This is a genomic window from Rhizobium sp. 21-4511-3d (assembly GCF_053522545.1).
Genome location: NZ_JBNWCF010000011.1, coordinates 1 through 109,512, shown reverse-complemented (window position 1 = coordinate 109,512; position 109,512 = coordinate 1). Strand labels below are relative to the sequence as shown.

The window sequence follows — 109,512 nt, the reverse complement described above, 5'->3', positions numbered from 1 at the left end:
TGCGTTGCAAAATGTGAGCGGGAGTGCCATTTTGTGCCGGGGGTTACTTGAGTGCTTTTAGAAGGAGACTTTAATGTCCATTTCTCTCAAGAATCTGGATCAATCCAAAGCCACCGCCATTTCAGCCATCAATGTCGCCGCTGAGGTCAAGAAGGCCCGCGAAGCTGTTGGGTACAGTGTTGATGATCTGGCGGTAACCTGTGGCCTGGTGGCTGCGGAAATTACTGAAATTGAAAATGGGGAACATGCCGATCCGGCAAAGCTGAAGCGCATCGCCGCTGCCTTGCAGGTTCCGGTTTCTGCTTTCGTCCCGATGTAATTGCCTTCAGGGCGAACCAAAAGAGCCGGTCGATCTGACCGGCTTTTTTCGTTTCAGGACCTCGTTCCCGGTAATCATGGAACTCCCGGTTCCCTCCAGCCGTTCTATCCGTGGACAGGAGAACGGAATGTCGAAGACGCTTCTATACGGTGCGACCAAGGTGGACGAGACGAATGTCGCCTATGCGGCAATCGCCAGCCTCGAGCAGTTCCAGTGGAAGAACCGCGTCTTCGTGATTTTCTCCGACAGGGATAACAGTCGCGCCGCGCGCCAGGAGAACCAGTTGCTGGCCGACCGGCCGGCACTCGACGAGCGCGACATGATCGTCCTGAAAATCGGAGGCAACAGCGTCAAGCCGGTCTTCGGTTCGGCAGAACCGATCGCGGCGGAGGCACTGCGCACCGAACTCGATGCGCCCGATGCCGGAGATTTCCATGCGGCGCTGATCGGCAAGGACGGAACGGTGAAGCTGAAGGTCAGTGAACCCGTCAGCAATGGCGAGCTGTTCGCCATCATCGACAGCATGCCGATGCGCGCCGCCGAGACCCTGAAGCCGGACAACTGAGCAATCCAACAAGACGGAAGGAGCAGGATATGTCCGTACCGAACGAACCTATCCCCGATCAGCCGCCGATGCCGGGACCCGGCTGGAAGCCGGAGCCGCCGATCAAGGAGCCGGAGCCCGACAGGCTTCCGGATGAGGTTCCGAACCCCAATCCCGATGAAAACGAGGAGCCGCCCAAGCACCTTCTATAGGAAGATGTGCCTGTCGGCGGCGACGAGCTCCTGCAGGAAATCGGAAACGGTGCGCACGCGCACCAGCTCGCGCGCGCTCTCGTGGAACGTCGTCCAGTAGGCCCGCCGGATCGAGATTTCCGGCAGGATGCGGATCAGCTTGTCGTGCTGGCGGGCGATATAGTCATGCAGAATGCCGATGCCGGCGCCTGAAAGCACAGCTTCGGTCTGCCCCGTGGCGGATGAAATCTCGAAAGCGGCATCCCAGTTGCGCATCACTTCGCCGGTGAAGTTCAGCGACTGTGAAAAGAGCAGGTCCTCGACATAGCCGATGCGGCGGTGCTGCTTCAGCGCTTCGGCATCGGCAGGCAGGCCGTTGGCGTCGGCATAGCTCTGCGAGGCGTAAAGGCCGAGCGTGTAATCGGTGAGCTTTGCGGAAACCAGCCGTCCCTGTTCCGGCCGCTCCAGCGTGATGGCGATATCCGCCTCGCGCTGCGACAGCGAGAAGGAGCGGGGCACTGGCACCAGCTGGATCTTCAGTTCGGGATGGCGCTCGATCAGCCGTCCCATGCGCGGCGCCAGGAACGAGACGCCGAAACCATCGGGAGCGCCGACCCGCACCGTGCCAGCGATCGCCGTGTCGGTGCGGCCGAGGTTGGCCTGCGCCGCCAGCATCTCCGTTTCCATCCGCTCCGCCGAAGCCAGGAACACCTCGCCCTCGGCGGTCAGCTCGCAGCCATTCGTCCGGCGCACGAAGAGGCGCGTCTTCAGCGCTTCCTCCAGCGAAGTCAGCCGCCGCGACAGCGTCGCATGGTTCAGCCCCAGCCGCTTCGAGGCGGCAAGGATCTGCCCGGTGCGGGCAACGGCGAGGAAGATGCGGACGTCGTCCCAGTTCATGGCTTGCTGCACATGATGATCGGTTCGACATCGAGAAGCGTCAACGATGTGACCATGCCGGCCGTGCCGGTCTTGTATTTCAGGAAGTGCGGCGTCTGCAGATGTGCTTCATAGGCCTCCCGGTTGGCATAGACCTCGAGAATGCGGATCTTCTCCGGAGAACCGACGACGGCGACCGCACTGAGCGACAGCACGCCGTCTTCGAAGGCGACCGATGCCGAAATCTCCTCGGCAAGCAGCGCTCTGTAGGCGTCGAGATGCCTGATATCGATCTCGATTTCCGCCATTCTGACGACACGGTCTTCACTCATCGATGGATCGCCTTATCTTGAGTTTGCCCGCTTGCCCGATCATCGGGCGCTTCGGCCGTATTTCGCATCGCGCTACAATTTATGCACAACGGTTGCTTATCTTAGCTCATTGATTTGTGCAAATTGAAGTGCGATTGTTCGCCATCCAAAAAATAGGAGGAGCACTTCTCATGCGTCAGATCGGACATTTCATCGGCGGCAAGCAGGTCGCAGGCACCAGCGGCCGCACCAGCAACGCCTATAACCCGGCAACCGGCGAAGTTCAGGCAACGGTCGCGCTCGCCAGCGATGCCGAGATGGATGCAGCGGTACAGAGCGCCAAGGCTGCTCAGCCGAAGTGGGCTGCCACCAACCCGCAGCGCCGCGCCCGTGTGTTCATGAAGTTCGTTCAGCTGCTCAATGACAACATGAACGAGCTCGCCGAGCTGCTTTCCAAGGAACATGGCAAGACCATCGAAGACTCCAAGGGCGATATCATTCGCGGCCTCGAAGTCTGCGAATTCGTCATCGGCATTCCGCATCTCGCCAAGAGCGAATTCACCGAAGGCGCAGGTCCGAATATCGACATGTATTCGATCCGCCAGGCCGTCGGCGTCGGCGCCGGCATCACGCCGTTCAACTTCCCGGCCATGATCCCGATGTGGATGTTCGCCCCGGCGATCGCCTGCGGCAACGCCTTCATCCTGAAGCCCTCGGAGCGCGATCCGTCCGTTCCGATCCGTCTTGCCGAACTGATGATCGAAGCAGGCCTGCCTGCCGGCATCCTGAACGTCGTCAACGGCGACAAGGGCGCGGTCGACGCGATCCTGACGCATCCGGATATCTCGGCCGTCTCCTTCGTCGGCTCCACGCCGATCGCCCGCTACGTCTATGGCACCGCTGCCCAGAACGGCAAGCGCGCCCAGTGCTTCGGCGGCGCCAAGAACCACATGATCATCATGCCGGATGCCGATCTCGATCAGGCTGCCAACGCGCTGATGGGCGCGGGCTACGGCTCTGCCGGCGAGCGCTGCATGGCGATCTCGGTTGCCGTTCCGGTCGGCGAGGAAACCGCCAACCGCCTGATCGCCAAGCTGACCCCGATGGTCGAGTCGCTGCGCATCGGTCCCTACACCGACGACAAGGCGGACATGGGCCCGGTTGTCACCAAGGAAGCCCAGGCGCGCATCATGGGCCTGATCAACAAGGGCGTCGATGAAGGCGCAAAGCTCGTCGTCGACGGCCGCGACTTCAAGCTCCAGGGTTATGAAGACGGCTATTTCGTCGGCGGCTGCCTGTTCGACAACGTCACGCCCGATATGGACATCTACAAGACCGAAATCTTCGGACCGGTCCTGTCGGTCGTCCGTGCCAAGAACTACGAGGAAGCCCTCGAACTGCCGATGAAGCATGAATATGGCAACGGCGTCGCGATCTATACCCGCGACGGCGATGCCGCCCGCGACTTCGCTTCGCGCATCAACATCGGCATGGTCGGCGTCAACGTTCCGATCCCGGTTCCGCTCGCCTACCACTCCTTCGGCGGCTGGAAGTCTTCGTCCTTCGGCGATCTCAACCAGCACGGCACCGACTCGATCAAGTTCTGGACCCGCACCAAGACCGTGACCAGCCGCTGGCCGTCGGGCATCAAGGATGGCGCCGAGTTTGTCATGCCGACGATGAAGTAAGCGATCTTCATTATAGGATCAGGAAAACGGGCTCCCGGCGGGGCCCGTTTTTCGTTTGACGCTATGCGGCGAGGGGCCGCATAAACGTGACTCCGATTTTCATATTTTGGAATTGTTCAAAACTATCAAAGCCACTATATAGGCTTCAGCCCCTATCGAGTCAGGAGAACGGCATGCGATTGACGAAGCAGACCAACTATGCGGTTCGCATGTTGATGTATTGCGCTGCCAATGAAGGACATCTGAGCCGGATCCCCGAAATCGCCAAGGCATATGGTGTTTCCGAGCTTTTCCTTTTCAAGATCCTGCAGCCGCTGAACAAGGCGGGTCTCGTCGAAACCGTTCGTGGCCGCAATGGCGGCGTGCGCCTTGGCAAGCCGGCAGCCGATATCAGTCTGTTCGATGTCGTGCGCGTCACTGAAGACAGCTTCGCGATGGCCGAGTGCTTTGAAGATGGCGCGGTCGAGTGCCCGCTGGTCGATAGCTGCGGTCTGAACTCGGCACTGCGCAAGGCGCTGAACGCCTTCTTCGATGTGCTGACCGAGTATTCCATCGACGACCTCGTGAAGGCTCGCCCGCAGATCAACTTCCTGCTCGGCCTCACCGGCGACCAGGCTTTTCGCAAGCCTGCGATACCCGCTCCGGCTGCCTAATATTGGAATAGTCGAAAATCGTCATGAAACCGCAGCTACTCCCGGTAGCTGCGGTTTCTCGTTTCCGGTCACGTCTTGTTGATATATCACAGCCTCTTGAAACCGCTTTCAATGCCGTCGAGAGACGCGAAATTATACCAAATGCGACAGAATCGCGGGCGAATGTGCCTCAATCTTGCAAATTTGGGCCTATTTTTGACCGAAAATTTCTAAAGTTGCTTTTACGGAAAAATTTTCTGCGGATGGCGTTGCTTTCAGCAAATAAATGTCGTTCCATCGGCCCGCCGATCGGGATAACTAGCGCCGATCTCCAAAGATCAAAAAGAACAAACCTGGGAAACAACATCATGAAAAAGTTCTCTGTCCTGCTGGCAGCGACAGCCCTGGCTTCGGTCATGGCCACCGCCGCCTACTCCAAGACGCTTGTCTACTGCTCTGAGGGATCGCCGGAAGGCTTCGATCCGAGCCTCTACACCGCAGGCACGACCTTTGACGCTTCCTCGCGTACGGTTTACAGCCGCCTCGTCGAATTCAAGCACGGCGGTACGGAGATCGAGCCCGGCGTTGCCGACAGCTGGACCGTTTCGGACGACGGCAAGGAATACACTTTCAAGCTGCATCCGGGCGTAAAGTTCCAGACGACCGACTTCTTCACGCCGACGCGTGACCTGACGGCCGATGACGTCGTTTTCTCGTTCGAGCGCCAGCTGCGCGCCGACAATCCGTGGAACAAGTATGTTGAAGGCGGTTCTTACGAATACGCTGCCGGCATGGGCTTCCCGGATCTTGTCAAGTCGATCGAAAAGGTTGACGACCTGACGGTCAAGTTCACGCTGAACCGTCCGGAAGCTCCGTTCCTGGCCGACCTCGCCATGGACTTTGCATCGATCGTTTCCAAGGAATATGCCGACAAGCTCGCAGCTGACGGCAAGATGGCTCAGCTGAACCAGCAGCCGCTCGGCACCGGTCCCTTCACCTTCGTTGCCTACCAGCCGGATGCCGTCATCCGCTACAAGGCCAACGAAACCTACTTCAAGGGCAAGGAAAAGATCGACGATCTCGTATTCGCGATCACCACCGACGCTTCGGTCCGCGCCCAGAAGCTGAAGGCCGGCGAATGCCACATCGTTCCTTATCCGAACGCTGCTGACGTTTCCGAGCTGAAGAAGGACGAGAACCTCACCGTTGCCGAACAGCCGGGCCTCAACATCGGCTTCCTCGCCTACAACACGCAGATGGCTCCCTTCGACAAGCCGGAAGTCCGCCGCGCGCTGAACATGGCGATCAACAAGCAGGCTATCGTTGACGCCGTCTTCCAGGGCGCCGCCACCGTTGCCAAGAACCCGATCCCGCCGACAATGTGGTCGTACAATGATGCCGTCGTTGACGACAAGTACGATCCGGAAGGCTCGAAGAAGGCTCTTGAAGCTGCAGGCATCAAGGATCTTTCGATGAAGATCTGGGCAATGCCGGTTTCGCGTCCGTACATGCTGAACGCACGCCGCGCAGCTGAACTGATGCAGGCCGACTTCGCCAAGGTTGGCGTCAAGGTCGAAATCGTTACCCATGAATGGGCCGAATACCTGAAGCTCTCCTCCGACGTGAAGCGCGATGGCGCCGTCATCCTCGGCTGGACCGGCGACAACGGCGACCCGGACAACTTCATGGACACGCTGCTCGGCTGCACGGCTGTTGGCGGTAACAACCGCGCTCAGTGGTGCAACAAGGACTATGACGATCTGATGAAGAAGGCCAAGCAGACGGCCGACGTCGCAGAACGCACCAAGCTCTATGAGCAGGCTCAGCTGATCTTCAAGAAGGAAGCTCCTTGGGCAACGATCGACCACTCGGTCGTCTTCGTTCCGATGAGCAAGAAGGTCACGGGCTTCCACATGGACCCGCTCGGTATCCACCGCTTCGACGGCGTGGACATTTCCGAATAATAGAAAATCTGTAAACTGTCCGGCGAGAGCCGGGCTTGGCCGGCGGTCAGGATCATCCTGACCGCCGGAAACTATTGGACACCTGCCATGTTACGTTTTTTCATCGGCCGCCTTGCGGTGCTGATCCCAACGTTCCTCGGCGTTTCGCTCATCGCCTTTTCGTTCATCCGCCTGCTTCCGGGCGACCCCGTCATGTTGTTGTCGGGCGAACGAGTCATGGCGCCTGAACGTCACGCCCAGATCATGCATGATCTCGGCTTCGACAGGCCGATGTATGTGCAGTATTTCGATTACCTGGGTAAGGTCTTGCACGGCGATCTCGGAACCTCGATCGTCACCAAGCGCCCGGTTCTCGGCGAATTCTTCACGCTCTTCCCGGCTACGCTGGAACTGTCGCTCTGCGCCATCATCCTGGCGGCTCTGCTCGGCATTCCCGCCGGCGTTTTTGCAGCGGTCAAGCGAGGGACCTGGTTCGACCAGAGCGTGATGGGCGTTGCCCTTATCGGCTATTCGATGCCGATCTTCTGGTGGGGCCTGCTGCTCGTCATCTTCTTCTCCGGCTATCTCGGCTGGACGCCCGTTTCGGGCCGCATCTCGCTGATGTATTTCTTCAAGCCGGTCACCGGCTTCATGCTGATCGACAGTCTGCTGTCCGGCCAGGCCGGCGCCTTCAAGTCCGCCGTCAGCTACCTCATCTTGCCGACCATCGTTCTCGCCACCATTCCGCTGGCCGTCATCGCGCGCCAGACGCGCTCGGCGATGCTCGAAGTGCTGGGTGAGGACTATGTGCGCACCGCCCGCTCGAAGGGTCTGAAACCCCTGCGCGTCGTCGGCGTCCATGCGCTGCGCAACGCCATGATCCCCGTCATCACGACCATCGGTCTTCAGGTCGGCGTGCTGCTCGCAGGCGCGATCCTGACCGAGACGATCTTCTCCTGGCCGGGTATCGGCAAGTGGATGGTCGATGCGGTCTTCAAGCGTGACTATGCGGTCGTCCAGGGTGGTCTTCTGCTGATCGCCGGCATCATCATGCTGGTCAATCTGCTCGTCGACGTCACCTATGGCCTTATCAACCCGCGTATTCGTCACTAGGAGCGGCCCATGAGCACGGTATCTACCAAAACCGGCCAGCCATCCGCCCTCGCGGAGTTCTGGTACTATTTCTCGCGAAACAAGGGCGCCGTCATCGGCCTCTTCATCTTCCTGCTGATCCTCGTCATCGCCATCGGCGCGCCAATCGTCGCTCCGCATGCGCCTGACGAGCAGAACCGCCAGCTTCTGCTGTCGGTGCCGTTCTGGATGGACGGCGGCAGCTTCTCCTATCCGCTCGGCACCGATGCCGTCGGCCGTGATATCCTGTCGCGTCTGATCTATGGCGCGCGCTTCTCGCTGTTCATCGGCGTCGTCGTCGTCACGCTCTCGGTCGTCGCCGGCGTTCTGATCGGTCTCGTTGCCGGTTATTTCCGCGGCCGCGTCGACATCGTCATCATGCGCCTGATGGATATCATCCTGGCCTTCCCGTCGCTGCTGCTCGCCCTGGTGCTGGTTGCGGTTCTCGGCCCGGGCCTGACCAACGCGATGATCGCCATCTCGATCGTCAACCAGCCGCACTTCGTCCGCCTGACGCGCGCTGCCGTCATGAGCGAACGCGAGAAGGAATATGTCGTCGCTTCCCGCGTCGCCGGTGCCGGCACGCTGCGCCTGATGTTCAAGACCATCCTGCCGAACTGCCTGGCCTCGCTGATCGTTCAGGCAACGCTCGCCTTCTCGGCGGCGATCCTCGACGCAGCCGCCCTCGGCTTCCTCGGCATGGGCGCACAGCCGCCGACACCCGAGTGGGGCACGATGCTTGCCGAAGCGCGTGAGTTCATCCAGCGCGCCTGGTGGGTGGTCACTTTCCCGGGTCTCGCGATCCTCATCACCGTCGTCGCCATCAACCTCATGGGTGACGGCCTGCGTGATGCGCTCGATCCCAAGCTGAAGAGGTCCTGATATGGCACTTCTCGAAATCGAAAATCTCGTCGTCGAGTTTCAGACGTCGACCGGTGCCTTCCGCGCCGTAGACGGCGTCTCCCTGAAGGTCGATCCGGGCGAAGTTCTCGCCATCGTCGGCGAATCCGGTTCCGGCAAGTCGGTCTCGATGCTGGCCGCCATGGGCCTGCTGCCCTGGACGGCCAAGGTCACCGCCGACAAGATGGTCTTCGACGGCCAGAACCTGCTCGGCATGTCCGGCTCCCAGCGGCGCCAGATCATCGGCAAGGACATGTCGATGATCTTCCAGGAACCGATCGCCAGCCTCAATCCGTGCTTCACGGTCGGCTTCCAGATCGAGGAAGTCCTGAAGATCCATCTCGGCCTCGACAAGGCTGCCCGCCGCAAGCGCGCGATCGAGCTCTTCGAGGCAGTCGGTATTCCGAACCCGGCCGAGCGGCTCAACCACTTCCCGCACCAGATGTCGGGTGGCCAGTGCCAGCGCGTGATGATCGCCATCGCGATCGCCTGCAATCCGAAGCTCTTGATCGCCGACGAGCCGACCACCGCGCTCGACGTGACGATCCAGAAGCAGATCCTCGATCTCCTGATGCGGCTGCAGACGGAACATCGCATGGGCCTGATCATGATCACCCACAACATGGGCGTGGTCGCGGAAACCGCCGATCGCGTGATCGTTCAGTACAAGGGCAAGAAGATGGAAGAGGCCGACGTCCTGTCGCTCTTCGAAGCGCCGAAGAGCGATTATACGCGCGCTCTGCTCGCAGCTCTTCCCGACAACGCCACCGGTGATCGCCTGCCGACCATCGGCGAGCTTTTCAATCAGGGAGCGGCTCAATGACGCCAGTCCTCGAAGCCAAGAATATCGTCCGCGACTACTATCTGCCGGGCGGCCTGTTCAAGCAGGCAAAGACCGTTCATGCCGTCAAGGGCGTGAGCTTCAAGGTCGAGCAGGGCAAGACGCTGGCGATCGTCGGCGAAAGCGGCTGCGGCAAGTCCACGCTTGCCCGTATCGTCACCATGATCGATCCTGCCACGGCAGGCGAGCTGATGATCGACGGGAAGAAGGTGGACATCGCCGCCGGCGACCTGACGCCGGAGATCCGCCGCAAGGTGCAGATCGTCTTCCAGAACCCCTATGGTTCGCTGAACCCGCGCAAGAAGATCGGCGACATCCTGATGGAGCCGCTGATCATCAACACCAATACGCCCGCTGCCGAACGGCGCGAACTGGCGATGGCGATGCTCAAGAAGGTCGGTCTCCAAGAGATCCACTTCAATCGCTATCCGCACATGTTCTCCGGCGGTCAACGCCAGCGTATCGCCATTGCGCGCGCCCTGATGCTGAAGCCGCGGCTTCTGGTTCTCGACGAGCCGGTCTCGGCGCTCGACCTCTCGGTGCAGGCACAGGTGCTGAACCTGCTCGCCGACCTGCAGGACGAGCTGAACCTCACCTACGTCTTCATCAGCCACGACCTCTCGGTCGTTCGCTACATGGCAGACGACGTCATGGTGATGTATTTCGGCGAAGCAGTCGAATACGGTAGCCGCGATCAGGTTTTCAGCGATCCGCAGCACAGCTATACCAAGACGCTGTTTGCGGCGACGCCGCGGGCCGATGTCGACACCATCCGGGCACGTCTGGCCCGCAAGGCGGCCGTTGCTTCCTAAGGCACGATAGCCCGAAAACGAGGATCAGAAATGCCGGAGATCGACCGCAAGCCCCATGCCATCATCGTCATGGGCGTCAGCGGCTCCGGAAAATCCTCGATCGGCGAGAAACTGGCGGAGGCGCTCAGCCTCCGCTTCGTCGAAGGCGACCAGCTTCATCCGCGCGCCAATGTCGAGAAGATGTCGAAGGGCATTCCCTTGACCGACGACGACCGGATGCCCTGGCTCGATCTCATCGGCGAGACGATCAAGGCCGCACTTGCCAGGGGCGAGGGCGTCATCGTCTCCTGCTCCGCGCTGAAGCGCATCTACCGCGAGCGGCTGCGCAGTGCCGCCGGCGGCAATCTCTTCTTTGTCTATCTGGATGGCTCGAAGGAGCTGCTGACCGACCGCATGGGTCACCGCACCGGCCATTTCATGCCGGCCTCGCTGCTCGAAAGCCAGCTCGCAACCCTCGAAGTCCCGACCGGCGAACCCGGCGTCGTCACCGTCGATATCGACGATACGATCGAGGGAATTGCGCAAGCGGCGCGAAACAAGCTCGCGCCGCTCGGTATTTCCTAGCCGTCGATCCGGCGCAGGTTCTTCTTCTCCAGGAAGAAGAACGGGCGGAACTTCACGCCGACGATATTCCCCGCAAAGGCCGAGAGCGCCCAGAGGTAGCCATGCAGGCTGCCAGATGCAATGCCGGAGAAATAGGCGCCGATATTGCAGCCATAGGCGATGCGCGCGCCATAGCCGAGCAGCAGGCCGCCGACGACAGCAGCAACGACCGAGCGCAGCGGGATATCCCAGCTCGGCGAGAAACGTCCGGCAAGCGACGACGCGAGCATCGCACCGGCAATGATGCCGAAATCCATGACCGAGGTGATATCGGCAAAGACGCTATCGGAAAGCGCCTTGGCATTGGCCGGCGTCTGCCAGTAGGCCCAGGCGGTCGGGTCGATGCCGAGCAGCAGTGCGCCCTTCGCACCCCAGAGCGCGAAGGCCGAAGTGATGCCCCAGGGGCGGCCGGCGATCGCGAGCGTCACGAAGTTCAGAAGCGCAAGCGCCACGGCGCCGAGCACCAGCGGCCAGGGACCGCGCAGGAAGCGCGACAGGCCCTGGCGCGGCGAGGGGGCCGGCTGCTCAAGCGAGCCATGCCAGCGCTTTTCGACGATGACGCTGATCCAGGCAACAGCGGCGAAGATCAAAAGCGAAACGGCGATACCGCCCACGGCGCCGAAGCTCTGCACGAGCGAAGTCGGCGGCAGCGACGGCAGGCTCACCCACCAGTCGAAATTCACGGTGCCGAGCACAGAGCCGATGATGAAGAACAAGAGCGTGATCAGCATGCGTGCATTGCCGCCGCCGGCGGTGAACAGCGTGCCCGAAGCGCAACCGCCGCCAAGCTGCATGCCGATGCCGAACATGAAGGATCCGGCGATGACGCCGAGGCCCGCAGGCGAAACCGAGCCCTTCACCTCATGGCCGAACAGCGTGCCGCTTGCGAGGAACGGGAAGAACAGCACCACGGCGATCGCAAGCAGGATCATCTGCACCCGCAAGCCGCGGCCGCGGCCGTCGAGAATGAGAACGCGCCAGGCGGAGGTGAAGCCGAAGGCGGCATGATAGAGCGCGATGCCGAGCGCCCCGCCGACGAGGAAGAGCGCGCCCTGCGCCGGTCCGTAGTAATAGCCGAGCAGCAGCGTACCGAGAACGAGGACGGCAAGCGAGCCGAGGCCCGGCGTTCCGAGCGATGGTTCTTTCAGCCCGGGAAGGCTGGGTGAAGCGATGGACATGGGATTCTCCTGAAATTCTAGCGCAATACTAGAACTTCAGGCTCCGGTTTTGGAGGAATCCTATTTCCTTGAAGCGGCGCGATGCGGATTCATCTGGCGCCGAAAAGCTAAATTACGCAAGCGCTTAGGCATTGAAGCGCTGCGGCGAATAGGCCGAGATATCGATAAACGGCGTCTCGCCGGTGATCAGCTCCGCCAGCACCCGGCCGGTCACCGGTCCGAGCGTCAGCCCGTGATGGGCATGGCCGAAGGCGAACCACAGGCCGTTATGGCGCGGCGCCTTGCCGATGATGGGCATCATATCCGGCGTGCAGGGGCGGGCGCCCATCCACGGTTCGGGGTCGAGGCGCTCGCCGAGCGGGAAGATGGTGCGGGCCACCTTCTCGGCGCGATCGAGCTGCACCGGGGTCTTCGGCGCATCGAGCGTTGCGAATTCCGCGCCGGTCGTCAGGCGGATGCCTTTGTTCATCGGCGCCAGGAAATAGCCGCGTTCTGCGTCCAGCGTCCAGTTGTTGAGCACGGTATTGCCCTGCGCGGCGTAATGCATGTGATAGCCGCGCTTGACGCCGAGCGGGAAGGAATAGCCGAGCCGCTTCGTCGCCACCGCCGCCCAGGGGCCGAGCGCCAGCACCGCGTCATCGGCATCAACAGGCCCTTCGACGGTCGCGATCCGCCAGCCGGAACCGGCCTGTCCCAGCGAGTTCGCGTCGCCGCTGACGAAGCGGCCGCCGATGCTTTCGAAATAGGCGCAATAGGCCGCCGTCAGCGCATGCGGATCCAGCACGGACCACGGATCGCGCCAGCGCAGGCCGCCCTTGAAGGTCTGCGTCAGGCCCGGCTCGATGCCGGCAACATCGGCGGAACCGAGCTTGTCATAGGTGACGCCGAATTCGCGTTCCCAGAGAGCGGCTTCGGCAATCGCCTCGTCGAACTTCTCCTGGGTCCGGAACACCCGCATCCAGCCGTCCTTGCGGATCAGCGCCTCCGCATTCGAGGATTCGATCAGGTCGCGGTGTTCGGAAACCGAGTTCTCGATCAGCGGCGCATAGGCGCGGGTGATCGCCTCGTGGCGGCGCGCATTGGAGTTCCACCAGTAGCGGGCGAGGAACGCCACCTGCTTCGGCAGCGTCTTCAGGTGATAATGGGCGTCGATGCGGTTGTTCAGCGCATAACGCAGCAACAGGCCAAGCTGCTGCGGAAAGCCGTAGGGCACCACGCCCTCGCGCTGGATGAGACCGGCATTGCCGAACGACGTTTCGTTGCCGGGTGCCTTGCGATCGACCAGCACCACCTGCCGCCCGCGGCGTTGCAGATGAATGGCAGTCGAAACGCCGATGATGCCGGCACCGAGAACGATCGCAGTCTTGGTCATTTTTTCTTGCAGCCCACTGAGTTCCAAGACCCGAAAATGCCCTTAGGCTGGCCGCGGTGCAAACGAAAAATCGCCTTTCATTTCAATTTCATTGCCCGCTCAGTGCGGCATTTTCAACGCCGATGCGCACCCACAGCATCGCCGCGTTCAGAATGGAGAAAAGCAGGGCGTAGAGGGGCAGGCCAAAGGCAAGCGGCAGCGCCGCGATCTCGCCTGCCACGATCACGTAATTCGGATGCCTGACGAGCCTGTAAGGCCCCGCTGTCACCAGCTGTTCGCCGGGCAGCACGATCACCCGCGTCGTCCATCGCCCTTTCAATGTCACTAGAACCCAGACCCGCAGCGCCTGCAGCAGCAGAAACACCGCCAGCCAGCCAACCTGCACCTGATGCCCAAGCGCCAGCAGCCACAGACCGCCAAGCCAGGCCGCATGCAGTGCGACCATGACAGGATAATGCGCCGCGCCGGCCTCTCGCGCACCGCGGGCCATGAGCGCCCGCGTGTTGCGTCTCGCAATCAGCAATTCGGCCAGCCGCTGCAGTGTCACGAAGCCGAGGAGAAGGAGGGAAGGCAGCATCACCCGATCCTCTTCAGCGTCACGCAGCTTGCGGAAAAGCCGGGTCCCATGGCGATGACGGCGGCGCGCTCCGGCAGGCCGGTGCGGATGGCGCGCTCCAGCACGAAGAGCACTGTCGGCGACGACATGTTGCCGAATTCGGCAAGCACTGCGCGCTCGTGATCGAGACTTTCTGGCTCCAGCCCAAGCGTCGTCTCCATCGCACCGATCACCTTCGCGCCGCCCGGATGGCAGATGAAGCGACCTATATCGCTGCGTTCGAGGCCACTGCGCGAAAGAATGCCATCGATCGCCGGTCCGAGTTCACGCTCGGCAAAGGGCGGCAACGATTGCGCCAGGAGGATGCCGAAGCCGGTATCGTCGATCTTCCAGCCCATGATATCGAGCGTATCCGGAAAGAGATGCTCGCCCGAAGATTCCACCTCGGCGATCCCGCGCTCGCCGTTCTGCAGCACGCAGGCCGCCGCCCCATCGGCAAACAGCGCGGTGGCGATAATGTTCGGCCGCGTCAGTTCGTCCAGCCGGAATGCCAGCGTGCAGAGCTCAAGCGCCACGAAAAGCACCGTCTTGCCCGGCCGCACCGCCGCGATCCGCGACGCAATCCCGAGGCCGGAAACACCGGCCGCGCAGCCGAGCCCGAAGACTGGCACACGCTCGATATCCGCCCTGAACCCCAGCTGCCGGGCAAGCCGCGCATCGAGGCTCGGCGTCATGATCCCGGTCGAGGAGACCGTCACCACGCAGTCGATATCGCTTCCGGAGATACCGGCCTGCGCCAGCGCCTTTTCCGCCGCCTCGGCAAAGAGCTGGCTGGCGACTTGCGTATAGGTCTCCATCCGGTCTTGCCAGCCGTGATGCGTGTCGAACCAGGAGAGCGGCCGTGCTGCATGCCGCTTGCTGATCCCGGCATTCTCGAACACGCCGGCAAGATGCCGGAAATCCTTGAAGCGATGCGCAAACAGGCGCGCGGAGGCAGCCGCGGCCTCCTCTTGCGTGATGATATCAGTCGGAACGGCGGTCGCGAGACTGAGCAGTTTCACCGTTGGGTTCACGGAGTTCTCCTTGTTCTGTCGGCGGGCGGAGAACACCCGGGCACCGGCTTTATTCGGCGCGGAGCCCTCACAAAAAGGTGATCGGAGAAAATCGTCAGCCCCGCCGAATAAAATCCCGGCGAGCGGTGTTCTCGGCGTGCAACGTCATTTTCCCTGGAGATTTTCCCATGACGACCACGACTGTCCGTATCGCTTCTCTCGTCCTCGGCGGCCTGATTGCCGCGTCGGCATTCTCCGTCCCGGTCTTCGCCGCGGGCGACGACAGCGAGACCATGCCGGTCTGCAAGAAGGGCGAGGTCTACGACAAGAAGGCCAAGAAGTGCGTGAAGCAGAGCAGCGCCAACATCACCGACGAGAACCGCACCGACTACGCATACTCGCTGGCGAAGGCCGCCCGCTATGACGAAGCGCTCGCCATGCTCGACACCGTCAAGGACCAGAACAATGCCGAAGTGCTGAATTACCGCGGCTATGCCACCCGCAAGCTCGGCCGCACCGATGAAGGTATTTCCTACTACCTGCAGTCCGTGAAGCTCGATCCGCAATATGCCAAGGTTCGCGAATATCTCGGCGAAGCCTACGTCATCAAGGGCCAGCTCGACATGGCCAAGGACCAGCTGGCAACGATCAAGACAATCTGCGGCACCGGCTGCGAAGAGTATCAGGATCTGAACGCCGCGATCATCGATCCGTCGAAGATCTGAGGCGTCGGGAAATGGGCGAAGCCGGCTGCAAAGGATTGCTCTGATGGCGGTCGCACACGCCCCGTTTCTTGCCTATAGTCGCGCGAAATCGGAGTCGCCGGTCAAACCGGCGGCGCCGCCGAAAACAGCAGGCGCGGAGGCTGCCATCGCGAGCGAAGCGGATATCAGGAAGGGCCTGACGGAGCATCTCTCCCGTCTTTGGCGCTATGGCCTCGTGCTCTCGCGCAAGCGGGATACCGCCGAAGACCTCGTGCAACAGACCTGCATGCGGGCGCTCGAACGCGCCGCGCAGTTCGAGCCCGGCACGCGGCTGGACCGCTGGCTGTTTTCGATCCTGCACTCGATCTGGCTGAACGAGATCAGGGCAAGCAAGGTGCGCCAGGGCCAAGGCTTTGCCGATGCCGAGGAGGTGCTGGTCTTCGACGGCGCAAGCGCAACGGAAACGCATGTCGCGGCATCGCAGCTGCTGCGCAAGGTCGAAGCCCTGCCGGAAGCCCAGCGCAGCGCCGTGTTTCTGGCCTATGTGGAAGGCCTGTCCTATCGTGAGGTCGCAGACATCTTGAACATACCGATCGGAACCGTCATGAGCCGCCTGGCTGCTGCTCGTGCCAAGCTTTCCGGAACCGCAGCCGAAGGAGGGCGCGAATGAGCAGCACGATCCGCATGCCTTCCGACGAAGAACTGACGGCATTCCTCGACGGCGAACTCTCCCCGGAGGAAACGGCCCGCATCGAATCTCTCGCAAATGCCGATGACGAGGTCGCCGCACGCATCGAATTTCTGGCCGCAGGCAGCATGCCGTTCCGCGAGGCCTTCGCGCCGCTTCTCGACGAAGCTCCGAAGGCGAAGCTGGAAGCCATTCTGGCGGCCATTGCGGCGGCGCAGCAAAAGCGCGGCCCGGCCTTCGCAAGCCGCCGCGGCTTTCTTGGTGCACTCGCCGCCTCGCTTGCCATCGGCGTCATCGCCGACCGCGCCTATCTCGGCATCGGCCGCAATCTCGGCCGCGACGAGGGCAGCGAATGGCGCAGCGTCGTTGCCGAATATATCGCGCTCTATACGCTGGATACGCTGGCAGGCCCGGTTCCCCCCGCCGATGTCCAGGCGGCCCAGCTCGCCCGCGTCGATAGCAAGCTCGGCCTCAACCTTTCGCCGGAAGCCGTCGCCCTGCCGGGTGTCGATTTCAAGCGCGCCCAGCTGCTCGAATATGACGATCAGCCCCTGGCGCAGATCGCCTATCTCGATCCCGAGAGCGGGCCGATGGCGCTCTGCATCGTCCGCTCCGAGAAGGGCGCCAAGGAACCCGACATTGAGGGGCGCAAGGGCATGAACGTCATCTACTGGTCGACAGCCACCCATGCCTTCATGCTGATCGGCCATGCGCCGGTCGATCGCATGCGCGAAATTGCCGATGCCGTCAGGCCAAAACTGACGGCTTGAGGCGCTCTCGCCATCTTCATGCCGATTTTGCGTGGTTTTGCCTGAGCCTCTCCTAATGAAGGGGCGCATCAGCGTGAACTGGATCAATCGTTATATCGACGAGCCGTTGCTTGACGGCGCGGCGAGCGTGCTCAAGGCATGGCATATCCGCACCGGCCAGGCGCCGGAGCGGCTGGAGCCGGTCTGGAATCTCACCGTCATCTCGCTTCTGACGGCAGGCTGCTGGTATGGCCTCTCGGGCATGCCGCTGGCGCTCAGCATCGCTGCGCTGGTCGCTCTCGCTCTGCCGTCGCTGCGCAAGCTGCTGCGGCTGAAGAAATCCAACGCCTATGATGCGCGCCAATACAAGTCGGCCCGCGCCCGCGCCGTCTCCAAGCGCGATGCCGAATGGTCGCTGCGCATGACGGTGCTGTCGGTCTCGGGCGGCCTGCCGTTCCTGGCCGGCAGCGACGATCCCGTCGGTCACGCCTTCATGGCGGGCGCCTGCGTCTGGTTCGTGCTGACCGCACCCGTGAAGTTCTATCTCGATGCTGCGGAGCCGCCGGCACCCGATCAGGGCGACGGCGCCGAGCGCGCCGTTTTCAACTTCGGCTGAGCTTTACCGCCAATCTGTGCCGGATCCGGCCGCCCGATGGAACTAAGTCCTTGGGCGGCCGTTATTATGTCAGTCCAACGCATAGGAGATCGCCATGCTGTATTACGCTCTGGTATTCCTCGTCGTGGCACTGATTGCCGGCGTGCTCGGCTTCGGCGGCATTGCAGGCGCTTCGGCGTCCATAGCGCAGGTTCTTTTCTTCATATTCCTGGTTCTCTTCGTCGTATCGCTCGTCATGCGCTTGATGCGCCGCTGACGGCACGAATGAACTGGATCGCATCCGGACCCGGCGGTGAAACGCCGGGTTTTCTGTGTCTGGATCAGCCGATCTCGTGCGGAAATGACACGCCCGTCCGGAAAATTCCGGCGTAAAGATTGGATTCAACATTTCCCAGTAAACTGCCGTTAACCATTCGTCCGGCCTCGTTCAGGCTGGATGCGTCAGTGTCGTTTTCTGTGTTGTGTACGAGTTCCATGCGTTTTTCGGCTGTACCCGCGATCTTTCTTGCCTGCCTGACAATTTCGGGCTGCGCATCCAGCACGACCCCGGAGGGCCTGGTATCAGGCGTCGTGTCGAAGGAAACGACGAGCTCGGTTTCCGCTTCACCGCCGCCTGCCGCCGTTCCGGCAGCCCCCGTCATGGCCGAAGTCGCCCCGCCCGCCGCCGTTCCGCATCAGGAAGAGCTCGCCTGGGCAGGCCGCGTGCCGCAGCCGCAGGCCTTCGAGCCGGTTGATCGCATGGTCGGCGCCCCCGTTCCGGCAGAGCGCCCCGAAGCGCTGATGGCAGCACCGCCGCCCGCCGCCGAACCTGCATTCTCCCCGCGCACCCGCTCGCGCATCTATGCCCACCGCTTCCGCGATGCCAAGCCGATCAATTTCGGCCGCGCTTCGCCGCGCAAGCTTGCCGTTCACGGCGTCGACGTCTCGCGCTGGCAGGGCGATATCGACTGGGTGACGCTGCGCAGCCAGGGCGCCAACTTCGCCTATATCAAGTCGACCGACGGCGGCGACCATCTCGACCCGATGTTCCGCACCAACTGGCAGCGCGCCAAGGCCGCCGGCATGAAGCGCGGCGCCTATCACTTCTTCTATTGGTGCCGCACCGCCGGCGAACAGGCTGACTGGTTCATCCGCAACGTCCCGCGCGACCCGGACGCCCTGCCGCCGGTGATCGACGTCGAGTGGAACGGCGAATCCAGCTGCAAGCGCCGCCCGTCACCCGAGCGCGTCGTCGAGAAGATGCAGGTCTTCATGGACAAGCTGGAGCGCCACTACGGCAAGCGCCCGATCATCTACACCGCGCCCGACTTCTACCGCGACAACCTGCGCGGCCAGTTCCAGAACCACCCCTTCTGGCTCCGCTCCGTCGCCGCCCACCCCGCCCAGGTCTATCCCGGCCGCCGCTGGATGCTCTGGCAATATTCCGGTTCAGGGCTTTCCCAGGGCGTGGAGGGGAAGATCGATCTGAACGTGTTCCATGGGTCGGAAGCGGAATGGCATGAGTTTGCCTCGCCGACGGCGGGGTGAGGGGGATTCCGGCCAAAGTAAACTCGCCGCCACGCCTTGGGTGTCATTTACGCTTGGTTTCAGCTGCCGAGCAGGCTCCCAATAGCAGCAAGTGCGCCACTAGCCATCAGGTTACCTGCAGCGCCGGAGAGGGCAGCGCGCGCGTCAGTAAGCAAGCCGCGGATCACGCCTGAGTTGGGCTCTGGCTTGTCTGTCTCAATAATCAGGCTATCAACTGCAGATGACAGCAGCGGCATATTGGCGCCCGCTTGGGCAAGTATCGCGTGGCCGCCGCGCAGTTGCAGCGCCAAATCACGTATTTCGGCTACTTTTACATTCCCGCCAACAACGTCACGCACCGCGTTGTTGTTGCCGATCACGCCAATCATCGTTCCAACGCTACCTATTGTGATGGAAGCATCACGCTGAGCGGCATTCTTTTCCTCTTTGCTGAACGACATACCTTCACCTCTGATTCCATTTCGTTCGAGAGCGAGGGTCCAATCAACCACTAGATTTCGTACCCGATCCAGTATGCCTGTGAGGTCTGCCCGGCCGATGAATATTGACATCTGTCCAAGTGGAACCCTCGTATTTTTATTGAGTATGTCAATCAGTCTACGATTCATCGGTGTGTAGAAGGTCGCGCTGTCTTTGTCGGAAAGTAAATCCTCGATCTGCGCTATTGACTGGCCGGAAGTGGTTTCGCTGATCTTCTCATACATTTCAGCTGAGGCATGGATATCTATCCAGCCGCGAAACGGATTGAATGCCTTAGGAATTCCCTTAAATTTTCTGTACTCGGGCAGGTCTGAAGCGTAACCGTTGAGTTCAGCTTCCACCCACGCCTCGATTGCGGGAAGCTGCAACTTTGCGGCTGCTAATTTCACCTTCCTTAGGAGCGTCGAAACCGGTACTTCTGGATTGATAGCATCGCGTTGAATTTCTTCCACCAATGATGTCATGATGCATTCCCGGTTGTGGTTCGCAAAATACCAAACGCTGACAGATTGCATTCTTATATACAATAGGACGCTGGTTCGATCCGTCTCTCGCTTTATGGATAGAGTGGTGGGGAGGAGACATATTGCTGGGATATCCCCAGAGAAATGAAAAAATAGGCGTTCCGCGTCTAGGCGCCAAATCAAATTTGATGCTTCGGTTAGGTCTAGGAAACGACCAGCAGCTTAAGAAGAAAAATTTGGCTGGGGAACCTGGACTCGAACCAAGATTAACGGAGTCAGAGTCCGTCGTTCTACCATTGAACTATTCCCCAGCAGGAGCGGCGCTGTCGGCCGCTTCGCTGTCGTGCGGGGCTTATAACCAAAAGACGGCGGAATGCAAATACCTGTTTTGAAAAAAATCGAGAGAGCTGTGGAAGGGGCGTTTCAGGGCCTTCTAAAACTGATTTCAAAAAGAATTTGGTGATTTTCGCATGCGCTGGTATTCTTGCGGCAACGCAAAAATCTAATGAGCGCCAGCAGCATACCGGTCAGGCCTTGCGCGGCGCGTGGAAAAAGAACGTGGAAGACCCCGAAGGCGGCGCCAAGCCGCAATTTGACGGGGCGCCAGCGGCAGGACGCAAGGACGGTAAAAAGTCCCGGCGCCGCAAGGGGAAACGTGGCGGGCAATCCCGCAACGTGCCCCAGGCCGCTTCGCAGACCGCCTCCGGCACCCCCGGAGACGCTGCGCGCCCGACGGAAAACGCAGCAGGGAATCCGTCCCGCAAACGCAAGCGCCGCCGCCGTGGCGGTGGTCATGCCGCAGGACAGGCCGATTCCGGGGCTCCCGCACACAATCATCCACAAAAGGCGCCCGAAGCCGCAGCATCGAGCGCCGGTGATTCGGAGCATCCCTCGCGCCGCAACCGGCGCAAGCATCGCGGCAAGCGCGGCCTGCAGGGCCGTCCGCTGACGCCGGGCAAGGCGGCCGTCCAACCGTCTGCCGTTGCTACACCCGCTTCGGCCCGCGCCAATGGTGCCGCAGAGCCGCGCGGCAACGAGCTGCAGCGTCCGCCGCGGCTTCCCGAGCGCGAACATCACGCCCACGAACATCCCTGGCCGGACGAGCTCTATGCCGCGCTCGACCTCGGCACCAACAATTGCCGCCTGCTGATCGCCCAGCCGACCCGTCCTGGCCAGTTCCGCGTCGTCGATGCCTTTTCGCGCATTGTCAGGCTTGGAGAGGGGCTGGCGGCGAGCGGCCGTCTCTCCGACGAGGCGATGGACCGCGCCGTCGATGCGCTGCGCGTCTGCGCCGGCAAGTTGAAGAACCGCGAGATCCGCCGCATGCGGCTGATCGCCACCGAAGCCTGCCGTCAGGCGTCGAATGGCGAAGACTTCCTGAAGCGCGTCGTTGCCGAAACCGGCCTTGAGCTCGAGATCATCGACCGCGAAACCGAAGCGCGCCTTGCCGTCTCCGGCTGCTCGTCGCTGGTCGGGCGCGAGACGCGCTCGGTCGTGCTCTTCGATATCGGCGGCGGCTCGTCGGAAATCGCCGTCATCCGCATCGGCGAAAACCGTTTCAGCCGGCTTGCCAATCACATCACCCACTGGACCTCGCTGCCCGTCGGCGTCGTCACGCTCTCGGAGCGGCATGGCGGGCGCGATGTGACGCCCGATGTATTCGAGGGCATGGTCTCCGAAGTGGCTGGCATGCTGTCGGGTTTCATCTGCCCGGAGATCGAGGTGGTGGAATCGACCGATTTCCATCTGATCGGCACTTCGGGTACGGTCACGACGCTGGCCGGCGTGCATCTCGATCTGCCGCGTTACGATCGCCGCAAGGTGGATGGCATCTGGCTCTCGGATGACGAAGTTTCGGCCATGCAGGCAAAGCTGCTCTCATGGGATTTTGCAAGCCGCGCCGCCAATCCGTGCATCGGGCCTGATCGGGCCGATCTGGTTCTGGCGGGCTGCGCCATTCTGGAGGCGATCCGCCGCCGCTGGCCGAGCCCGCGCATGCGCGTTGCCGATCGCGGCTTGAGGGAAGGCCTGCTGACGGACATGATGGCGGATGACGGCGTCTGGCGCCGCCATCGCAATCGCCGCGGCCAGCGTGGAAGGTAGGGGAAGAATGACCAAGGCACCCATCGCGGGCAACCGCACCGGCCGCAAGCTCGGCCAGCGCGTCAAGAACAAGAAGATGAAGGCGTCCTCGCGCCAGTGGCTGAACCGCCATATCAACGATCCCTATGTGCAGCGCGCGCAGCTGGAAGGCTATCGCGCCCGCGCCGCCTTCAAGCTGCTGGAGATCGACGAGAAGCACGGCATCCTCAAGGGCGCGCGCCGCATCATCGACCTCGGTGCCGCGCCGGGCAGCTGGTCGCAGATCGCCGCCAAGGTGACCGATTCCACCGACGAGGACATCCGCGTCGCCGCGATCGACTTCCTGGAAATGGCGCCGCTCCCCGGCGTCAAGATCCTGCAGCTCGACTTCCTCGATCCGGAAGCGCCTGCCAGGCTGATCGAAGCCGTCGGCGGCACGCCCGATCTCGTCATTTCCGACATGGCGGCGCCGACGACCGGCCATCACCGCACCGATCACCTGCGCACCATGCATCTCTGCGAGGTCGCGGCGCATTTCGCGATCGAGGTTCTGGGCGAGGGCGGCCACTTCCTGGCCAAGACCTTCCAGGGCGGCACGGAGCGCGAGCTCCTGACCATGCTGAAGCAGCATTTCAAGCAGGTCGTGCACGTCAAGCCGGCATCCTCGCGGGCGGAATCCGTGGAGATGTTCCTGCTCGCCAAGGGCTTCAAGGGCCGCCAGGCGCAAACTGACGTTACGGAAGCTTGATCTTTCCAGGGATCTCGGGCGATTATGACAGTCCCAAGACAGGACTGCCATCGACCTATGCTTCTCTATGTGACCCTCGGAACCAATGACGTCGAGCGGGCCCGGCGTTTCTATGACGCCGTGCTGCCGCTGCTCGGCTATCGCTGCCAGCGCTATTCGGAAGAAGAAATCGGCTATTCGGCGGATGGCGATAGCCGCTGCCGCCTGTGGATCGTCACGCCCTTCAACCGCCGCCGTGGCTCGGCAGGCAACGGCACCATGGTGGCGCTATCGGCGGCATCGAGGGCCGATGTCGATGCCTTCTATGCCGCGGCGATCGCTGCCGGCGGTGTCGATGAAGGCAAGCCGGGCCTTCGCCCGTTCCATGCCGATTTTTACGCCGCCTATGTCCGCGATCAGGACGGCAACAAGCTGAGCGCCGTCTGCGAACAGCCGGAGTGAGCTATTTCACCGCCGGCTGCTCGGCTTCCATGACGGCAGGCGCCACGCGCTTGCCGCGATGGCCGGAGACCAGCGCGCCCGCATTCTTGTCCATGCGGATGAACGGGATCATGGCGATGATCGTCAATGCGGCGATCACGTAGAAGGCCATATGGAAATCCGCCACCTGCAGGGCCTCGCCGCGGAAATAGATGCAGGTTTCCAAGATCATGGCGGCGACGGAAACGCCGAGCGCCAGGCTGATCTGTTGCAGCACCGAGCTCATCGAGGTCGCCTGGCTGGCTTCCGAATCCTTGATGTCGGCAAAGGCCAGCGCATTGATGCCGGTGAAGATGAAGGAGCGCGAGAAGCCGCCGATCAGCAGGATCATGACGATCGCCAGATGCGGGGTCTCGGGCGTGAAGAAGCCGGTAGCGGCGGTCACGACCGTGGTCACGCAGGCAGCGGTCAGCAGCGTCGAGCGGAAGCCGACGGCGGCAAAGACCCGCCGTGCCATGAACTTGGTGGTGATCGCGCCGATCGCGCCGGAGAAGGTGATGAGACCGGACTGGAACGGCGTCAGGCCGAAGCCGAGCTGCAGCATCAGCGGCGTCAGGAAGGGCATGGCGCCGACGCAGATGCGAAACAGCGTGCCACCCGTCGTCGAGGCGCGGAACGTCGCGTTCTTGAAGAGATCGAGATTGAGGATCGGCGCCGGATGGCTCCTGGCGTGGCGGACATAGAGCCAGCCGCAGATGAGGCCGATGACAGTGGCGGCAATGCCGATGATCGGCGGCAATGCCGGCAGGCTGACGACCGACAGGCCGAACACCACGCCGGCGGCCGAAACCGAAGTCAGGATGAAGCCTATGAAATCGAGTTTCGGTGGCCTCGTCGCCTCCACATGCGGCAGGAAGATTGTGGCCAGCCAAACGCCGGCAAAGCCGACCGGCACGTTGATCAGGAAGATCCAGTGCCAGCTGAAATAGGTGGTGATGAAGCCGCCGAGCGGCGGCCCGGCAAGAGGCCCCACCAGCGCCGGGATGGTCAGGAGCGCCATGGCCGAGACGAGATCGCTTCGCTGCGTCGTCCTGACGAGAACCAGGCGCCCGACCGGCGTCATCATCGAGCCGCCCATGCCCTGCAGGAAGCGGGCAATGACGAATTCGACGAGGTTGGAGGAGAAGGCGCAGAAGATCGAGCCGACGACGAAAACGCAGATCGCCAGGCGGAAGATGTTCTTGGCGCCGAACCTGTCGGCCATCCAGCCGCTGATCGGAATGAAGACAGCGAGCGACACCATGTAGGATGTCAGCGCCAGCTTCAGGGTGATCGGGTTGACGTGGAGGTCATTGGCGATCGCTGGGAGGGCGGTGGCGATGACGGTCGAGTCCATCTGCTCCATGAACAGAGCGACGGCGAGGATCAGCGGAACAATGCGGTTCATAGGCGAAAGCCTTGAATGGTGGTCTTGGGGGCGGGTGCTGTTTAGTCCCGGTGCCGGCTTCTGCCAATCCCGGAAACGCCGAAGTTTACACATCTGCTTCACGTCTGCGTGAGACGGCTTGTTCGGCAACTTCTCCTTTCAAGATTGACATATGCTTACGCCGCCGGGGCTAGAAATCCCGGCGAATTCACAAGGGATGGGTGCGAAAAGATCGCACATTGCCGGAGGATCCATATATGGCAGTTTCATTGGGGATGAAGCGGCGCACACTTTTTGCCGCAGGCATTGGCCTGCTGGCAGCGCCGGCCATTTTAAGAACGACGGCCCAGGCGGCCGCGACTGGAGATACAGGTAAGATGACGACGGCATTGCCAGAGATCAATCAATTCAAGCTCGGCTCGTTCAAGATCACCGCCATCCGCGATGGCAGCAACGTGCTGGAAAAGCCCTTCGAGACCTTCGGCACCAATCAGGATCCGGAATCGGTCAAGAAGCTGTTGACCGACAATTTCCTGCCGGGCGACAAGTTCGTGAACAGCTATTCGCCCGCCATCATCGATACCGGATCGGATGTGATCCTCGTCGATACCGGCTTCGGCGCCGGCGCCCGCGAGCGCGGCATGGGCAAGCTGCAGGATGGGCTGAAGGCGGCCGGCTACTCGGCCGATGACGTCACCGTCGTGGCGCTCACCCATATGCACGGCGACCATATCGGCGGCATGGTGGAGAACGGTGCTCCCGCCTTCAAGAATGCCCGCTACGTCGCGGGACAGGCGGAATACGACTTCTGGACGGACAAGGCCCGCGAAGGCACGCCGGCCGAAGGCGGCCACAAGGCGGTTCTCGCCAATGTCGTCCCGTTTGCCGAAAAGACCACCTTCATCAAAGAAGGCGATTCCGTCGTCAGCGGCATCACAGCCATGCTGGCGCCCGGCCATACGCCCGGCCACATGGTCTTCCATGCGCAGTCCGACAACAAGCAGATGGTTTTCACCGGCGATACCGCAAACCACTACATCCTGTCGCTGCTGCACCCGGAATGGGAAGTGCGCTTCGACATGAACAAGGCGGAAGCTGCGGCTTCCCGCAAAAAGGTGTTCGACCTGATCGCCACCGACAAGATCGCCTTCCTCGGCTATCACATGCCGTTCCCGGCCGTCGGTTTCGTCGAGAAGCAGGGCGCGGGCTACCGCTTTGTGCCGAAGAGCTATCAGTTCGATATCTGATGACGAAAGCGGGAGCGGTTCTCACCGCTCCCGCCCATTTCAATCCGCGTTGCGCTGCCAGAAGGCCAGCGGGTTCCGCCGGGAAATGCGGTAGACCGCAGCCGGCGGGAAGTTCTGGATCGTCCGTCCGACGAGCACGGCCTTCAGGCCCAGCCGGTCGAGGATCGGCCGCGGCACCGGGCAGCGCGGCCCGTAGGTGAACTGGTAGAACTTGCCCTGATTGCCGAGATGCCTGAAGGCGCCGGCAAGAATGCTCATCACCTGGCGCGGCGGCATGGAGAGTAGCGGCAGCCCGCTGACGACGGCGCCAGCCGGACCGCCAAGTTCAAGCTGGCCGATCTTCGCCGCATCGCTTTCCACGATCGCTGCCTGCGGAAACCGCTCTGCCAGCATGCCGGTAAATTCCCGGCCTTTTTCGATCAGCACCAGATCGCTCTCGGCAACGCCGCGGCCGATGAGGGCGCGGGTGAAGACGCCGGTGCCGGGTCCGAGCTCGATCACCCGGCCGCATGCCGGATCGATCTCCTGGGTGATCAACTGGCCGAGCGAGCGGCCCGAGGGAATGGCGGAGGCAACCCGCAGCGGATTGCGCAGCCAGGCGCGCAGGAAGACGAACGTATCTGACGATGTGCAGGTGCAGGTGGGGTTCACGGCGTGCAGGCTCCTTTGAAGGGTGGAAGTATGACGTCTTGAAGAAAATGCAGTCCAGCCCGTGGAGACATGGGAAAGCCGGGTGCGCCAAACAAGGCTGCAGGACGTCAGAATAGGCCGTTCCGTCCTATTCCCTGGACGCGCGGCTGGCATTCGCGTTTTGCTATTCCCATCCTGTCATAGACGTGTTACCAGCCCTCGCCAACTTCCAAAGCAACCCTTGCACACCGCCGGTGCGGACGATTCGTTCCGGGTGGGGTCGCATTTTTTCTTAATTGAAGGAAATTGGCCATGGCTCGCATCATTGAAACGCCAACCGGATTGGACGCACTCACCTTCGATGACGTGCTGCTGCAGCCCGGTCATTCCGAGGTTCTGCCGGGCCAGACCAGCGTTGCCACCCGCCTCGCTCCCGACTTCGAACTCAACATCCCGATCATCTCCGCCGCCATGGACACGGTCACCGAAGCCCGCCTGGCAATCGCCATGGCCCAGGCCGGCGGTCTCGGCGTCATCCACAAGAACCTGACGCCGGCCGAGCAGGCCGAGCAGGTCCGCCAGGTCAAGAAGTTCGAAAGCGGCATGGTCGTCAATCCGGTGACGATCGGCCCCGATGCGACGCTGGCCGATGCGCTGGCGCTGATGAAGATGTACTCGATCTCCGGCATCCCGGTCGTCGAAAAGTCCGGCCGCCTCGTCGGTATCCTCACCAACCGCGACGTCCGCTTCGCCTCCGATCCGAGCCAGAAGATCTACGAACTGATGACCCGCGAGAACCTCGTGACGGTCAAGGAAAGCGTCGATCAGCAGGAAGCCAAGCGCCTGCTGCACGCACACCGCATCGAGAAGCTGCTGGTCGTCGACGGCGAAGGCCGCTGCGTCGGTCTGATCACCGTCAAGGACATCGAAAAGGCACAGCTCAACCCGAACGCCGCCAAGGATGCACAGGGCCGTCTTCGTGCTGCCGCTGCCGTTGGCGTTGGTGAAGATGGTTTCGAGCGCGCCGAGCGCCTGATCGATGCCGGCGTCGACCTGCTGGTTGTCGATACCGCCCACGGCCACTCGGCCCGCGTTCTGGAAGCCGTCGGCCGCGTCAAGAAGCTCTCCAATTCGGTCCGCGTCATGGCCGGTAACGTCGCGACATCGGAAGGCACCAAGGCGCTGATCGATGCCGGTGCGGACGCCGTCAAGGTCGGTATCGGCCCGGGCTCGATCTGCACCACGCGCGTCGTCGCCGGCGTCGGCGTTCCGCAGCTCGCGGCGATCATGCTGGCCGTTGAAGCCGCGCAGGCGCAGAACATTCCGGTTATCGCCGATGGCGGCATCAAGTTCTCCGGCGACGTTGCCAAGGCGATCGCCTCCGGCGCCTCCGCCGTCATGATCGGCTCGCTGCTCGCAGGCACCGATGAAAGCCCGGGCGAAGTCTACCTCTACCAGGGCCGTTCCTTCAAAGCCTATCGCGGCATGGGCTCCGTCGGTGCCATGGCGCGCGGCTCGGCAGACCGTTACTTCCAGGCCGAAGTGCGCGACACCCTGAAGCTCGTCCCGGAAGGCATCGAAGGTCAGGTGCCCTACAAGGGCCCGGTCTCGGGCGTCGTCCACCAGCTCGCAGGCGGCCTGAAGGCAGCCATGGGCTATGTCGGCGGCAAGGACATCAAGGAGTTCCAGGAGCGCGCGACCTTCGTGCGCATCTCCGGAGCCGGTCTGCGCGAAAGCCATCCGCATGACGTGACGATCACCCGCGAAAGCCCGAATTATCCGGGCTCCGGCGTCTGATCATGGAAGCAGGCAGCCGGATACCCGCCTGGATCATCTGGCTGCTCGCCATCCTCAGCCTTGCCGCCTTCGGCTGGGCTGTCTTCGGTTTCGTGCTGCCGTTTGAGCACGAAACCGGCCGCGCCATGCTCGACACCTATGTCGCGGGTTATGACGAGGCGACCGTTGCCGCCATGCAGGTTCTGCTCAACGGCAATCCGGTGGCGCACGATATGCTTCGCGCCATGTATCTCGGCCCGGAACTGGTGCTTCCGGCGTTGCTCGCGATGCTGCTCCTCACCGTCATCCTTAAGCTCGACACCGGCAGCCGCTATTTCGGCCGTCCGGTTCATCCGGCCCTGGTCAAGGCTGTCTGCGCCTTGCCGATCCTCTATGCGCTGGCCGACTACGGCGAGAACTTCGCAAGCCTGACGGCCTTCAGCGACAGCGCATCGGCCGCCATCGCCGCAGCAGCACTTCCCTGGCTCACCAAGCTCAAATTCGCCGCACTCGCCGTCACGCTGATCGCCATCGTCCGCTTCGTGCTGATCCGCATCGGCCCGAAGGCCGAGTAGTCAGCGCGGCCAGCGCCAGGGCGGGTTTGTCAGCCGCGCCGCGCAGAATTCCGCCAGCACCTCGATCTTTGCCGGTCGCGACCGCGCCGAGGGCGTGACGAAATAGAGCGCGCCGCTCGGCAGCGTCCAATCGGTCAGGATCGCCTTCAACCGCCCGTCCGCCAGATACTCGCTCACCATGAACTCGGGAAGCTCGCAGATGCCGAGACCGCGCAGCGCCATCGGAATGAGCGCTTCGGAATTCGTCGCCCGCAACGGCCCGTTCGGGGTGATGGAAATCTCTTCTCCCTCCCGGCTCTTCAGCCGCCAGATGTCCTGGCGCGGACGATAGGCATAGCCCATCAGATGATGCGCCTCGAGATCGCGCGGATGCTGTGGGCAGCCGTATCGCTCGAGATAGGAGGGTGCGGCGACGATGAAGGGCGAGACAGGCGCCAAGCGTCGCGCTACCAGCGAGGAATCTGGAAGCACGGCAATCCGCAGCGCCGCGTCGAAACCTTCGCCGACGAGATCCGTGCTCGCATCGCTCATATGCAGATCGATGCTGATATCGGGATATTGCTCGAAGAAATCCGGCAGGATCGGCGCCAGCCAGCGCACGCCGAAGGACATCGGCGCCGCCAGCCGGATCAGCCCACGCGGGCGGCTGGAGAGCTCGCGCGCCGCATTCTCGATCTCCTCTGCCTCGGAGAAGATCCGCGACGCCCGGTCGGCAAGGCGGGAGCCGAATTCGGTCAGCGACAGCTGTCGCGATGTCCGGTTGAAGAGCCGCGCTCCCAGCCGCTCCTCCAGACGGCTGACGCCGCGCGACACCGTCGCCGTGGAGACGCCGAGCGCCTTGGCGGCCCGCGCAAAGGAGCGCTCCTCGGCCACCTTGGCGAACATCGCAAAGCCTTCAAAGTCTGGCAGTTTCATCGTTTCATTTCTGCAATGATGGATTGCTTTTCTTTCTATTCCGAAACGATCTTGCCGTCCATATCTTCTGTTCAGTCGCACAAAGGAGACGACACACCATGACACAGAGACTGAATGGAAAGATCGCAGTCATCACCGGCGCCACCTCGGGCATCGGCCTTGCCATCGCCAAGCGCTTCGCTGCCGAAGGCGCCCGCCTGTTCATCACCGGCCGCCGCGCCGACGTGCTGGAAAAGGCCGTCGGCGAAATCGGCGGCGATGTCACGGGCATCCAAGCTGACTCTTCGAAGCTCGACGAGCTCGACCGCCTCTATACCGAGGTGAAGCAAAAGGCTGGCCGCATCGACGTGCTCTTCGTCAATGCTGGTGGCGGTTCCTTCGCGCCGATCGGCGCGATCACCGAGGAGCAGTATGACGATACCTTCGGCCGCAATGTGAAGGGCGTGCTGTTCACCGTGCAGAAGGCGCTGCCGCTGCTCGCCAACGGTTCCTCCGTGATCCTGACCGGTTCCACCGCAGGCTCTACGGGGACTCCAGCCTTCAGCGTCTACGCCGCCTCGAAGGCCGCGATCCGCAACTTCTCGCGCAACTGGATCCTCGATCTGAAGGGCCGCGGCATCCGCATTAACACGTTGAGCCCAGGCCCGACCGAAACGACCGGTCTCGTCGAGCTCGCCGGTCCCGGCAAGGCCGAACAGCAGGGCCTGCTCGATTACCTGAGCTCGCAGGTCCCGATGGGCCGCGTCGGCCATGCGGATGAAATCGCCGCTGCAGCACTCTTCCTCGCCTCCGACGATTCCAGCTTCGTCACTGGCGCAGAACTCTTCGCCGACGGCGGCATCGCCCAGGTCTGACGTCGTTTGCCCGCTGCGGCCTTTCGCGGCGGGCATTCGTCTGGCAACGCCGGATGTTTTCCTTTACTGCTCTGAAAAAATTCGAAGAAGCGGAAAGGAAATGCCCACATGACCGGTTTCGAGATGTTCTGGCCTATCGTCGCCCATGTCGCGCTGGTCTTCATCCTCTACGGTCTGCTCGGCTATCGCCGCCGCCAGATGGTGAAGCAGGGCAAGGTCAGGATATCCGAATACCGCGAAAACCGGGTCGAGCCGCAGGAAAGCCTGTTCGTCAAGAACTGCATCGCCAACCAGTTCGAGCTGCCGATCCTCTTCTATGTCTGCTGCATCCTTCTCTATATCACCGAAGCCGACAACATCCCGGCGGACGTCGCCGCCTGGGTGTTCGTCGCGCTGCGTTATGCGCATGCCTATGTCCACGTCACCAGCAACCGCCTGCGCATCCGCAGCCCGCTGTTCGCCGCCGGCTTCGTCGTGCTGATCGGCATGTGGGGATGGCTGGTCGGCTGGATGGCCTTCAGCGGGTAACGCACATGTGTTCTCCGCGCGTTGTGCGCTGACCTATCTTCCTCAGCGGGCAAAGCCCCGGGTAGGGAAGAGGAGAACCACATGGACAAGCCGGAAATCACCCAGGCGATGATCAACGCCTATGACGAATACACGCATCTGACGCTGGATCGGCGCGGCTTCATGGACAAGCTGTCGAAGCTCGCAGGCTCGGCGGGGGCCGCAGCCGTGATCGCTCCGATGCTGGCCGCCAACAAGGCGGCCGCCGAAGTTATCTCCGCCGATGACGCCAGGCTGAAGGCCGCCGATGTCACCTATCCCGGCGGCGCCGGGGAAATGAAGGGCTATCTCGTTCAGCCCAAGGATGCATCCGGCAAGCTCGGCAGCGTCATCGTCATTCACGAGAACCGTGGCCTCAATCCGCATATCCGCGACGTCGCCCGCCGCATGGCGCTGGAAGGCTTCATTGCGCTCGCTCCGGATTTCCTCTCGCCGCTCGGCGGTACGCCGGAGAATGAGGATCAGGCCCGCGAGATGTTCGGCAAGCTGGATGCAGCCGCCACCGCGGCCAATGCCGAAGCCAGCCTCAAATACCTGCAGGGCCTGCCCGACGCCAACGGCAATGTCGGCGCCATCGGCTTCTGCTGGGGCGGCGGCACCGTCAATAACTTCGCCACCAAATCGCCGGAGCTGAAGGCCGGTGTCGCCTATTACGGCGCCCAGCCGAAGGCTGATCAGGTGCCCGCCATCAAGGCGGCGCTGATGCTGCACTATGCCGGCCTCGACGATCGCATCAATGCTGGCATCGACGACTACAAGAAGGCGCTCGAGGCTAATGGCAAGAATTTCCAGATCTTCGTCTATGACGGCGTCAATCACGCGTTCAACAACGATACGTCCTCGGCGCGATATGACAAGAAGGCCGCCGATCTGGCCTGGAGTCGTACGGTCGAATTCCTGAAGAAGAACCTCGCCTGATCTTGCGATCGATTGGAAATCCACAGGGATAAACATGGAAAATCGGGGCCGCGCGCCCCGATTTTTGTGGAGTTTGACAGTTCGTTAAAATGCGATGCTTTCCATTTACGGCGCATGAAGGGCTGCATGCCATATCGCTCGCATGCGCCGGTTTGAAACAGACACCGCCGCTCATTCATAAAAATACGGGGGTGAAATGAGCGTAGACAGTGTGGATCGCATCGGCCTTCGCCGAAAGCCCAAGCAGGAACGCAGCATTCAGCGTTTCGATCTCATCCTGTCAGCCGCTGCCGAAATCATCGCCGAAAAGGGCGTCAGCGCCATGCGCATGACCGAGCTTGCGGTTGCCGCCAAGGTGCCGATCGGCTCGGTCTACCAGTATTTCCCGGAAAAGGCGGCGATCGTCAAAGCGCTCTTCGACCGTCATGCGAGCGAGGTGCAGGCCAAGACCGCCAAGATGTTTGCCGGCGTCCAGTCGCTCGAGGAGTCTCTGACCCTGATCGAGGGAATGATCGACTGGTATTACAATGCCTATCGCAACAACCCGACCTATCTCGGCGTCTGGATGGGCACGGAAACCGACCAGGATCTGTTGCGCCTCAATATCGAACACAGCAACCGCGTCGCCGACATCTTCCTCGATGCCGTCAGGCGCGTCGCGCCGGAGCTGGAAGCGGTCGACATGCAGGCGCGCACCTATCTCTTCAGCCACCTGATCGGCGCCTCGATCCGCCTCGCGGTCAAGAGCGAGGAAGCGCTCGCCGAGCGCATGCTGGAAGAATGGAAGCGCGTCATCCGCGCTTGCCTGTTCGTAGAGGTAAGCTGAGGCTTACCAGCTCGGCACCATGTTGGCGGCCTTCAGGCGCGGGAAGTTCCGCGCGTAAGCACTCTTCACATCGGCCTCCAGATTGTCGTCGACGACGGCAGGCGTGATGTTGTCGAGGCAGGCGGTGATATGCGCCGTGATCGCATTCATCAGCGAGATCGAAACGCCGGGACGCTTCATGATGCCGATCTGCACCGGGGGCAGGGCGGGGAAGCCGTCTGCCTGGCTCAGCACCTTCATGCCCGTGCGCAACGCCGATTCCGGCATGACGGAGACGGCCATGCCGGCCAGCACGGCGGCCGCAACCACGGTGCAGGACCAGCTGGTGAACAGGATCTGGTGCTCGCGGCCGACGGCATCGAGCGCCGAACAGGCAAGCTGGCGCCACTGGCAATCACGGCGGCCGACGGCAAGCGGCACCGGCGCATCGTCGCGGATCGGATGGTTGGCGGAGCCCACCCAGCAGAGCGGCTCGGTTCTCACGACATCCGACATGCGCTCGCGCGGGTTATGCGTCACCAGCGCGATATCGAGCTCGCCCTTGTGCATCCGCTCGGCGAGATCGACGGAGGGTTCGCAGACGATGTAGAGCTCGACATTCGGATGCGTCTTGGCGAAGCGGCCGATGATCTCCGGCATGTAGCGGTCGGCATAGTCGTCGGGCGTGCCGATGCGCAGCGTGCCCTCGAGACGGTTGTCGTCGAAGGCCGCGATCGCTTCGTTGTTCAGGCGGATGATGCGGCGCGCGTAGTTCAGGAGCTTCTCGCCCTCGACCGTCAGGCGGTTGCCGCGGCCGTCCTTGATGAAAAGCTGCTTGCCGATCCGCTCTTCCAGACGCCGCATCTGCATCGAGACGGCAGACTGCGTCTTGTAGACGCGATCGGCGGCCTTGGTGAAGCTGCCGGAGTCGACGATGGCGATGAAGGTCTGCAACTGGTCAATATCAAGAGGCGCTGACATGGGCTCACCTATAACGATCTCTGATAATAACCATTAGAAACATTCGTTGGACTGATCAATAGGGCTTTGGCATCTTCTGGCTGCAAATCAAGCAAAGTGAAGGACAGAGACCGCTCTGTCCGACTTGAGTTTCGATCCACACACCGTCCCGCTCGACCTCGCGGGGCGGGTGGATCGTTGCGACCGAAAGAAAGGAGAGTTCGATGCGCATGATTGACCAGACTTTAGAACTCGACTGTGCCAAGCAGCCGGCAACGTCCACACGTCTCGTGGGCATCATGGCTCCGCTGGCCGCTCTCTTTCGCGCCTACCGCAATCGCAGAGCGATCAACGGTCTCCATGAACTGGACGATTATCAGTTGAGGGATATCGGCCTCACCCGCGCCGATATCGCCGCCGCCCTTCTGACGTCGTCGTTCTTCGAGGATCCGTCGGCCCACCTGACGACCTCGGCCCGCCGCCGCTGGCGCCTGTCGATCTTCCGCTCCTACATAGACTAGGAGCGGACCGTTTCCCCGCAGGGTGATAGCCAATAGCCCTGCCTCTTAACCCGGTGACCGGCTTTCCCAGCCGTCTCCGGGTTTTTTTATGGCTTGGAGGAGGGCGGGCTCTTCGGACGATAGGCGTCGAAGATGGTTTCCAGGCTCTTCTGGTAGCTCTTCTGCACTTCGAGGCCGCTGTCGAACATGGTGTTGAGCATGTCCATGTAGCTTTCGGACGGCTCCTTGGCCTCTTCCTTCGGTGGCTCCGGGGCCTTGGCGGCCTGCTGCGGCTGGCTCATGCCGGCCATCATTTCCTGGAAGGCCTTGGCGAAGGGATTGTCGAGGAATGGGTTGGCCGCCGTCTTTTCCGGCTCGGGCTTCGGCACGCTGAACATCAGCTGCATGGCCTGCGTGAAGGGATTGTCGAAGATGCTTGGCTCGGGCGCGGCCTTCTGCTTCGGCGCAAAGCCGGTGCTTTCGAGCCAGGCCTGGATGGTTTCGCCCATCGCCGTGTTGACGAAGGGATTGACCGGCGAGGACATCTGCCCGGTCGACTGCTTGAACAGCCCTCCCATCAGCGTGCCGGCCATGACGGGCAGCATCTGCTTGTAGATTTCCTGGCCGATGCCGGTCATCTGGGCGGCCTGCGCGGCAACGGCGCGGGAGACCTCCTTGGAGCCGAAGAGCTGGGACAGGATATTGTTGCCGTCATTGATGCCCTGCGGCGTGAAGGCCTTGCTCATATCCTCGAAATACTTGCCGTAGTTGCCGGATGCCACCGATTGCATCAGTCCCATGAAGTCATAGGGATTGGCGGTGCTGCGCTTCAGCCCGGCGGAGAAGGCGGGCATCAGCGCCGCCATCGCCTTGGTCGCCTGTTCCTGCGCGAGGTTGAACTGCTTGGCGATGGCATCCATCGCCGCGCCATTCTGCGCCTGCATCATCATGTCGAAGAGTGGCAGCATGGGCAGTCCTTCCGCTCTCTAGTGCGTTTGAATCGCTACTATAAACGGAAATGGGAATGCGCAAACGGCTTTTAGTACTGATATTCCTCGAACACAGGTTCGACGGAGCCGTTCCAGCGGCCGTTGAAGCGGGCGAGCAGGTCTTCTGCAAGCGTCGCCTTCTTGGCCATGACTTCGTCGAGCGGCGACAGGAAGATCGTCTCGTCCTGGCCTTCCTTGTTCAACCTGTTGCGCGACTTGAGACCGGCCTTGGAAATGGCGAGCACGTCCTTTGCCGTGTCGAACAGCGGATGACCGCGGAACGAAGCCTTCAGGCCTTCGGCGGGAACGGCATTGCGCAATGCGACTACCTCCTCGAAGCTCCAGTCCTTGGTGAACTGGTCCGCAGCCTCGAGCGCGGCTTCGTCATAGAGCAGGCCGACCCAGAAGGCGGGCAGGGCACAGATGCGGCGCCACGGGCCGCCATCGGCGCCGCGCATTTCGAGGAAGCGCTTCAGGCGAACGTCCGGGAAGAGCGTCGAGAGATGGTTGGTCCAGTCGCCCATCGTCGGTTCCCAGTCCTTGATCTCGCTCTTCAGAGCGCCGTTCATGAACTGGCGGAAGGTGACGTGGGTACAGTCCTTGTAGCGGCCGTCGCGCACGATGAAGTACATCGGCACGTCGAGCGCCCATTCGGCATAGTCCTTGAACCCGAAATCGTCGCGGAAGGTGAAGTCGAGCGGGCCGGAGCGGCGGTTGTCGGTATCGGTCCAGATGTCGCCGCGCCAGGAGAGCAGGCCGTTCGGCTTGCCTTCGGTAAAGGGCGAGGAGGCAAACAGCGCGGTCGCCAGCGACTGCAGCTTCATCGAGACGCGCATCTTCTTGCGCATGTCGGCTTCCGAGGAGAAGTCGAGGTTCACCTGGATCGTGCAGGTGCGGTACATCATGTCGAGACCCTTGGAGCCGACCTTTGGCATGTAGCGGGTCATGATGTCGTAGCGGGATTTCGGCATGCGCGGCGTTTCCGCCAGCGTCCATTTCGGGCTGCCGCCGATGCCGAGGAAGCGGATGCCCATCGGCTCGGCGATCTCGCGCAGAACGGCGAGGTGCTGGTTGGATTCTTTGCAGGTCTCGTGGATCGTCTCGAGCGGCGCGCCCGACAGCTCGAACTGGCCGCCCGGCTCGATGGAGATCGCGCCCATGCCATGCTGCTCGCCAAGGCCGATGATGTTCTCGCCGTCCATGATCGGCTCCCAGCCGGAACGCTCCTGCAGCCCCTTCAGGAGCGCGGAAATGCTGGCGTCGCCGGCGTAGGGAACGGGGCTGTTGTCGGCGCGGAAGAAGGCGAACTTCTCATGCTCGGTGCCGATGCGGAATTTCTCGGCCGGCTTGTTCCCCGCTGCGAGATAATCGGTCAGCTCCTGAACCGAAGAGAGCGGGGTCTGGTCGGTGGTGTCGCGAGCCATGCAAATCTAACCTGTATTCTGGGGGAACGCCTTGTGGGGCGCGGCAATTGGAAGGGTGATTAGGACCGCTCTCAGGTATGTTGCAAGTGAAATTCTTTCAACGCCGGTTCAAAAAAATAGCATGCCGTTTCTTGAGTGGATATGGCGAAGGTTAATTCCAGTCGCCGATCGCCGCCTGGATCACGGCCATCGCCGCGACTGCAGCCGTATCCGCACGCAGGATTCTTGGGCCGAGCGGGATGGCGGTGACGAAATCGAGGCTGCGCAGCCGGGCGCGCTCTTCTTCCGAAAAGCCGCCTTCCGGGCCGACCAGAAGCGCGAGCTTCTTCTCGCCAATCGCCGAAAGCAGCGGCAGCGGGTTCTGCCCGGCATCGCCCTCGTCGCAATAGATGATCCGGCGATCACCGGACCAGCCGTCCAGGAGGTCGAAAAGCTTCACCGGTTCGGCAACATCGGGAATGCCGAGAATGCCGCACTGCTCGGCCGCCTCGATGACGTTCGCCTTCAGTTTGTCGAGATTGGTGATCTTGCCCTGCACATGCTGGGTCATGACCGGCTGCAGAAGACCGGCACCCATCTCCACCGCCTTCTGCACCAGATAATCGAGCCGTCCGACTTTCAGCGGCGCGAAGAGATAGTGAAGGCCCGAGGGGGCAGGCTGCGGCCGCGTCTGTTCGACCGGTGTCAGCAGAATGCGCTTACGGGTCGGAAAGGCGAGCGTGGCTTTCCATTCGCCATCCCGGCCGTTGAAAACCAGGATCTCCGCGCCGTCGCTCATGCGCAGCACGTTGGCCAGGTAATTATACTGGTCGGAATCGGCTTCGACGGCTGCATTGGCTGAAAGCGGTGCATCGATGAACAGCCGCTGCATGCGGAAATTGGCGCGCATTCGATCTTTCCCGGTCAAACGAAGAGGGCGAACATAACCCAATAGAGAAGCGCCGCAAGCGCGCCCGATGCCGGCACGGTGATCACCCAGGCGGCGATGATCGTCATGAAATGCGAGCGGCGCACCAGATAGCGGCGGCGGGTTTCATGCACGTTCGGATCAACAGGTTCGTCGATCGCCCAGCTCTCGGCCTTGTGGCGCATATAGGCGATGCGGCGCTTCGAGTTGCGGGTGTACCATTCGCGGAAGAAGCCGACGCCGAAGACGGAGCCGACGGCGATATGCGTCGTGCTGACCGGCAGTCCGAACCAGGAGGCGACGATGACGGTGAAGGCCGTCGACAGCGCCACGCAATAGGCGCGCATCGGATTGAGCTTGGTGATCTGCTCGCCGACGAGGCGGATCAGGCGCGGTCCGAACAGCAGCAGACCAATCGAAATACCAAAGGCGCCGATCAGCATCACCCAGAGCGGCGGCGCGACGTCGCCATGCACGGGCAGAACCGTCGTCGAGCGGACGATCGCCGAGAGCGGGCCAACGGCATTCGAGACATCGTTGGCGCCGTGGGCGAAGGAGAGCAGGGCGGCCGAGCCGATCAGCGGATATTTGAAGAGGATGCGCAGCGAACTGTTGCGGTTCTCGAGCCCCTCCGCCTGATGCCGGACGATCGGGCGGGCGATCAGCCAGGAGACCACCGTCGCCGCCAGGCCGTAAGCGAGGACCGTCATGGCCGGGAAGCGATCGGGTGTCGTCAGCTGCAGGATCATGTAGGCGGTAAAGCCACCAGTCATGATCGCGATCAGCACCGGGACCCAGCGCCTGGCGGCGGCAATCTTGTCGTCACGGTAGATGACGAATGTCTTGACGAGAAACAGCAGCCCGGCGGCGATTATCCCGCCGATCAGCGGCGACGTCACCCAGCTCGACGAGATCTCCACCATCACCCGCCAGTTCACCGGTTCCGGCCCGACAGCCGCAATGCCCGCGCCGATCACGGCGCCGACGATCGCGTGCGTGGTGGAAACAGGCGCATTCAGCCATGTCGCGAGATTGATCCAGAGAGCGGCAGCCATCAGCGCCGCCATCATGATCCAGGCCAGCAGTCCCTCGGGAACGCTCACGGCATCGACGATGCTCGACGAGATGGTCTTCACCACTTCGCCGCCGGCGATCGTCGCGCCCAGCACTTCGAAGATCGCGGCGATCACCAGCGCCTGCGCCATCGTCATCGCACGCGCGCCGACGGCAGCACCGACATTGTTGGTCACGTCGTTCGCGCCGATATTCATGGCCATATAGGCCGCAAGCGCGGCAGCGGCGATGACGAGAACGGCGCCCGGCCGGTCGAAGACGTAGACGCCTGCAAACAGCATCGCGAGACCGAGGAACACCAGGCCGATGCCCGGTGCGATCAGTTTTCGCGCGACGAACTTCGAGGCATCCTCGACATGGCTATATTTGTCGAGGTCCTTGTCGAGCGTTCGTTTTGTAAGGACGGGTGTCTTCTCGGCCATTCTCTTTCCTGGAAAGAATCCCGCTTTAACGCTGTCATTCCTAACAGCGCAAGATGGCAGGAATCATTCAGCCGGAATCTGCTTGGCGCGGCTTGCCTGAAGATGTTCGTTGATACGGCGCTTGAACTGCAGGAAGAGATCGCGAAGCTCCGGCTCGCGAACCCGCTTGCAGGCCTCGTCGCAGGAAACCCACTCGATCGTGCGTTCGCCCTTTTCCTTGAAGTTCTTGGCGAGATCGGTGACCTCGAGGGCATACACCTGCACCTTGCAGGTCACCTTCAGCCCGTCTTTCAGGACCTTCGGATAGCTGTAGGCACCGAGCGTCTCGTGCTCGACGGCGCCGCGTACGCCCGCTTCCTCGTAGGCCTCGCGGGCGGCGACCTCATAGGAACACTTGCCGTTCATCGGCCAGCCCTTGGGGATTACCCAGCGGCCGGTATCGCGGCTCGTCATCAAGAGAACCTCGACCTCGTTACCCTTCTTCTTCACCCGATAGCAGAGCGCTGCATACTGCTGTCGCGGCGGGCGCCGGAACATCAGCTGCACATCAGAGGCTAAACGGGCGAGAAGCGTCAACGGTCGGGTCACCTTTTGAGTCGTTCCAAGGAATCACTAATATTAGCATGTGCTGGAAAGCTTGCGCGATCCATGCGCCATTTAACGGTGCATAACGCGGCTTTGGTTTTTAATACGGAAATATCACGCCGCAGCGGGTCGCAATTCCGTCAAATCCTGTTCCGTTTCCGTCTTTGCACAGGTGTTCAATATGGGGCCTTCTTGCCTTTCATTCAATGCCCATATCAATCTGGGGGTATCGTTTCCTGTTGATGACCGCCATGCGCCTTCCGCCACTCAATGCAATCAGAGCTTTCGAAGCCGTCTGCCGCCAGGGTAGTGTTCTGCGGGCTGCCCAGGAGCTCGGCGTCGTGCGCGGCGCTGTGCGCCTGCAGATCGCGGCACTGGAGAATTACTTCGGCGAGAAGCTCTTCACCCGTGAGGGCCGCCGCCTCGTGCCGACTGACCGGGCCAAGGCCTTTGCGGAAGCGGCGACGGCCGCTTTCTCCTTGCTGCAGCATGCCGCCGGCGACCTTCAGAAAGACGACAGCCGCAAGCTGCGCCTCGGCGTTCCCTCTGCCTTCGGCATCTGGTGGCTGATGCCGCGCATCCGCAGCCTGCAGCGGGCGCTTGGCGATAGCGAGATCGATATCGTGCCGATGGCGGTGGCCGAGCCACTGTTGCAGCACCCGGAACTCGATGCCGTCATCATGGGTGGCGAATACCGCCCCTCGGCCGGTGTCGCCGCGATCCGCTTCATGGAAGACGAGTTCGGCCCGGTGGCCGCTCCTCAGCTCGCCGCGACTTTCGGCAGCGATCCGGCCGGAATGTCCTCGGCGGCCATGCTTGTCAGCCGCAGCGTGCCGAAGCTCTGGGATGAATGGTTCGCTGAAAGCGGCACGCCCCCCGTCAGCTTCGGCCGCCGCCAGGAGTTCGAAGACCTCTTGCTGGCGCTCGGTGCTGCCCGCTCCGGCCTCGGCGTCGCACTCGCGCCCCGCGCCTCGATCGAGGACGACCTGGCGCGCAACATCCTAACGGCCCCCTTCGGCTTCATCCGCCGCCCGGCAGGCTACAGCCTCTGCTGCCGCACCACCGATCTCCGAAAGCCGCACTTCACCGCACTGCGCGACTGGCTGGTCAAGGCAGGCGAGGGGATCGAATAGGGCAGATTTTCTGCGGTATTGGCAGTGGAATATCCATGCCGCGCGGTCTTCATGAGCGTTATGACGGCCTATCGCGACAGGAGACCATCATGGAAAACACCGCCACCCGCATCGACTGGATCGGAAATAGCTGCCGCCTGCTCAAGGAAACCGCCGCCGAATTCGAGCGCACCCGTCCCTTTGAAGGGCTGACGATCGGCACCGGTATCCACCTGGAGCCGAAGACGGTCGCCCTGCTGACGACGCTGCGCGCCGGTGGCGCAGATCTCGTCTGCACCGGCAATCTGAATAGCACCCAGCCCGCAACGGTCGATTACCTGCGCTCCCAGGGCGTCACCGTCTTCGCCACGCAGACGACCGATCCCGCCGAGCATCACCACAGCCTCGAAGCCGTGGTCGATGCCAAGCCCGACCTGCTGCTCGATAACGGCGGTGACCTCTTCGCCATCGCCGCCGAACGTCCCTATGCCAGTCTCCTCGGCGGCACGGAAGAGACGACTTCGGGCCGCACCCGCCTGCTGCCGATGCGCGACAGACTGAACATGCCGATCCTTGTCATCAACGACAGTCCGATCAAGCAGTTCGCCGAAAACAAGCATGCCGTCGGCCAGAGCCTGTTCGAAAGCTATATGCGCTTCACCAACCGCTCTACCAACGGCAAGCGCGTCACCGTCTTCGGCTATGGCGCCTGCGGCAAGGGCACGGCGGCGAGCTTCCGCAACGCCTTCTCGACCGTCAGCGTCGTCGATATCGATCCGGTCACAGCGCTCGAAGCCCATCTCGACGGCTTCGTGACGCCGCTGCGTGCAGACGCGATCCGCGCCGCAGACGTCATCGTCACGGTCACCGGCTTCCCCGGCATCGTCACGATCGCCGATCTGCCGCTGATCAAGGACGGCGCAATCCTCATGAACGGCGGCCACTTTCCGCTGGAGATCGACGTTGCAGGCTTCCGTGCGCATCCCGATGTCCTCTCGATCGATCGCTATGCCGCCGATGTCATGGAGACGCTGCATCTGAAGGATGGCCGCTCGATCCATATCCTCGGCGGCGGCCACATGGCGAACCTCGCCGGCCCGCGCCCGCTCGGCAATTCCGTCGAATCCATGGATCTCGGCTTCACCCTGCAGGCCCGCTGCCTGGAGCGCGTTGCCAAGCGCGGCGTCGGCGCAGAATCCTGCATCGTGCCGGTGCCTGCAGATATCGATGCCATGGTCGCAAGCGCCTATCTCGACCTGGCGCGATAACCGGAAAACTCAGCCCTGCCGGACGATCGTCCCGATCGCGTTGACGAGAAGGCGAGCAGCCGTCAGGGCCGAGATACCGTCGATATCGGTGGGTGGATAGAGCTCGACGAGATCGAAGCCGGCGATCCTGCCGCGGCGGCCGGCGCCTGCAATCAAGTCGATCACCTGCGTATAGCTGAGGCCGCCCGGCGTGCGGGCGGCGACGCCCGGCATGATGCTGGGATCCAGCCCGTCGCAATCGAGCGTGATCACCACCTGCGCGCCCTGCGGAATATGCCGTAGTGCCGCCTCGACGCCCTGGGCATGAACCTGGCGCGCCGTCACGAGATGGCTGCCATAGGAGCGCGCCGCCTCGATCTCCGAGATGCGGGCGCTGCCGACGCCGCGCATGCCGACCTGCACCATCCCGGCGACGTGGCTCATCTCGCTCGCCCGGCGCATCGGGTTCGAATAGCCGTAGCGCTCTCCATGCAGTTCATCGCGCCAATCGATATGCGCGTCGATCTGCAGGATCCAGACCGGCCCGCGATCGGCAAAACCGGCGAAAAACGGAATGGGCACGGAATCGTCGCCGCCGAGCAGGATCGGCACGGCCCGACCCGCCAGGATGTCGCGCGTCTTCGCCTCGATCAGCGCCCGGTTCCCGGCATTGTCATGCATCGCCGTCGGCAGATCGCCGCTATCGATGCAGCACACCGGCCCTCCATTGAAGAGCGGCCCGCCGAGATCGAAATCCCAATGCTCGACAAGCCCTGCATCTTCCTGGCTTGCGGCACGAATGGCGTTTGCCGCGCCGGAATAGCCGCTGCTGTCCTTGCCGGGATAGGTGGTGCCATGACCGGCGCCGAAGATCACCACGTGCGGCGCGCGGCCGTCATCGAGGCGGTCGGGAAGGCCGAGAAAGGAAGGCGAAGCATTCATGTCGAGGCTCCAGAGAATGGTCTACGGGGTTCGGCGGAAGGGCTAAAGCTCCCAATAGGGAACCGGCCCATAAAGCTCCGCCAGATAATCGATGAACAGGCGCACCTTGGCGGGCAGGAACTGGCGGCTCGGATAGACGGCCGAAAGCGCAACGCTGCGCGACCCCTCATAGGCGGGCAGCACCTGCACCAGCTTGCCGCTCTTCAGCTCCTCGCCGATATCCCAGGTCGAACGCAGCGCGATGCCGAGCCCTGATATCACCGTCTCGCGGATCACCTCGCTGGAATTGGTGATCAGCATGCCCTCCGGCCGCAGCGTCATCGCTCCCTCGGGTCCTTCTAGCCGCCAGACGTCATTGTTATGCGCAGGCAGGCAGCGATGGTTCCTGAGGTCCTCGATGCCAGTGGGTATGCCATGGCTGTCGAGATAGGAGGGGGCGGCGCAGAGCAGGCGCCGTACCGGCGCCAGCCGCCGTGCGACAAGGCTGGAATCCGTCAGCTCGGCAATGCGGATCGCCAGATCGAAGCCGGCGCCGACGATGTCGCTGAACTCGTCGGTCAGCACCAGATTGATCGCCAGCTCCGGATGCGCCTCCATGAAGCGCTTCAGATACGGGGCGATATGCATGCGCCCGAAAGAGGTCGGCGCCGAGATTTTCAGCGTGCCATGCATCTGCGCCGAGCGCCCGGATATATAGTATTCCGCCTCCTCCAGCCCGGCGAGAATGCCGAGCACCCGGTCGTAGAAACCCTGGCCCGCCTCCGTCAGCGAAATCTGCCGCGTCGTGCGCTGCAGCAGGCGCGTGCCGAGCCGGTCTTCCAGCCGCTTGATACGCTTGGAAACGACCGCCGGGGAAAAGCCGAGCGCCCGTCCCGCCAGCGACATGCTGCCGGTCGAAACGACCTTGGCAAAAATCTCGAGATCACCCAGATTGGTCATTGTGCGGCACTATTTCCCCTTTTGACATAAGTGCTTAGCATTTGCGCCGGTTTCGGGAAAGTGCTAAGCCGGGCTAAACCGGCTGCCGTGGAGGACAGGCTGGTCCCGCTGCCATATCGGGAGGAAGCGCGCCATGTCCGACGCCATTTCGTTTCTTGCTCCGCGCGCCGACGTGCTCGCCCGCCGCAGCCAGATCGTCGGTGATCTCATCGATCTCCTGCCGCCGGAATGCCTAGTGCATGAGCCGCGCGAACTGGTGCCTTTCGAGACCGACGCCTTCGTCTCCTACCGCCGCCTGCCGCTCGCCGTCGCCTTGCCGCGCTCGACCGCCGAGGTCGCCGCCGTGATGAAATACTGCCATCGCTACGGCATCCCGGTCGTGCCGCGCGGCGCCGGTACATCGCTCTCGGGCGGCGCCATTCCGCAGGAAGATGCCGTCGTTATCGGCCTCTCGAAGATGAACAGCATCCTCGAGATCGATCTCGCCAATCGCGTCGCCGTCGTCCAGGCGGGTGTCACCAATCTCAATATCTCGGAATCCGTCTCCGCAGACGGTTTCTTCTACGCGCCCGATCCGAGCTCGCAACTCGCCTGCACCATCGGCGGCAATATCGGCATGAATTCCGGCGGCGCCCACTGTCTGAAATATGGCGTGACGACCAACAACCTGCTCGGCGTCAAGATGGTGCTGACCGACGGCACGGTGATCGAACTCGGCGGCAAGGCGCTGGATGCCGGCGGCTATGACCTGCTCGGCCTCGTCTGCGGCCACGAGGGCCAGCTCGGCATCGTCACCGAGGCAACGGTGCGGCTGATTGCCAAGCCGGAAGGCGCGCGCCCCGTGCTCTTCGGCTTCGATACGTCGGAAGATGCCGGTTCCTGCGTCGCCGATGTCATCGCATCCGGCATCATCCCCGTCGCCATCGAGTTCATGGACAAGCCGGCGATCGAGATCTGCGAAGCTTTCGCCCATGCCGGTTATCCGCTGGATGTCGGCGCGCTCTTGATCGTCGAGGTCGAGGGTTCGGAAGCCGAGATGGACGACATGCTGAAGAGCATCGTCGAGATCGCCCGCAAGCATCGGGTCAAGACGGTGCGCGAATGCCAGTCGGCGACGGAAGCCGCGCTGATCTGGAAAGGCCGCAAGTCGGCCTTCGGCGCCACCGGCCGCATCGCCGATTACATCTGCATGGATGGCACCGTGCCGCTGAGCCAGCTTTCCTATGTCCTGAAGAAGACCTCGGAGATCGTCGACCACTACGGCCTGCGCGTCGCCAACGTCTTTCACGCCGGTGATGGCAACATGCATCCGCTCATCCTCTTCAATGCCAACGACCCCGAAGATGCCGCGCGCGCCGAGGCGGCCGGCAACGACATCCTCAAGCTCTGCGTCGATGCTGGCGGCTGCCTCACCGGCGAGCACGGCGTCGGCATCGAGAAACGGGACCTGATGCGCCATCAATATTCCGAAACCGATCTGGCGCAGCAGATGTCGGTCCGCGCCGCCTTCGATCCCGGCTGGATCCTCAATCCGTCAAAAGTCTTCCCGCTCGATGGACGGCCGGCCGCATGAGCGCATTCTTTCCCGAAAGCGAAGATGAAGCCGCAGCGCTGATCCGCGACCACGCCGCCGCAGGCCGGCCGCTCGCCATATCGGGCGGCGGCACCCGCGCCGGCTTCGGCAACAGGGTCGAAGCCGAAGACACGCTCCGCTCCGCCCGCCTCTCCGGCATCGTTGCCTATAATCCCGGCGAGATGGTCATGACCGCGCGCGCCGGTACGCCGGTTGCCGAAATCGAAGCCGCCCTTGCCGCCAACGGCCAGATGATGGCCTTCGAGCCGATGGATCACCGCGGTGTCATGGGCACCTCAGGCGAGCCGACGATCGGCGGCGTCTTTGCCGCCAATGTCTCCGGCCCCCGCCGTTTCATTTCCGGTACGGCGCGCGACAGCCTGCTCGGCATCCGCTTCGTCAATGGCCGCGGCGAGATCGTCAGGAATGGCGGCCGCGTCATGAAGAATGTCACCGGCCTCGATCTGGTGAAGCTGCTGGCGGGTTCGCACGGCACGCTCGGCTTCCTCACCGAAGTCACCTTCCGCGCCCCCCCGCGCCCGAAAGCCGAGGAGACGATCGTCGTCTCCGCCCTCAACGATGCCGAGGCGGCCAATGCCATGGCGGCCGCGATGGCGCTGCCGGTCGAGGTCTCCGGCGCGGCGCACCTGCCGATGACGGTCACCTGGCGTTTCGCGGGCGGCAAGCTGCCGGAGGGCGAGGCGACGGTCCTGCGCCTCGAGGGCCTGCCGGGCTCCGTCGAGGCACGCGCCGAAAAGCTCGCCAAGGCCATGTCCGCCTTCGGCCCCGTCGCCCGCATCGGTGAGGAGATGAGCCGCACCCTCTGGCGCGAAATCCGCGATGTCTATCCCTATGCCGATGGCACGATGCGCCCCGTCTGGCGCGTCTCGGTCGCTCCCTCCGCCGGGCACCAGCTTGTTGCCGCACTCCGCCTCGAAGCGGGTGTCGATGCCTATTACGACTGGCAGGGCGGTCTCATCTGGATGCGCATGGAAGCCGATCCCGAAGCCGGCCTGCTGCGCCGCTTCATCAAGGCGCTCGGCGGCGGCCATGCGACGCTGATCCGTGCTTCGGAGGCGATGCGGGCCGATGTCGCGGCCTTCCAGCCGCAGCCGGAAGCGGTTGCGATGTTGTCGGCGCGGGTGAAGGAAAAGTTCGATCCGGCCGGGATATTCAATCCGGGGAAGATGGGGTGGTGATGATGGTTCGCTTTGAACATGTGGCGCACTCCCCTCTGTCCGGCAGGGCAGAGGGGGGTAACCCCACCCACCACGCCTCGACGGGACACCACTGATGCAAACCAATTTCACCGCCGAGCAGCTTGCCGATCCCCATGTCGCCGAATCCGAGAAGATCCTGCGCAAATGCGTGCATTGCGGCTTCTGCACCGCCACCTGTCCGACCTACGTGACGCTCGGAAACGAGCTCGATAGCCCGCGCGGGCGCATCTATCTGATCAAGGACATGCTGGAAAACGGCCGCCCGGCCGACACAGAGGTGGTCACCCATATCGACCGCTGTCTTTCCTGCCTCGCCTGCGTCACCACCTGTCCCTCCGGCGTCGATTACATGCATCTGGTCGATCACGCCCGCGCCCATATCGAGAAGACCTACAAGCGCCCGTTCATGAACCGGCTGACGCGCGCCATCCTCGCCGCCGTCCTTCCCTATCCCGGCCGCTTCCGCATGGCGCTGCAGCTCGCCCGCCTCGGCCGCCCGTTCCGCGGCCTGATGACTGCCCCGGCGCTCAAGCCCTTCGCCGCGATGCTGGCGCTCGCTCCGCGCTCGGTCCCGGCGCCCTCCGTCTACTCCCGCCCCGGCAACCATCCCGCTGAAGGCAAGAAACAGGCGCGTGTCGCGATCCTCACCGGCTGCGCCCAGCCCGTCCTCGACCCCGGTATCAACGAAGCGACGATCCGCCTGCTTACCCGCCTCGGCGTCGAGGTCGTGGCACCATCAGGCGAGGTCTGCTGCGGTTCGCTTGTGCATCACATGGGCCGCGAGGAACAGGCGCTCGCCAGCGCCCGGGCCAATGTCGACGTCTGGATGCGCGAGATCGAAAAGGGCGGGCTCGATGCGATCATCATCACCGCCTCCGGCTGTGGTACGACGATCAAGGATTACGGCCACATGCTCCGCCTCGATCCTGCCTATGCCGAGAAGGCGGCAATCGTCTCCGGCCTGGCGAAGGATGTCACCGAATATCTGGCGACCCTCGATCTCCCCTCGCATATGCCGAAGGGCATCACCGTCGCCTATCATTCCGCCTGCTCGATGCAGCACGGTCAGAAGATCACCATGGCGCCGAAGCAGCTTCTGAAGGCGGCGGGTTTCACGGTGCGTGATCCGGCCGAAGGCCACCTCTGCTGCGGCTCCGCCGGCACTTACAACATTATGCAGCCGGATATTTCGGCAGCGCTGAAGGCCCGTAAGGTGAAGAACATCGAGGCGACAAAGGCGGATGTGATCGCCACCGGCAATATCGGCTGCATCACCCAGATCGCCTCAGGCACGGCAATTCCAATTGTCCATACCGTAGAATTGCTCGATTGGGCTTACGGTGGTTCTGTACCTCAAAAATTAATAGATTTGCATATAGCCTGAATTCGGCCGGTTGTCGGCCGGTCACAGGATTCAGCGCTATGCGGCGTACACTTGTTTTGCTTTCTGTCTTTTTCGGTGCCGCAGGCACTGCGCATGCCGATAGCCGTTACTTCTGTTCCGCCGATGATGCCGCGGCCCGCTTCACCGTGGAGATCGGCTTCAAGGATGACGGCGGCCATGTGCTGAACCATTTCCGCGGCGGCCTGATGATCAAGGATGCCTCGGTTCCCGACCAGTTCAGGAAGCGTGTCTTCGATTCCAGCCGCCTGACCAACCGCTGGTCCAGCGGCGGCGAACTGCGCATGGAAATCTACGACGATAACGGCGACGACACCTCGGGCCAGGCGCTCAACATGGTGGTCATGGCCGAAGCCAAGGGCAAGGCCTTCAGCGGCACCTACGGCATGACTGTGACAGGTGGCGCCAAGCCGTTTACCGCAAGCGGCAAGGTCAGCTGCGGCTCGAAGTGAGCCGCTTCCTACCAGTGAAATGAAACGCCGAGATTGACGGCATTGGTGAAGATGTCCGTCTTCAGCCGGTCGCCGCTGTCGATCGGCACATCCACCTTCGAATAGGTGCCCTTGTATTCCACAAAGGTCGACCAGCGCTCGGTGACGCGGAAATCGACACCGGCCTGCGCCTGCAGCGTCACGCCGCCGAATTCGTAGCCGAAGGTCTTGCCGGATGGCCTGGTCACCTCGACATGCGGAATGTTGACGCCGGCGCCGGCGCCGAGATAGGGCGTCCAGCGCCCGCCATCCTGCGGAAAGCGGTAGAGCGCATTGGCCGTCACGAGGTTCAGCCCGTCGGTGAACTCGAAATGCGACCAGCCCGAAGTCGCCAGCGTCTTGCTGTCGGCATAGACCTTGTCATGGGTATAGTCGATCGACAGGCCGAGATTGGGATGCCCGAGATCCTGCAGCCACCATGTCACGCGCGCACCGTAATAAGGCGGCGAAGCAAAGGATTTTCCTTCCCATCCCGCGGTAAAATGCGTCCCGTCGGAAACATCGACCCCGCTATGCGGCGCCGTCTGGTAACCGCCATAGACGGAAAACTGCAGGTCTTCGGCAAGGGCAGGCGAGGCGAGACAGGCAAGGGCGGCAAGCCCCAAGGCCGGCAGGAAGGCGCGATGCATGAGGGATCCCCGAATGGCAATGCCACCCATCTATCCCGCGTTGTGTAACAGGCTTATTGCACCGCCTCTATTCCGAGCCTTCACGCCGCTTTTCTTGAGACATGAGTTTCACGATTGCGCTCGCTGGAAGCGCATCGCCCGCGTAGGTAAAGGTGCCGTTGGTTCTGACCTCTTCGGCGGCCCGCATCAAGGCGCCGAGTGCGGCTCGCGCAAATGATCCTCCGACACTGATACGACGCACACCTGCATTCGACAATTCGCCGACGGAGACGTTCAGCTTGTTCAAGCCCATGACGACGTTGACCGGTTTGTCCACGGAGGCGCAGACGGTGCGGATTGCTTCCAGGTCGGGCAGGCCCGGTGCATAAAGAACGTCCGCTCCCGCAGCCGAGAAGGCTTGCAGTCTCCGGATCGTGTCATCGAGATCGCGCCTGCCGCACAGAAAGTTTTCTGATCTCGCAGTCAGCAAGAAGGGCAGGTTACTGGCCGCCTCCGCTGCGGCCTGAACGCGTTCGACGGACTGGGAGAGGTCATAAATGGGGTTGGCACTGTCGCCGGTCGCATCCTCGATCGATCCTCCAACCAACCCGGCTTTGCAGGCGAGGCGGATCGTTTCGGCGCAGGTCTCCGGGGCCGCCCCGAAGCCGTCCTCCAAGTCGGCTGTTACCGGCAGATCCGTTGCTGCAACAATCTCGCTTGCGTTGCCAAGGATCTCGCTCCGTTCAAGGCCTGCAAACGAGTCCAGCTTTCCCTTTGAGAAGGCGTATCCGGCGCTGGTAGTGGCCAATGCTTCGAAGCCAAGGCTTGCAAGCAGGCGCGCCGAACCGGCATCCCACGGATTGGGTATCACGAAGGCCTGCGTGCCCGCATGCAATGCCCTGAACCGTTCAAATTTCTGCTGCTGATCTGACATGCCATATCCCGCGATATCGATGACATGGGTAATCTGAACATAACGGGAACAAATGTGCAAGCGTTGCTTGCGTCGCATCTGATTTGCGGGGCGGGGCGTGAATGCCGCCGCTCGATCAATTCCCGCCGCGCTTATGGCTTCGCGGCGGGCAAAATTGAGAGGCGGCTTGCCCCTCTCACCGCTCAACCGCCAAACAGCGTCCTGAGCACGTCGATGCCGCGGTCCTGGAAGGCGACGTTGCCCTGCTTGTTGCCGGGGCCGACGACGATGACCTTGGTGCCGACGGGGACGCGCTCGTAGAGATCCTGCACGTCGTTATTGACCATGCGGATGCAGCCGGAAGACAGGTTCAGGCCGATCGTCCAGGGCTGGTTGGTGCCGTGGATGCGGAAAGCCGTGTCGCGGCCGCCCTGGTAGAGATACATGGCGCGGGCGCCGAGCGGATTGTCCGGGCCGCCGGGCTGGAAGGCTGGCAGCTTGTGACCGGCCTTGGCTTCGCGAGCGCGCATTTCCGGCGGCGGGGTCCAGCCCGGCCACTCAGCCTTGCGGCCGACCTTCACGACGCCGGACCAGCCGAAGCCTTCGCGGCCGACGCCGATGCCGTAGCGGGTGGCGCGGTTGTTGCCTTCGACGAGATAAAGATACTTGTTCGTCGTATCGACGATGACGGTGCCGGGGGCTTCATCGGTGACGAGGCGTACGACGCGCTTCTTGAATTGCGGCTTGACCGTCTTCACCTGCTTGACGCCGCGCACGGCGTCGGTTGCGGTCAGCTGAGGCTCGGCATGGGCAAGGCTCAACGTGCTGGCCAGTGCGATCGCAGTGGCTGCCGCAAGCCGGACAATATGCTTCATTCTCTATTCCCCTCTATTCAGGATCACGGCCAAGCTAGCCAATTTGCCCTGGATTTCAAGCTTGAGAGGGGTTTGCGCGGTTTTTTGTGCTGCGGCGCGCCGTTCTTGCAACGGCCCGCCGCAGCCTTGCGGCATTCAGATCACGATGACGCGGGTGCCAACGTTGACGCGCTCGTAAAGGTCAGTCACGTCCTCGTTGCGCATCCGGATGCAGCCGGAGGAGACGGCGCTGCCGATCGTCCAGGGCGCATTGGTGCCGTGGATGCGGTAGAGCGTCGAGCCGAGATACATGGCGCGGGCGCCGAGCGGATTTTCCGGGCCGCCATCCATGCGGGCAGGCAGGTAATGGCCCTTGGCGGCTTCGCGGCTGACCATTTCGGAAGGCGGCGTCCAGTCCGGCCACTCGGCCTTGCGGGTGATCTTGTGCTCGCCGGCCCATTCGAAGCCCGGCTTGCCGACGCCCACACCGTAGCGGCGCGCCTTGCCGTTCGCCATGACGAGGTAGAGGAAGCGGTTGTTGGTATCGATGACGATCGTACCCGGCCGTTCCTTGGTGTCGTAGTCGACCATCTGCGGCAGGAACTGCGGGTCGAACCGCTCGCGGATCACCGGAATGCCATCCGGGCGCACGACGGCAGCCTGCTGCACGGCGGCCGGAGCCTGGCGCATCACGCGCGGCTGGTACTGGAACAGTCCGCGCGGCTGCTGGCGGATGACCGGGCGCTGATAGGCGACCGGGCGCACATTGCTGCCGCCGAGCTGGTTGATCCAGGGCGCGGTCAGGTCGGGGCTGAGAACGACGGGCGGGCGGCTCGCATAGCGGTCGTCGCCAAGCGCGGGCGAGGCCAGCAGGCCGATCAGGCCGGCTGTAATCAAAACGGATTTCATCATCGGACGGAACTCTCTACAAATGACCGAAAATGCTGGGGCGGGCACTTCCGCCTGGCGGGATGCTGCCACCGCTCCGGCCAGCGAATGGTAAAGATCGATTCATTAAACTGCGAAGCACCGGATAAACTTTTCGTCAGGGTTACTATCCGGTTTGGAAACGGGGTTTCTAAATGGTAAAGCCGCAATTGAAGCGTAAAATCAGTGGGGAAGCATGAGCGATACGGGCACCATTGCCGGCGATGACGGAAAGAGCCGGTGCCACTGGCACGCCAACCTTCCTGATTACATGCGCTACCACGACGAGGAGTGGGGGCGGCCTGTCACCGATGATGTCCGCCTCTTCGAAAAGATCTGCCTCGAAGGTTTCCAGTCCGGTCTCTCCTGGCTGACGATCCTGCGCAAGCGCGAGAATTTCCGCGCTGCCTTCGCCGGTTTCGATTTCGAGAAGGTCGCGTTGTTCGATGAGACCGATATCGAGCGCTGCGTCGCCGATGCCGGCATCATCCGCCATCGCGGCAAGATCGTCTCGACGATCAACAATGCGAAACGCGCCATCGAGCTCAAAAAGGAATTCGGCTCGCTCGCTCGCTATTTCTGGAGCTTCGAGCCGGGTGCTGCCGACCGCCCCGGTGCCGTCGACCGCGCCTATATCGCCGCCAATCCGACGACGCCGGTTTCCGTCCGCATCTCCAAGGATTTGAAGAAGCGCGGCTGGACCTTTGTCGGCCCGACCACAGTTTATGCCTTCATGCAGGCCATGGGTCTTGTTAATGATCACGTCGAGGGCTGCTTCTGCCGCTCCGAAGTTGAATCCATGCGGAAAGCACTGGTACGTCCATGAGGAAATTGCTTGCGACAGCCGTTCTGATCGCCTTTGCCGCAGCGCCTGCCTTGGCGCAGGCGCCGCAGCTCGATCCCGGCGAGAAGCTGGAAAAGCTTCAGTTCCCCGCCGTGACCATGCAGATCAAGGGCTGGACGAAGTTCGGCAACAGCCACGTCTTCACGCTGCCGGTCAAGGCCGGGCAGCACGTGAAGATCAGCTTCGAGACCCGCAGCCAGTTTGCCTTTCTCGCCATCTTCGATCTGTCAAAAGCCGACGACGAGGCCTTCTTCGGCACGGATGAGGATGGATCGGCGCTCGATACCGTCGTCAAGGACGATACGACCTGGCTGCTCAGGCCCTATTATTCCAAGGTCTCGCCGCGCCGCGGTCTTGGCGCGCCCTATACACTGATGATCGAGCCGCAGGCTCCGGGCACCGCCCCGCCCGCCGCCAAGCCGGAGACACCGCAGCGGCCGACGCTGTTCCCGCCGAAGTCCGACGCGGGCGGAGAGGAATAGGGATCAGCCGAGCCCATCCAGCAGATCCCGCAACTCGCCGAGATGCGGGATCTTGCGGAAGCGCGGCGCATCGGCCGGCTCGTCGACATGCTCCAGCACCCAGGTGAGCTCGTGCGGCACGAAGACGCCGTAGCTGCCTGCGGCAATCGCCGGCACGATATCCGACTTCAGCGAATTGCCGACCATCATCGCCCGCTCCGGCCCATCGCCAACCTTGGAAAAGATCCGCCGGTAGGTGACCGCCGTCTTGTCGGAGACGATCTCCACCGCATCGAAGAAATCCCCGAGCCCCGATTGCGCCAGCTTGCGCTCCTGGTCGAACAGGTCGCCCTTGGTGATCAGGACCAGCAGGTAGTTGCCGGCCAGCATCTCCAGCGTTTCCTGCACATGCGGCATGGTCTCGACCGGATGCGACAGCAGATCGCGGCCGGTATCGAGGATCTGGGCGATCACGCTCGCCGGCACCTTGCCCTCGGTGATCTCGATTGCCGTCTCGATCATCGACAGCGTGAAGCCTTTGATGCCGAAGCCGTAATGCGCGAGGTTGCGCTTCTCCGCCTCCAGCAGCCGCTCGGATATCTTCGGCCCCTCGGCGAAATCGGAAAGCAGCTCGGTGAACTGCGCTTCGGTCAGCCGGTAATATTGCTCGTTCTGCCAGAGCGTATCATCAGCATCGAAGCCGATCGTCGTCAGCGCGTGCTTGCTCATCGGATGCTCCTGCAATTCCCTCAAGGCGAATCTATCGGCGGCGGCCGCTGAGACAAGGGCTTTGTTTTTTGCCGGTCAGGTTGCCGCATGCAGTTGAAAAGCCGAAACACGCACTTACGTACATCATGCCTCATCAGCAGCCAGCCCCGGCTGTGCCTGTCCCGCAGGCCAATAATCAAAAACATTGCATTCCGCAGCCCGCAGGCACCCCCGCCTGTGGCAGTCACAAGGAAATTTCCGCATGAAATACAATCAGCTTGGAAATACGGGCCTCTTCGTCTCGGAGATCTGCCTGGGCACGATGACCTTCGGCGAAGCGCATGATGGCAACTTCTGGGGCGCCATCGCCGATGTCGATCAGGCCGCCGCCGACAAGATCGTCGAGCGCTCGCTGGCAGCTGGTGTCAACTTCATCGACACGGCCGACGTCTATTCCTTCGGCGAATCCGAAAGGCTTCTCGGGCAGGCGTTGAAGAACCTCAACGTTCCGCGCAAGGACGTGGTCATCGCCACCAAGGTCTATAGTGTCATGGGCGACAAGCCGAACGATCGCGGCGCCTCGCGCGGTCACATCATGGATTCGGTCGAAGCCAGCCTGAAGCGTCTGCAGACCGATCATATCGACCTCTACCAGATCCATGCGACCGATACGGTGACGCCGATCGACGAAACACTGCGCGCCTTCGACGATCTCGTCTCCCAGGGCAAGGTGCGCTACGTCGGCGTTTCCAACTGGCAGGCCTGGCGCGTCGCCAAGGCTCTCGGCGTCTCCGAACGCCGCGGCTTCGCCCGCTTCGAAACCATCCAGGCTTACTACTCGATCGCCGGGCGTGATCTCGAGCGCGAGATCGTGCCGCTGATGAACGAGGAAAAGCTCGGCCTGATGGTCTGGTCGCCGCTGGCCGGCGGTCTGCTTTCCGGCAAGTATGGCCCAGGCGCGCCCGGCAATGGCGAGGGCCGCCGCGCCAATTTCGACTTCCCGCCTGTCGACAAGGACAAGGCATGGGAATGCGTCGCGGTGATGCGCGAAGTTGCCGAGAAGCATGGCTCCAGTGTCGCAACCGTGGCGCTCGCCTATGTGCTGGCCAAGCCCTTCGTCACGTCGGTCATCATCGGCGCCAAGCGCATCGAGCAGCTCGACCAGAACCTCGCCGCCACGCAGCTGAAGCTCGATGCCGACGATATGAAGAAGCTGGATGACGTCAGCGCGCTACCGCCGGAATATCCGGGCTGGATGCTTTCCCGCCAGGGTGCTGCCCGCCGCCCGGAACCCTTTGAACCGAAGGCCTGAGAACAGACGAGGCGCCGGCCCGCCCGGCGCCTCAGTTGAACGCGACCGCGCTGATGAAGCGCGGCCGCGTGAAGGCGCGCTCGGCGAATGTCATTTGTCCGAAGCCGAGGATGCTCGATAGCATCGTGTAGGTCGTGGCGCCCTCGACATAGATGACGGAATCGCCATCGGTGATTTGCGGCAGCGTCGAACTGTCGAGCACCTGCGCCTTCAGCAGGCTGACCGTGCCGCTCTCCTTCTTCCAGTCGAGCTTGTAGACCCCACCGGTTTTCTTGATGCTCGAGATCCTGAGCGCGCTCGGCGCCGTGCTGTTCTGTTGCAGATTGGTGAAGACGCCGTAGATGTTCGAGACGAAGGTGGCGTCGATCGACGTCTGCCTGGAGATCACATCCGCCACCACGCCATTGGCTTCGACGATGTTCTGGTAGGTGCGGAACATGTCGAAGACGGCGACGCTGGCGATGAAGAAGAAGATCATCACCGGCGCGACGAAGGAAAATTCGATCGCCGATGCGCCCGAGCGGCTTTTCAGAAACTCTTTCAGAATGCGGATCATCAGCCTGGCTCGTTCACGAAGGCAAAGCGCGAGGTCAGGCGCACGCCGCCGGTATTGTCTTTGGGAAGCGCCAGTCCGTAACCCAGCCCCGGCACCAGCGGATCGACGACATAGCAGGCGCGGGCAAAGACGATCTGCGAGCGCTGGCCGCCGGTATAGGTCGTCACCGGATCGATGTTGACGCTGCGGTCGACGCAGGAGGTTTCCGATGTCGGAAAGTCGGTCGACTTGCTGATCGGCGTGAATTCGATGCGGATCGACTTGATGCAGTTCGTCAGGATGATCGCTTCGTCGCAGACCTTCTTCTTGAAATCGTCATAGGTGAAGTTCGAGCCGGCCACCTGCAGCGCACGCGACCCGCGGCTGACGGCGCGGTCGAGCATGATCGACTGCGTCATGATCCAGCCTGCCTCGAACGTGGAGAAGACGAGCGAGAAGACGATCGGTGCGAGGATGGCGAATTCGATACCAGCAGCCCCGGCGCGGTCCCGCCGGAGGCGTTTCAGAATGCCGGTCATTGCGTCAGCCTCAGCTTCTTGATGGATGTCGAGATCGACTTGAAGGCATCGCCGATGCCGGATCCGGAGGCGGGATAGTAGTGGCCGGGGCTGGTTGCGCAGTTGGTCATCTGCGTCTGCGCATTGCCGCTGACTTCGAAGCCGAGCGTGAAGACGGTGATGCCGCTCGATTTCGCCGCCGTGCAGACCGAGGAGAGCATCTTGGCCGTATCGGTGGAGTTGATGATCTGCTTGTTGTCAGGCGCTTGGCTGACCGGGCGGCTGTAATCCTTCGGCCGGTACTGTTCGGTGATCGCGCCGTCGGTCATGAGCACGATGACCTTCATCGTATCGGGATCGCCGAAGGCCGCCGGACGGTTCGCGAATTTCGCATCCATCAGCTTGGCATCGACCGCCGCATTGACGACGGTCTTTGCCGCCGGGTTCAGCAGCATGTAGCCCCATTGCATCGCATTCTGCGTGCCGGTGCCGTCATGCAGTTCGAGCTGCGTGATGCGGTTCTTCAGATAGGTGGCGTCATTGGAGAAATAGGTGATCGCCGTCGATTCCACCGGGCACCACCAGGGCTTCAGATCGGTGCGCCCATAGTTCCACTGTGTGAAATGCGGAACTTGCGCCGCATTCTTGAAGCTCGGCACGCTGCCGCCAAAGCCCGATGTGCTCAGCTCGATGCAGGACGAATTGGAGTGATCGCGCTTGGCCCCGAGCCTGTCGAAAATCGCCGAGCCGACATTCACATGACCGGCATAGGGCACGATGGTGATCGTCGTGTAATCCTTGGTCTCGTCGGTCAGAACCTGATCGATGAACTGCTGGGCGGCCTTCTTCAGGTTCTTGATGCGGTTGCCGTTCATCGAACCCGACATGTCGAGCATCAGCGACATCTCGATATTCTGCTTGGCTTCCTCCGCCGTCGAGACGGCGGCGACGCTGAGCTGGCGAACGCCAACGAGGTGGATGAAGGTCGTGTCCATCACATAGGCGGCGCTAGCGCTGATCTTCCGCGAGTTCAGCCCCTTCGTCTCGGTGAAGCTGACGGCCACATCCTGAGCATAGGAGAGGTTCTTCATGAAGCTGCGGAGCGTATCCTCGGGCTTCTCCTTCTGGGAGAGCGAGGCGGCGGCCAACACGCCGCGGTCGAGACCATCCTGCAGTTCGACACGGATCGCCTCATAGCGTGCGAGATCGATCCCCGCGCCACCCGCTGCAATCAGCGGCACCAGCAGCAGCGCAAAAACCATGGCGACATTGCCCTTGGTCTCGCAGGCAAGCATTCGCGCTTTCGAAAGAAGATGTCTCATCGCTTTTCCTAAGTTGATGAGACCGTTTGTATTTTAGATAAATTAGAATTTCGTAATCAAAACATTACTAAGTCGTTGTAAATAAAACGCAAAAATAGAATGCTAATTTATTCAGTATCGAAATACGAGTAATCTGGGCAAGGAAGCGCCAGCTTTTCACTGGCGCCTCCAGTCATGATTGATTACTTGGCGTTCTTACTCAACCATGCGTTCATCTCGGCAATTTCCGCTTCCTGAGCCTTGATCACGGCTTCGGCGAGTTTGCGGATCTCGGGATCCTTGCCGTATTTGAGCTCGATCTTCGCCATGTCGATCGCGCCCTGGTGATGCGGGATCATGCCGCGAACGAAATCGACATCGGCATTGCCGGTCATCTTGACCATCATGTCCTTGTGCATCTTGGCATTGGCTTCGGCAAAGGCATGGCTGGAGGGGCTGTGATCGCCCATCGGTTTGCTCATATCCATCTGCATGTCCTCGGCAAATGCCGGGGCAGCGAAAGCGAGGGTGGAAATGAGGGCGATGATTTTCATGGACATGCGAGGTCCTTCCTCTGTCTGACAAAAGAGAATGCACGATTACTGTCGTGCAGGCGTAATCGAGGTGTCAGACGAGGCGAGGAGGAGGGGCCTGCGGCGCCGGGCGCAGATCGGCAAGCACCCTGCCGGCAGCCGGTGCCGGATAGGCGAAAACAGGCTTTCCGCCATCGACGATCACCACAGCCGCGGGTGTCACCAGACAGTAGGAGCAGGTCGTCATGTGGCCGGGATTGCCGGGCGAACACGGATCCTTCGCCGCGTCCTGCCCATGATCCATCGCCATATGGTGGGGCGTACCCATTTCTGGCATGTCATGCTGCATGCCGGAAGCGGCCGGCTGGCTCATCGACGCACACATCGGACAGCCCGCCCAGGCGGACGCGCTGAAGGTCAGCCACCCCAATATCATCGCCATGATCGCAACGAGACGCATGAGCCGAAGATAGGTGAGGGCGCCTGGTTCGCCAAGAGGCACGTCAGAGCTTGGCGGCTTTTCTCAGGACCTCGTTGATCCGCCCCTGCCAACCCTTGCCGGTCGCCTTGAAGGCATCGATCACATCAGGATCGAGCCGCAGCGAAATCTGCCGCTTCGGCTTCTCGACCGCAGGCCTGCCCCGCGCACGGCGAATGCTCTCGGCCAGCTCCGGGAAGACCTCCGCGAAGGGCCGGGCATTCTTGAAGTCTTCCTCGGTCCATTCGGGATTGTCGGGGTCTTCAGCGATGCCACGCTGAATCCGCGCCTCTTCCTCGTCAGTGAGGGCGGGAATGATCCGCCTGGATTTGCTCATAGAGTTTCCTCTCTTTCCGGCTCGCGGGCCGCATCGAGATGATCGAAATGCCCTCGCTCCCCAAGGTCGCGAAGACGACGGCAAGAATATCCCCGATGGCAAAGCCGATCGCCTTCAGCCGCCTATCCCGCGCATCGATGATCACAGCATCCGCAAAGAATTCGAGATCGAGCTCGCGAAAGTCGAGGCCGTGCTTCGCCAGATTTCGAAACCGCTTCGGCTCATCCCAAACGATCTTCACCGCAATGATATCCGATATTAAAAGTGATACAATAAATTCTGGATTGCAACCAGAATAATATGCATCTCAATAGTCGGCAATCACCTGATGGACGATCTGGTAGTCGCGGCTTTCCTCGCCGAGCGGCGCCACCGGCCAGCTCCAGGATGCCTTTATGTCCTGCGGCACCGACACGCCCTGCAGCAGGTCGGCCGTCTCGTGCGTCTTTCCCGTCCGGTCGATGACGGCATAGGAGATATCGGTGACGAGGCAGTTGGCGCAGGGCAGGGCCCGCAGCTCCTCGATATGCGCGGCGATCAATCGCTGCACGGTATCATCAGGCATTGCGCTGCCTTGCTCCGCCTCGAAACGCCGCTTGACCCCGCGCCCGATCTGCGACAGCAGATTTGCCGAGATCACCAGATCGAGATAGGGCACGCCGCGCAGGAAGCCGAGCGGCTCCGCATTGCCCGTCTGTCGCAACTCGTCATAGCCGGAGAGATCGCGCTCGATCAGCCGGACGTTCCGGTATCCCTTTGCCCTCAGCCAGAGCCGTACCGAGGCGAGATGCACGAGATCGACCAGCACGACCGTATCGAAGGCCTTCGCCAGCGCCTCGATCGGCACGTCACGCAAAAGCCCGGATCCGAGCACGACAACAGTCCGCTTCTGTCGGAGACCGGAAGCCGCCGTTAGCATCGCCGCCCGGCTCTTCTCCTCATGCACCGCCCATGAACTGCTGCAGCGCCGGGCGCGCGACCAGAGATTGACGGAATAGCAGATATAGCCGGGGTGGGCCCTGGTCGTCACGGGAACTGTGGCGGCATACTGGAGGATTTCGGCGATCATGGAATTCTACGTGCACATTCCCGGCAATATAAACTGTGTGCGTTGCTGACAGCGGCTAATCGGTCAGGCCGAGGCGCCGCCGCAAGAAATCGTCGATGGTATCGGCCGATTCCCCGCTTTCGATCCTGTCCAGCTCGGCTTCAGCCTCCTCAAGGTCCTGCGCGTCCTCGACATATTGCTGGATGACCTGGAAGACATAATCCTCGACAGACATCTCAGCCTCGGCGGCGTGCTCGGCGATGATTGCGTGCATTTCATCGGGCATTTCGATGGTCATGATCTTGGTCATCGCCGGGCTCCTTTTCGCGGCAAATCTATAGCAGCGGGCGGCGCTGTTCGCCAGCCGTTGCCCTTGCCGCCCCCGGCTCGTTCCTCTAAGAGAACCCTTCATTCAGCAGTTTGGAAAATCTGGCCAGTGACCCTATGAACGACAAGCAGAAGAAACCGCAAAAGCTCAAGGCCCGCCTGCCGCGCGGCTTCGTTGACCGCTCGGCTGCCGATATCCGCGCCGTCAACGAAATGACCGCGAAGATCCGTGAGGTCTACGAGCATTATGGTTTCGATCCTGTCGAAACGCCGCTCTTCGAATATACGGATGCGCTCGGCAAGTTCCTGCCGGATGCCGACCGTCCGAACGAGGGCGTCTTCTCGCTTCAGGATGATGACGAGCAGTGGATGAGTCTGCGCTACGACCTGACGGCGCCGCTCGCCCGTCATGTCGCCGAGAATTTCAACGATATCCAGCTGCCGTACCGCACCTATCGCGCCGGCTATGTGTTCCGCAACGAGAAGCCCGGCCCCGGCCGCTTCCGCCAGTTCATGCAGTTCGATGCCGATACGGTTGGCGCGCCCGGCGTCCAGGCCGATGCCGAAATGTGCATGATGATGGCCGATACGCTCGAAGCCCTGGGCATCAAGCGCGGCGACTACGTCATCCGCGTCAACAACCGCAAGGTCCTCGACGGCGTTCTCGAAGCGATCGGCCTCGGCGGTGACGACAAGGCCGCCCAGCGCCTCAACGTGCTGCGCGCCATCGACAAGCTCGACAAGTTCGGCCCCGAGGGCGTCGCACTGCTACTCGGCCCCGGCCGCAAGGATGAGTCCGGCGACTTCACCAAGGGTGCCGGTCTCGACCAGAGCCAGATCGACAAGGTCCTCTTCTTCGTCGGCATCAAGAATTATGCCGAAAGCGCTGATGAGCTCGCCGAGCTGGTGGCTGGCACGTCCAAGGGCGGCGAAGGCGTCGAGGAACTGAATTTCATCGGCAGCCTGGTCACCAGCGGCGGTTACGACAGCACCCGCATCAAGATCGACCCCTCCGTCGTCCGCGGCCTCGAATATTACACCGGCCCGGTCTACGAAGCCGAGCTCCTCTTCGACGTCACCAACGAGAAGGGCGAAAAGGTCGTCTTCGGTTCGGTCGGCGGCGGTGGCCGTTACGATGGCCTCGTCTCCCGCTTCATGGGCCAGCCGGTTCCCGCGACCGGCTTCTCGATCGGCGTCTCGCGCCTGATGACGGCGCTGAAGAACCTCGGCAAGCTTGGCCAGAGCGAGGTCATCGAGCCCGTTCTCGTTACCGTCATGGATGGCGATGTCGAGGCGATGGGCCGCTACCAGCGCCTGACGCAGGAGCTGCGCGCCGCCGGTATCCGCGCCGAGATGTTCCAGGGCAACTGGAAAAAGTTCGGCAACCAGCTGAAATATGCCGACCGCCGCGGCTGCCCCGTCGCCATCATCCAGGGTGGTGACGAGCGGGCCACCGGTGTGGTGCAGATCAAGGACCTGATCGAGGGCAAGCGCCTTTCCGGCGAGATCGAAGACAATGCCAGCTGGCGCGAAGCGCGCGTCGCGCAGGAAACCGTGCCGGAAGCCGACCTCGTTGCCAAGGTGAAGGAAATTCTGGCGGCTCAGGCGGAAGACCGGAAGCGGGCGTCGAATGCGTGACCTTCCCCTCCCCAACCCCTCCCCACAAGGGGGAGGGGCTTCACGCGGCGCTGTCTCGCGCAATGCCGCAACTGAGAGATTTCCGGCCTCGCTCGGCGAGTGCCGCGGGTTAGTCACTCCCCCTTGTGGGGAGGGGTTGGGGAGGGGACTTTGATCAATCTTCCCAACTTCGCCACCGACCTCCTCACCGAGTTCGCCACCCGCAAGACGGAGCGCATCGACACGCCCGTCATCCAGCCGGCCGAACCCTTCCTGGATATCGCCGGCGAAGACCTTCGCCGCCGTATCTTCATGACGGAGAGCGAGACCGGCGCCAGCCTTTGCCTGCGCCCGGAATTCACCATTCCGGTCTGCCTGCGCCACATCGAGACCGCGACCGGCACGCCGAAGCGCTATTCCTATCTCGGCGAAGTCTTTCGTCAGCGCCGTGATGGCGGCAACGAGTTCTATCAGGCGGGGATCGAAGATCTCGGCGAGACCGATACGGCGAGCGCCGATGCGCGTGCCATCGGCGATGCCGTCGCCATCCTGCAGCAGCTGATCCCCGGCAAGACCTTCTCGACCGTTCTCGGCGACCAGGCGGTCTTCGAAGCCGTCGTCCAGGCGCTTGGCCTGCCGCTCGGCTGGCAGAAGCGGCTGATCCACGCCTTCGGCAACATGACGCAGATCGAGGCGCTGCTTGCGAGCCTCGTCAGCCCGCAATTCGTCACCGGTCTCGACGATGAGATCGCCAGGCTCGTGGCAGCAGACAACGACCAGGCTCTGATCGCCCATATCGACCAGACGATGGAAGCGACCGGCTATTCCACCAATGCCAGCCGTTCGCCCGCCGATATCGCCCGCCGTCTCAAGGAAAAGCTGGTGCTCTCCGAGACCCGGCTCGATGACGATGCCTTCCGGGTGCTGGAAGAGTTTCTGTCGCTGAATGTGCCGCTGGCCGATGCATCCTCGGCGCTCGCAGGCTTTGCCGATGCCGCCGGCCTGAAGATCGGCACCGCGCTATCGCATTTCGATAGCCGCCTGGCTGCGCTCTCCAATGCCGGTCTCGATCTCTCATCGATGGATTACCGCGCCGCCTTCGGCCGCCCGCTGGATTACTATACCGGCCTCGTCTTCGAGGTCAGCGTCGAGGGTTCGTCGGCGGTTCTCGCCGGTGGCGGCCGCTTCGACAGGCTGTTGAACTTCCTCGGCGCCCGCGAGCGTATCCCGGCCGTCGGCTTCTCGCTCTGGCTCGACCGCATCGAAACGGAAAGGGCAGCGGCATGACCGTTACCATCGCACTGCCGTCCAAGGGCCGGATGAAGGACGATGCCTCGGCGATCTTCGAGCGCGCCGGCATGAAGATCACTGCCGTCGGCAACGACCGCTCCTATCGCGGTCGCGTCGAAGGCTGGGATGATGTCGAGGTCGCCTTCCTGTCGGCTTCGGAAATCTCCCGCGAGCTCGGCAACGGCTCGATCGATTTCGGCGTCACCGGCGAGGATCTGGTGCGCGAAGGTCTGGCAGAGACCGACAAGCGCGTCGAATTCTGCGCCCGCCTCGGCTTCGGCCATGCCGATGTCGTTGTGGCGGTTCCGGAGATCTGGCTCGATGTCGATACGATGGCCGATCTCGGCGATGTCGCCGCCGACTTCCGCGCCCGCCACGGCCGCCGCCTGACCATCGCCACCAAATACTGGCGCCTGACGCAGCAGTTCTTTTCCAGCCAGCACGGCATCCAGCTCTATCGTATCGTCGAGAGCCTGGGCGCCACCGAGGGTGCGCCAGCCTCCGGCTCGGCCGATATCATCGTCGATATCACCTCCACCGGCTCGACGCTGCGGGCAAACCACCTGCGCGTCCTCAACGACGGCGTCATCCTGCGCTCGGAGGCCTGCCTGGTGCGCGCCCGCAAGGAAAGCCACGCGGCAGAACCCGTCGTGGCGAAGATCGTTGCCGCCGTCCGCGGCGCTCTCTGATTTTTCCAGGATGCTGAAAAACGCAAAAACCCGCCGTCGCGAGACGGCGGGTTTCTTTATGCTTGGGAGGCTTCGGCTTAGGCCGTAAGAGCCGATACACCGCGGCGGGCGTCGATCGAGTAGGCACCGGCACCGACAGTTGCGAGCAGGATGTAGGCACCAGCCAGCGTGAAGTTCTTCATGACCATGATCTGGTTCAGGATGTTCACGAGTTCAGCACCGCTTGCATAGGGCAGGTGGAAGACGACGGCGGTGAACACACAGAAGGCAGCGAGCAGCCAGCCGACGATGCGAACCTGGAAGCCGACGAGAACGGCAAGGCCGGTCAGCAGTTCGAAGAGGCCTGCGAGATAGGTCAGCGCGGTTGCGGCCGGAAGGCCAGCACCGGCGATCATGCCGGCAGTGCCAGCCGGGTCGGTGATCTTGCCGAAGCCGGCGAGGATGAACATGAACGACAGCAGGATGCGGGCAAGCACGAGAAGAAGGCTAGAGGTATTCGACATGGACGTAATCTCCGTTTGAATGACTGTGAGATCCGCTGATCTCGTTGGCCACACTTGTCGCGCATTTTGTCGCAGCTGGAAAGATAAACGAACGGGGACGGTTCGTTCAGTATTTTGAAACGGTCGTCTCTTGAAGGCGGCTTGTCTTCCCGGCGGTCGCTCTCTTATGGTCGGCCACCAACCCCCACGGAGATTTCAATGGCAGACCTTTCGAGCTTCCCGATCACCGAGCGCTGGCCGGCAAAGAACCCGGATGTCATCCAGCTCTATTCGCTGCAGACGCCGAATGGCGTGAAGATATCGATCGCGCTGGAAGAGCTCGGTCTGCCCTATGAGCCGCATTATGTCGGCTTCGCTCAGAACGACCAGAAATCCGCGGAATTCGTCTCGCTCAATCCGAACGGCCGCATACCCTCGATCATCGATCCCAATGGTCCGGATGGCAAACCGATCGGCCTCTTCGAATCCGGCGCCATCTTGCTCTATCTCGCCGAGAAGACCGGCAAGCTGATCCCTGCCGATGCCGCCGGCCGTTACGAGACCATCCAGTGGGTCTTCTTCCAGATGGCCGGCATTGGCCCGATGTTCGGGCAGTTTGGCCATTTCTACAAGGCGGCAGCCGATAAGGTCGCCAACAACAGCTATCCGATGGAGCGCTACCGCGATGAGGCCAAGCGCCTGCTGAGCGTGCTGGAGAGCCGCCTGCAGGGCCGCCAGTGGATCATGGGCGATGAATACACCATCGCCGACATCACCACCTTCCCGTGGATCCGTGGCGCCGACATCTTCTATGGCGGCCGCGAGGTGCTGGAATACGCGAAATTCCCGGCAGTGATGGCCTGGCTGGAGCGCTGCATCGCCCGCCCGGCAAGCGCCAAGGGGCTGAACATCCCGGTCAAGCCGGTGTAAGCCAAACAGCAAAGGCCGGTCGAAGGACCGGCCTTTTTTCAATTCTGTGCCTGCGCAGTGACGCTTACTGGCGGCTCGCCATCTGGTTGGCGTTGTCGAGCTTGAAGCGCGGGAAGATGAAGACGCCGACCATGCTGCCGCTGTACTTCTCTTCCAGTCCGGCAGACTCGCCCATGCAGAACAGCGGCTGGCGGAAGCCGTTCGGCATGACGATGGTCGTCGAGAAGCAGAAGGACGAGGAGAGCGTCGCGGCCTGCTCGAAAAGCGCCAGGATATGGGCGCGATCCTTCACGTCGTAACAGCGCATCAGGCTGAGCAGCCCGCATTCCCGGCCGGCGAGACCATGGAGCATCGAGCTCCATTCGCCAAGCTGGATGACGCCGCTGGAGAAATCGCCGTTCCACGCTTCAGAGACGGAAAACTGCGCGAGCATTTCCTGGTTGTGATGGGTCAGATCAAAGGAGCCAGGCGTAAGAGGGGCTGCAACATTGGCTTTGGCGATCTTGAACAAATGGGGTTCCCCGTGTCGTGCGCAGTTCTATGCAGCGCTCGTGCGGTGTGACGAAAACATCTTCATGCGACACCGGTCATCATGTCCGGGCGTGAGCAAAATACGGCGCCGCCGATGCGGAACCCTTCTCATGCTCTTTTCAAAATTCTGGCGCGGAATGCTCTGCAGCCGGCGTCATTTGCAAAATACGGTCTTCCGCTGGCGGGCGGAAAAATATCGTCATGCACTGCAATTTGCAGCGCGGATTTATAGGCAGTTTTTAGAGGCGGCAAATGCTTTTTCGGGGGTAATCCGCAACGCGAAGGATGCGATATATTGCATGCTTCTATAAAAGGTAGAAGAAATCAAAGTAAAAAGTTGCCCGTTTTATGAGATGTAAACGGTTACGCTTCGCAAAAATTTCACATTGCAGCGGTGAAACCAATTTCACTGAGAGTATTTCACCTGATGACAAAAAACGCGGCTTGGTAAGTCTCGCGAAAGCTTCGGAGTCCGATTTTCGCACAAAATAGACGCTTAAACGTTTTACCAGTTCGGTTCCTGTGGCCTCGAAAATTGGTAAGGCCGAATCGGTTCTCCGCAAACGAAAAGGGCGGCCCGAAGACCGCCCTTCCGTAACTGAACCGGATGGCCCAGATGTTAGACCCGAAGGTCTTACATCATGTCCATACCGCCCATGCCGCCCATGCCGCCAGGCATGCCAGCCGGAGCGTCCTTCTTCGGCAGCTCGGCGATCATGGCTTCCGTGGTGATCAGCAGCGAAGCAACCGAAGCTGCGTTCTGCAGAGCCGTACGGACGACCTTGACCGGGTCGACGATGCCCATGGCGATCATGTCGCCATATTCGGACGTCTGGGCGTTGTAGCCGTAGTTGTCCTGATCCTTGTCGAGAACCTTGCCGACAACGATCGAAGCTTCGTCACCAGCGTTTTCTGCGATCTGGCGAACCAGAGCCTGCAGAGCGCGGCGGATGATGTTGATGCCAGCTTCCTGGTCGTCGTTCTCACCCTTGGACTTGATCTTCGTGGAAGAGCGCAGCAGAGCGATACCACCGCCCGGTACGATGCCTTCCTGAACAGCAGCGCGCGTCGCGTTCAGAGCGTCGTCGATGCGGTCCTTCTTTTCCTTGACTTCGACTTCCGTCGAACCGCCAACGCGGATAACGGCAACGCCGCCAGCGAGCTTGGCAAGACGTTCCTGCAGCTTTTCGCGGTCGTAGTCGGAAGAGGTTTCTTCGATCTGAGCCTTGATCTGGGCAACGCGGCCTTCGATGTCGGACTTGGCGCCAGCGCCGTCGACGATCGTGGTGTTTTCCTTCGAGATCGAAACCTTCTTGGTACGGCCGAGCATGTCGAGCGTAACGGATTCGAGCTTGATGCCGAGGTCTTCGGAGATGACAGTGCCGCCCGTCAGGATGGCGATGTCTTCGAGCATGGCCTTGCGGCGGTCGCCGAAGCCAGGAGCCTTGACGGCAGCGATCTTGAGGCCGCCGCGCAGCTTGTTGACGACGAGCGTAGCAAGAGCTTCGCCCTCGACGTCTTCAGCGATGATGAGGAGCGGCTTGCCGGTCTGAACGACAGCTTCGAGAACCGGGAGCATAGACTGCAGGTTCGAGAGCTTCTTCTCGTGGAGGAGAATGAAGGCGTCTTCGAGGTCAGCAACCATCTTTTCCGGGTTGGTGACGAAGTACGGGCTCAGGTAGCCGCGGTCGAACTGCATGCCTTCGACGACTTCGAGTTCGGTTTCAGCGGTCTTGGCTTCTTCGACGGTGATAACACCTTCGTTGCCGACCTTCTGCATGGCTTCAGCAATATCGAGACCGATCTGCTTTTCGCCGTTTGCGGAGATCGTGCCGACCTGGGCAACTTCTTCCGAAGTGTTGATCTTCTTGGCCTTGGCCTGGAGATCCTTGACGACTTCGGCAACAGCGAGGTCGATACCGCGCTTCAGGTCCATCGGGTTCATGCCGGCTGCAACAGCCTTGGCGCCTTCGCGAACGATAGCGCGGGCGAGAACCGTTGCCGTCGTCGTGCCGTCGCCGGCGATGTCGTTGGTCTTCGAAGCAACTTCGCGGACCATCTGGGCGCCCATGTTTTCGAACTTGTCTTCAAGTTCGATTTCCTTGGCGACCGATACGCCGTCCTTGGTGATGCGCGGAGCGCCGAAGGACTTGTCGATAACGACGTTACGGCCCTTCGGACCGAGGGTGACCTGCACTGCGTCAGCGAGGATGTCGACGCCGCGCAGCATCTTTTCGCGCGCAGAGCGGCCGAACTTTACTTCTTTAGCTGCCATTTTGATAACTCCTGAAAAGGGGTGTCAGCGATAAGCGGAACGGGATGACCGGCTGATCAGCCGATGATGCCCATGATGTCGGCTTCCTTCATGATGAGAAGGTCTTCGCCGTTGATCTTGACTTCGGTGCCCGACCACTTGCCGAACAGAACGCGGTCGCCAGCCTTGACGTCGAGAGCGACGACCTTGCCGGACTCGTCACGAGCGCCGGAACCGACAGCGACGATTTCGCCTTCCTGCGGCTTTTCCTTAGCGGTGTCCGGGATGATGATGCCACCCTTGGTCTTTTCTTCGGACTCAACGCGGCGAACAACGACGCGGTCGTGAAGGGGGCGGAAATTGGTGCTTGCCATTGTCTAATCCCTCGATCAAATGACATTCGCGGACCGGGGTGGCCCACATGGATGAGTGTTAGCACTCTCCAATGAGGAGTGCTAGACGCCGTGCATTTAGGGATGGCTCCAGAAAGAGTCAAGGAAAGCCTTCGCGGATTTTTGCGCCGGAATTGTGGAGAGGGCCCGAATTAGCGAGAGGGCCCTAATGGCTAGAGGGTAGGGGATTTGTCTGACGTGGTTGCCGAACCCATGCCGCGGCCTGCTTTTTCCGAAGCCTTCGCCGTCTGGGCCCGCATCGGCTGTCTGAGCTTCGGCGGCCCCGCCGGTCAGATCGCCCTGATGCACAAGACGGTGGTCGAGGAAAAGCGCTGGATCTCCGAAGACCGTTTCCTGCACGCCCTGAATTACTGCATGCTTCTGCCCGGCCCGGAGGCTCAGCAGCTCGCCACCTATATCGGCTGGCTGATGCATGGCGTTCGCGGCGGCATCGCTGCCGGCCTGCTCTTCATCATGCCGGGCTTTCTCGTCATCCTCGTGCTTTCCGGTCTCTATGCCTATTTCCAGAATGCCGAATGGCTGCTGGCGCTGTTCTTCGGCCTGAAGGCCGCCGTGCTCGCCATCGTCATCGAGGCGCTGATGCGGGTCGCCGGCCGGGCGCTGAAATCGCGCTTTCATTATTATGTTGCGGCTGCCTCTTTCGTGGCGCTCTTCCTGCTCAATCTGCCATTCCCGCTCGTGGTCCTCGCAGCCGGCATCGCCGGCTTCGTCGTCGAGCGGCGCAGGCGAAAGGCGGAGGGTGTGGCACCCGTCAAGGCTCCGGCGTCCTCGGGCATGCTGTCGGGATTGACCAGCCGCCATATCGCCAGGCCGTTCCTCATTCTCGCCTTCTGGGTTCTCGTCTGGCAGTTCCCGCTGCTAATCGTTCGGGGATTGCACGCGCCGTCCGATCTCATCGCCGAGGCGCTGAGCGGCGAGACCAACGTCTTTGCCGCCGTCTTCGTCTTCTTCTCGAAGATGGCCGTCGTCACCTTCGGCGGCGCCTATGCCGTGCTCTCCTATGTCGCGCAGATAGCGGTCGAGCATTATGCCTGGCTGCGTCCCGGCGAGATGCTGGACGGGCTGGCGCTGGCCGAGACGACGCCCGGGCCGCTGGTCCTCGTCCTCTGTTTCGTCGGCTTCATGGCCGGGTTCCGCAATGCGCTCGGCATCGACCCGCTGTTCGGCGGCGTGATCGGCGCCAGCCTCGCGGCATGGGCTACCTTCGTGCCGAGCTTCGTCTGGATCTTCGCCGGGGCGCCCTTCGTCGAGAAGCTCCGCCAGAACAAGATCTTGTCGGCAGCGCTCTCGGCGATTACCGCCGCCGTTGTCGGCGTCATCCTCAACCTGGCGCTCTGGTTCGGCCTGCACGTGCTCTTTGCCGATGTCGGCAATATCGCGTTGCTGTCGCGCGCCACCGGCCTTCCGCTCGTCAGCCTCGCCTGGCCGGTCTGGAGCTCGCTGAATATCGCCGCTGCTCTGATTTTCGTTGCCGCCTGCGTCATGCTCTTCCGCTTCAAGCTCGGCATGGTCAGCATCCTCGGCTTTGCCGCCGCCGCCGGTCTCGCCGTGCGCGGCGTCGAGCTGCTTCTCTAGCGGCGCGCTCCTGTTTTTGCGCCGCGAGGCCGAAAAAACCTTGCCATCCCGCCGGGCCTTTGCAATGTCACGCCTGACTGAAAAGCAAACGGGATATCGGAATGGCCAAGCGCATCGGAAGTTTTGCGGAAATCACCAGCCAGTATGACGCGGTGTTCTGCGATGTCTGGGGCGTGCTCCACAATGGCGTCGATCCCTTTCCGAAGGCCGCCGCCGCGCTGGAAGCCGCCCGCGGCGAGGGGCTGACGGTCGTCCTCATCACCAATTCCCCGCGCATCGCCCCGCTGGTCGTCGATCAGCTTCGCCATATCGGCATCCAGGACGGCGCTTACGATCGCATCATCACCTCCGGTGACGTCACCCGCGGCCTGATCGCCGAAGGCCCGAAGAAGGTCTTCCTGCTCGGCCCCGAGCGCGACATCGCCATCATCGAAGGCCTCGGTGTCGAGCGCGTCGATGCCAATGAAGCAGAGTCAGTCGTCTGCACCGGCTTCTTCGATGACGAGAAGGAAGTGCCGGAAGATTATACGGAGATGCTCAAGGAATTTCAGTCGCGCGACGTGCCGATGATCTGCGCCAATCCTGATCTGGTCGTCGAGCGCGGTCACAAGATGATCCCCTGCGCCGGTGCCATGGCTGCCTATTACAACCAGCTCGGCGGCGCGACCCGCATTGCCGGCAAGCCGCACACGCCGATCTATGACGCCGTGCTTGAGACCGCCAAGGAGCTGCGCGGCGATTTCCCGAAGAGCCGTATCCTCGCAATCGGCGACGGAATGCCGACGGATGTGCGTGGCGCCCTCGATTACGGCCTCGACCTTCTCTATATCAGCGGCGGTATCCACGCGAAGGAATACACGCTGAACGGCGAAACGGATGAAGCCATCCTGCACGCCTATCTGGAGCGTGAGAAGGCCGCGCCGAAGTGGTGGATACCACGCCTCGCATAAGAAGAAGCCCTGCCGATGACCGTCTTTCACCGCAATGAAACCCGCGAACCGCTGCCATCCCATCTGAGAGGCGGCGTCATTGCCATCGGCAATTTCGACGGCGTCCATCGCGGCCACCAGTCGGTTCTGACGCGGGCGCTGGAGATCGCCAGGGCACGCGGCGTCCCGGCGCTGGTGCTCACCTTCGAGCCGCATCCGCGCACGGTCTTCCGGCCGGATAGCCCGGTTTTCCGCATCACGCCGGCACCTTTGAAGGCCCGCATCCTCGAAGCCCTCGGCTTCGGCGCCGTCATCGAATATCCCTTCGACCGCGAATTCTCGCAGCGCTCGCCTGACGATTTCATCCACGGCATTCTCAAGGATTGGCTCGGCGCTTCCGAGGTCGTCACCGGCGTCGATTTCCATTTCGGCAAGGGCCGCGAAGGCGGACCGGCCTTCCTGATGGATGCCGGCCAGAAATACGGCTTCGGCGTCACCCTGATCGATGCCTTCCGCGACGAGAATGCCGATGTCGTCTCCTCGAGCCGCATCCGCGCGCTGCTGAAGGATGGCGATGTCAGCGAGGCTGCTGCCCTGCTCGGCTATCACTATACGGTCGAGGCCGAGATCATCGGCGGCGAAAAGCTCGGCCGCCAGCTCGGCTTCCCGACAGCCAACATGCAGCTGCCGCCCGAGGCCGAACTCGCCTCCGGCATCTATGCGGTCCGCTTCCGGCTGCAGAACGGCACGCTTCACGATGCGGTCGCCAGCTATGGCCGCCGCCCGACAGTGACCGAAAACGGCGCGCCGCTCTTGGAAACCTACGTCTTCGATTTCAGCGGCGATCTCTACGGCCAGATCTGTTCGGTCTCCTTCTTCGGATACCTCCGGCCGGAACTGAAATTCGACGGCCTCGACCCGCTCGTCGCCCAGATCAAGCGCGACGAGGAAGAGGCGAGGGCACTGCTCTCAGGCGTGCAGCCACTCGGCGAACTCGACCGGCTGATCTGCTTCGGCTGACACCTTACCGTGTAGCCCCCTCATCTGCCTGCCGGCATCTTCTCCCCGCGGGGGAGAAGAGAGGAGACCGCGACGCCCCCACCTCTTCCCTTCTCCCCGGCGGGGAGAAGGTGCCCGCAGGGCGGATGAGGGGGCCAAGTCCTCCACATCTGCTTAGGCCATCCCGACTGCCGGCGCCTGCTTCCCGCGCGGCAGCGGCGGAAACGCGAGCGCGATGGCCGCCGCACCGAGTCCCACCAGCGCCGACCCGATGAACAGCCACGAATAGTTCTGGTAGGTATCGAAGATCCAGCCACCGATCAGCGGCCCGAAGGCCATGCCGATGCTCGAGAGCATCGTCGCGGCCCCGAACACCGTGCCGATCACCTTCGGTCCGAAATATTCGCGCGCCAGCACCGCATAGAGCGGCATGACCCCGCCATAGGCGCTGCCGAAGATCACCGCGAGCGCGTAGAACTGTCCGAGTTCGCTGACCGCCAGATAGGTCGCCAGCGCCGCCGCTTGCACCAGAAGCCCCGCAACCAGCACCGGCTTGACGCCGAACTTGTCCGCCAGGCTGCCGTAGAGCAGGCGACCGCCGAGACCGGCAAGCCCCTCGACGCTGTAGATGCTGACCGCCGCCATCGGCGCCACGCCGCAGATCGTCGCGTAGCTCACCATATGGAAGATCGGTCCGGAATGGGCCGCGCAGCAGGCAAAGAACGTGCCGCCGAGCACCAGGAACTGCGGCGAGCGGAAGATCTTGCCGAGCGCCGGGCGCTCGCCGCCTGCTGCTTCCACCATGCCTTGGTCGCTTGCCGGAGAGGGCGCGCGGCGTACGAGCAAAGCGGCCGGGATCAGCAGGACCCAGGCGCCGATGCCGATGATCAGCATCGCTGTGCGCCAGTCATAGGCCGATATCAGCGCCCGGGCGAGCGGCGAGATCGTCATCGGCGCAACGCCCATGCCCGCCGAAACCAGCGACACCGCCAGCCCGCGGTTTTCCTCGAACCACTCGGTCGTCGAGGCGATCATTGGCGCGAAGAAGGCGCTCGCCGAAATCCCGACGAGGACGCCGTAGGTCAGTTGGAACTGCATCAGCGATCCCGCCCGGCTGGCGAGAACCAGTGCCAGCCCGAGAAGTAGCGCCCCGATCAGCACGACGGGGCGGGGGCCGAAGCGGTCGCTCAGCGCACCCCACATGAAGCCGCCGACGCCCATGACGATGAAGTTCAGCGTCATGGCGCTGGCAATGCCGGTATGCGACCAGCCGGTATCGGTGGCGATCGGCTGCTGGAAGATGGCGAGAGAGAACATTGCGCCGAGCGCAACGCATGTCATCAGGGCGCCGGCGGCGACGATGACCCAACGATAGGAACTGCTCATATCCACTTCACTCCCTGTGGATCGAATGGAATGCAGGCGCGGCAAGACCCGTGCTGCACTCCAAGGACGTGCGAGCCGTCGGCATTTCGACAGTGCCACGATAATTTTTGCTTGTCGCCGCCCTCCGCCAAAAATGGCGGTTTCATGGCAAATACGCTTGTCCCGATGCCTGAGGGGTATATGTCTGAACTGTCATATGACGCGGATTCGCTGCGCCCCCACAGCAATGAAAGGCAATCTCAACATGGATAAAAGGTTTGGAACAGCGGCCTGCTGGCTGCTTGTCATTCCCTATATCGGGCTCCTCTGGGTGCCCTTCTACAATTTCCGTGAGCCGGCTCTCTTCGGCTTTCCGTTTTTCTACTGGTACCAGCTCGCATGGGTGCCGATCACCGCTTTCCTGACCTGGATCGCCTATCGGAGCATGCGCAATGACGACTGAGATCAACGGTACGGCGCTCAGCGTCTTCATCTTCTTCTTCATCCTCGTCACCGTCATGGGCTTTGTCGCAGCCCGTTGGCGCAAGCCGGAAACCCTTGCCCATATCGACGAATGGGGTCTCGGCGGCCGCTCCTTCGGCACCTGGATCACCTGGTTCCTGGTCGGCGGGGATTTCTACACCGCCTACACGGTCATCGCCGTTCCCGCCCTCGTCTATACGGTCGGCGCCTACGGCTTCTTCGCGCTGCCCTACACGATCGTCGTCTATCCCTTCGTCTTCATGGTGATGCCGGTTCTCTGGAAGCGTGCCAAGGACTTCGGCTATGTGACGGCGGGTGACGTCGTTCACGGCCAGTATGGCTCGCGCGGCCTGGAGCTCGCGGTTGCCGCGACAGGCGTCATCGCCACCATGCCCTATATCGCCCTGCAGCTCGTCGGCATGACCGCGGTCTTGAAGGCGCTCGGCCTGCATGGCGAACTGCCGCTCGCCATCGCCTTCATCGTGCTGGCGCTCTACACCTATTCGGCGGGCCTGCGCGCCCCGGCGCTGATCGCCTTCGTCAAGGACATCATGATCTATGTCGTGGTGATCGCGGCCGTTGCGTTGATCCCCTCGAAGCTCGGCGGCTATGCCAATGTCTTCGCCTCGGCGGATGCCGCCTTCCAGGCGAAGGGTTCCGGCAACCTGCTGCTCGGCGGCAACCAGTATGTCGCCTATGCGACGCTGGCGCTCGGTTCGGCGCTCGCGGCCTTCATGTATCCGCACACGCTGACCGGCATCTTCGCCTCCAACAGCGGCAATACCATCCGCAAGAACGCAGTGCTGCTGCCGGCCTATACGCTGCTCCTCGGCCTGCTCGCGCTGCTCGGCTATATGGGCCACGCCGCAAACCTGCAGCTGGAAAGCCCGAACGACGTCGTCCCGGTGCTGTTCGAGACGCTGTTTTCCAGCTGGTTCGCAGGCTTTGCCTTCGCGGCGATCGCCATCGGTGCCCTCGTGCCTGCGGCCGTCATGAGCATCGGCGCCGCCAACCTCTTCACCCGCAATTTCTGGAAGGCCTATGTCAATCCAGAGGTCAGCGATGCGGGCGAGGCGAAGGTCGCCAAGATCACCTCGCTGATCGTCAAGATCGGCGCGCTGCTCGTCATCCTCTTCCTGCCGACGCAGTTCGCCCTCGACCTGCAGCTCCTCGGCGGCATCTGGATCCTGCAGACGCTCCCGGCGCTGGTTTTCGGCCTCTACACCAACTGGTTCCGCGCCCCCGGCCTGCTCGCCGGCTGGTTCGTCGGCTTCTTCGGCGGCACGTTCCTCGTCTGGATCAACGGTCTGAAACCACTCCAGCCGATCACGCTCGGAGAGACCTCCTTCACCATCTATATCGGCTTGCTGGCCCTGGTGGCGAATATCCTGGTCGCTGTCGTGGTGAACGTGGTGACGCCTGCGAGGGCGGTTGTGAGAGCTTGAACAATCGATGCAGGCGGTCTCGTGCCGCCTGCTATCGCAGAAGGCGACTGTCGAAGGGATAATCGAAGGTCGCCTCGATGGCGATGCCGCCGGCAGCCGGATGTTTCGGGTTGATCAGGACATTGCGTGCCTGCGGCATGATCACGCTCGGAACCTCGATCAGACAGGCATTTCCTGCCTCCAGCAGCGAGGTGCCCAGCGCCTGCGTCGCCGCGAGATCGGCGGTATCAACGTCATTGTCGCCGATACGCATCGACGGCAGCCCGTCCGGACAGGCAATCTTCAGCAGCTTGTAATGTGACGGCAGATCTTCCAGGTCCACGTGAACGAGGATTTCCAGCAGAGCCGTTGACGGATGATCGGCGCAATTAACAACCGGATGTCCTGCCTTGTGCCACCGGCCGGAAGCCACCAGCCCACCGCGCCCGCTAAGATCCACATGATTGGAGATCCGCCAGAGATACACGGTCAGATATAAATCCCGTGGTCGATGCGCAGAATTGCTTCTTCTACGAGCCGTGCACCCGTTTCCGATTCAAGAAGATCGATCGGCACGACGCCGTTCAGCGAGCGGTTGGCCTTGCGCAGCCAGCGCTGAGCTTTCTCGTGTTCGCCGAAGACCTTGTCGGCCAGCTCGCTGATGCGGAGGATACGCTGGGCACTGTCGTTTTCCGCCAGCGTCAGCGGCTCGCCCTTCTCGACCCGGCGCGCAAGCGTGCGGCGAGGGGCAACGAAGCGGTAGATCTCGTCCATCGAGAAGCCGCGCTCCTTCAGCCTTTCCACCGAGCGGCCGTCAAACCGCGGCAAGGTTCCGCCGGCCGCCGTCTGCACGAGAGCCTGCGCAGAATGATCTTTCGATGGTGAAGAGATGCTGGCCATGATACTGCTCCGCGCCAAGTGCCCTCAAATATATGCGCACTTGGCCAAAACTTCAATCGCGCCATCCGGCCTCTTCCTTTTCCCCGCAAAAGCGCCTATGAACCGGCCCGATGAGTAAATTCCGGCTGGCGATTGCGATACGAATTATCGGCCCGGCCTTCCGCGCGCGCTGAGCGGCCGGAAGGTCCGGGTTTTTGGCGCTTGTCGAGCAAGCGCTTCCGTCACCAACAATTCCACATCCGTTGCGCCCTTTGAGGCCGCCAGAAACGATTGCCAGACATGACCGACACAGCCGAAAAGATCGACTACTCGAAGACCCTCTATCTGCCCGAAACCGACTTCCCGATGCGCGCCGGTCTGCCGCAGAAGGAGCCGGAAATCGTTGCCAAGTGGCAGCAGATGAACCTCTACAAGAAGCTGCGTGCTTCCGCCGCCGGCCGCGAGAAGTTCGTGCTCCACGACGGCCCGCCCTATGCCAACGGCAACATCCATATCGGCCACGCGCTGAACAAGATCCTCAAGGACGTCATCACCCGCTCGTTCCAGATGCGCGGCTTCGACTCCAACTATGTTCCGGGCTGGGACTGCCACGGCCTGCCGATCGAGTGGAAGATCGAGGAAGAGAACTACCGCGCCAAGGGCAAGGCCAAGCCTGACCTGACAGAGCCGGCTGCGATGATCGAGTTCCGCCGCGAATGCCGTGCCTATGCCGAAAAGTGGATCGGCATCCAGGGCAGCGAGTTCCAGCGCCTCGGCATCATCGGCGACTTCGAAAACCCCTACCTGACGATGAACTTTCACGCGGAAAGCCGCATCGCCGGCGAGCTGCTGAAGATCGCCAAGTCGGGCCAGCTCTACCGCGGCTCCAAGCCGATCATGTGGTCGGTCGTCGAGCGCACGGCGCTGGCGGAAGCCGAAGTCGAGTATCACGACTACGAAAGCGACACGATCTGGGTGAAGTTCCCGGTCGTGAAGGGTCCGGCTGCGCTTGACGGCGCCTTCGTCGTCATCTGGACGACCACGCCCTGGACGATCCCCGGCAACCGGGCGATCGCCTATTCGGCGCGCGTCTCCTACGGCCTTTACGAAGTCACCGCTGCCGAGAACGATTTCGGACCGCAGCCGGGCGAAAAGCTCGTCTTTGCCGACAAGCTCGCAGAGGAATCCTTCGCCAAGGCAAAGCTGCAGTACAAGCGCCTTTCGGATGTGACGGCTGCCGATCTCGCAGGCATCACCTGCGCCCATCCGCTGAAAGGCCAGGGCGGCGGCTACGAATTCGGTGTCCCGCTTCTCGATGGCGACCACGTCACCGACGATGCCGGTACCGGTTTCGTCCACACCGCGCCGTCCCACGGCCGCGAAGACTTTGACGTCTGGACCTCGTCGGTCCGCGAGCTCGATGCCCGCGGCATCGATACCCGGATCCCGTTCCCGGTCGATGATGGCGGCTTCTACACCGCCGATGCGCCCGGCTTCGAAGGCGCCCGCGTCATCGACGACAACGGCAAGAAGGGCGATGCCAACGACCGCGTCATCAAGGCGCTGATCGAGCGCAGCGCGCTGTTTGCCCGCGGCCGCCTGAAGCACCAGTATCCGCATTCCTGGCGCTCCAAGAAGCCGGTCATCTTCCGCAACACGCCGCAGTGGTTCGTCTATATGGACAAGGACCTGAAGGACGGCACGACGCTGCGCACCCGCGCCCTGAAGGCGATTGACGACACCCGCTTCGTTCCCGCCGCCGGCCAGAACCGCCTGCGCGCCATGATCGAGCAGCGCCCGGATTGGGTCCTGTCGCGTCAGCGCGCTTGGGGCGTTCCGATCTGCGTCTTCGTCGACGAGCAGGGCGAAGTGCTGAAGGACGATGCCGTCAACCAGCGCATCCTCGATGCTTTCGATGCGGAAGGCGCCGATGCCTGGTTCGCCGAAGGCGCCAAGGAGCGTTTCCTCGGCAATGAGCATGATCCGGCCCAGTGGAAGCAGGTCATGGACATTCTCGACGTCTGGTTCGACTCGGGCTCGACCCACACCTTCACGCTGGAAGACCGTCCGGACCTGAAGTGGCCGGCCGATCTCTATCTCGAAGGCTCCGACCAGCATCGCGGCTGGTTCCATTCCTCGCTGCTGGAATCCGCTGCCACCCGCGGCCGCGCGCCCTATAACGCCGTCCTCACCCATGGCTTCACCATGGACGAGAAGGGCGAGAAGATGTCGAAGTCGAAGGGCAACGTGACCTCCCCGCAGGAAGTCATGAAGGATGCCGGCGCCGATATCCTGCGCCTCTGGGTCATGACGTCGGACTATGCAGACGACCTGCGCGTCGGCAAGACCATCATCCAGACCAACGTCGATGCCTACAGAAAGCTGCGCAACACCATCCGCTGGATGCTCGGCACGCTGGCGCACGACAAGGGCGAGACGATCGCGCTTGCCGATCTGCCGGAGCTGGAACAGCTGATGCTGCATCGACTGGCCGAGCTCGACCAGGTCGTCCGCGAAAACTACGATGCCTTCGATTTCAAGAAGATCGCCCGCGCGCTGATCGACTTCTCGAATGTCGAGCTCTCGGCCTTCTACTTCGACATCCGCAAGGACGCGCTCTATTGCGACGCGCCGTCGAGCCTGCGCCGCCGTTCGGCACTCTATGTCATCCGCATGATCTTCGATTGCATGGTGACATGGCTGGCGCCGATGCTGCCGTTCACGACGGAAGAGGCCTGGCTGTCGCGCAATCCGTCGGCCGTCTCGGTCCACCTCGAACAGTTCCCGGCAATCTCGGCAGACTGGAAGAACGAGGCGCTAGCCGAGAAGTGGAAGAAGGTCCGCGCCATCCGCTCGGTCGTCACCGGCGCCCTCGAAATCGAGCGCAAGGACAAGCGCATCGGTTCGTCGCTCGAAGCTGCCCCGGCCGTTCATATCGCCGATGCGGAGCTGAAGGCTGCGCTCGAAGGTCTGGATTTCTCGGAAATCTGCATCACCTCCGACATCGCGATCGATGGCGGCGAAGGTTCTGCCGATGCCTTCCGTCTGCCCGAAGTTCCGGGCGTTTCGGTCGAACCGAAGCTGGCAGAGGGCGTCAAGTGCGCCCGTTCCTGGCGCATCACCAAGGATGTCGGCTCGGATGAGAAGTATCCGGATGTCTCCGCCCGTGATGCCGCTGCGCTTCGCGAGCTTGGACTGTAAAGCCTGAAGAAAATTGCCGGGTGAATTGCTCTTTGGCGGTTCATCCGGTAAAAGCTGCCTGAAAATGGCCGGATTTTTACGTCAGGGGGACGGATGTCCGGTTGGGCGATGATTGCACCGGCATGGCTGGAAGGGTTTTCATGTTAGCGACGCGTTGGTTCCGTGTAGGCGCCTGCCTCACGGTTGTTATGGCGGCAGGCTCGATGGCTACCGGCTGCACGAGCCCCACTTACGGCACCGGCACGAGCGCAATGGCGCAGCTTGGTGACGATATCGGCCAGTCCGTATCGCTCGCTCCGCAGGAGCCGAAGAACAAGGGCGTCAAGTATCAGCCGCGCCCGACGCTGGTCATGCCCGCACAGGCTTCCAAGGAAACCCTTGTCGAGCCGCAGGCGACGATCGCCACCAAGGACAATCCGCAGTGGCCGGAATCCCCTGAGGAAACCCGCGCCCGTCTCGTCAAGGAAGCTGACGCGAATTCCGACAGTTCGACCTATGTCTCGCCGCTTGCCAAGAACGGCATCGAAGGCGGCCGGAAAACCGCAGCCGAACAGGCCCAGGCATTCCGCGAAGCCCGCGCCGCCCAGAAGGGCGGCGGCGCCGTGACTGAGCGCCGCTCCATCTCCGATCCGCCGACCGAATACCGTCAGGCTGATGACCCGTCCAAGCTCGACGATCTCGGCGAACCGGAAGCCAAGAAGGAAAAGAAGCGCAAGAAGGATGCGGCTGTCGCCGGCACCGGCAAGCAGTGGTGGAACCTGCTGCAGTAAGCGGATGCTTACATCTGCCGCGCCGCTGCCCAGCGGCGCACAAGCAGAATGTGGACGATCTGGCAGATCAGAAGAACTGAGCCGGTGATCGCGGACAGCGCGATCATCCCGTTGGCCGCAAAGATCGCGCAGATGGCGATCGAAAGCCCCGGCACGAAGGCGAAAGCGGCCGCCCGCGGCGCCGACCAGTTGACCTCTCCCCGCAAGGACCATTGCATCGGAATGGCGCTCGTACCTGGCGCGATGCGCAGATAGGCGAAGCCGCCGATCGCGATCATGACGGCGAGAATGACAAGGCTCATGGCGTCTCCCGTTTTCCAGCAAAGAACGTCCTGAGGATATCCGCAGCCTCCGTTTCGTTCAAACCTGAATAGACCTCCGGTGCATGATGGCAGGTCGGTTGCGCATAGAAGCGTACACCGTTGTCGACCGCGCCGCCCTTCGGATCCTCTGCGCCGTAATAGAGGCGCCGGATGCGGGCAAAGGAGATCGCCGCCGCGCACATCGTGCAGGGCTCCAGCGAGACATAGAGATCGGCTCCGGTCAGTCGCTCCTGTCCGAGCTTCTCACAGGCCATGCGGATTGCCGCAATTTCGGCATGGGCGGTGACGTCGTTGCGCTCGCGGGTGCGGTTTCCGGAGCGGCCAACGACGGCGCCATCAAGCACCACGACGGCGCCGATCGGCACCTCGCCACGCCCGCCGGCAGCGCGCGCTTCCTCGAGCGCCATCTCCATAAACCGATTTGTCTTCACGATCCGGCAAATTCCCACTTAACCGCAGGGGCACGACCTGATAGAGAAGCCCCAAAAGGCAGGCAAACAACAAATGACATTCAAAGACAAGCCAAAACGGCCGGGTGGCAAGCCCGCAGCGCGTGATACGCGTCCGAAAACCGAAGGCAAGCCGGCACGCAGTGCCGCGCCGAAGGCAGAGGCTGCGGCAACCGAAGGCGACGCCAAGGCCGAACGCATTTCCAAGGTCATGGCGCGCGCAGGCGTTGCCTCGCGCCGCGATATCGAGCGCATGATCATGGAAGGCCGCGTCACGCTGAACGGCAAGCTGCTCGAAACGCCCGTCGTCAACGTCACGCTGACGGACAAGATCGAAGTCGACGGCATCCCGATCCGCGGCATCGAGCGCACGCGCCTCTGGCTCTATCACAAGCCGGCTGGCCTGGTGACCACCAATTCCGATCCGGAAGGGCGCCCCACCGTATTCGACAATCTGCCGGATGAACTTCCGCGCGTCATGTCGATCGGCCGCCTCGATATCAATACCGAAGGCCTGCTGCTGCTGACGAACGATGGCGGTCTCGCCCGTTCGCTCGAGCTGCCGACGACCGGCTGGCTGCGCCGCTACCGCGTGCGCGCCCACGGCGAGATCGATCAGGACGCGCTCGACAAGCTCAAGGAAGGCATCGCCGTCGATGGCGTGCTCTATGGCTCGATCGACGCGACGCTCGACCGCACCCAGGGTTCCAACGTCTGGATCACCATGGGCCTGCGCGAGGGCAAGAACCGCGAAATCAAGAACGTCCTCGGCGCGCTCGGTCTCGACGTCAACCGCCTGATCCGCATCTCCTACGGTCCGTTCCAGCTCGGCGATCTGCCGGAAGGCCATGTGATCGAAGTGCGCGGACGCACGCTGCGCGATCAGCTCGGCCCGCGTCTGATCGAAGACGCCAAGGCTAATTTCGACGCGCCGCTCTACAACAACAGCCCCGCTGTTGCCGAAGAAGAGGAAGAGGCGCCCGCCAAGCCGGAACGCCGCGAGCGCACCTGGAAGCCCGAGGACAAGCGCGAGCGCGCGCTGAGCCGCCTCGATACCAAGCGTGACGATCGCCGTGACGACCGCCGCGATGATCGTCGTGACGGTGGCCGCGAAGGCGGACGCAAGGATGACGACCGTCCGAAGCGCCCGGCGCTCGGAAGCCGCCGCAACGCCAATGTCTGGATGGCGCCCGGCGCCCGTCCGCTCGGCGAGAAGGCTGCGGCCAAGGCTGCCAAGAACGAAAAGACCGCCCGCCGCCGTGGCGAGGGGCCCGATGCCGGCAAGCCGCAGGCATCGAGCTACGACAACGACCGTCCGCGCACGGTGATCAACCGCGCTCACGACGAAGAGGGCGAATGGATCCGCTCGAGCGAAACCCCGGCTGGTGGCAAGGATGATCGCGAAGGCTTCGGCCGCAAGCGCTCCTTCGGCGACCGTCCCGATCGTGGTTTCGGCGACCGTCCGGCGCGTGGTGATCGCCCGGCCCGCGGTGAGCGCTTGGAACGCGGTGAACGCCCCGCCGGTGATCGTCCTGCCCGTGGTGACCGTCCCGCTCGCGGTGACCGTCCTGCTCGCGGCGACCGTCCGTTCGGCGACAAGCCGCGTGGCGACCGAAAGCCCCGTGAAGATGGCGAGCGTACGCGCTCTTACGGCGACCGTCCGGCCCGCAGCGACAGGCCCTATGGCGATCGTCCGGCTCGCGGCGAGCGTCCTGCCGGTGACCGTCCCGCTCGTGGCGACCGTCCTTTCGGCGGCAAGCCGCGCGGCGACCGCCGTCCGCGCGAAGAGGGTGACGAGCGTCCCCGGTCCTTCGGTGACCGTCCGCGTCCCGCCCGCAGCGCTTCCGGCGAAGCCCGCTCGGAGCGTCCCCGCGGCGATCGTCCGTTCGGCGACAAGCCGCAGGGTGACCGCCCCCAGGGTGACAAGCCGCGCGGCAAGAGCTTCGGTGCGAAGCCGGGTGGCGCAAAGAATTTCTCCGGCAAGCCGAAAGGCGACCGGCCCGGCGGCGGCAAGCCTTCGGGCGGCCCGTCGCGTGGTGGACCAAAAGGAAAGGGAATGACGCGCGGTGCGGATCGTCGGCGGTGAGTTTCGCGGACGGTCGCTCGCCGTACCTAAATCCAACGACATCCGGCCGACTGCCGACCGGACGCGTGAGAGCCTTTTCAATATTCTGAGCCATGCCTATCCGGAATGCGTCGATGGCACCCGGATCCTCGATCTCTTTGCCGGTACCGGCGCCGTCGGTCTCGAAGCCGTCTCGCGCGGCTGCCGTCATGCGCTGTTCGTCGAAAACAGCGTCGAGGGCAGGGGACTGCTCTGGGAAAATATCGACGCGCTCGGCCTGCACGGCCGCACGCGTATCCTGCGGCGTGATGCCACGGACCTCGGCACGGTCGGCAATCTCGAGCCCTTCAACATGCTCTTCGCCGACCCGCCCTATGGCAAGGGTCTGGGTGAAAAGGCCATGGAAGCGGCCGCCAAGGGCGGCTGGCTGGTGCCGGGCGCCATCGCCGTTCTCGAAGAACGCTCCGATGTTGCCGTTTCGGTCGATCCTTCCTATGTCTTCCTCGAAGACAGGATCTTTGGCGACACCAAGGTCCATTTCTTCCGCTACCAGCCGCTTTAGGCCGGGCGGAAAACCGGGAGCGTTCAGTGCAGCAGGCAGGTATTGTGAATAGCGTGATACCTGCCACGGATGGCCTGACGCCCGTCAGCGCCATGCCGACCGTCGCAGTCGCTTTCGGCGGCGGCGGTGCCCGCGGCCTCGCCCATATCCATGTCATCGAAACGCTGGATGAGCTCGGCATTCGCCCCGTGGCGATCTCGGGCTCGTCGATCGGCGCCATCATGGGCGCCGGCATGGCGGCCGGGATGACCGGCGAGGCGATCCGCGAACACGCGCTGATGACCGTCGGCAACAAGACCGCGGTCGTCAGCCGCATCTGGGGCCTGCGCCCGCAGACGGTGCGCGATGCCGTCGCCAAGGGCATCCGCATCGGCCAGTTCAATCTGGAGCGCATCCTCAAGGCTTTCCTGCCCGCAGACCTGCCGGATCGCTTCGAAGACCTGCTCGTGCCCATGCAGGTGATCACCACCGATTATTACGGCCAGAGCGAAGTCATCATCGACCACGGCCAGCTCTTCCCCGCACTTGCCGCGTCCTCTTCGATCCCCGCGGTCTTCATGCCCGTGCGCATGAACGACCGCGTCATGATCGACGGCGGCATCAGCAATCCCGTTCCCTATGAATGCCTGATGGATGTCGCCGATATCGTCATCGGCATCGATGTCGTCGGCGCCCCCGAAGGCGACGGCACCCATATCCCGAACCGCATGGAGAGCATCTTCGGCTCCGGCCAGCTGATGATGCAGACGGCGATCACGCTGAAGCTGAAGATCCAGCCGCCGCACATCTTCCTGCGCCCCACGGTCGGCCGCACCGGCGTCATGGATTTCCTCAAGGCCCGCGAAGTGCTCGCCATGTCCGCGGGCGTCAAAGACGACCTGAAACGCGAACTCGACCGTCAGTTCGAAGCGCGTTTGAAAGCTTAGCTAAGCGTCGGCAGTAACATCGGCCGGCCCCGCCAAGGGGTCCTCGTCCATCTCCATCGAGCGCTTCGGCTTGACCAGCGGTTCCGGCCGGACGGGGTGCGAAAACAGCATGTCGCGACCCGCCTGCAGGCCTTCCGAGACTTGCAGCACCAGCCGCTCCTCGTCGCGGCGGCGAATATCCTCGCCGATCTCATAGGCTTCCGCTTCGCCGACACCGAGAGCCTCCAGCGTCCGGCGGCCGAAGAGCAGACCGGATTCCAGCGTTTCGCGCAGCTCGTAATCGACATTCTGATTGCGCAGCGCGATCGAGTGGATGCGGTCATAGGAGCGCACGAAGAGTTTTGCGTGCGGATAATCGGCCTGCACGAGCTCCACCACCTTGTCGGTAATCTCCCGCTTCTGCGTACAGACGACGACGATCTTCGCTTTGTCGATGCCCGCCGAGCGCAGCACATCCTTGCGCGTCCCGTCGCCGAAATAGATGCGGAAGCCGAAGGACGATGCCTGGCGGATACGGTCGGCGGAGAAGTCGATGACCGTCACGTCGCGGCCACCGGCAAGCAGGATCTGCGCGGCGATCTGGCCGAAACGCGAGAAGCCGACCATCAGCACGTCGGCCCCGGCGCCGACGAAGTCCTCGTCCAGCTCTTCATGCTCGTCGCCCTTCAACAGCCGCCTCGAAAGCGCCGAGCCGATCGGCGTCAGCGCCATCGTCAGCGTCACGATGGCGACCAGAAGCGAGGCAGTGCTCGATGGCATCAGGCCCGCGGTCGCCGCGGCGGTAAACAGCACGAAGCCAAACTCGCCGCCCTGCGGCAGCAGGAAGGCGATGCGGATCGCGTCGTTGTGCTGCGATCCCGTAGCGCGGCAAAGCCCATAAATGACCGCGGCCTTCACCGCCATGATCACAGGCACGGCGGCGACGATGAACAGCGCATTGTCGACCAGCACCTCAAGCTCCAGCGAGAGCCCGACGGCGATGAAAAAGATAGCGAGAAGCACGCCGCGGAACGGTTCGATATCCGCCTCCAGCTCATGCCGGTAGGAGGATTCCGCCAGCATGATACCGGACAGGAATGCGCCCATCGCCATCGACAAGCCGGCAAACTGCATCAGTGTCGCCGAACCCATGACGACGAAGAGCGCGGCGGCGATCATCGCTTCGCGGGCGCCGGTGCGGGCAATCACCTGGAACAGCGGCGTCAGCAGATAGCGTCCCATGACGATCATCGCCACGACCGCGCCGATTGCGATCCCGAAATCGAGGAACGGCTGATCCCCACCCTCGCTGCCGCCGCCGCCGAGCACGGTGATCAGCGCCAGCAGCGGCACGATCGCCAGATCCTGCAGCAGGAGCACCGAGAACGAGCGCTGCCCGTATTTCGTGTTCAATTCGCCGGTACCCTCGAGGATCTGCATGGCGAAGGCGGTGGAGGAGAGCGCCAGCCCGAAGCCGGCAACGATGCTGCCACGCCATTCGAGCACGCCGGAGACATAGGCAAGCGCCGTCAGCGCCAGTCCCGTCAGCAGCACCTGTGCGGTACCGAGGCCGAAAATGTCGCGGCGCATCTGCCAGAGGCGCGAAGGCTTCAGCTCCAGGCCGATGATGAACAGCAGGAAGACGACGCCGAGTTCGGCGACGCCAAGGATCTGCTCGCCATCGGTAATGCCGTGGAAAACCGGCCCGATCACCACGCCGGCGGCGAGATAGCCAAGCACGGTGCCGAGCCCGAGCTTCTTGAAGATCGGGGCCGCGACGACGGCGCCGCCGAGCAGCAGGATGGTTTCGGAGAAAAAGGCATTAGGGGCAGACATGCGTCGGAAACTCGTTCGGTGATGGGGCGGGAAAAAGAATCGGCGGCCGCGGCCTTGATGCTTTCCGAACTGCACAATAAATGGAACCGGAAGGAAAGGCCAAATCATGTCCTCAGAAATCGATTCCTCGACACTTCTTTCCCGTGCCAGCCAGCTGATCGATCTTGCCAAGAAAGCCGGTGCCGATGCCGCAGACGCGGTGGTCGTCCGCTCGCGGTCGCAATCCGTCAGCGTCCGGCTCGGCAAGGTGGAGGGCATGGAGTCTTCCGAGAGCGACGACTTCTCGCTGCGCGTCTTCGTCGGCAAGAAGGTTGCCAGCGTTTCCGCCAATCCCGGTTTCGACCTGACGGCACTCGCCGAGCGGGCCGTCGCCATGGCCAAGGTATCGCCCGAAGACCCCTTCGCCTGCCTGGCAGACGAGAAGAACCTCGCCAAGTCCTATCCCGATTTGCAGCTGCTCGACCGCACCGAAGTGACGTCGGACATGCTGCGCGAAGCGGCGCTGGCGACGGAAGCGGCCGCACTTGCCGTCAAGGGCGTCAGCAATTCCTCCGGCGGCGGTGCCTCCGGCGGCATGGGCGGCATGGTTCTCGTCACCTCGCATGGCTTCGAAGGCAGCTATATGGGCTCGCGCTTCGGCCGCTCGGTCAGCGTCATCGCCGGTGAAGGCACCGGCATGGAGCGCGATTACGATTTCGACAGCCGCATCTATTACGCCGAGCTCGACGCCCCCGAAGAGATCGGCCGCCGCGCCGGTGAGCGCACGGTCAAGCGCATCAACCCGCGCCAGGTGCCGACAGGCAAGGACGTCACCGTCATCTTCGACCCGCGCATCGCCCGCGGCTTCGTCGGCCATATCGCCGGTGCCATCAACGGCGCCTCGGTTGCCCGCAAGACCAGCTTCCTGCGCGACAAGATGGGCCAGCAGGTCCTCAAATCCGGCCTGTCGATCACCGACGATCCGCTGATCGTCCGCGGCCCGGCCTCGCGCCCCTTCGACGGCGAGGGGATCTCGGGCGAAAAGCTGGTGATGATCGAGAACGGCGTTCTGAACCACTGGTTCCTGTCGACGTCGACCGGCCGCGAGATCGGCATGGAAACCAACGGCCGCGGCGTGCGCGGCGGAAATTCGGTGACGCCGGCTTCCACCAACCTGGCGCTCGAACCCGGCGATATCTCGCCCGAGGAGCTGATCCGCAGCGTCGGCAATGGCTTCTACGTGACCGAGCTGATCGGCCAGGGCGTCAACATGATCACCGGCGAATACAGCCGCGGCGCCACCGGCTTCTGGATCGAGAATGGCGAGCTGACCTTTGCGGTCTCCGAGGTGACGATCGCCTCGAACCTCAAGGAGATGTTCATGCGCGTCACCCCCGCAAACGATATCGATCGCAAATATGGCGTCGCAGCCCCGACGCTCGCCATCGAGGGCATGACGCTCGCCGGGCGCTGAAGATTGGAAGACAGATGACTGACGCCGTAAACGCCCGCTGGCAGAGCGATCTCGCGCTGATCGCCGATGCCGCAAAGCAGGCGGGTGAAGTGGCGCTCGGCTATTTCAATCAGTCGCCCGAGGTCTGGTGGAAGAACGAGGGCCGCTCGCCGGTCAGCGCCGCCGATTTCGCCGCCAACGAGACCCTTGAGAAGATCCTGCGTGCTGCCCGCCCAACTTACGGCTGGCTCTCAGAGGAGACCGAGGACAGCGCCGCGCGTCTCGCCAGCGAAACTGTCTTCATCATCGACCCGATCGACGGCACCCGCGCCTTCCTCGGCGGTCAGGCTCTTTGGTGCGTCAGCGTTGCCGTCGTTCATCGCGGCCGCCCGGTCGCCGGTGTCCTCTATGCCCCGGCGCTCGACGAATTGTTCGAAGCCGTCGAAGGCGGCCCGGCGCTGAAGAATGGCGAGCCGATCTCAGTCTCCGCCCGCGGACCGGAAACGGTCAGCCGCTTTGCCGTCGGCGAGGATCTGCTGAAGGCCTTCCCGGCGCCCTTCCGCAGCCGCATCGAGCGCGTCCGGCATGTGCCCTCGCTCGCCTATCGCATCGCCATGGTCGCCGATGGCCGCCTCGAAGGCACCTTCGTCAAACCGACTTCGCATGACTGGGATCTCGCCGCCGCCGACCTCATCCTCGCGCGCGCCGGCGGCGAGCTCACCGGCCTCGACGGCGTGCCCGTGTGCTACAATCGCGCCGAGGTCAGCCATGGGGCGCTTTGCGGCGCGGCGGCCCCGCGCATGGCAGAGTTTCTGGAAGGACTGGCTTCGATACGAAGCAGTTGACGTTTTCGTCAAAATCCCGCAGATGAAAGCGCGGAGGAGACCAGAAAAGAAAGAGAAGAAAATGACGGAATCCGGCGGTAAGAAGCAGCTCCTGCACCTCGTTTTTGGCGGCGAATTGGAAAGCCTGACGGACGTTCAGTTCCGCGATCTCAAGGATCTCGATATCGTTGGCATTTTCCCGGATTACGCATCCGCGCTGACCGCGTGGAAGGCCAAGGCACAGTCGACCGTGGACAACGCACATATGCGTTACTTCATCGTCCACATGCACCGCCTGCTCGATCCGCAGGACAAGGCCGGCAGCAACTGATTTTATAGGCTTTTCAGCATGGTAGCCGCCCTCGCGGCGGCGCCGTTTCATGCCCGCGTATTGCGCCCGCTGCCGTCGAATGACGCATTCTGAACAAATTAATCGGCCATTGCGGCCGCAACAATAATTGGGGAATGGGTTTGATGTCGATCATTGCTGATCGGAGGCATTTTACATGAGTTCGCCGGGAGCGCGTTTCGCGCTGGGCGTCTACAGGACCGCGGGTGTCATGGCGACGCCTTTGGTCGGCGCCTATCTCGCCTACCGCACTGCCAAGGGCAAGGAAGAGCGCGCGCGCCGGACGGAACGCTTCGGCTATGCGAGCGCCAACCGGCCTCAGGGCCCGCTCGTCTGGTTCCATGCCGCAAGCGTCGGCGAAACCAATGCCGTCATTCCGCTGATCCGCGAAATCCGCCGCCGCGATATCCACGTCATCCTGACGACGGGAACGATCACCTCGGCCAAGGTTGCCGCCGATCGTCTCGGCGGTGATGCGATCCACCAATATGTGCCGCTCGACCTGAAGCCGGCCGTCAGCCGTTTCCTCGAATATTGGCAGCCCGATTGCGCCATCATCGCCGAGTCCGAAATCTGGCCGGCGACGATGATGGAGCTCGGCCGCCGCCGCATTCCGCAGATCCTCGTCAATGCCCGCATGTCGGACCGCTCCTTCGCCCGCTGGCAGCGCCGCCCGTCGATCGCCGAGGCGCTGTTCGAGAACCTGGCGCTGGTCATTGCCCAGTCCGACGTCGATTCCGAACGCTTCCGCGATCTCGGCGCCCGGCATGTGATGACCTCGGGCAACCTCAAGGTCGATACCGACGCGCCGCCCTATGACGCCAATCTCTTTGCCCGCTACAAGCAGCAGATCGGCGATCGCAAGACCTGGGCCGCCGTCTCCACCTTCGATGGCGAGGAAAATGCCGCAGCCGTCGTCCACCGCACGCTGAAGGACCGCAACAACCAGCTGACGATCATCGTGCCGCGCCATCCCGAGCGCTCCGACGAGATCGAGCAGATGCTGGTCGCCCAGGGCCTGAAAGTCGCGCGCCGCACCCGCAACGACGTTATCTCGCCCGATGTCGATATCTTCCTCGGCGATACGATCGGCGAGATGGGGCTGTATCTCCGGCTCACCGAAGTGGTCTTCGTCGGCCGCTCGCTCTATGCCGAAGGCGGCCAGAACCCGCTGGAACCGGCCATGCTCGGATGCGCCGTTCTCTCCGGCAGCAACGTCCAGAATTTCCGCGAGGCCTACCAGAAGCTCGCCCGCCGCGGCAGCGCCCGCATGGTGCGCGATACCGAGATGCTGGCCAAGGGCGTGCATTATCTGCTCATCAACGACGAAGCGCGCCGCAATATGATCGAGGCCGGCATCGCGGCCGTGCAAGAAATGCGCGGAGCACTGACGGCAACGGTGAAGGCGCTCGAGCCCTACATCAATCCGCTGACGGTGAAGGCAAGGCTGCTGCCGAAATCGGCGCAAGGCTGAGGGATACAAGGCTGAGGGATACGATGGCACTCGACGGTATCAGGGGCATTCTCTTCGACAAGGACGGCACGCTCCTCGATTACGACGAGAGCTGGCTGCCGGTGAACCGCGAGCTTGCCCGCATCGCCTCGCAGGACGATGCCGCGCTCGCCGATCACCTGCTGCGCGAAACCGGCATGGATCCCGTCAGCGGCCATATCGTCCCCGACAGCCTGCTTGCCGCCGGCAACACCCGCCAGATCGCCGAAGGCCTCGTCGCTGCCGGCTCCAGGGTCGAGGTCACCGAGCTCACCATCAAGCTCGACACGCTGTTTTCCAACGCCGCCGAGTTTTCGGTTCCGGTCACCGATCTCGCCGGCTTCTTCGCCCGCCTTCATGCCCGCGGCTTCAAGCTCGGCATCGCCTCCAGCGACAACGAACGCTCGATCCGCCAGACGGCCCAGCGCTTCGGCTTCGCCCAGTATGTCGATTATATCGCCGGCTACGACAGCGGCTTCGGCAGCAAGCCGGAAGCCGGAATGGTCCTCGGCTTCTGCAAGGCAACCGGTCTCGCCCCCTCCGAAATCGCCGTCGTCGGCGACAACAACCACGACCTGCACATGGGCCACAACGCCAATGCCGGCCTCAAGGTCGCCGTGCTGACAGGCACCGGCTCCCGCGAATCCCTCTCCGCCGCATCCGACTACTGCCTCAACGATATCACCGAGCTCGAAACCCTGCTGCCCGGCCTCCAGCCGGCCTAGTCCAGGCCCGAACTATATGACATTCGATCCCCGATCAGCGATGAAGCCGACCTTGCGTGGTGAGCGCCTGACGCTTGTTCCGTTGGAGAAGCAGCATAGGGCCGTGCTCCTGGCCGCAGCCGCTGACGGCAATCTCTGGGACCTGAAGGTCACCGCCGTCCCGAGCGCCGAGACGATCGACACCTATATCGACACCGCGATTGCGGGCCGTGAAGCCGGGACGATCATTCCTTTCGTGACGGTCGCCGGGGATCAGGTCGTCGGCAGCACGCGCTTCTGGAAGCTCGACCGCGTCAACCGCAATGTCGAGATCGGGCATACCTGGATCGGCGCCTCATGGCAGCGCAGCTTCGTCAATACCGAGGCGAAGTTCCTGATGCTGGAATATGCGTTCGAGGTGCTGGACTGCATCCGGGTCCAATTCACCACCGATGAATTGAACGAGCGATCGCGCAGGGCGATCGTCAGGCTCGGCGCGGTCGAGGAAGGCATCATCCGCAACGAGCGCATCATGCCTGATGGTCGCAAGCGCAACTCGGTGCGCTTCAGCATCATCGATACGGAATGGCCGCAGGTGAAGGATCAGCTGAAGGCGCGGCTCGCTTCCGCCTGAGACGGGAGGCTGCGTTCAAGGCTCGTGCTTTCCCGCCGACCCGATCACCCGCGCCACCATGCCCGCTTGACCCGCCGCATTACGCGTCGCTACATGACTCCATGCAAAAGATCGACGGACTGAACGGGCGAGTCGCCGACGCGCCTTCGGACAATTGGGTTTACCGGATCCTGCCGCCCTGGCTCTGGCCCTATGCGCAGCTGGCGCGCTGGGACCGGCCGATCGGCTGGCAGCTTCTGATGTGGCCGTGCTTCTGGTCGGTGGCGCTGGCCGCCAATGCCGCGGCGGCCGCGGGCAGCTTTTCCGGCGGGCAGACGATCTATCATCTGATCCTCTATTTCCTGGGATCCGTTGCCATGCGCGGCGCCGGCTGCGCCTATAACGATCTCGTCGATCACAAGATCGATATGGAAGTGGCGCGCACCCGCTCACGCCCGCTGCCCTCCGGCCGCGTCACCCGCACGCAGACGAAGATCTTCATCGTTCTCCAGGCGCTCGTCGGCCTCGCCGTGCTTCTGCAGTTCAACTGGTTCGCCGTCATTCTCGGCATCCTGTCGCTGGCGATCGTGGCGCTTTATCCCTTCGCCAAACGCTTCACCGATTGGCCGCAATTCTTCCTCGGGCTTGCCTTCTCCTGGGGCGCGCTGATGGGCTGGGCCGGAACCTTCGGCACGCTGTCCTTCGCCGCTGTCTCGCTCTACATCGCCTCGGTCGTCTGGACGATCGGTTACGACACGATCTATGCGCATCAGGACAAGGAAGACGACGAGTTGATCGGCGTTCGCTCCACCGCGCGCCTCTTCGGCGACCGCACCCGCCAGTGGCTGATCGGGCTCTATGGCCTGACGCTCGCCCTGATGCTGCTCGCCTTCGTGCTCGCGGGCGTCGGCCCGCTCGCCTATCTCGGCCTGCTCATCGCTGCCGGCATGTTTGCCTGGCAGATCGTCAAGCTCGATATCAACGATGGCGACCAGTGCCTTTACCTTTTCAAGTCTAACAACCGCGTCGGTCTGATCATCTTTGGCGGCCTGTTCGTCTCGCTGCTCGTCACACTTCCCTGACCGAAACGAAAAAACCCGGCGCAAGGCCGGGTTTCAGTTTGACGCATCTCGCCACAATCCCAGTTGTTGGCTCAGTTGCGGGCGATAATTTCCTTGCCTTCGATCTTCATCGAAACGCCAAGCTTGCCGGTGGTGCGGCGCACCAGGAAGCGCGGGCGGCGGTTGGCGAAATAGGAGTGGCGGCGGCGCGGCTTCATGTGGCTGGTGCGCAATTCGCCGAGATGTTCTTCGAGCGGGCGGGCAACGCCATCGGCTTCCACCATCAGCATCGGAATGCGGAAGGCTTCCGACCAGCCGCGCCAGTCGGCGGCGATGTCGCCGAGGTCATGGGCAACGAGCAGCGGAACGCAGAGATCGGGATCTTCGTGATGAAGCTCGAGAGTGACGGTGACTTCGCCATTGCCATGGTCGATCGCCCGGGCTGCAACGCCCTTGAAGGCACGTTTCGGCAGGGCGATGGAGAGCGGCAGGCCGCTGGAGGGGAGAACTTTGCGCAGGATCGCGCCACGTTCGTCGATCGTTATGCTGACGTCGCCAGCGGCGTCATGGATCGCGTAGCTCACCTGCTGGGGAAAGCGCGACGGATCGAGGCGCAGAGTCGTACCGGCCCATGCGGGCTTCATAACGGTGTTGTTCATGTTCATTTCTACCCTTGTCTTACCTGAGAGCCGGTTTCCGGTCTTCTCCTCGGGGCTTTTCGCCCTCTATGGCTCGACAATAGGCGCCGGCTCTTCCGGACCGCTTAAAATTTGCGGTTAAGAAAACGCTGCCTTTCCTGATGGTTATCAAAATCGAATGTGGCAGGGTTTCTGGAATATGAACGTTGTCTCACAAGCACATGTGCCATTCCGGCACCCGCAGCGGTAAGCCTCGGGTAAGCTTTAAGTGGCAAAATCGGCACAGGATATCCTGTTATTCTTTTAGATATTTTCCCGCAAAGGGTCGCCCGGATGATTTCATCTTCTGTTGCTTACGCGATGTTGTCGAAAGACATGAAGACGAGCCTCGATCGCGTCTCGTCCCAGGCGACCGTCAAGCAGAACGCTGACTATTACGCGGAAAACATCAATAAAGTCAAAGATGTAGACGATTTTCTCGGCAACTATAAGCTCTATAGCTATGCGATGACGGCCTATGGCCTCAGCGACATGACCTATGCCAAGGCCTTCATGAAGAAGGTGCTGGAAAGCGATCTGACCGATCCGAACAGCTTTGCCAACAAGCTTGCCGATTCCCGCTACAAGACATTCGCCGCCGCCTATAACTTTCACACGCCGGCCCCGCAGGCCCAGACATCGGCGCAGGAAGACGACACGATCGGCCTCTACACGTCGTCCTACGAGGATAGCGGGCAGGATACGGCCGCGGAATCCAATTATTTCAAGTCCGCGATGCGCGATGTCGACAATGTCACCGACCTCGTCGCCGATCCGCGCCTCAAGGCTTTCGTGCTGACGACCTTCGGCATCGACGGCACATATGTGTCGAGCAGCTTCCTGAAGAGCGTTCTGACCAGCGACGTCAACGACCCCAACAGCTTCGTGAATACGCAGGCCAATGCCAAATATCAGGACATGGCCAAGTATTTCAATTTTGCCGCCGATGGCACGACCGGCAGCACGCCGCCGCAGCCGCCGCAGAGCGCGGCGCAGCAGGCCGATCTCGTCGATCGCGCGAACGCCAACGGCAAGGACTATTTCGCTTCGACGATCGGCACCGTCGCCAATGTCGACGACCTCCTGTCCGACCAGAAGCTGAACAACTTCGTCCGCGTCGTCTATAATGTCAGCAACACCGTTTCCGACGCCGACCTCAAGACCTACCTGACAGATCCGGCGACGGCAGCCTCGAGCGGCTACAAGACGCTGAACTCCGCCTTCGGCTTCAATGCCGACGGCAGTGTCAGCGGCAGCGCGCAGACCGCGGACCAGACCGCCGCCACGACCGCGCGCTTCGATCAGTCGACGGCCTATTATAAGCGGATCATGGAAACCGTCACCGGCGCCGACGATATCGTCGCCGATCCCGCGCTGTCGTCTTACGTCAAGATCGCCTTCGGCGTGCCGCTGACCATGTCGGATGACGACGTCACGAAGATGCTGACCGACCCTACCTTCGCGGCGTCCGTCGGCGCTCCGGATGCTCCGTCGGATTTCAATTTCAACGCCGATGGCTCGATGGTGGGCTCGGCCCAGACGACCGACCAGAAGAACGGCATCGTCGAGAAATACACGCTGAATTCGCTGCAGAAGGTGGTCGACTACGACGACGTGCCGGGCGAGCCCGACGACGTCTACTACGTCACGCCGGCGGCGGCCGATTTCAACAAGGCCTATTTCGAAAAGACCATTAAGACGATCACCAGCGTCGATCAGCTGATGGCCGATGACCGCCTGACTTCCTATATCAAGGCCGCCTACAGCCTTGGAAAGCATGGTTACGGCAGCGGTCTCGTCGACGGCCTCGATAATACCGGCTTGCGCCAGGTGCTCGTCAACGGCGGCCTCGCCACGCAGCTCGGCCTGAAGGATCTTCACGATGCCTTCAATTTCAATGCGGATGGAACTGTTACGTCGCCCGATGGCGCCCAGAGCGCAGCCAATACCGCGCAGGTCTCGAAGCAGTACATGGCGCGCTACGACGATGAGGCGAAGGACTTCATCGACGATATCACCTCCAACTATAAGAAGTTGATCACCTCGAGCGTCGGCACCGGCACATTCTCGGATATCAAGGATATCAACGACTTCCTTCGCGACAACAAGCAGATCGACTTCGACAAGAAGAACGATGACCTGCCGGACCTCTACCATGTCGCGCTGCAGGCCTACGGCCTGACGGAAGCCGATCTTCCGAAGTCGATGGCCCGCAAGGTGCTGACAAGCGATGCCTACGATCCGAAGGGCTATGTCGCCTCGCTGAAGGACGATCGCATCACCAATTTCGCCCGCGCCTTCAACTTCGGCGCTGACGGCAAGATCGGCCCCTCTCTGGCGCCGCTGTCGGACGCTTCGATGGCCAAGTACGCCACGAACTACAAGTCGCATGCGACCATGTACATGGCCGACGGCCCGCTCAAGGACAAGGCATCCAAGGACGCAACGACGGATGTCGACAACTTCGCCAAGGGCATGGCCGATGTGAAGTCGCTTGACGACTTCCTCGGCAACAGCAAGCTCACCGACTTCATCCTGAAGTCCGTCGGCCTCGATCCGAAGGACTACGACAAGGATACGCTGAAGAAGATCTTCACCTCGGATCCCGAGGACAAGAAGAGCTATCTGAACACCAAGGCCGACAGCAAGTTCAAGGACATCGTCGCCGACTTCAACTTCGACAAGGACGGCAACATGACCCGGTCGAAGCTCGGCACGGTCCAGGACGCGGGCGCGCTCGACCGCACTCAGTCGGCCTATGTCGCGCAGCAGCTGGAAACCCAGCAGGGTCAGAGCAACGACGGCACCCGCCTGGCGCTCTACTTTGCCCGTCAGGCTCCCAACATCACCTCGCTCTACACGATCCTTGGCGACAAGGCGCTGTTCCAGGTCGTCCAGACGGCTTTCAGCCTGCCGACACAGATGTCCAGCATGGATGTCGACAAGCAGGTGTCGATGCTGCAGAAATTCATCGATCTCAAGGATCTCGGCGATCCCACGAAGGTCGACAAGCTCGTCAAGCGCTTCACGGCGATGTACGACATCCAGAACAGCACGACGCAGGCGCCGGCCCTCCAGATCCTCGCCGGCGGCGGCTCGAGCTAGCCTGCCGGAACTCTCGGTTAATCGACGCTGATCACCTTGCCGGGGTTCATGATCCCGGCGGGGTCGAAAGCGTGCTTGATGCGGCGCATCAGGTCCATCTCGATATCGGAACGGATAGAAGCGAGCTCGTCGCGCTTCAGCTGACCGATGCCATGCTCAGCCGAAATAGAGCCGCCATGGGCGCGCACCAGGCCGTGAACGATCGCGTTCATCTCGCGCCAGCGGCCGATGAAGGCGGCCTTGTCGGCGCCGACGGGCTGCGAGATGTTGTAGTGAATATTCCCGTCGCCCATGTGCCCGAAGGCGCAGATGCGCGCGCCCGGCATCGCCGCCAGCACCGCCTCGCTCGCCTCCGCCATGAAATGCGGGATTTTCGACACCGGCACCGAGACATCGTGCTTGATCGAGCCGCCTTCCGGCTTCTGCGCATCCGACATGCTCTCGCGCATGTGCCACAGCGCCTGCTGCTGGGCGACCGACGCGGCGATGGTGGCGTCCTGCACCAGCCCTTCCTCGAAGCCTTTCTCCAGGAGCGCATTCATCATCCGCTCCGCGGTCTCGGCTGAATCCGAGGTTGAGATGTCGATCAGCACATACCAGGGATGCGGGCTCTCCAGCGGATCGCGCACGCCCTCGATATGCTTGCTGGTGATCTCGACGCCAAAGCGCGGCATCAGCTCGAAGCCGGTTAGCGATGTGCCGCAGAGGCTGCCTGCGAGATTGAAGAAGGCGAGCGCATCCTCGACGCTCTGAAGTCCGGCAAAGGCCACCTGCCTGCCGAGCGGCTGCGGAAAGAGCTTCAGCACGGCGCCAGTGATGATCCCGAGCGTGCCTTCGGCGCCGATGAAGAGGTCGCGCAGGTCGTAGCCGGTATTGTCCTTCTTCAGGCGACGCAGGCCATCCCAGATCTCGCCGGTCGGCAGCACCACTTCGAGGCCGAGGCAGAGCTGACGCATGTTGCCATAGGCAAGCACGGCGGTGCCGCCCGCATTGGTGGAGAGATTGCCGCCGATGCGGCAGGACCCTTCCGAGCCGAGCGACAGCGGAAAGAGCCTGCCATGCGCTTCTGCCGCCTTCTGCACCTCAGCCAGAATCGCGCCGCCATCGGCAACCAGAATATTGGCGACTGGATCGACGTCGCGGATCCTGTTCATCCGCTCGAGCGAAATGATGATATCGGACTTGCTCTCGCGCGGCGTCTGCCCGCCGACGAGCCCGGTATTGCCGGTCTGTGGCACGACGGCCGTGCCGGTCTCGCTCGCAAGCTTCATGATCGCCGAGACTTCCTCGACATTGCCGGGCTTCAAAAGAAGAGGGGAGGAGCCGTGATAGAGGCCGCGGTTCTCGATCAGGTGCGGCGCCAGGTCGGCTTCGCTGCGCAGCGCATGCTTCTCGCCGACAATGGCGGTAAAGCGGTCGAGCAGTTCGGCAGAAACGGCAGCACTCATTGGCCCTGATCCTTGTTGGTCATTCGCGCGGGGCGGCGGCCCGCCTCAGCCGGTCATTGATCGCTTCGCCCAGCCCCTCGTCGGGGATCGGCGCAAAGGCGATCGTCGCCGCGCCACTGGCGTCGGCCTTCTTCATATAGTCGAAAAGATTGGCAGCGGCCTCGGCAAGGTCGCCTGCCGGGCTGAGGTTCAGCCGGATCGCTGCCTTATCCATGCCTTCGATGTCCCGCGGCCCGAACAGGATCGCCGCCTCGCCTGCAGCGATCGTGCTGGCGTCCAGGCGCACGGCGGCGACCGGCGCATAATGCGAGGCCAGCATACCCGGCGCCTCGATCGCGGCGGATGCCTTCTTCTGGCGGCGCAGCCGCTTGCCGGCGACGCGCTCGATTTCGGCAGCGGCGAGACCGCCCGGGCGAAGCAGCGTCAGTTCGCCATTCTCGACCTTCACGATCGTCGACTCGACGCCGACCTTGCTGGCGCCGGCATCAAGGATCAGCCGGATCTTGCCGCCGAGGTCGTCATCGACATGCGCGGCGCTCGTGGCGCTGATCTTGCCCGAGGTATTGGCGCTCGGCGCGGCCAGCGGCCGGTCGAAGGCGCGGATCAGGTCACCGGCAAAACCCTTGGGAATGCGGATGCCGACAGTATCGAGACCGGCAGTCGCCAGCGCATGGATCCCGCTTTCGGGCTTCAGCGGCAACACCAGCGTGAGCGGCCCCGGCCAGAAAGCCTGGGCGAGCGCCCGCGACAGCGAATCGAACACCGCGTAACGCTCGGCCATGGCAAGATCGGCCATATGGCAGATCAGCGGATTGAACTGCGGCCGTCCCTTGGTCTCGTAGATGCGTGTGATGGCGGCAGGGTTGGTGGCGTCGGCCGCAAGGCCGTAGACCGTTTCCGTCGGGATTGCGACAGGATGACCATCGCCGAGAACGGCCGAGGCAGCGCTCAGCGCTTCCTCTTTATGCTCTGCAATGTCGATGATCCGTGCCATGGGCCGCCTTTGATGTCAGGCAGTCCATAGGCCCTTGAGCGTCTGCGATCAATATCAGAGCTGGCGAATGCGATCAGAGTGGACGAATGATCCCGATCAGAGCTGGCGAATGATCTCGCGCAGCTGCTCGTTGCGTGCGCCGAGCAGCAGCACGTTCTTGATCGCCACCTGCGGATCGTCGGTCCGGAACAGCACGCCGTTGCCGCGCACCGTGCGGTCGATCGTCATCTTCTCCGCGGTATGTTCGCCCGGCTTGATCGCCACGGCGAAATACATGCGCGAATACTGCATGTTGATCTTGTGGAAGAAATTGTCGTTATCGCCGATATCGGCGTAGAAATTGGCGATGTAGAAGGCCCAGCTGACCTCCTCGTAGCGGGCGAATTTCGTCCGCGACGCCGTCACATGGCAATAGCCGAGATGCGGGCTGTCGGCCAGCGTGCGGTGAAACACCATCTTCGGAAACTGGATCGCCCGGTGGAAGCCGTTGATCTGCTGATGCGCCTGGGTACCGGCCGATTGCAGCTTGCGGCCGGTCTTTTCGGCGACTTCCTGATGCGAGAGATAGCGGCGCTCTTCGGCCAGCCAGTGTGCCCGCTCCCGGGTGATCTTCCCGGTGCGCAGAAATTCGGAATGCGGCGCCGCTGGCGGCTCCTCCGGTTTGGTCTCGTCCCTGACGTCGAAATAGCGAAGTTTCGCCATGGCGCGTATTCCGTAAGCGTTTGTCCCTTGGCCCAAGAATAGGAGTTCATGCTTAATGTGCTCTTAAGGCCGCAAGCCGCGCCAACCCCTGAAAACTTGCAGTACCCCGGTGTCGTATTTGGGATAATGTCGAGAGAAGGCAAGCGGAGCACGGGTCTGCGCCGTGGCTTTCGCAATGTCGCAATCGAAGGAAAAGAGTGGAAAATCCGTCAGGGCCTCGATTTTCGCAGCCACGCGTCATCCTGTCGTCAATTTCGAAGCCGATGTCGCTTTACAACCAAGACCCGGGGATGCCCGGTGCTTAAATGCCCCCATGACCAATGCTCCCGAAAGGGAGGGAAGCCAGACGCTTCCGAAAGCCATGCCTTTGATGGCTGAGCCGATTGCACGAGGATATGCAAATGGACATTCGCAGCAACGTTTTGCGGCAGCTCAAAAACCGGCGCGAAGGCTTCAGCCTTGAGCAGCCCTTCTATATCGACGAGGACTATTTCAAGCTCGATATGGAAATGATCTACTACCGCGACTGGCTCTTCATGGGTCACGATTGCGAACTGCCGAAGGCGGGCGCCTATTTCACCGTGCAGATCGGTCAGTATCCCGTCGTCATCGTCCGCGGCCGCGACAATGTCATCCGCGCCTTCCACAATTCCTGCCGTCACCGCGGCTCGCGCGTCTGCACCAAGGAGCACGGCTCGTCGGTGCGTCTCGTCTGTCCCTATCACCAGTGGGCCTACGATCTCGACGGCAAGCTCGCCTTCGCCCGCCACATGGGCGACGATTTCGACAAGAGCGGCTTCGGCCTGAAGCCGGTCCATTGCGAAAGCTTCGGCGGCTACATCTTCATCTGCCTTGCCGACAAGGCGCCGGACTTCCAGCCGGTTCGCGACATGGTCACTCCCTACATGCTGCCGCATCGCCTGGCCGAAGGTAAGATCGCCTTCCAGAGCACGATCATCGAAAAGGGCAACTGGAAGCTCGTCTGGGAAAACAATCGCGAGTGCTACCACTGCGCCGCAAACCACCCGGAACTCTGCCGCACCTATCCGGAAGCCCCGAGCGTCACCGGCACCGATGGCGGCGCCGATGATCCGGAGATCGCCGGCCACTGGGCGCGCTGCGAGGCCGCCGGCCTGCCGAGCAAGTTCCAGATCTCGCCGGACGGCCAGTTCCGCGCCGCCCGCATGCCGCTGATCGAAGATGCCGAGAGCTACACCATGTCCGGCCGCCCGGCCGTCAAGCGCAAGCTGTCGGAAGACGTCACCATCGACCGCATCGGCACCATGTTGCTCTTCCACTACCCGACGACCTGGAACCACCTGCTCGGCGATCACGCGATCTCCTTCCGTGTCATCCCGCTCAGCGCCAACGAGACGGCCGTCACCACCAAGTGGATCGTTCACAAGGATGCCGTCGAAGGCGTCGACTACGATCTCGAAGAACTGACACATGTCTGGACCGAGACCAACGATCAGGACCGCCGCATCGTCGAAGAGAATGCCTTCGGCATCCATTCGCCGGCCTACGAGCCCGGTCCGTATTCGATGCTCCACGAAGGCGGCGTCATGCAGTTCCTCGAGTGGTACACCAACTTTATGGTCAACCGCCTGCAGGGCGATCAGGCGAAGCTTTCCGTCGTCGCCTGACATTCGCGTGATCTGACGAGCGCCGATGACCCGGTTAATCTCCGGTTCATCGGCGCTTTCGTAACTTCAACCCATGCTTGAAGAAGACGCGGATGGGAACAATTTCCTGTCCCGTGCGTTTGCTGACAGGCAAATTCTGCGCTTGGGATTGGAGAACTACGATGATTGGCCTCAGTAAGAAGATTTCGGCCGCTGTCTTGTCCGCCGCCGTGGTGCTGACAAGCTTCCTGCCGTCTGAAGCAATGCCGCTGCCGGCAGCGCCTGTCGCGACACAGCAGGAGCAGCAGGCATCCAACATTCAGGATGTCCAGTATCGCCGCTACTATCCGCGCCGTGGTGCGGGCTGGTATGGCGGTTATCGCGGCTATCCGTACTACCGCCGTGGCTACCGTCACTATAACGGCTACTGGTATCCGCTGGCTGCCTTCGGCGCCGGTGCGATCATCGGTGGTGCGATCGCCTCGCAGCCGCGCTATTACGCCCCGCCGCCAGCCTATGCGCCGCGCCTGACGGCCGCGCATGTCCGCTGGTGCGAAAATCGCTACCGTTCGTATCGCGTCTACGACAACACCTTCCAGCCTTATGGCGGCCCGCGTCAGCAGTGCTATTCGCCCTACTGATATCGAGCGATTGGAATGACAAAAGCCCGGCAGAGATGCCGGGCTTTTTGCTGTCAGAGAATGTTGACCCGCTTCAAGAGCCACCAGGCAAACAGGATGGAGGCGAGGATCAGCGCCACCGCATATTCCGTGCCCCCCGTACCCTGCGCGAAGGGCAGGTTGGCGGTGTTCATGCCGAAGAAGCCGGTCACCAGCGTCGGCGGCAGCAGGAAGGCGGTCATGATCGACAGGATGTAGAGATGCCGGTTGGTCTCGGAGGAGAGCTTCGAGTCGATTTCTTCGTGCAGCAGGCGGGCGCGCTCCTGCAGGGCGTAGATGTCGTGATCGACTGCTTCCAGCCGGCTCGTCAGCCGCCCGGCGATATCCTCGAAGCCGAAGGGCATCTCGTCCTCGTCTGAAGCCGAGGCGCGGCGCATCAGCGTCAGCACGTTTCTCAGATGCCGGTGAAGGCGCACGATCGTCCGGCGCACCGGCGCCAGCCGCCGCCGCTCGTCGCGCGGCGTGTTGTCGTAGACGAAATCCTCGATCAGGTTGAGCTCGTCCGTCAGGTCCATGACGACTGAGATCAGCGTGCGCTGGAACTCGATGACCAGGAGCTCGAAGATATCGGCCGGATGATCGAACTTCGCCGGGTTCTTCTCGATCATGATCCGCGCGCGATCGACGCTGCGCAGCGGCTGCAGCCGCGTGGTGATGATGAACTTGCCCGAGATCGCAAAATGCAGCCAGCCGAGATCGGCGGTGTCCTGATCGAATTCGCGCTGGCAGTCGACCAGCGTTCCATAGAGCATCTGCTCGTCGACGGTGAGCGCCGCATGCGTATCGCGCGTGGTCAGCGCCGCCCGCGCGTCTTCGTTCAGCCCGGCAAGCTGCTCCAGCAGCGCCGGCACGCGGGCATCGACGAGATTGAGATGCAGCCAGTAGAAACCGTCCTGCGCGGTGAGCTCGGCCGCCTGCGCGCTGTTTTCCAGCCGGATCGCCGTCTTTGATCCTGCCGGAAATCGATAGGCCCAGATCAAGCCGGGAATATTGGCGGGCAATGTATCCATCGGCGGGGGATCCTCTTCGATGCGGGCATTCTCTTTTTGGCAATCCGCTCTAGAGATTCTCCATGACACCAGTTTGTGCAAGGGCTCGAATAAACTTGAGCCGGGACATCATGGCGCAGATTGGAAAACAAAATTGACGTTTACGTAAAAATCAATTAGCTCTGGCGGCGGAGGATGGCTTTTGCCACGGGCAGGGCCGAGATGCGAGGAGACAAGATGTACAAGGCGCCCGTCGAGGATATCGCTTTCACCCTGAAGCATGTCGCTGGTCTGAAGGATGCGCTGGATAGCGGCATCTTCGGCGATCTCGGCGAAGACCTCGTCGATGCGATCCTCAACGAAGCCGGCCGCTTCGCGACGGAAGAAGTCGCCCCGCTTGCCGAGATCGGCGACAGGCAGGGCTCCCGCCTTATCGATGGCGAGGTGAAGACCCCCGATGGCTGGGCGAAGCTTTATCAGGAATGGATCGCCGGCGGCTGGAACAGCCTGACCGGGCCGGAGGAATTCGGCGGGCAGGGGCTGCCCGTCCTTCTCAATGTCGCGGCCCTCGAAATGTGGAATTCCGGCGCCACCGCCTTCGCGCTCTGCCCGACGCTGACGATGGGCGCCGTCGAGGCGCTCAGCGCCCATGGCTCGCCTGAATTGCAGAATGCCTATTTGCCGAAGCTGGTCTCCGGCGAATGGACCGGCACCATGAACCTCACCGAGCCGCATGCCGGTTCGGATGTGGGAGCGCTGAAAAGCCGCGCCGAACGCCGCGATGACGGCACCTATCGCATCTTCGGCCAGAAGATCTTCATCACCTGGGGCGAACACGACGCCACCGACAACATCATCCACCTCGTCCTCGCCCGTCTGCCGGATGCGCCTGCCGGAACGCGCGGCATCTCGCTCTTCCTCGTGCCGAAATTCCTGGTGAACGCCGATGGTTCGCTCGGCGCCCGCAACGACGTCTTCGTCCACTCGCTCGAACACAAGATGGGCATCCACGGCTCGCCGACCTGCACGATGATCTATGGCGACGGCAAGTTCGGCGATGAGAAGGGCGCCATCGGCTGGCTGATCGGCGAGGAGAACAAGGGCCTCAACTGCATGTTCACGATGATGAACAATGCCCGCCTGACGGTCGGCATGCAGGGCGTGGCGATCGCTGAGGCGGCGACCCAGAAGGCGATCGCCTTCGCCAAAGAACGCACCCAGGGCAAGGCGCCCGGCTGGACCGGTTCCGGCATGAGCCCGATCATCGAGCATCCCGATGTCATCAGGATGCTGCTGACGATGAAGGCGTTGACGCAGGGCGCGCGCGCCATCTCCTATTCCTGCGCCCACGCCATCGACATGTCGCATCAGGGGAGCGGCGATACCAGGCACTGGCAGGAGCGCGCCGCCCTGCTGACCCCGATCGCCAAGTCCTTCGCCACCGACGCCGGTGTCGACGTCGCCTCGCTGGGCATCCAGGTGCACGGCGGCATGGGCTTCATCGAGGAAACTGGTGCCGCCCGTTTCCTGCGCGACGCCCGCATCGCCCCGATCTACGAGGGCACCAACGGCATCCAGGCGATCGACCTCGTCACCCGCAAGCTACTGCTCTCGAACGGGGAGCATGTGAAGGGCTTCATCGCCGAGCTCAGCGCCATCGCTGACGCCGTGCGCGGTTCGAACCTCGCTTCCTTCGGCGAAACCGCCGCCCGTCTCGATGCCGCGATCGCCGACCTGACGGAAGCCACGGATTGGCTGATGAAGGCGCAGGCCGATGGCAGGATCGCCGAAGCGCTCTCGGGTGCCACGCCCTACCAGCGCCTGTTCGGCCTGGTGTTGACGAGCGGCTACCTCGCCAAGGGCGGTCTCGCCAAGACCGGCGACGGCGCCGAAGAGGGCCGCATCGCGCTCTGCCGCTTCGCCGCCGAAAACCTGCTTTCCGAAACCGCTGCCCTGAAGGACCGCACCGTCAATGGTGCCGCGAGCCTTGCCGCAGCCCGCGCCATCCTAGCCTGAGGACATCATGACCGATCACATCATCGTCGAGCAATCCGTCGATCATCCCGGCGTCCAGATCATCCGCTTCAACCGCCCGGAAAAGAAGAACGCCATCACCCGCGCCATGTATGTGCGGGTGACCGAGGCGCTGAAGGCGGCCGATGCCGATGAGGCGATCCGCGCCACCGCCTTTCTCGGCACCGACGGCGCATTCTCTGCCGGCAACGATATCGCCGATTTCCTCGCTGCCGCGATGGGCGGCAGCCTCGGCCACGAGCTCCTCGATTTCCTCTATGCGCTGGTCAACTCCCGCAAGCCGCTGATCTCCGGTGTCGATGGCCTGGCGATCGGCATCGGCACGACGATGCACATGCATTGCGACCTGACCATCGCCTCCCTCCGCAGCCAGTTCCGCACCCCCTTCGTCGATCTGGCGCTGGTGCCCGAAGCTGCTTCCAGCCTGCTTGCTCCCCGCATCATGGGCCATCAACGCGCCTTCGCTCTCCTGGCCGCAGGCGAGGACTTCTCGGCGGCCGACGCGCGCGACGCCGGATTGATCTGGAAGGTCTGCGCCCCGGGTGAAGTCGAGCATCTGACGCTGGCGATCGCCGCCAAGCTCGCCGCCAAGCCCGCTTCCGCGCTGCGGATCGCCCGCGATCTCGTCCGCGGCCCGCGCGAAGAGATTATTACACGTATAGATGAAGAAGCGCGCCACTTCACCGCACAGTTGAAAAGCGATGAAGCAAGAAAAGCCTTCGAAGCCTTCATGCGGCGCTAATATAAAAACATAGGGTTTTAGCTAAATTTTAAGCGTGTTTTAATTCGAGCCTACTAATCAAAGGGTGACGAATTGCCCATTCGTCCGGGCGCATGACGCGCTTTGCTGAGCTTTGCCCAACCCCATTCGCCCGATCCGCGTTGCCGCGCAGTCCATCCGCGCAAACGAGACGGTGGAATACTTCGAAAGAACGCACTTGAAGAAGACGAATTTGATGACGCGCATCCTCGTCGCCGCGTCAGCCGTGGTTCTGGCGGCCTTTGCCGCCTTTTCCTATTACATCAACTCCGTTCAGCGCGACGTGACGACAGCCTCGATCGAGGCCAACATCCAGTCGTCTGGCGAGCAGGCTGCCCACAGCCTCGCCAACTGGATGAACGGCCGTGTGACGCTGACCGCCATGGTCGCCAACGCCATCGGCCGCGCCGCCGATCAGGCCGGAACGCTCAACGTCCTGCAGAACGATATCCTCACCAACCAGTTCGTCAGCACCTATTTCGGCGATGAGCAGGGCGTCTTCACCATGTGGCCGAAGCTGCCGATGCCCGATGGCTACGACCCGCGCAAGCGCCCGTGGTACCAGGATGCCGTCAAGGCCAATGCCAGCGTCATGACCGAGCCCTATGTCGATGCCTCCAGCGGCGACCTGATCATCAGCGCGGCCGTTCCGGTCCAGCGCGATGGCAAGCTCGCCGGCGTCGTCGGCAGCGACTTCTCGCTCGAAACCATGGTCAAGATGATCAAGGAGATCGATCTCGGCGGCCAGGGCACGGCCTTCCTCGTCAATAAGAGCGGCCAGATCCTCATCCACCCGGATGCCAAGCTGGTCACCAAGACGCTCGCCGATGCCTTCCCGGCGCAAACGCCGAAGATCGGCTCCGGCCTCGTCGCCACGGAATTCGGCGGCAAGCCGGTTCTCGTCAGCTTCATGCCGGTCACCGGCCTGCCGACCGTCGAATGGTATCTCGCCTTCGTCGTCGATAGCGACAAGGCTTTCGCTTCGCTCAACGAGTTCCGGATTGCCGCCACCATCGCAACGCTTCTCGCCGTCGGCCTGATGATCGCCGCCATGGCCTGGCTGCTGCACGGCCTCGTCGTTCAGCCGGTCACCGCCATGACCGCCGCGATGCAGAAGCTCGCCGCCGGTGATTTCTCGGTCGCCATTCCGGGCGAGGAGCGCCGCGACCAGATCGGCTCGATGGCCGAAGCCGTCGCGGTCTTCAAGGCCAACGCGATCGACCGCCAGCGTCTGGAAGGCGAGGCCGAAGAGGGCCGTTCGCTGACCGAGCGCGAGCGCCAGGACCGCGAACAGCAGAAGGCCCGCGAAGCCGCTGAAATCCGCACCGCCGTCGACGCCCTTGGCGGCGCTCTCGGTGCTCTCTCGGACGGCAATCTCGCCCACCGCATCGAGACGCCCTTCGCCGCCCATCTCGACCGCCTGCGCAACGACTACAACAGCGCTGTCGGCAAGCTGCATGGCGCTCTCCAGACGGTTGGCAGCAATGCCAATGCGATCGACGCCGGTGCCGCCGAAATCCGCACCGCCGCCGATGGTCTTGCCCGCCGCACCGAGCAGCAGGCAGCCTCTGTCGAGGAAACCGCAGCTGCGCTCGAAGAGATCACCACGACCGTCAAGGACACGGCCCGCCGTGCCGAGGAAGCCGGCAATCTGGTCGATCGCACCCGCAACGGTGCCGAGCAGTCAGGCGAGATCGTCCGCAAGGCCGTCGATGCTATGACCGGCATCGAGCACTCCTCGGAGCAGATCTCCAGCATCATCAGCGTCATCGACGACATCGCCTTCCAGACCAACCTGCTGGCTCTCAATGCAGGCGTCGAGGCAGCCCGTGCCGGTGAAGCCGGCAAGGGCTTCGCCGTCGTCGCCCAGGAAGTCCGCGAGCTCGCCCAGCGTTCTGCAAAGGCCGCCAAGGAGATCGAGGCGCTGATCACCGCATCGAACGCCCAGGTCCGCTCCGGCGTGACGCTGGTCGGCGAAACCGGCAAGTCGCTGGAAGCGATCGTCGCGCAGGTCCAGGAGATCAGCCGCCACGTCGGCGCGATCGTCACCGCCACCCGCGAACAGTCGACCGGTCTCCACGAGATCAACACGGCCGTCAACACCATGGACCAGGGCACGCAGCAGAACGCCGCCATGGTCGAGGAGCAGACGGCAGCCAGCCATGGTCTTGCGGCGGAAGCCGCCAAGCTGATGCAGCTGCTCTCGCAGTTCAATCTCGGCACCGGCCATGCCACCGCATCCGGCCACCGCCGCGTCGCCTGATACGGTCTGTGCCTGAATTGAAAATGCCCGCGGAGACGCGGGCATTTTTGTTTGCGCAAATAGCTAGGTATTTGCCTAACTATTATTGACAGGCAGCCGCGGATGCATATAGTTAGGTGTATGCCTAACCAATCGCATGCACTTGATCTGATGTTTCAGGCGCTGGCCGATCCGGCGCGGCGCAGCATGGTCGATCGCCTGTGCAAGGGGCCGGCCTCCGTCAAGGAACTGGCGGCGCCGCTCACCATGGCCCTGCCTTCGGTCCTGCAGCACCTGCAGATGCTGGAGGCGAGCGGCCTGGTGAAATCGGAAAAACTCGGCCGCGTGCGGACCTGCCGCATCGAGCCATCGGCGCTGCGCTCGGCCGAAAGCTGGATCAACGAGCGCCGCACCCATTGGGAGCGCAGCCTCGACAGGCTGGGAGAATACCTGAAAGCCAACCCGGAAATGCCAGAGGTAGAGGAGTAAGCGCATGTCTGAATACAGCACGGTCCATTCCACCTTCTCCGTCGAGCGCACCTACGAAGCCTCGCCCGCCCGCGTCTTCGCCGCATGGTCGGATCCGAAGGCCAGGCTGCAATGGGAAGCGATCGGCGACAACTTCACCACCACCTATACAGAGAACGACTTCCGCGTCGGCGGCCGCGATGTCAGCAAGTTCGATTTCGGCAAGAGCGACCAATACGTCGCCGACGCCCGCTACGAGGATATCGTCAAGGACCGCCGCATCGTCTACGCCTATACGATGTCCCACAACGAACGCCGCATCTCCTCGTCGCTGACGACGATCAGCCTGACACCGGTCGCCGATGGCACCCATGTTGTGCTCACCGAACAGATCACCATCCTCGACGGCGGCGACAAGGTCGAATACCGCCAGGCGGGGATCGCGGGCCAGCTCGACCAGCTCGGAGTATTCCTGGCGGGCCAGCCGGTCGCGTGATCGGTTTATACATGAGTTGAAGATGCCCGCGGGGAGGCGGGCATTTTTGTCTTCGATCCAGGCCGTTGCTGAAGATCTGCCGCGCCCGGAGCCCCCTCACCCTACCCTCTCCCCGGGGGGAGAGCGACTGTCTTCTGCGTCAAGCGTCTTGCCATGGTTTGTTGTCCCTGATGATGGCGTTGAGGATGGTGAGGAGCTTTCGCATGGTTGCGACG

114 protein-coding genes and 1 tRNA gene are annotated in these 109,512 nt (G+C 62.5%); 66 read left to right on the top strand and 49 right to left on the bottom strand.

Translation table 11 applies throughout. The features are described from left to right. The first annotated feature begins 73 nt into the window (after window positions 1–73). From ACQZ5H_RS22950 to ACQZ5H_RS22940, 3 genes are all read left to right on the top strand, one after another. Complete coding sequence (locus tag ACQZ5H_RS22950) at window positions 74–319, top strand: helix-turn-helix domain-containing protein (protein WP_112713176.1); 246 nt, start codon at window positions 74–76, stop codon at window positions 317–319. A 127-nt stretch (window positions 320–446) separates the two neighbouring features. Then, the gene (locus ACQZ5H_RS22945; RefSeq protein WP_449099088.1) at window positions 447–884 is read left to right on the top strand and encodes a DUF4174 domain-containing protein; all 438 of its coding nucleotides are present in this window, start codon (window positions 447–449) and stop codon (window positions 882–884) included. A gap of 29 nt (window positions 885–913) precedes the next feature. Continuing rightward, window positions 914–1,075 (top strand): hypothetical protein, encoded by a 162-nt coding sequence (locus tag ACQZ5H_RS22940; protein WP_449099087.1) that lies wholly within the window; start codon window positions 914–916, stop codon window positions 1,073–1,075. Here ACQZ5H_RS22940 and ACQZ5H_RS22935 read toward each other — a convergent pair. After that, window positions 1,070–1,951 carry a LysR family transcriptional regulator gene (locus ACQZ5H_RS22935; RefSeq protein ID WP_449099086.1) on the bottom strand — a complete coding sequence of 294 codons (882 nt, stop codon included), beginning with the start codon at window positions 1,949–1,951 and terminating at the stop codon, window positions 1,070–1,072. The two genes, ACQZ5H_RS22940 and ACQZ5H_RS22935, sit on opposite strands and share 6 nt — an antisense overlap. Beyond that, on the bottom strand, window positions 1,948–2,262 hold the full coding sequence (locus ACQZ5H_RS22930) for a putative quinol monooxygenase (RefSeq protein ID WP_130279026.1): 315 nt from the start codon (window positions 2,260–2,262) through the stop codon (window positions 1,948–1,950). The genes ACQZ5H_RS22935 and ACQZ5H_RS22930 overlap by 4 nt, the downstream gene beginning before the upstream one ends. 170 nt (window positions 2,263–2,432) lie before the next feature. Here ACQZ5H_RS22930 and ACQZ5H_RS22925 point away from each other — a divergent pair, with 170 nt between their 5' ends. From ACQZ5H_RS22925 to ACQZ5H_RS22890, 8 genes are all read left to right on the top strand, one after another. Next, window positions 2,433–3,929: a CoA-acylating methylmalonate-semialdehyde dehydrogenase gene (locus tag ACQZ5H_RS22925; protein WP_449099085.1), complete on the top strand. Its 1,497-nt coding sequence runs from the start codon at window positions 2,433–2,435 to the stop codon at window positions 3,927–3,929. A 173-nt stretch (window positions 3,930–4,102) separates the two neighbouring features. Continuing rightward, window positions 4,103–4,582 (top strand): iron-responsive transcriptional regulator RirA, encoded by a 480-nt coding sequence (gene rirA, locus ACQZ5H_RS22920; protein WP_130279025.1) that lies wholly within the window; start codon window positions 4,103–4,105, stop codon window positions 4,580–4,582. A gap of 347 nt (window positions 4,583–4,929) precedes the next feature. Continuing rightward, window positions 4,930–6,525, top strand: a complete 1,596-nt coding sequence (locus ACQZ5H_RS22915) for an ABC transporter substrate-binding protein (protein WP_112713164.1) — start codon at window positions 4,930–4,932, stop codon at window positions 6,523–6,525. Window positions 6,526–6,612: 87 nt separating this feature from the next. Continuing rightward, complete coding sequence (locus tag ACQZ5H_RS22910; RefSeq protein WP_112713162.1) at window positions 6,613–7,617, top strand: ABC transporter permease subunit; 1,005 nt, start codon at window positions 6,613–6,615, stop codon at window positions 7,615–7,617. A gap of 9 nt (window positions 7,618–7,626) precedes the next feature. Next, window positions 7,627–8,517 (top strand): ABC transporter permease subunit, encoded by an 891-nt coding sequence (locus ACQZ5H_RS22905; protein WP_112713160.1) that lies wholly within the window; start codon window positions 7,627–7,629, stop codon window positions 8,515–8,517. A 1-nt stretch (window position 8,518) separates the two neighbouring features. Next, the gene (locus ACQZ5H_RS22900) at window positions 8,519–9,358 is read left to right on the top strand and encodes an ABC transporter ATP-binding protein (protein WP_449099084.1); all 840 of its coding nucleotides are present in this window, start codon (window positions 8,519–8,521) and stop codon (window positions 9,356–9,358) included. Beyond that, window positions 9,355–10,188 carry a dipeptide ABC transporter ATP-binding protein gene (locus ACQZ5H_RS22895; protein WP_112713156.1) on the top strand — a complete coding sequence of 278 codons (834 nt, stop codon included), beginning with the start codon at window positions 9,355–9,357 and terminating at the stop codon, window positions 10,186–10,188. Before ACQZ5H_RS22900 ends, ACQZ5H_RS22895 begins: the two co-directional genes overlap by 4 nt. 30 nt (window positions 10,189–10,218) lie before the next feature. After that, window positions 10,219–10,752, top strand: coding sequence for a gluconokinase (locus tag ACQZ5H_RS22890; protein ID WP_449099083.1), 534 nt, complete (start codon window positions 10,219–10,221; stop codon window positions 10,750–10,752). Here ACQZ5H_RS22890 and ACQZ5H_RS22885 read toward each other — a convergent pair. From ACQZ5H_RS22885 to ACQZ5H_RS22870, 4 genes are all read right to left on the bottom strand, one after another. After that, window positions 10,749–11,969, bottom strand: coding sequence for a YeeE/YedE family protein (locus tag ACQZ5H_RS22885; RefSeq protein ID WP_449099082.1), 1,221 nt, complete (start codon window positions 11,967–11,969; stop codon window positions 10,749–10,751). The genes ACQZ5H_RS22890 and ACQZ5H_RS22885 overlap by 4 nt on opposite strands. Before the next feature lie 124 nt (window positions 11,970–12,093). Further along, on the bottom strand, window positions 12,094–13,341 hold the full coding sequence (locus tag ACQZ5H_RS22880) for an NAD(P)/FAD-dependent oxidoreductase (RefSeq protein WP_203429553.1): 1,248 nt from the start codon (window positions 13,339–13,341) through the stop codon (window positions 12,094–12,096). An 88-nt stretch (window positions 13,342–13,429) separates the two neighbouring features. Continuing rightward, entirely contained in the window at window positions 13,430–13,921 is a 492-nt protein-coding gene (locus ACQZ5H_RS22875) for an isoprenylcysteine carboxyl methyltransferase family protein (protein WP_449099081.1), read from the bottom strand. Further along, window positions 13,918–14,970, bottom strand: coding sequence for a type III polyketide synthase (locus ACQZ5H_RS22870; protein ID WP_449099080.1), 1,053 nt, complete (start codon window positions 14,968–14,970; stop codon window positions 13,918–13,920). The genes ACQZ5H_RS22875 and ACQZ5H_RS22870 overlap by 4 nt, the downstream gene beginning before the upstream one ends. 167 nt (window positions 14,971–15,137) lie before the next feature. Here ACQZ5H_RS22870 and ACQZ5H_RS22865 point away from each other — a divergent pair, with 167 nt between their 5' ends. From ACQZ5H_RS22865 to ACQZ5H_RS22845, 5 genes are all read left to right on the top strand, one after another. Continuing rightward, window positions 15,138–15,674, top strand: coding sequence for a tetratricopeptide repeat protein (locus ACQZ5H_RS22865; protein ID WP_112713146.1), 537 nt, complete (start codon window positions 15,138–15,140; stop codon window positions 15,672–15,674). Window positions 15,675–15,717: 43 nt separating this feature from the next. Then, window positions 15,718–16,323, top strand: coding sequence for an RNA polymerase sigma factor (locus ACQZ5H_RS22860; protein WP_449099079.1), 606 nt, complete (start codon window positions 15,718–15,720; stop codon window positions 16,321–16,323). After that, on the top strand, window positions 16,320–17,111 hold the full coding sequence (locus tag ACQZ5H_RS22855) for an anti-sigma factor family protein (RefSeq protein ID WP_449099078.1): 792 nt from the start codon (window positions 16,320–16,322) through the stop codon (window positions 17,109–17,111). Before ACQZ5H_RS22860 ends, ACQZ5H_RS22855 begins: the two co-directional genes overlap by 4 nt. Window positions 17,112–17,166: 55 nt before the next feature. Further along, on the top strand, window positions 17,167–17,706 hold the full coding sequence (locus ACQZ5H_RS22850) for a hypothetical protein (protein WP_449099077.1): 540 nt from the start codon (window positions 17,167–17,169) through the stop codon (window positions 17,704–17,706). 94 nt (window positions 17,707–17,800) lie between these two features. Beyond that, window positions 17,801–17,962, top strand: coding sequence for a DUF1328 domain-containing protein (locus tag ACQZ5H_RS22845; protein ID WP_112387679.1), 162 nt, complete (start codon window positions 17,801–17,803; stop codon window positions 17,960–17,962). A gap of 64 nt (window positions 17,963–18,026) precedes the next feature. On the opposite strand, the gene ACQZ5H_RS22840 is transcribed toward ACQZ5H_RS22845, so the two are convergent. Further along, window positions 18,027–18,182 carry a hypothetical protein gene (locus ACQZ5H_RS22840; protein ID WP_449099076.1) on the bottom strand — a complete coding sequence of 52 codons (156 nt, stop codon included), beginning with the start codon at window positions 18,180–18,182 and terminating at the stop codon, window positions 18,027–18,029. Between ACQZ5H_RS22840 and ACQZ5H_RS22835 the strand changes: the two genes are divergently transcribed. Further along, window positions 18,181–19,233 carry a glycoside hydrolase family 25 protein gene (locus ACQZ5H_RS22835; RefSeq protein ID WP_449099075.1) on the top strand — a complete coding sequence of 351 codons (1,053 nt, stop codon included), beginning with the start codon at window positions 18,181–18,183 and terminating at the stop codon, window positions 19,231–19,233. The genes ACQZ5H_RS22840 and ACQZ5H_RS22835 overlap by 2 nt on opposite strands. A gap of 59 nt (window positions 19,234–19,292) precedes the next feature. Here the strand turns inward: ACQZ5H_RS22835 and ACQZ5H_RS22830 are convergent, their stop codons facing one another. Both ACQZ5H_RS22830 and ACQZ5H_RS22825 read right to left on the bottom strand, forming a co-directional pair. Further along, complete coding sequence (locus tag ACQZ5H_RS22830) at window positions 19,293–20,177, bottom strand: AbiTii domain-containing protein (RefSeq protein ID WP_449099074.1); 885 nt, start codon at window positions 20,175–20,177, stop codon at window positions 19,293–19,295. A gap of 237 nt (window positions 20,178–20,414) precedes the next feature. Further along, window positions 20,415–20,488, bottom strand: a tRNA-Gln gene (locus tag ACQZ5H_RS22825). Window positions 20,489–20,735: 247 nt separating this feature from the next. On the opposite strand from ACQZ5H_RS22825, the gene ACQZ5H_RS22820 reads away from it, so the two are divergent. The 3 genes from ACQZ5H_RS22820 to ACQZ5H_RS22810 are packed head-to-tail and all read left to right on the top strand — an operon-like array spanning window position 20,736 to window position 23,448. After that, complete coding sequence (locus ACQZ5H_RS22820; RefSeq protein ID WP_449099073.1) at window positions 20,736–22,280, top strand: Ppx/GppA phosphatase family protein; 1,545 nt, start codon at window positions 20,736–20,738, stop codon at window positions 22,278–22,280. Window positions 22,281–22,287: 7 nt separating this feature from the next. Then, on the top strand, window positions 22,288–23,007 hold the full coding sequence (locus ACQZ5H_RS22815) for an RlmE family RNA methyltransferase (RefSeq protein ID WP_130279010.1): 720 nt from the start codon (window positions 22,288–22,290) through the stop codon (window positions 23,005–23,007). A gap of 57 nt (window positions 23,008–23,064) precedes the next feature. Beyond that, window positions 23,065–23,448 (top strand): VOC family protein, encoded by a 384-nt coding sequence (locus tag ACQZ5H_RS22810; RefSeq protein ID WP_199626222.1) that lies wholly within the window; start codon window positions 23,065–23,067, stop codon window positions 23,446–23,448. Between the two features lies 1 nt (window position 23,449). On the opposite strand, the gene ACQZ5H_RS22805 is transcribed toward ACQZ5H_RS22810, so the two are convergent. Next, entirely contained in the window at window positions 23,450–24,874 is a 1,425-nt protein-coding gene (locus ACQZ5H_RS22805) for a DHA2 family efflux MFS transporter permease subunit (protein ID WP_449099072.1), read from the bottom strand. Window positions 24,875–25,110: 236 nt separating this feature from the next. Between ACQZ5H_RS22805 and ACQZ5H_RS22800 the strand changes: the two genes are divergently transcribed. Further along, window positions 25,111–26,100 carry an MBL fold metallo-hydrolase gene (locus ACQZ5H_RS22800; RefSeq protein ID WP_449099071.1) on the top strand — a complete coding sequence of 330 codons (990 nt, stop codon included), beginning with the start codon at window positions 25,111–25,113 and terminating at the stop codon, window positions 26,098–26,100. Window positions 26,101–26,139: 39 nt separating this feature from the next. On the opposite strand, the gene ACQZ5H_RS22795 is transcribed toward ACQZ5H_RS22800, so the two are convergent. Beyond that, entirely contained in the window at window positions 26,140–26,751 is a 612-nt protein-coding gene (locus ACQZ5H_RS22795) for a class I SAM-dependent methyltransferase (protein WP_449099070.1), read from the bottom strand. A 291-nt stretch (window positions 26,752–27,042) separates the two neighbouring features. Between ACQZ5H_RS22795 and guaB the strand changes: the two genes are divergently transcribed. Both guaB and ACQZ5H_RS22785 read left to right on the top strand, forming a co-directional pair. Further along, complete coding sequence (gene guaB / locus ACQZ5H_RS22790; protein WP_112713122.1) at window positions 27,043–28,527, top strand: IMP dehydrogenase; 1,485 nt, start codon at window positions 27,043–27,045, stop codon at window positions 28,525–28,527. A 2-nt stretch (window positions 28,528–28,529) separates the two neighbouring features. After that, the gene (locus ACQZ5H_RS22785) at window positions 28,530–29,081 is read left to right on the top strand and encodes a hypothetical protein (protein ID WP_130279006.1); all 552 of its coding nucleotides are present in this window, start codon (window positions 28,530–28,532) and stop codon (window positions 29,079–29,081) included. Here ACQZ5H_RS22785 and ACQZ5H_RS22780 read toward each other — a convergent pair whose 3' ends face one another. Beyond that, a complete protein-coding gene (locus tag ACQZ5H_RS22780) occupies window positions 29,082–29,996 on the bottom strand; it encodes a LysR family transcriptional regulator (RefSeq protein ID WP_130279005.1) in 915 nt (304 codons plus the stop codon). Between the two features lie 98 nt (window positions 29,997–30,094). On the opposite strand from ACQZ5H_RS22780, the gene ACQZ5H_RS22775 reads away from it, so the two are divergent. From ACQZ5H_RS22775 to ACQZ5H_RS22760, 4 genes are all read left to right on the top strand, one after another. Next, entirely contained in the window at window positions 30,095–30,850 is a 756-nt protein-coding gene (locus ACQZ5H_RS22775; RefSeq protein ID WP_449099069.1) for an SDR family NAD(P)-dependent oxidoreductase, read from the top strand. Window positions 30,851–30,958: 108 nt separating this feature from the next. After that, complete coding sequence (locus ACQZ5H_RS22770; RefSeq protein WP_112713114.1) at window positions 30,959–31,378, top strand: MAPEG family protein; 420 nt, start codon at window positions 30,959–30,961, stop codon at window positions 31,376–31,378. Between the two features lie 81 nt (window positions 31,379–31,459). Beyond that, complete coding sequence (locus ACQZ5H_RS22765) at window positions 31,460–32,335, top strand: dienelactone hydrolase family protein (protein WP_199626229.1); 876 nt, start codon at window positions 31,460–31,462, stop codon at window positions 32,333–32,335. Between the two features lie 196 nt (window positions 32,336–32,531). Next, entirely contained in the window at window positions 32,532–33,161 is a 630-nt protein-coding gene (locus ACQZ5H_RS22760) for a TetR/AcrR family transcriptional regulator (RefSeq protein WP_130279002.1), read from the top strand. A gap of 3 nt (window positions 33,162–33,164) precedes the next feature. On the opposite strand, the gene ACQZ5H_RS22755 is transcribed toward ACQZ5H_RS22760, so the two are convergent. Then, window positions 33,165–34,121 (bottom strand): LysR substrate-binding domain-containing protein, encoded by a 957-nt coding sequence (locus ACQZ5H_RS22755; RefSeq protein ID WP_112713108.1) that lies wholly within the window; start codon window positions 34,119–34,121, stop codon window positions 33,165–33,167. Window positions 34,122–34,324: 203 nt separating this feature from the next. Here ACQZ5H_RS22755 and ACQZ5H_RS22750 point away from each other — a divergent pair, with 203 nt between their 5' ends. Further along, window positions 34,325–34,621, top strand: a complete 297-nt coding sequence (locus ACQZ5H_RS22750; protein ID WP_112713106.1) for a DUF1127 domain-containing protein — start codon at window positions 34,325–34,327, stop codon at window positions 34,619–34,621. An 86-nt stretch (window positions 34,622–34,707) separates the two neighbouring features. Here ACQZ5H_RS22750 and ACQZ5H_RS22745 read toward each other — a convergent pair whose 3' ends face one another. The 5 genes from ACQZ5H_RS22745 to ACQZ5H_RS22725 all read right to left on the bottom strand — a co-directional run bounded on the left by ACQZ5H_RS22745 (window position 34,708) and on the right by ACQZ5H_RS22725 (window position 39,992). Further along, a complete protein-coding gene (locus ACQZ5H_RS22745) occupies window positions 34,708–35,568 on the bottom strand; it encodes a DUF937 domain-containing protein (protein ID WP_449099068.1) in 861 nt (286 codons plus the stop codon). 71 nt (window positions 35,569–35,639) lie between these two features. Then, window positions 35,640–37,013, bottom strand: a complete 1,374-nt coding sequence (locus ACQZ5H_RS22740) for a glutamate--cysteine ligase (RefSeq protein WP_449099067.1) — start codon at window positions 37,011–37,013, stop codon at window positions 35,640–35,642. Between the two features lie 151 nt (window positions 37,014–37,164). After that, the gene (locus ACQZ5H_RS22735) at window positions 37,165–37,902 is read right to left on the bottom strand and encodes a 16S rRNA (uracil(1498)-N(3))-methyltransferase (RefSeq protein WP_449099066.1); all 738 of its coding nucleotides are present in this window, start codon (window positions 37,900–37,902) and stop codon (window positions 37,165–37,167) included. A 14-nt stretch (window positions 37,903–37,916) separates the two neighbouring features. Beyond that, entirely contained in the window at window positions 37,917–39,416 is a 1,500-nt protein-coding gene (locus tag ACQZ5H_RS22730) for an inorganic phosphate transporter (protein ID WP_449099065.1), read from the bottom strand. A 63-nt stretch (window positions 39,417–39,479) separates the two neighbouring features. Then, window positions 39,480–39,992, bottom strand: coding sequence for an NUDIX hydrolase (locus tag ACQZ5H_RS22725; RefSeq protein WP_112713094.1), 513 nt, complete (start codon window positions 39,990–39,992; stop codon window positions 39,480–39,482). A gap of 260 nt (window positions 39,993–40,252) precedes the next feature. On the opposite strand from ACQZ5H_RS22725, the gene ACQZ5H_RS22720 reads away from it, so the two are divergent. Both ACQZ5H_RS22720 and ACQZ5H_RS22715 read left to right on the top strand, forming a co-directional pair. Next, window positions 40,253–41,134 (top strand): LysR substrate-binding domain-containing protein, encoded by an 882-nt coding sequence (locus ACQZ5H_RS22720; protein WP_449099064.1) that lies wholly within the window; start codon window positions 40,253–40,255, stop codon window positions 41,132–41,134. Window positions 41,135–41,169: 35 nt separating this feature from the next. Further along, entirely contained in the window at window positions 41,170–42,381 is a 1,212-nt protein-coding gene (locus ACQZ5H_RS22715) for an adenosylhomocysteinase (protein ID WP_449099063.1), read from the top strand. Window positions 42,382–42,390: 9 nt separating this feature from the next. Here the strand turns inward: ACQZ5H_RS22715 and ACQZ5H_RS22710 are convergent, their stop codons facing one another. Beyond that, complete coding sequence (locus ACQZ5H_RS22710; RefSeq protein ID WP_449099062.1) at window positions 42,391–43,302, bottom strand: agmatinase; 912 nt, start codon at window positions 43,300–43,302, stop codon at window positions 42,391–42,393. Window positions 43,303–43,344: 42 nt separating this feature from the next. After that, window positions 43,345–44,241, bottom strand: coding sequence for a LysR family transcriptional regulator (locus tag ACQZ5H_RS22705; protein WP_449099061.1), 897 nt, complete (start codon window positions 44,239–44,241; stop codon window positions 43,345–43,347). A gap of 133 nt (window positions 44,242–44,374) precedes the next feature. On the opposite strand from ACQZ5H_RS22705, the gene ACQZ5H_RS22700 reads away from it, so the two are divergent. The 4 genes from ACQZ5H_RS22700 to ACQZ5H_RS22685 all read left to right on the top strand — a co-directional run bounded on the left by ACQZ5H_RS22700 (window position 44,375) and on the right by ACQZ5H_RS22685 (window position 48,888). Beyond that, window positions 44,375–45,814 carry an FAD-linked oxidase C-terminal domain-containing protein gene (locus tag ACQZ5H_RS22700; protein ID WP_449099060.1) on the top strand — a complete coding sequence of 480 codons (1,440 nt, stop codon included), beginning with the start codon at window positions 44,375–44,377 and terminating at the stop codon, window positions 45,812–45,814. Continuing rightward, the gene (locus ACQZ5H_RS22695) at window positions 45,811–47,013 is read left to right on the top strand and encodes an FAD-binding protein (protein ID WP_449099059.1); all 1,203 of its coding nucleotides are present in this window, start codon (window positions 45,811–45,813) and stop codon (window positions 47,011–47,013) included. The genes ACQZ5H_RS22700 and ACQZ5H_RS22695 overlap by 4 nt, the downstream gene beginning before the upstream one ends. Window positions 47,014–47,107: 94 nt before the next feature. Next, a complete protein-coding gene (gene glcF, locus ACQZ5H_RS22690; protein WP_449099058.1) occupies window positions 47,108–48,418 on the top strand; it encodes a glycolate oxidase subunit GlcF in 1,311 nt (436 codons plus the stop codon). A 38-nt stretch (window positions 48,419–48,456) separates the two neighbouring features. Further along, window positions 48,457–48,888, top strand: a complete 432-nt coding sequence (locus ACQZ5H_RS22685; RefSeq protein WP_449099057.1) for a hypothetical protein — start codon at window positions 48,457–48,459, stop codon at window positions 48,886–48,888. An 8-nt stretch (window positions 48,889–48,896) separates the two neighbouring features. Here the strand turns inward: ACQZ5H_RS22685 and ACQZ5H_RS22680 are convergent, their stop codons facing one another. The 4 genes from ACQZ5H_RS22680 to ACQZ5H_RS22665 form a co-directional block, all read right to left on the bottom strand. Further along, the gene (locus tag ACQZ5H_RS22680; protein ID WP_449099056.1) at window positions 48,897–49,556 is read right to left on the bottom strand and encodes an outer membrane protein; all 660 of its coding nucleotides are present in this window, start codon (window positions 49,554–49,556) and stop codon (window positions 48,897–48,899) included. Between the two features lie 67 nt (window positions 49,557–49,623). Next, complete coding sequence (locus ACQZ5H_RS22675; RefSeq protein WP_449099142.1) at window positions 49,624–50,469, bottom strand: isocitrate lyase/PEP mutase family protein; 846 nt, start codon at window positions 50,467–50,469, stop codon at window positions 49,624–49,626. 182 nt (window positions 50,470–50,651) lie between these two features. Next, window positions 50,652–51,323 carry a L,D-transpeptidase gene (locus tag ACQZ5H_RS22670; RefSeq protein ID WP_199626242.1) on the bottom strand — a complete coding sequence of 224 codons (672 nt, stop codon included), beginning with the start codon at window positions 51,321–51,323 and terminating at the stop codon, window positions 50,652–50,654. A gap of 135 nt (window positions 51,324–51,458) precedes the next feature. Then, the gene (locus tag ACQZ5H_RS22665; protein ID WP_449099055.1) at window positions 51,459–52,214 is read right to left on the bottom strand and encodes a L,D-transpeptidase; all 756 of its coding nucleotides are present in this window, start codon (window positions 52,212–52,214) and stop codon (window positions 51,459–51,461) included. Between the two features lie 211 nt (window positions 52,215–52,425). Between ACQZ5H_RS22665 and ACQZ5H_RS22660 the strand changes: the two genes are divergently transcribed. Together ACQZ5H_RS22660 and ACQZ5H_RS22655 are read left to right on the top strand one after the other, a co-directional pair. Then, window positions 52,426–53,055, top strand: a complete 630-nt coding sequence (locus tag ACQZ5H_RS22660) for a DNA-3-methyladenine glycosylase I (protein ID WP_449099054.1) — start codon at window positions 52,426–52,428, stop codon at window positions 53,053–53,055. Continuing rightward, complete coding sequence (locus tag ACQZ5H_RS22655; RefSeq protein WP_449099053.1) at window positions 53,052–53,555, top strand: hypothetical protein; 504 nt, start codon at window positions 53,052–53,054, stop codon at window positions 53,553–53,555. The genes ACQZ5H_RS22660 and ACQZ5H_RS22655 overlap by 4 nt, the downstream gene beginning before the upstream one ends. 3 nt (window positions 53,556–53,558) lie before the next feature. Here ACQZ5H_RS22655 and ACQZ5H_RS22650 read toward each other — a convergent pair whose 3' ends face one another. Further along, window positions 53,559–54,263, bottom strand: coding sequence for an HAD family hydrolase (locus ACQZ5H_RS22650; RefSeq protein ID WP_449099052.1), 705 nt, complete (start codon window positions 54,261–54,263; stop codon window positions 53,559–53,561). A gap of 241 nt (window positions 54,264–54,504) precedes the next feature. Here ACQZ5H_RS22650 and ACQZ5H_RS22645 point away from each other — a divergent pair, with 241 nt between their 5' ends. Then, complete coding sequence (locus ACQZ5H_RS22645) at window positions 54,505–55,554, top strand: aldo/keto reductase (RefSeq protein ID WP_449099051.1); 1,050 nt, start codon at window positions 54,505–54,507, stop codon at window positions 55,552–55,554. Between the two features lie 31 nt (window positions 55,555–55,585). On the opposite strand, the gene ACQZ5H_RS22640 is transcribed toward ACQZ5H_RS22645, so the two are convergent. From ACQZ5H_RS22640 to ACQZ5H_RS22600, 9 genes are all read right to left on the bottom strand, one after another. Then, window positions 55,586–56,110 (bottom strand): TadE/TadG family type IV pilus assembly protein, encoded by a 525-nt coding sequence (locus ACQZ5H_RS22640; RefSeq protein ID WP_130278983.1) that lies wholly within the window; start codon window positions 56,108–56,110, stop codon window positions 55,586–55,588. Further along, window positions 56,110–56,628 (bottom strand): TadE/TadG family type IV pilus assembly protein, encoded by a 519-nt coding sequence (locus ACQZ5H_RS22635; protein ID WP_025555486.1) that lies wholly within the window; start codon window positions 56,626–56,628, stop codon window positions 56,110–56,112. Before ACQZ5H_RS22635 ends, ACQZ5H_RS22640 begins: the two co-directional genes overlap by 1 nt. Continuing rightward, a complete protein-coding gene (locus tag ACQZ5H_RS22630; RefSeq protein ID WP_449099050.1) occupies window positions 56,625–57,929 on the bottom strand; it encodes a pilus assembly protein TadG-related protein in 1,305 nt (434 codons plus the stop codon). The genes ACQZ5H_RS22635 and ACQZ5H_RS22630 overlap by 4 nt, the downstream gene beginning before the upstream one ends. 182 nt (window positions 57,930–58,111) lie before the next feature. Continuing rightward, complete coding sequence (gene copM / locus ACQZ5H_RS22625; protein ID WP_449099049.1) at window positions 58,112–58,468, bottom strand: CopM family metallochaperone; 357 nt, start codon at window positions 58,466–58,468, stop codon at window positions 58,112–58,114. 67 nt (window positions 58,469–58,535) lie between these two features. Further along, a complete protein-coding gene (locus ACQZ5H_RS22620) occupies window positions 58,536–58,901 on the bottom strand; it encodes a DUF2946 family protein (RefSeq protein ID WP_130279452.1) in 366 nt (121 codons plus the stop codon). A 43-nt stretch (window positions 58,902–58,944) separates the two neighbouring features. After that, a complete protein-coding gene (locus ACQZ5H_RS22615) occupies window positions 58,945–59,256 on the bottom strand; it encodes a BrnA antitoxin family protein (protein WP_203429515.1) in 312 nt (103 codons plus the stop codon). Further along, on the bottom strand, window positions 59,219–59,497 hold the full coding sequence (locus tag ACQZ5H_RS22610; RefSeq protein WP_130278978.1) for a BrnT family toxin: 279 nt from the start codon (window positions 59,495–59,497) through the stop codon (window positions 59,219–59,221). The genes ACQZ5H_RS22615 and ACQZ5H_RS22610 overlap by 38 nt, the downstream gene beginning before the upstream one ends. Before the next feature lie 66 nt (window positions 59,498–59,563). Beyond that, window positions 59,564–60,325, bottom strand: coding sequence for a hypothetical protein (locus tag ACQZ5H_RS22605; protein WP_449099048.1), 762 nt, complete (start codon window positions 60,323–60,325; stop codon window positions 59,564–59,566). Between the two features lie 55 nt (window positions 60,326–60,380). Then, window positions 60,381–60,614 (bottom strand): hypothetical protein, encoded by a 234-nt coding sequence (locus tag ACQZ5H_RS22600; protein ID WP_449099047.1) that lies wholly within the window; start codon window positions 60,612–60,614, stop codon window positions 60,381–60,383. A gap of 134 nt (window positions 60,615–60,748) precedes the next feature. Between ACQZ5H_RS22600 and hisS the strand changes: the two genes are divergently transcribed. The 3 genes from hisS (at window position 60,749) to hisG (ending at window position 64,227) form a co-directional block, all read left to right on the top strand. Further along, window positions 60,749–62,269: a histidine--tRNA ligase gene (hisS, locus tag ACQZ5H_RS22595; RefSeq protein ID WP_449099046.1), complete on the top strand. Its 1,521-nt coding sequence runs from the start codon at window positions 60,749–60,751 to the stop codon at window positions 62,267–62,269. A gap of 150 nt (window positions 62,270–62,419) precedes the next feature. Beyond that, window positions 62,420–63,535 (top strand): ATP phosphoribosyltransferase regulatory subunit, encoded by a 1,116-nt coding sequence (locus ACQZ5H_RS22590; protein ID WP_449099045.1) that lies wholly within the window; start codon window positions 62,420–62,422, stop codon window positions 63,533–63,535. Continuing rightward, on the top strand, window positions 63,532–64,227 hold the full coding sequence (gene hisG / locus ACQZ5H_RS22585; protein WP_413711052.1) for an ATP phosphoribosyltransferase: 696 nt from the start codon (window positions 63,532–63,534) through the stop codon (window positions 64,225–64,227). Before ACQZ5H_RS22590 ends, hisG begins: the two co-directional genes overlap by 4 nt. Window positions 64,228–64,304: 77 nt before the next feature. Here hisG and ACQZ5H_RS22580 read toward each other — a convergent pair whose 3' ends face one another. Continuing rightward, entirely contained in the window at window positions 64,305–64,730 is a 426-nt protein-coding gene (locus tag ACQZ5H_RS22580) for a DoxX family protein (RefSeq protein ID WP_130278972.1), read from the bottom strand. A 198-nt stretch (window positions 64,731–64,928) separates the two neighbouring features. Here ACQZ5H_RS22580 and ACQZ5H_RS22575 point away from each other — a divergent pair, with 198 nt between their 5' ends. Continuing rightward, window positions 64,929–65,639 (top strand): glutathione binding-like protein, encoded by a 711-nt coding sequence (locus tag ACQZ5H_RS22575; protein WP_112713041.1) that lies wholly within the window; start codon window positions 64,929–64,931, stop codon window positions 65,637–65,639. 64 nt (window positions 65,640–65,703) lie between these two features. On the opposite strand, the gene ACQZ5H_RS22570 is transcribed toward ACQZ5H_RS22575, so the two are convergent. The 3 genes from ACQZ5H_RS22570 to groES all read right to left on the bottom strand — a co-directional run bounded on the left by ACQZ5H_RS22570 (window position 65,704) and on the right by groES (window position 68,798). Further along, window positions 65,704–66,150 carry a hypothetical protein gene (locus ACQZ5H_RS22570; protein ID WP_025555502.1) on the bottom strand — a complete coding sequence of 149 codons (447 nt, stop codon included), beginning with the start codon at window positions 66,148–66,150 and terminating at the stop codon, window positions 65,704–65,706. Window positions 66,151–66,804: 654 nt separating this feature from the next. Continuing rightward, the gene (gene groL, locus ACQZ5H_RS22565; protein WP_025555501.1) at window positions 66,805–68,445 is read right to left on the bottom strand and encodes a chaperonin GroEL; all 1,641 of its coding nucleotides are present in this window, start codon (window positions 68,443–68,445) and stop codon (window positions 66,805–66,807) included. A 56-nt stretch (window positions 68,446–68,501) separates the two neighbouring features. Continuing rightward, window positions 68,502–68,798, bottom strand: a complete 297-nt coding sequence (gene groES, locus ACQZ5H_RS22560; RefSeq protein WP_004675403.1) for a co-chaperone GroES — start codon at window positions 68,796–68,798, stop codon at window positions 68,502–68,504. Between the two features lie 231 nt (window positions 68,799–69,029). Between groES and chrA the strand changes: the two genes are divergently transcribed. From chrA to ACQZ5H_RS22545, 3 genes are all read left to right on the top strand, one after another. Next, window positions 69,030–70,412, top strand: coding sequence for a chromate efflux transporter (chrA, locus tag ACQZ5H_RS22555; protein WP_449099141.1), 1,383 nt, complete (start codon window positions 69,030–69,032; stop codon window positions 70,410–70,412). 101 nt (window positions 70,413–70,513) lie between these two features. After that, window positions 70,514–71,362 carry a TIGR01459 family HAD-type hydrolase gene (locus tag ACQZ5H_RS22550; RefSeq protein ID WP_449099044.1) on the top strand — a complete coding sequence of 283 codons (849 nt, stop codon included), beginning with the start codon at window positions 70,514–70,516 and terminating at the stop codon, window positions 71,360–71,362. A gap of 15 nt (window positions 71,363–71,377) precedes the next feature. Next, window positions 71,378–72,361, top strand: coding sequence for a bifunctional riboflavin kinase/FAD synthetase (locus tag ACQZ5H_RS22545; RefSeq protein WP_449099043.1), 984 nt, complete (start codon window positions 71,378–71,380; stop codon window positions 72,359–72,361). 153 nt (window positions 72,362–72,514) lie between these two features. On the opposite strand, the gene ACQZ5H_RS22540 is transcribed toward ACQZ5H_RS22545, so the two are convergent. Continuing rightward, on the bottom strand, window positions 72,515–73,726 hold the full coding sequence (locus ACQZ5H_RS22540; RefSeq protein ID WP_449099042.1) for an MFS transporter: 1,212 nt from the start codon (window positions 73,724–73,726) through the stop codon (window positions 72,515–72,517). Between the two features lie 244 nt (window positions 73,727–73,970). Between ACQZ5H_RS22540 and ACQZ5H_RS22535 the strand changes: the two genes are divergently transcribed. Then, window positions 73,971–74,168: a DUF3311 domain-containing protein gene (locus tag ACQZ5H_RS22535; RefSeq protein ID WP_112713029.1), complete on the top strand. Its 198-nt coding sequence runs from the start codon at window positions 73,971–73,973 to the stop codon at window positions 74,166–74,168. Continuing rightward, window positions 74,158–75,633 carry a monocarboxylate uptake permease MctP gene (gene mctP, locus ACQZ5H_RS22530; RefSeq protein ID WP_449099041.1) on the top strand — a complete coding sequence of 492 codons (1,476 nt, stop codon included), beginning with the start codon at window positions 74,158–74,160 and terminating at the stop codon, window positions 75,631–75,633. Before ACQZ5H_RS22535 ends, mctP begins: the two co-directional genes overlap by 11 nt. 31 nt (window positions 75,634–75,664) lie before the next feature. Here the strand turns inward: mctP and ACQZ5H_RS22525 are convergent, their stop codons facing one another. Beyond that, complete coding sequence (locus tag ACQZ5H_RS22525; protein WP_449099040.1) at window positions 75,665–76,045, bottom strand: RES family NAD+ phosphorylase; 381 nt, start codon at window positions 76,043–76,045, stop codon at window positions 75,665–75,667. A 56-nt stretch (window positions 76,046–76,101) separates the two neighbouring features. Beyond that, window positions 76,102–76,512 (bottom strand): antitoxin Xre/MbcA/ParS toxin-binding domain-containing protein, encoded by a 411-nt coding sequence (locus ACQZ5H_RS22520; RefSeq protein ID WP_449099039.1) that lies wholly within the window; start codon window positions 76,510–76,512, stop codon window positions 76,102–76,104. A 279-nt stretch (window positions 76,513–76,791) separates the two neighbouring features. On the opposite strand from ACQZ5H_RS22520, the gene ileS reads away from it, so the two are divergent. Together ileS and ACQZ5H_RS22510 are read left to right on the top strand one after the other, a co-directional pair. Further along, a complete protein-coding gene (gene ileS / locus ACQZ5H_RS22515) occupies window positions 76,792–79,692 on the top strand; it encodes an isoleucine--tRNA ligase (protein ID WP_449099038.1) in 2,901 nt (966 codons plus the stop codon). 140 nt (window positions 79,693–79,832) lie between these two features. After that, complete coding sequence (locus ACQZ5H_RS22510) at window positions 79,833–80,462, top strand: hypothetical protein (RefSeq protein WP_449099037.1); 630 nt, start codon at window positions 79,833–79,835, stop codon at window positions 80,460–80,462. Between the two features lie 8 nt (window positions 80,463–80,470). Here ACQZ5H_RS22510 and ACQZ5H_RS22505 read toward each other — a convergent pair whose 3' ends face one another. Continuing rightward, a complete protein-coding gene (locus ACQZ5H_RS22505) occupies window positions 80,471–80,764 on the bottom strand; it encodes a hypothetical protein (RefSeq protein ID WP_449099036.1) in 294 nt (97 codons plus the stop codon). Then, complete coding sequence (locus ACQZ5H_RS22500; RefSeq protein ID WP_449099140.1) at window positions 80,761–81,198, bottom strand: nucleoside deaminase; 438 nt, start codon at window positions 81,196–81,198, stop codon at window positions 80,761–80,763. The genes ACQZ5H_RS22505 and ACQZ5H_RS22500 overlap by 4 nt, the downstream gene beginning before the upstream one ends. Window positions 81,199–81,289: 91 nt before the next feature. On the opposite strand from ACQZ5H_RS22500, the gene ACQZ5H_RS22495 reads away from it, so the two are divergent. The 3 genes from ACQZ5H_RS22495 (at window position 81,290) to ACQZ5H_RS22485 (ending at window position 84,787) form a co-directional block, all read left to right on the top strand. Next, on the top strand, window positions 81,290–83,320 hold the full coding sequence (locus tag ACQZ5H_RS22495) for a pseudouridine synthase (protein ID WP_449099035.1): 2,031 nt from the start codon (window positions 81,290–81,292) through the stop codon (window positions 83,318–83,320). After that, the gene (gene rsmD / locus ACQZ5H_RS22490) at window positions 83,301–83,861 is read left to right on the top strand and encodes a 16S rRNA (guanine(966)-N(2))-methyltransferase RsmD (protein WP_130278959.1); all 561 of its coding nucleotides are present in this window, start codon (window positions 83,301–83,303) and stop codon (window positions 83,859–83,861) included. Before ACQZ5H_RS22495 ends, rsmD begins: the two co-directional genes overlap by 20 nt. A gap of 92 nt (window positions 83,862–83,953) precedes the next feature. Next, window positions 83,954–84,787, top strand: a complete 834-nt coding sequence (locus ACQZ5H_RS22485; RefSeq protein WP_449099139.1) for a patatin-like phospholipase family protein — start codon at window positions 83,954–83,956, stop codon at window positions 84,785–84,787. Here ACQZ5H_RS22485 and ACQZ5H_RS22480 read toward each other — a convergent pair whose 3' ends face one another. Then, window positions 84,788–86,602, bottom strand: coding sequence for a monovalent cation:proton antiporter-2 (CPA2) family protein (locus tag ACQZ5H_RS22480; protein WP_449099034.1), 1,815 nt, complete (start codon window positions 86,600–86,602; stop codon window positions 84,788–84,790). A gap of 106 nt (window positions 86,603–86,708) precedes the next feature. Here ACQZ5H_RS22480 and ACQZ5H_RS22475 point away from each other — a divergent pair, with 106 nt between their 5' ends. The 7 genes from ACQZ5H_RS22475 to ubiA all read left to right on the top strand — a co-directional run bounded on the left by ACQZ5H_RS22475 (window position 86,709) and on the right by ubiA (window position 93,098). Further along, the gene (locus ACQZ5H_RS22475; RefSeq protein WP_449099033.1) at window positions 86,709–88,055 is read left to right on the top strand and encodes a TldD/PmbA family protein; all 1,347 of its coding nucleotides are present in this window, start codon (window positions 86,709–86,711) and stop codon (window positions 88,053–88,055) included. 14 nt (window positions 88,056–88,069) lie between these two features. Continuing rightward, entirely contained in the window at window positions 88,070–88,879 is an 810-nt protein-coding gene (locus tag ACQZ5H_RS22470) for a 3'(2'),5'-bisphosphate nucleotidase CysQ (RefSeq protein ID WP_449099032.1), read from the top strand. A gap of 61 nt (window positions 88,880–88,940) precedes the next feature. Next, a complete protein-coding gene (locus ACQZ5H_RS22465) occupies window positions 88,941–89,189 on the top strand; it encodes a DUF4170 domain-containing protein (RefSeq protein WP_112713001.1) in 249 nt (82 codons plus the stop codon). Window positions 89,190–89,364: 175 nt separating this feature from the next. Further along, window positions 89,365–90,681 carry a lipid IV(A) 3-deoxy-D-manno-octulosonic acid transferase gene (waaA, locus tag ACQZ5H_RS22460; RefSeq protein ID WP_112712999.1) on the top strand — a complete coding sequence of 439 codons (1,317 nt, stop codon included), beginning with the start codon at window positions 89,365–89,367 and terminating at the stop codon, window positions 90,679–90,681. Window positions 90,682–90,704: 23 nt separating this feature from the next. Then, a complete protein-coding gene (locus tag ACQZ5H_RS22455) occupies window positions 90,705–91,424 on the top strand; it encodes an HAD family hydrolase (protein WP_130278954.1) in 720 nt (239 codons plus the stop codon). A 16-nt stretch (window positions 91,425–91,440) separates the two neighbouring features. After that, the gene (locus tag ACQZ5H_RS22450) at window positions 91,441–92,037 is read left to right on the top strand and encodes a GNAT family N-acetyltransferase (protein WP_449099031.1); all 597 of its coding nucleotides are present in this window, start codon (window positions 91,441–91,443) and stop codon (window positions 92,035–92,037) included. A 101-nt stretch (window positions 92,038–92,138) separates the two neighbouring features. Beyond that, window positions 92,139–93,098: a 4-hydroxybenzoate octaprenyltransferase gene (gene ubiA / locus ACQZ5H_RS22445; protein ID WP_449099030.1), complete on the top strand. Its 960-nt coding sequence runs from the start codon at window positions 92,139–92,141 to the stop codon at window positions 93,096–93,098. Window positions 93,099–93,169: 71 nt separating this feature from the next. Here the strand turns inward: ubiA and ACQZ5H_RS22440 are convergent, their stop codons facing one another. Then, entirely contained in the window at window positions 93,170–93,736 is a 567-nt protein-coding gene (locus tag ACQZ5H_RS22440; protein ID WP_112714342.1) for a DUF6101 family protein, read from the bottom strand. Window positions 93,737–94,048: 312 nt separating this feature from the next. Between ACQZ5H_RS22440 and ACQZ5H_RS22435 the strand changes: the two genes are divergently transcribed. Continuing rightward, entirely contained in the window at window positions 94,049–96,859 is a 2,811-nt protein-coding gene (locus ACQZ5H_RS22435) for a DUF1217 domain-containing protein (protein ID WP_449099029.1), read from the top strand. Window positions 96,860–96,876: 17 nt separating this feature from the next. Here ACQZ5H_RS22435 and ACQZ5H_RS22430 read toward each other — a convergent pair whose 3' ends face one another. The 3 genes from ACQZ5H_RS22430 to ACQZ5H_RS22420 form a co-directional block, all read right to left on the bottom strand. Further along, on the bottom strand, window positions 96,877–98,307 hold the full coding sequence (locus tag ACQZ5H_RS22430; protein ID WP_449099028.1) for an FAD-binding oxidoreductase: 1,431 nt from the start codon (window positions 98,305–98,307) through the stop codon (window positions 96,877–96,879). 19 nt (window positions 98,308–98,326) lie between these two features. Then, window positions 98,327–99,301 carry an L-threonylcarbamoyladenylate synthase gene (locus ACQZ5H_RS22425; protein ID WP_449099027.1) on the bottom strand — a complete coding sequence of 325 codons (975 nt, stop codon included), beginning with the start codon at window positions 99,299–99,301 and terminating at the stop codon, window positions 98,327–98,329. Window positions 99,302–99,397: 96 nt separating this feature from the next. Then, complete coding sequence (locus tag ACQZ5H_RS22420; RefSeq protein ID WP_112712987.1) at window positions 99,398–100,003, bottom strand: DUF6656 family protein; 606 nt, start codon at window positions 100,001–100,003, stop codon at window positions 99,398–99,400. A gap of 401 nt (window positions 100,004–100,404) precedes the next feature. Here ACQZ5H_RS22420 and ACQZ5H_RS22415 point away from each other — a divergent pair, with 401 nt between their 5' ends. After that, window positions 100,405–101,649, top strand: coding sequence for an aromatic ring-hydroxylating oxygenase subunit alpha (locus ACQZ5H_RS22415; protein ID WP_130278948.1), 1,245 nt, complete (start codon window positions 100,405–100,407; stop codon window positions 101,647–101,649). Window positions 101,650–101,810: 161 nt separating this feature from the next. Continuing rightward, window positions 101,811–102,269 carry a BA14K family protein gene (locus ACQZ5H_RS22410; RefSeq protein WP_449099026.1) on the top strand — a complete coding sequence of 153 codons (459 nt, stop codon included), beginning with the start codon at window positions 101,811–101,813 and terminating at the stop codon, window positions 102,267–102,269. A 53-nt stretch (window positions 102,270–102,322) separates the two neighbouring features. Here the strand turns inward: ACQZ5H_RS22410 and ACQZ5H_RS22405 are convergent, their stop codons facing one another. Beyond that, window positions 102,323–103,318 carry a transporter gene (locus ACQZ5H_RS22405; protein ID WP_112712981.1) on the bottom strand — a complete coding sequence of 332 codons (996 nt, stop codon included), beginning with the start codon at window positions 103,316–103,318 and terminating at the stop codon, window positions 102,323–102,325. Window positions 103,319–103,534: 216 nt separating this feature from the next. Here ACQZ5H_RS22405 and ACQZ5H_RS22400 point away from each other — a divergent pair, with 216 nt between their 5' ends. The 5 genes from ACQZ5H_RS22400 to ACQZ5H_RS22380 all read left to right on the top strand — a co-directional run bounded on the left by ACQZ5H_RS22400 (window position 103,535) and on the right by ACQZ5H_RS22380 (window position 109,297). Further along, entirely contained in the window at window positions 103,535–105,313 is a 1,779-nt protein-coding gene (locus ACQZ5H_RS22400) for an acyl-CoA dehydrogenase (protein ID WP_449099025.1), read from the top strand. 7 nt (window positions 105,314–105,320) lie between these two features. After that, a complete protein-coding gene (locus ACQZ5H_RS22395; protein WP_449099024.1) occupies window positions 105,321–106,073 on the top strand; it encodes a crotonase/enoyl-CoA hydratase family protein in 753 nt (250 codons plus the stop codon). Window positions 106,074–106,287: 214 nt separating this feature from the next. After that, entirely contained in the window at window positions 106,288–108,354 is a 2,067-nt protein-coding gene (gene mcpU / locus ACQZ5H_RS22390) for a methyl-accepting chemotaxis protein McpU (protein WP_449099023.1), read from the top strand. Between the two features lie 150 nt (window positions 108,355–108,504). After that, entirely contained in the window at window positions 108,505–108,822 is a 318-nt protein-coding gene (locus ACQZ5H_RS22385; protein ID WP_449099022.1) for an ArsR/SmtB family transcription factor, read from the top strand. A 4-nt stretch (window positions 108,823–108,826) separates the two neighbouring features. Then, window positions 108,827–109,297 (top strand): SRPBCC family protein, encoded by a 471-nt coding sequence (locus tag ACQZ5H_RS22380; RefSeq protein ID WP_449099021.1) that lies wholly within the window; start codon window positions 108,827–108,829, stop codon window positions 109,295–109,297. Window positions 109,298–109,512: the final 215 nt, after the last annotated feature.

Excerpts from the sequence above, each read along its gene's own strand:
- ACQZ5H_RS22950 (WP_112713176.1), top strand. The coding sequence starts at position 74 with ATGTCCATTTCTCTCAAGAATCTGGATCAATCCAAAGCCACCGCCATT.
- ACQZ5H_RS22945 (WP_449099088.1), top strand. The coding sequence starts at position 447 with ATGTCGAAGACGCTTCTATACGGTGCGACCAAGGTGGACGAGACGAAT.
- ACQZ5H_RS22940 (WP_449099087.1), top strand. The coding sequence starts at position 914 with ATGTCCGTACCGAACGAACCTATCCCCGATCAGCCGCCGATGCCGGGA.
- ACQZ5H_RS22935 (WP_449099086.1), bottom strand. The coding sequence starts at position 1,951 with ATGAACTGGGACGACGTCCGCATCTTCCTCGCCGTTGCCCGCACCGGG.
- ACQZ5H_RS22930 (WP_130279026.1), bottom strand. The coding sequence starts at position 2,262 with ATGAGTGAAGACCGTGTCGTCAGAATGGCGGAAATCGAGATCGATATC.
- ACQZ5H_RS22925 (WP_449099085.1), top strand. The coding sequence starts at position 2,433 with ATGCGTCAGATCGGACATTTCATCGGCGGCAAGCAGGTCGCAGGCACC.
- rirA (WP_130279025.1), top strand. The coding sequence starts at position 4,103 with ATGCGATTGACGAAGCAGACCAACTATGCGGTTCGCATGTTGATGTAT.
- ACQZ5H_RS22915 (WP_112713164.1), top strand. The coding sequence starts at position 4,930 with ATGAAAAAGTTCTCTGTCCTGCTGGCAGCGACAGCCCTGGCTTCGGTC.
- ACQZ5H_RS22910 (WP_112713162.1), top strand. The coding sequence starts at position 6,613 with ATGTTACGTTTTTTCATCGGCCGCCTTGCGGTGCTGATCCCAACGTTC.
- ACQZ5H_RS22905 (WP_112713160.1), top strand. The coding sequence starts at position 7,627 with ATGAGCACGGTATCTACCAAAACCGGCCAGCCATCCGCCCTCGCGGAG.
- ACQZ5H_RS22900 (WP_449099084.1), top strand. The coding sequence starts at position 8,519 with ATGGCACTTCTCGAAATCGAAAATCTCGTCGTCGAGTTTCAGACGTCG.
- ACQZ5H_RS22895 (WP_112713156.1), top strand. The coding sequence starts at position 9,355 with ATGACGCCAGTCCTCGAAGCCAAGAATATCGTCCGCGACTACTATCTG.
- ACQZ5H_RS22890 (WP_449099083.1), top strand. The coding sequence starts at position 10,219 with ATGCCGGAGATCGACCGCAAGCCCCATGCCATCATCGTCATGGGCGTC.
- ACQZ5H_RS22885 (WP_449099082.1), bottom strand. The coding sequence starts at position 11,969 with ATGTCCATCGCTTCACCCAGCCTTCCCGGGCTGAAAGAACCATCGCTC.
- ACQZ5H_RS22880 (WP_203429553.1), bottom strand. The coding sequence starts at position 13,341 with ATGACCAAGACTGCGATCGTTCTCGGTGCCGGCATCATCGGCGTTTCG.
- ACQZ5H_RS22865 (WP_112713146.1), top strand. The coding sequence starts at position 15,138 with ATGACGACCACGACTGTCCGTATCGCTTCTCTCGTCCTCGGCGGCCTG.
- ACQZ5H_RS22860 (WP_449099079.1), top strand. The coding sequence starts at position 15,718 with ATGGCGGTCGCACACGCCCCGTTTCTTGCCTATAGTCGCGCGAAATCG.
- ACQZ5H_RS22855 (WP_449099078.1), top strand. The coding sequence starts at position 16,320 with ATGAGCAGCACGATCCGCATGCCTTCCGACGAAGAACTGACGGCATTC.
- ACQZ5H_RS22850 (WP_449099077.1), top strand. The coding sequence starts at position 17,167 with ATGAAGGGGCGCATCAGCGTGAACTGGATCAATCGTTATATCGACGAG.
- ACQZ5H_RS22845 (WP_112387679.1), top strand. The coding sequence starts at position 17,801 with ATGCTGTATTACGCTCTGGTATTCCTCGTCGTGGCACTGATTGCCGGC.
- ACQZ5H_RS22835 (WP_449099075.1), top strand. The coding sequence starts at position 18,181 with ATGCGTTTTTCGGCTGTACCCGCGATCTTTCTTGCCTGCCTGACAATT.
- ACQZ5H_RS22840 (WP_449099076.1), bottom strand. The coding sequence starts at position 18,182 with ATGGAACTCGTACACAACACAGAAAACGACACTGACGCATCCAGCCTG.
- ACQZ5H_RS22830 (WP_449099074.1), bottom strand. The coding sequence starts at position 20,177 with ATGACATCATTGGTGGAAGAAATTCAACGCGATGCTATCAATCCAGAA.
- ACQZ5H_RS22815 (WP_130279010.1), top strand. The coding sequence starts at position 22,288 with ATGACCAAGGCACCCATCGCGGGCAACCGCACCGGCCGCAAGCTCGGC.
- ACQZ5H_RS22810 (WP_199626222.1), top strand. The coding sequence starts at position 23,065 with ATGCTTCTCTATGTGACCCTCGGAACCAATGACGTCGAGCGGGCCCGG.
- ACQZ5H_RS22805 (WP_449099072.1), bottom strand. The coding sequence starts at position 24,874 with ATGAACCGCATTGTTCCGCTGATCCTCGCCGTCGCTCTGTTCATGGAG.
- ACQZ5H_RS22800 (WP_449099071.1), top strand. The coding sequence starts at position 25,111 with ATGGCAGTTTCATTGGGGATGAAGCGGCGCACACTTTTTGCCGCAGGC.
- guaB (WP_112713122.1), top strand. The coding sequence starts at position 27,043 with ATGGCTCGCATCATTGAAACGCCAACCGGATTGGACGCACTCACCTTC.
- ACQZ5H_RS22785 (WP_130279006.1), top strand. The coding sequence starts at position 28,530 with ATGGAAGCAGGCAGCCGGATACCCGCCTGGATCATCTGGCTGCTCGCC.
- ACQZ5H_RS22780 (WP_130279005.1), bottom strand. The coding sequence starts at position 29,996 with ATGAAACTGCCAGACTTTGAAGGCTTTGCGATGTTCGCCAAGGTGGCC.
- ACQZ5H_RS22775 (WP_449099069.1), top strand. The coding sequence starts at position 30,095 with ATGACACAGAGACTGAATGGAAAGATCGCAGTCATCACCGGCGCCACC.
- ACQZ5H_RS22770 (WP_112713114.1), top strand. The coding sequence starts at position 30,959 with ATGACCGGTTTCGAGATGTTCTGGCCTATCGTCGCCCATGTCGCGCTG.
- ACQZ5H_RS22765 (WP_199626229.1), top strand. The coding sequence starts at position 31,460 with ATGGACAAGCCGGAAATCACCCAGGCGATGATCAACGCCTATGACGAA.
- ACQZ5H_RS22760 (WP_130279002.1), top strand. The coding sequence starts at position 32,532 with ATGAGCGTAGACAGTGTGGATCGCATCGGCCTTCGCCGAAAGCCCAAG.
- ACQZ5H_RS22755 (WP_112713108.1), bottom strand. The coding sequence starts at position 34,121 with ATGTCAGCGCCTCTTGATATTGACCAGTTGCAGACCTTCATCGCCATC.
- ACQZ5H_RS22750 (WP_112713106.1), top strand. The coding sequence starts at position 34,325 with ATGCGCATGATTGACCAGACTTTAGAACTCGACTGTGCCAAGCAGCCG.
- ACQZ5H_RS22745 (WP_449099068.1), bottom strand. The coding sequence starts at position 35,568 with ATGCTGCCACTCTTCGACATGATGATGCAGGCGCAGAATGGCGCGGCG.
- ACQZ5H_RS22740 (WP_449099067.1), bottom strand. The coding sequence starts at position 37,013 with ATGGCTCGCGACACCACCGACCAGACCCCGCTCTCTTCGGTTCAGGAG.
- ACQZ5H_RS22735 (WP_449099066.1), bottom strand. The coding sequence starts at position 37,902 with ATGCGCGCCAATTTCCGCATGCAGCGGCTGTTCATCGATGCACCGCTT.
- ACQZ5H_RS22730 (WP_449099065.1), bottom strand. The coding sequence starts at position 39,416 with ATGGCCGAGAAGACACCCGTCCTTACAAAACGAACGCTCGACAAGGAC.
- ACQZ5H_RS22720 (WP_449099064.1), top strand. The coding sequence starts at position 40,253 with ATGCGCCTTCCGCCACTCAATGCAATCAGAGCTTTCGAAGCCGTCTGC.
- ACQZ5H_RS22715 (WP_449099063.1), top strand. The coding sequence starts at position 41,170 with ATGCCGCGCGGTCTTCATGAGCGTTATGACGGCCTATCGCGACAGGAG.
- ACQZ5H_RS22710 (WP_449099062.1), bottom strand. The coding sequence starts at position 43,302 with ATGAATGCTTCGCCTTCCTTTCTCGGCCTTCCCGACCGCCTCGATGAC.
- ACQZ5H_RS22705 (WP_449099061.1), bottom strand. The coding sequence starts at position 44,241 with ATGACCAATCTGGGTGATCTCGAGATTTTTGCCAAGGTCGTTTCGACC.
- ACQZ5H_RS22700 (WP_449099060.1), top strand. The coding sequence starts at position 44,375 with ATGTCCGACGCCATTTCGTTTCTTGCTCCGCGCGCCGACGTGCTCGCC.
- ACQZ5H_RS22695 (WP_449099059.1), top strand. The coding sequence starts at position 45,811 with ATGAGCGCATTCTTTCCCGAAAGCGAAGATGAAGCCGCAGCGCTGATC.
- glcF (WP_449099058.1), top strand. The coding sequence starts at position 47,108 with ATGCAAACCAATTTCACCGCCGAGCAGCTTGCCGATCCCCATGTCGCC.
- ACQZ5H_RS22685 (WP_449099057.1), top strand. The coding sequence starts at position 48,457 with ATGCGGCGTACACTTGTTTTGCTTTCTGTCTTTTTCGGTGCCGCAGGC.
- ACQZ5H_RS22680 (WP_449099056.1), bottom strand. The coding sequence starts at position 49,556 with ATGCATCGCGCCTTCCTGCCGGCCTTGGGGCTTGCCGCCCTTGCCTGT.
- ACQZ5H_RS22675 (WP_449099142.1), bottom strand. The coding sequence starts at position 50,469 with ATGTCAGATCAGCAGCAGAAATTTGAACGGTTCAGGGCATTGCATGCG.
- ACQZ5H_RS22670 (WP_199626242.1), bottom strand. The coding sequence starts at position 51,323 with ATGAAGCATATTGTCCGGCTTGCGGCAGCCACTGCGATCGCACTGGCC.
- ACQZ5H_RS22665 (WP_449099055.1), bottom strand. The coding sequence starts at position 52,214 with ATGATGAAATCCGTTTTGATTACAGCCGGCCTGATCGGCCTGCTGGCC.
- ACQZ5H_RS22660 (WP_449099054.1), top strand. The coding sequence starts at position 52,426 with ATGAGCGATACGGGCACCATTGCCGGCGATGACGGAAAGAGCCGGTGC.
- ACQZ5H_RS22655 (WP_449099053.1), top strand. The coding sequence starts at position 53,052 with ATGAGGAAATTGCTTGCGACAGCCGTTCTGATCGCCTTTGCCGCAGCG.
- ACQZ5H_RS22650 (WP_449099052.1), bottom strand. The coding sequence starts at position 54,263 with ATGAGCAAGCACGCGCTGACGACGATCGGCTTCGATGCTGATGATACG.
- ACQZ5H_RS22645 (WP_449099051.1), top strand. The coding sequence starts at position 54,505 with ATGAAATACAATCAGCTTGGAAATACGGGCCTCTTCGTCTCGGAGATC.
- ACQZ5H_RS22640 (WP_130278983.1), bottom strand. The coding sequence starts at position 56,110 with ATGATCCGCATTCTGAAAGAGTTTCTGAAAAGCCGCTCGGGCGCATCG.
- ACQZ5H_RS22635 (WP_025555486.1), bottom strand. The coding sequence starts at position 56,628 with ATGACCGGCATTCTGAAACGCCTCCGGCGGGACCGCGCCGGGGCTGCT.
- ACQZ5H_RS22630 (WP_449099050.1), bottom strand. The coding sequence starts at position 57,929 with ATGAGACATCTTCTTTCGAAAGCGCGAATGCTTGCCTGCGAGACCAAG.
- copM (WP_449099049.1), bottom strand. The coding sequence starts at position 58,468 with ATGTCCATGAAAATCATCGCCCTCATTTCCACCCTCGCTTTCGCTGCC.
- ACQZ5H_RS22620 (WP_130279452.1), bottom strand. The coding sequence starts at position 58,901 with ATGCGTCTCGTTGCGATCATGGCGATGATATTGGGGTGGCTGACCTTC.
- ACQZ5H_RS22615 (WP_203429515.1), bottom strand. The coding sequence starts at position 59,256 with ATGAGCAAATCCAGGCGGATCATTCCCGCCCTCACTGACGAGGAAGAG.
- ACQZ5H_RS22605 (WP_449099048.1), bottom strand. The coding sequence starts at position 60,325 with ATGATCGCCGAAATCCTCCAGTATGCCGCCACAGTTCCCGTGACGACC.
- ACQZ5H_RS22600 (WP_449099047.1), bottom strand. The coding sequence starts at position 60,614 with ATGACCAAGATCATGACCATCGAAATGCCCGATGAAATGCACGCAATC.
- hisS (WP_449099046.1), top strand. The coding sequence starts at position 60,749 with ATGAACGACAAGCAGAAGAAACCGCAAAAGCTCAAGGCCCGCCTGCCG.
- hisG (WP_413711052.1), top strand. The coding sequence starts at position 63,532 with ATGACCGTTACCATCGCACTGCCGTCCAAGGGCCGGATGAAGGACGAT.
- ACQZ5H_RS22580 (WP_130278972.1), bottom strand. The coding sequence starts at position 64,730 with ATGTCGAATACCTCTAGCCTTCTTCTCGTGCTTGCCCGCATCCTGCTG.
- ACQZ5H_RS22575 (WP_112713041.1), top strand. The coding sequence starts at position 64,929 with ATGGCAGACCTTTCGAGCTTCCCGATCACCGAGCGCTGGCCGGCAAAG.
- groL (WP_025555501.1), bottom strand. The coding sequence starts at position 68,445 with ATGGCAGCTAAAGAAGTAAAGTTCGGCCGCTCTGCGCGCGAAAAGATG.
- groES (WP_004675403.1), bottom strand. The coding sequence starts at position 68,798 with ATGGCAAGCACCAATTTCCGCCCCCTTCACGACCGCGTCGTTGTTCGC.
- chrA (WP_449099141.1), top strand. The coding sequence starts at position 69,030 with ATGCCGCGGCCTGCTTTTTCCGAAGCCTTCGCCGTCTGGGCCCGCATC.
- ACQZ5H_RS22550 (WP_449099044.1), top strand. The coding sequence starts at position 70,514 with ATGGCCAAGCGCATCGGAAGTTTTGCGGAAATCACCAGCCAGTATGAC.
- ACQZ5H_RS22545 (WP_449099043.1), top strand. The coding sequence starts at position 71,378 with ATGACCGTCTTTCACCGCAATGAAACCCGCGAACCGCTGCCATCCCAT.
- ACQZ5H_RS22540 (WP_449099042.1), bottom strand. The coding sequence starts at position 73,726 with ATGAGCAGTTCCTATCGTTGGGTCATCGTCGCCGCCGGCGCCCTGATG.
- ACQZ5H_RS22535 (WP_112713029.1), top strand. The coding sequence starts at position 73,971 with ATGGATAAAAGGTTTGGAACAGCGGCCTGCTGGCTGCTTGTCATTCCC.
- mctP (WP_449099041.1), top strand. The coding sequence starts at position 74,158 with ATGACGACTGAGATCAACGGTACGGCGCTCAGCGTCTTCATCTTCTTC.
- ACQZ5H_RS22520 (WP_449099039.1), bottom strand. The coding sequence starts at position 76,512 with ATGGCCAGCATCTCTTCACCATCGAAAGATCATTCTGCGCAGGCTCTC.
- ileS (WP_449099038.1), top strand. The coding sequence starts at position 76,792 with ATGACCGACACAGCCGAAAAGATCGACTACTCGAAGACCCTCTATCTG.
- ACQZ5H_RS22510 (WP_449099037.1), top strand. The coding sequence starts at position 79,833 with ATGTTAGCGACGCGTTGGTTCCGTGTAGGCGCCTGCCTCACGGTTGTT.
- ACQZ5H_RS22505 (WP_449099036.1), bottom strand. The coding sequence starts at position 80,764 with ATGAGCCTTGTCATTCTCGCCGTCATGATCGCGATCGGCGGCTTCGCC.
- ACQZ5H_RS22500 (WP_449099140.1), bottom strand. The coding sequence starts at position 81,198 with ATGGAGATGGCGCTCGAGGAAGCGCGCGCTGCCGGCGGGCGTGGCGAG.
- ACQZ5H_RS22495 (WP_449099035.1), top strand. The coding sequence starts at position 81,290 with ATGACATTCAAAGACAAGCCAAAACGGCCGGGTGGCAAGCCCGCAGCG.
- ACQZ5H_RS22485 (WP_449099139.1), top strand. The coding sequence starts at position 83,954 with ATGCCGACCGTCGCAGTCGCTTTCGGCGGCGGCGGTGCCCGCGGCCTC.
- ACQZ5H_RS22480 (WP_449099034.1), bottom strand. The coding sequence starts at position 86,602 with ATGTCTGCCCCTAATGCCTTTTTCTCCGAAACCATCCTGCTGCTCGGC.
- ACQZ5H_RS22475 (WP_449099033.1), top strand. The coding sequence starts at position 86,709 with ATGTCCTCAGAAATCGATTCCTCGACACTTCTTTCCCGTGCCAGCCAG.
- ACQZ5H_RS22470 (WP_449099032.1), top strand. The coding sequence starts at position 88,070 with ATGACTGACGCCGTAAACGCCCGCTGGCAGAGCGATCTCGCGCTGATC.
- ACQZ5H_RS22465 (WP_112713001.1), top strand. The coding sequence starts at position 88,941 with ATGACGGAATCCGGCGGTAAGAAGCAGCTCCTGCACCTCGTTTTTGGC.
- waaA (WP_112712999.1), top strand. The coding sequence starts at position 89,365 with ATGAGTTCGCCGGGAGCGCGTTTCGCGCTGGGCGTCTACAGGACCGCG.
- ACQZ5H_RS22455 (WP_130278954.1), top strand. The coding sequence starts at position 90,705 with ATGGCACTCGACGGTATCAGGGGCATTCTCTTCGACAAGGACGGCACG.
- ACQZ5H_RS22450 (WP_449099031.1), top strand. The coding sequence starts at position 91,441 with ATGACATTCGATCCCCGATCAGCGATGAAGCCGACCTTGCGTGGTGAG.
- ubiA (WP_449099030.1), top strand. The coding sequence starts at position 92,139 with ATGCAAAAGATCGACGGACTGAACGGGCGAGTCGCCGACGCGCCTTCG.
- ACQZ5H_RS22440 (WP_112714342.1), bottom strand. The coding sequence starts at position 93,736 with ATGAACAACACCGTTATGAAGCCCGCATGGGCCGGTACGACTCTGCGC.
- ACQZ5H_RS22435 (WP_449099029.1), top strand. The coding sequence starts at position 94,049 with ATGATTTCATCTTCTGTTGCTTACGCGATGTTGTCGAAAGACATGAAG.
- ACQZ5H_RS22430 (WP_449099028.1), bottom strand. The coding sequence starts at position 98,307 with ATGAGTGCTGCCGTTTCTGCCGAACTGCTCGACCGCTTTACCGCCATT.
- ACQZ5H_RS22425 (WP_449099027.1), bottom strand. The coding sequence starts at position 99,301 with ATGGCACGGATCATCGACATTGCAGAGCATAAAGAGGAAGCGCTGAGC.
- ACQZ5H_RS22420 (WP_112712987.1), bottom strand. The coding sequence starts at position 100,003 with ATGGCGAAACTTCGCTATTTCGACGTCAGGGACGAGACCAAACCGGAG.
- ACQZ5H_RS22415 (WP_130278948.1), top strand. The coding sequence starts at position 100,405 with ATGGACATTCGCAGCAACGTTTTGCGGCAGCTCAAAAACCGGCGCGAA.
- ACQZ5H_RS22410 (WP_449099026.1), top strand. The coding sequence starts at position 101,811 with ATGATTGGCCTCAGTAAGAAGATTTCGGCCGCTGTCTTGTCCGCCGCC.
- ACQZ5H_RS22405 (WP_112712981.1), bottom strand. The coding sequence starts at position 103,318 with ATGGATACATTGCCCGCCAATATTCCCGGCTTGATCTGGGCCTATCGA.
- ACQZ5H_RS22400 (WP_449099025.1), top strand. The coding sequence starts at position 103,535 with ATGTACAAGGCGCCCGTCGAGGATATCGCTTTCACCCTGAAGCATGTC.
- ACQZ5H_RS22395 (WP_449099024.1), top strand. The coding sequence starts at position 105,321 with ATGACCGATCACATCATCGTCGAGCAATCCGTCGATCATCCCGGCGTC.
- mcpU (WP_449099023.1), top strand. The coding sequence starts at position 106,288 with ATGACGCGCATCCTCGTCGCCGCGTCAGCCGTGGTTCTGGCGGCCTTT.
- ACQZ5H_RS22385 (WP_449099022.1), top strand. The coding sequence starts at position 108,505 with ATGTTTCAGGCGCTGGCCGATCCGGCGCGGCGCAGCATGGTCGATCGC.
- ACQZ5H_RS22380 (WP_449099021.1), top strand. The coding sequence starts at position 108,827 with ATGTCTGAATACAGCACGGTCCATTCCACCTTCTCCGTCGAGCGCACC.